Source organism: Micromonospora sp. D93 (assembly GCF_018070365.1).
GTDB lineage: Bacteria > Actinomycetota > Actinomycetes > Mycobacteriales > Micromonosporaceae > Micromonospora > Micromonospora ureilytica.
Window position 1 is genome coordinate 1 of sequence record NZ_JAGPXW010000014.1, and the last position, 114,426, is coordinate 114,426.

The window sequence follows — 114,426 nt, forward strand, 5'->3', positions numbered from 1 at the left end:
CAACCCCCCCCCCCCGCCGCACACCCCGCGCCCGCGCCCCACGATCTACGCAACTTCCCGGATGTTGCTGTCTCCGACGCCCGCGAGACAGCAACATCCCCGATATCGCCCGGATCTTGACGGCGATCACCACGTCCGGCCGACCGGGAGCGAGTTCAGGGTGCCCCCGCGCCCCGCGCCCCGCGCCCCGCGCCCCGCGCCCCGCGCCCCGCGCCCCGCGCCCCGCGCCAAGATCGTGCTGGAACCAGGAAGTTCAACGCCATTGCGTTTGGCGGGAACGGCTGTTCGCCAACCGGCACCACCTCGCCGATCATGGAGTTGTGGTGGGCAACAAAACGCTCGTAACTTGCCAAAACAGGCACCACAACTCCATGATCGCCGAGACGTGGGCCTCCGCTCGGCGATCATGCACTTTCTGTCGCGGCATAACGAGCATTCCACTCATACTGGCGACCGAAACTGCAAGATCGGCGCGGGCGGGGCGTTTCGGGAGTGACGGACCTGGGTTCACCGCGCCCTTGCGCCCACAGCAACCGATCGCTAAGGCAACGGTGTTCACATCCTGGTTCTTGCGGGCGCCCCGAGGGAGCCGGATGCGTCCTGAGGCGGCACAGGAAGACGCAACTGCTGGCCTTGACATCCACTTGTCCACGCGGTTGCTGCCCACATCAGGCTTCCGCCCTGGCAAATGCAGGCGTTAAGGTGAGCGGGTGATGACGTACCGGATCGGGGAGGCCGCCGACCTGCTCGGCGTCAGCGCCGACACCATTCGCCGCTGGGTGGACGCCGGGCGCCTGACGGCCGGGCGTGACGAGCACGGTCACCGGGTCGTCGACGGCGTCGACCTGGCGGCGTTCGCTCGCGCTCAGGCCGCCGACCCGGACGCTGGTGCCGAGTTCTCCTCGGCCCGCAACCGGCTGCGCGGCATCGTCGTCGACGTCCGCAAGGACACGGTGATGGCCCAGGTCGACATCCAGGCGGGCCCGTTTCGGGTCGTGTCGCTGATGAGCCGGGAGGCCGTCGACGAGCTCGATTTGCGGGTCGGTTCGGTGGCCGTTGCGGTGATCAAGTCGACCACGGTCGTGGTGGAGCGGGCCGCACCCGCCCCGGCGCGGGGACGGTCGGCCGGATGAACGCGGGGACGGTCGGGCGGATGAGGGCGGGGACGGTCGGGCGGATGAGGGCGCGGAGCAGGCGCACGGCGGTGGCCGTACTCGTGGCGGCTGCCCTGGTGGTGGCCGGCTGCGGCGGGAGCGCCGACCGGGCAACCGGCGGCAGCGGGGACGGCCGGGTGAGCGGCACGGTGACCGTGTTCGCGGCCGCCTCGCTGACCGAGTCGTTCACCCGCGTCGGGAAGGACTTCGAGGCCGTCAACCCGGGCAGCAGGGTGATCCTCAACGTCGCCGGCAGTTCCGCTCTGGCCAACCAGATCATCCAGGGCGCCCCGGCGGACGTGTTCGCCTCGGCCGCTCCGGCGAACATGACGACGGTCGCCGAGGCCGGCAACGCCGACGGCACACCGAGCGTCTTCGCCCGCAACCAGTTGGTGATCGCGGTGCCCCGGGACAATCCGAAGGCGGTGGCCGGCCTGGCCGACCTGACCAGCCCGGGTGTGAAGGTGGCGCTCTGCGCCAGTCAGGTGCCCTGCGGTGCGGCGGCCCGCATCGCCCTGGACGCGGCGGGCGTCGCGCTGACGCCGGTCACCCTGGAACGGGACGTCAAGGGCGCGCTCGCCAAGGTGAGGCTTGGTGAGGTAGACGCGGCGCTGGTCTACCGCACGGACACGCGGGCGGCGAGTGCCGACGTGACCGGCGTGGAGTTTCCCGAGTCGGCGCGGGCGGTCAACGACTACCCGATCGTCGCGTTGAAGGACGCGCCGAATCCGAACGCCGCACGGGCCTTCGTCGCGTACGTCCGCTCGGCGCCGGCGCAGGCGGTTCTCACCGAGGCGGGGTTCCAGGCTCCGTGAGGCAGGTCCACGACGACAACCCACCCCGTGGGCGACTGGCAACGCCGCGACGGCGGGGGCGGGTGCCGGCGGCGCTGCTGATCCCCGCCGGGCTGGGGTTGCTGTTCCTGGTCCTGCCGTTGGCCGGGCTGCTGATCCGGGCACCGTGGACGACCCTGCCGGAGCGGCTCACCGAGCCGGGCGCGTTGACGGCTCTGCGGCTGTCGGTGCAGACCGCCACCCTGGCCACCGCGCTCTGCCTGCTGCTCGGGGTGCCGCTCGCCTGGATGTTGGCCCGGGTCGAGTTTCCCGGCCGTCGGCTGGTACGCGCGCTGGTCACTGTGCCGCTGGTGCTGCCGCCGGTGGTCGGTGGGGTGGCGTTGTTGCTGGTCTTCGGCCGGCGTGGGCTGGTCGGCGGCTGGCTCGACGCCACGTTCGGCATCACTCTGCCGTTCACGACCACGGGTGTCGTGCTGGCCGAGTCGTTCGTCGCCATGCCGTTCCTTGTGATCGCCGTGGAGGGTGCGCTGCGCGCGGCCGACCACCGTTACGAGGAGGCCGCGGCGACGTTGGGCGCCAGCCGGTGGACCACCTTCACCCACGTCACGCTGCCGCTGGTGGCGCCCGGCCTGGCCGCAGGGGCGGTGCTGTGCTGGGCGCGGGCGCTCGGCGAGTTCGGTGCCACCATCACCTTCGCCGGCAACTATCCCGGTCGTACGCAGACCATGCCGCTCGCCGTCTACCTGGCGTTGGAGACCGATGTGGAGTCCGCGATCGTGCTCAGCCTGGTGTTGCTCGTCGTGTCGGTGGGGATCCTGGTCGCCTTGCGGGACCGCTGGATGACCACCGCATGAGCGATCCACTCCTCGACGCCCGGCTCGTCGTCGACCGGGGCGCCTTCCGGCTCGACGTGCCGCTGCGGGTGTCGCCGGGCGAGGTGGTGGCGCTGCTCGGCCCGAACGGCGCCGGCAAGACCACTGCGCTGCGGGCGCTGGCCGGGCTGCATCCCCTCACAGAGGGGCACGTCACTGTCGACGGTGTCGACCTGGACCGCCCGGCGACCGGGGGCTGGGTGCCCACCGAACACCGGTCGATCGGCGTGGTCTTCCAGGACTACCTGCTCTTTCCGCACCTCAGCGCCTTGGACAACGTCGCCTTCGGGCCGCGCCGGCACGGGGTCGAGCGGCGGGCCGCCCGCGCCACGGCCCGGGAGTGGCTGGGCCGGGTGGGGCTTGACGCGCAGGCGCAGCGCCGGCCTCGGCAGCTCTCCGGCGGTCAGGCGCAGCGGGTGGCGCTGGCCCGCGCGCTGGCCGTGGCACCGTCGCTGCTGCTGTTGGACGAGCCGCTCGCCGCGCTGGACGCCCGCACCCGGTTGGACACCCGCGCGGAGCTGCACCGGCACCTGTCCGCCCATGCGGGCGCGACGGTGCTGGTCACCCACGACCCGCTGGACGCGCTGGCGTTGGCCGACCGACTGGTCATCGTCGAGGGTGGCCGGGTGGTGCAGGAGGGCGACGGGCCGAGCGTCACCGCCCGCCCACGCACCGACTACGTCGCCCGGCTGGTCGGGCTGAACCTGTACCGGGGCCGCGCCGACGGGCACGGGGTGCGGGTTTCGCCGGAGCTGACCCTCACGGTCGCCGACCGGTTGGAGGGTGAAGCGTTCGTGGCGTTCCGCCCGGCCGCGGTGGCTCTGCACCCGGCCCGGCCGGAGGGTAGCCCGCGCAACACCTGGGCGGGCACCGTTGCCGGTGTCCAGCGCCACGGTGACAACGTGCGGGTGCAACTGGACGGGCCGATCGGGGTGGCCGCTGACGTCACGCCGGCCGCCGCCGCCCAGCTGCGGCTGATCCTCGGCCAGAGGGTCTGGGTGGCGGTCAAGGCGACCGAGACCCACGCCTACCCGGCCACCGGCTGACGGGCCGGAACCAGCAGCGCGAACCGGGGTCAGCCGGCGAGCAGGTCGGCGTGTGCGGCGCGCAGTCGGGCCAACGTCGGGTCGCTGCCCGGGACGACTCGGCGATCCAGCTCGGCCCACACCTCGGCCAGCGCCGCGCGGACCGCGCCCAGCTCGGCGGCGTGCCGCTGACTGCTGCGCCGGTGCTGCTCGTCGAGGCGGCGGGCCCAGCCGGCGGTGACAGTGGCGAGCCGGTCGGCGTCGGCGCGGGCCTGTGCGCCGCTGCGGGCGGCTGCGGCGGGGACGATCGCGGCGACCGGGCGGGGATCGCCGTCGCGGGTGACGACGGTGACCGCGTCGGTCAGCTCGGCCAGCGCGACGAGCTGGCTGAACCGGGTGCGCGCCTCACGCAGCGGCACGGAACGCGGCGGGTCGGAATGAGAGGTGAGCGCGGGGACGGCCATGGATGCATGGTGCCGCGCGGGTATGACAACTATTCGCTGTCGTCAGTGGACGGTAAGTGGCGGGGCGGGCCACTCGTCGGCCAGCACCGACCAGATTTCACTGTCGATCCGACCGTGCGGACCCGGGCTGACCTGGTGCAACGTGCCGTCGAGGCGCAGGCCGAGCCGGTCGGCGAGGGCCTTGCTGCGGGTGTTGTCGGCGCTGGTACGCCACTCCACCCGCTGGATGCCGCGCTCGCGCACCGCCCAGTCGACGATCCGGCGCACCGCCGGGGCGACCAGGCCCCTGCCCTGCGCCGCCGGCTCCACCCAGCAACCGACCTCGCAGACGCCCCGGGTCACGTCGAATGACACGAACATGACCCCACCGACGAGTGTGCCGCGCCACCACAGCCCCCAGATGCCGCCGCTGTCGCTGGCCCAGAGGTCGGCGTACCGCTGCAGCACCGCACGGGCCGACGGCAGGTCGGTGGCGACGAAGGACGGCGACACCCAGGGCTGGATGTGCTCGCGGGCCCGGTCGAGGTGGGCGAGGAACTCCTCGGCTCGCCACGGGTTCAGCGGGCGCAGCTCGACGTCCTCGGTCAGCGGCAGGGCGAACACCGGGCCTCCAGGAAGGGTGCGCTTGCAACGACGGGTGGCAGGTTCGCACAGGTGCGGCGCCTGGGTCACGTCGGGGGCGCAGCCCGATCAGATGATCGTGTGGGTCCAGTAGCTGAGCCAGAGCACGAACAGCACGCCCTGCACCAGGGCGAGCGTCGCGGTCAGCCACACGTCGACGCTGGCGTGGCGAGCCCAACGGGCCAGCACCAGCGCCACCGGGAACGCGGCGAGCAGATAACGCAACAGGCTCTTGTACACCGGCGGGCCCATCGACAGCGGCACCAACACCATGAGGACGCCGTACACCAGGTAGGCCAGCTCCCGGCGGCGGAACCCGGCGACCAGCACGGCGAGAACGGCCACGGCGAACCACACCCGAGCGGCGTCGCGCGGCTCCCCGGCCAAGCCGTTCAGCAGCACCGGCAGGGGGTTCTGCACCTCGATTCCCCATCCGGTCTGCTGGGCGTGCTGGTAGGCGAACCAGTCCCCACCCCGCCACCGGCAGTACGCCATGAAGGTGAACCAACCGGCGGGCAGCAGCAGCAACGGCCAGCCGATCCGGATGTAGCCGAGCAGGGCACGCGGCCCGAGCCGCCAGTCGTGCTGCCGGAGCAGCACCAGGGCCAGCGGCAGCACCACGAGCAGGCCGACGGAACGGCTCATCGCCAGGAAGTAGCCGACCACACCGACCAACAGCCACCGACGGCGCTCGGCGTAGTAGAAGGCGGCCAACGCGAGGCAGACGAAGAGCGACTCGGTCAGCGCGGCCTGGAACAGGAACGCGGTCGGCAGCAGCACCAGATACCGGGTGAACCGGCGGGCCGCGTGCGCGTCGCCGAGCAGCAGCTCCGCCAGGCGGTAGCCGTACCAGAGGGCCAGCAGGAACGCGACGTTGCTGATCAGCAACAGGGCGAGGGCGGTGTCGCCGCCGAGCAGCACGCCGACCGGCCGGGCCAGGAACGGGTACAGCAGGGGAAAGCCGAAGTCCACCCACGGCCCGGTCAGCGGCAGGGTGCTCAGCCGCAGGTAGAGCAGGGAGTCCCAGGCGAACCAGAAGGAGATCCACCGGTGCCCGGAGATCTCGCGCTGTTGTGCCCACATCAACGCCTCGTCCGGCGGCGGGGCCCCGGGGATGCCGTCCCAGGCGTGCAGGACCAGGAGCCCGAGCACTGTGAGCAGCAGCTTCGCGCCGAGGAACAGGCCGATGACGTACGGCCAGGGCGCCGGCACCCGACGGGCCAGGCGCGCTCCACCGCGGCCCGCCGCGACCGCCCGGGCCGCCAGCGCCGCCGCGCCGCCGCGCCACCGGTCCATCCGCCCCGCTCCCCCCGCTCCCCCGGGCCGCCGGCCGCGTGGGGAGTCGCTCTTCTCGTGGTACGCCGCAGCGCGCCCCGCCGAAGCGAGGACCAGCTATCACTAAGTGTGACATTCTGCGCATAACGGGTAGTCGCCGCGCCTCAACCATGGCGGTGAGCAGGGAGCGCACCAGCATGAGCGAGCAGAACGGCACGGTGGTCATCGGTGCCGGACCGGCCGGGCTCACCGCGGCGTACGAGCTGCTTCGGCACGGCCGGTCGGTCCAGGTGTTCGAGGCCGACGAGGTGGTCGGCGGGATCAGCCGCACCGTGGAGCGCGACGGATGGCGGTTCGACATCGGCGGGCACCGGTTCTTCACCAAGGTGCCACGGGTGGAGGCGTTCTGGCACGAGATCCTGCCGGACGAGGACTTCCTGACCCGGCCCCGGATGAGCCGCATCTTCTACCGGGGCGCCCTGTTCAACTACCCGCTCAGCGCCGTGAACGCGCTGCGGAACCTGGGCCTGCCGGAGGCCGCCCGTTGCCTCGGCTCGTACGCCCGCGCCCGGTTGCGGCCACCACGGGACCAGTCACACTTCGAGGGCTGGGTGTCGGCCCGGTTCGGCTGGCGGCTGTACTCGATCTTCTTCAAGACGTACACCGAGAAGGTCTGGGGTATGCCGGCGGACCGGTTGCAGGCCGACTGGGCGGCGCAGCGGATCAAGAACCTGTCGCTGGCCACGGCGATCCGCAACGCGCTGCTGCCCCGGCGTCGGCGCACCGACGTGACAAGCCTGATCGAGCAGTTCCAGTACCCGAAGTACGGGCCGGGGATGATGTGGGAGCGCTGTGCCGAGCAGGTCCGCGAGCGGGGCGGGCAGCTGTCCACCGGCAGCTGGGTCACCGCCGTGCACCGCGACCCGGCCAGGCGGCGGGCGATCAGCGTGACGGTCAACGGCGCGGGCGGGCAGCGTACCGAAGCCGCCGACCACGTGATCTCGTCCATGCCGATCTCGGAGCTGGTGACCGCGCTGCACCCGCCGGCGCCGCCGGAGGTGCTGGCCTGCGCGGCCGACCTGCGCTACCGCGACTTCCTGACTGTCGCCCTGGTCGTGCCGGCGGAGTTCTCGTTCCCGGACAACTGGATCTACGTGCACGACCCGGGGGTACGGGTGGGCCGGATCCAGAACTTCGGCTCCTGGTCGCCGTACCTCGTCAAGGACGGTCGCACCTGCCTGGGCCTGGAGTACTTCGTGTTCGAGGACGACGAGATGTGGCGTACCCCGGATGCCGACCTGGTGGCCCTCGCCACCGCGGAGCTGGAGCGGTTGGGGTTGGTTCGACAGGGCGTGGTGGAGGCCGGCTACGTCGTGCGCATGCCCAAGGCCTACCCGGTGTACGACGAGCGCTACCAGCACAACGTGGACGTGATCCGGGCCTGGCTGGCCGAGGCGGTGCCGAACGTACACCCGGTCGGACGCAACGGCATGCACCGCTACAACAACCAGGACCACTCGATGCTGACCGCGATGCTCACCGCCGAGAACATCGCCACCGGGAGTACGCACGACGTCTGGTCGGTCAACGTGGAGCGGGACTACCACGAGGAATCCTCCGGTGGCGACAGCCGGCGGGGCACCGGCCGGGACGCGCCGGTGGCGCCCAGCCGGATCATCGCGGCGCCGATCAGCCTGCCGGAGGGGTCGGACGACCGAGCTTCTGTCGCAGCTCCCCCGTCTCACGCATAAAGCAGAGCACGATCTCGCCACGCGGGCAGGTGCTCACGGCGGCAGGTGCGTGCAGTGGGCCACCGTGGCGTCGTCCGGGCTGTGCGCATCCGCACCACCGGAGGTCTGCGCCTCGGCCTGCCGGACGAGGGCGATGACGCCGGCCGGCCCGCTGGCGCGAAGCAGGTCCAGCACGCCCGACCAGTCGGTCCGACCGTACGGGTTGACGATGCGGCTGGCACCGTTGCTGAGCAACGCGACACCGTTCAGGTCGGCGAGGGACCGGCCGCCGGTCACCGCCTCCCGCGCCGCACGCGGGTCGTCCTTGGCGACCCAGTAGCCGCCCGGCTGGTTACGGCGGGCACGCAGCGCGGTGACGCAGGAGGCCCGCACCCGGTCGTACTCCGGTGTTCCGCGAACGACGCCGGCCAGCGGCGCCGCGCACTCGCGCCGGGCAGTCATCTCGCGCTCATCGGTGGCCACCAGCGGGCCGCCATCGACCCGGTCGAGGACGAGGTAGGAATCCGCGAGCAGGAGCCATTCCAGGCGGTCCTGGTCGGCGCGGACCATCGCGACCGTGGCCTGCGGGCTGCTCGGATCCGCGATGTCGCAGGTGTCGCCGTGCTCGGCGGCGATCTCACCGATGGCGGTGGCGAGGATCGCGGCGAGGTCTCGCCCGTCGCCGCGCGACAGGTGGCCGAGCAGCGCGCCGCCGAGGCGGTGCGTGTACCAGGCGACGCCGTGGAAGCAGAGATGCTCGGCTCCGGGAATGCCGGCACCGTCGAGCAGGACGACGGCGCCGGGAACCGCGCCGACGAAGTCCTCGTTCGGCCGATCGGCCCTGCCGGCGCTCGTCGCAAGGCTGACATCCACTCGTTGCCTCCGGTCCGGACTCGCGCGGCCGTTCTGCGGGCAGGGCCAGCATTGCCCGGCGCCCGGCGCCGCGGCCAGGTTCATGAAGAGCGATATGACACAGAGGCATATCTATCGCTCAGCGGGTCACGTCGCCCCGGTGAGCCGTCGATAATCGTTCTATGACGACGGTTGTGCACCCCGAGTCCGGTCTTCGGAAGGCCACCTTGACGGATCAGGACCTGGTGGAGACGCCGTGGGACTACTGCCGGATCCACGCGCTCGCCGTCACCGGTGACGAGGGTCCGCCTGAGAATCCGACCCTGGACTACCGCGAGGACGACGATCTCGACCCCACCGCACCGTCGGCCTTGCAGCTGCATCTCGACCTCGACTACGTCGTTCGCCGGGTCGATCCCGGACCGATGCGGGACATTCATTTCTGGGTCGCGCCGGCCACGCTCATCTTCCACAACGTTTGGGACATCGTCGGCGACCTGCAATCGGTGTGCCTGCCGTTCGAGTTGAAGGACCTGCGTCAGGAGGCTCCCGCACGCTCGGGGGAGCGCCGCTGGCACCTGGAGGGACGCGACATGGACCTGAGGTTCCAGGCGTCGGGCTACACCTTGTACCTACGCCAACCCCCGCGCTACGGCCGTCGGGTGGTCCGGATGGCCGAACGGGGTGGCATCAGCTTCGCCCCGCAGGCGTTTGCCTGACCAGTCTGCCGACGGTGTACGCACCACCCGTCTCCAGCGGACGCGCAGGTGGCCTGGACACCGGGGGCATGCCCCGCGTTCGGACAAACCCGGCCCGCACGCCCGGTCAGGGCTTGCGGGCCACCGCGCCGTAGATGGAGGCATCGGCCAGGGGCGGACGCTGCTCCGGCGGCACCTGCGGGCGCCACTCGCTGACCGGGGCGATGCCCGGTTCGGCCAGTTCCAGGCCGGTGAAGAAGCGGGCGAACTCGGCGCGGTCGCGGGGTACGGCGTCCTGCTTCATCCGACCGGCGGCGAACTCGGCCTCCATCCGTGTGACGATCTCGGCGGGGATGTGGTCGGTGGTGAAGTGGGTCAGCGCCAGCCAGCTGCCCGACGGCAGCGCGTCGAGCAGGCGTGCGATCTGCTCGTGTGGGCGGTCGTCGTCGGTGAGGAAGTGCGTCACGGCGATCAGCACCAGCGCCACCGGCTGGGAGAGGTCCAGTGTGGCGTGCAGCTGCGGGTCGGCGAGGATCGTTTCCGGGTCGCGTAGGTCGGCGTCCAGGTAGGTGGTTACGCCGGCCGGGTTGCTGGTCAGCAGCGCTCGGGCGTGCACCAGCACCATCGGGTCGTTGTCGACGTAGACCACCCGGGAGTCGGGGGCGACGGACTGGGCCACCTCGTGGGTGTTGTCGGCGCTCGGGATGCCGGTGCCGATGTCGAGGAACTGCCGGACGCCGACCTCCTCGGCGAGGAACCGGACCGCCCGGCCGAGGAAGGCCCGGTTTTCCCGGGCGAGCGTGCGCACCCCCGGGTAGACGGCCGCGATCTGGTCACCGGACTGCCGGTCGACGGCGAAGTTGTCCTTGCCGCCCAGCCAGTAGTTGTAGCGGCGAGCCGGATGCACGGTCGTGGTGTCGATCCGCTCGGCACAGCGGCCCTCGGGCAATTCCGACGTGGACGGCACCGTCACGAGACCTCCCCAGGTCGATGGACACGCCGCATCCGGAGAGTCACGGGACGTGTCCAGGGGCCATCCTAAGGCGTACCCGTGGGCTCGTGGGGCCCGCCGACGCACGGACGCCGACAGAGCGGGAAACCGCTTACCAGAGGGCTATTGACGGTCGTCACTGGCTGTCAGTACCGTGATGTGGGCAGCGAGAAAGCGCTTTCCGACCCTCACCGTCCGACAGGGAGCGCCCCCATGCCCCGACACCTCCGTGCGTTCTGCCTGATCCTGCTCGCCATCGCCACAGTGGTGAGCACCACCACCGCCCTGCCCGCCGAGGCCGCCCCGCGCTTCCGGGTGCTGGTCTTCTCCAAGATCACCAACTTCTACCACGACTCGATCCCGGCCGGCATCGCCGCGATCCAGCAGCTCGGCGCCGCCCACAACTTCGAGGTCGTCGCCACCACCGACGCGGCGGCCTTCACCGACGCCAACCTCGCCACCTTCGACGCCCTGGTCTTCAACAACACCAACTCCCTGCCCACCTCGGGTGACCTGCTCAACGCCAGCCAGCGGGCCGCGTTGCAGACGTTCATCCGCAACGGCGGCGGTTGGGCCGGCCTGCACGCCGCCTCGGCCAGCGAACGCGACTGGCCTTGGTACGAGGGCCTGGTCGGCACGATCTTCGACTACCACCCCGACTTCTCGTCCACCGGCGGCACCTTCCCCGGCCGGGTCAAGGTGCTCGACCGGGCGCACCCGTCGACGCGCAACCTGCCGGAGCTCTGGGAGCAGAGCGAGGAGTGGTACAACTGGCGGACCAACCCGACCGGCAACGTGCACACCCTCGCGCAGATCAAGGTGCGCGACGGGATCAACGGCCTGGACGAGGGCGTCGACCACGCGTACTCCTGGTGTCAGCGCTACGACGGCGGCCGGTCCTGGTTCACCGCCGGTGGGCACGCCAGTTCCCAGTTCGGCACCCCGACGTTCCTGGAGCACCTGCGCTACGGCATCGAGTGGGCGGCCGGCGCGGTCGCCGGTGACTGCTCGGCCACCAAGACCAGCAACTTCGAACGGGTGGGGCTGGTCACCGAGAACCTGGCCGACCCGTTCGAGCTGGCCGTCGGCCCGGACCGGAAGGTCTACTACATCCAGCGCACGGGCGCGCTCAAGGTGGTCAACTCCGACACCCTCCAGGTCACCACGCTGCTGGACCTCGCCTACACCTCGGCGATGACCGACCAGTCCGACGGGCTGCTCGGGATGACCCTGGACCGCAACTTCGCCAGCAACGGCTGGGTCTACCTGCTCTGGTCCGACAAGACCCTGAAACAGCTCAACCTGTCCCGGTTCACTGTCGCCAACAACAGCGTCGCGCTCTCCTCGGAGAAACGCCTGCTGACCGTCCCCACCTACCGGGGCGAGGGCCGGGCCAACTCGCACATGGGCGGATCGCTGGCCATGGACGGGGCCGGGCGGCTCTACGCGGCGATCGGCGACAACACCGACCCGTTCGCCTCCAGCGGCTACACCCCTGTCGACGAGCGCGCCGGCCGCGCCGCCTGGGACGCCCAGGGCACCGCCGGCAACACCAACGACCTACGCGGAAAGATCCTGCGGATCACCCCACAATCCGACGGTACGTACACCGTGCCGAGCGGCAACCTCTTCCCGGCCGGCACCGCGAGGACCCGGCCGGAGATCTACGCGATGGGTATGCGCAACCCGTTCCGGATCACCATCGAGCCGCAGACCAACGCGGTGCTGGTGGCCGACTACGGCCCGGACGCCCGCGCGGCGGACGCCAACCGTGGTCCGGAGGGGACTGTCGAGTTCAACCGGATCACCAGCGCCGGCAACTTCGGTTGGCCGTACTGCGTGGGCAACAACATCCCGTTCAACGACTACAACTTCGCCACCAACACCTCGGGGGCGAAGTTCAACTGCGCGGCGCCGGTGAACAACTCGCCCAACAACACCGGCCTGAGCACCCTGCCGGCGGCGAAGTCGGCGCTGGTCTGGTACGCGTACTCCGCCTCCACCCAGTTTCCCGAGCTGGGCACCGGCGGTGGCGGGCCGATGAGCGGCCCGGTCTACGACTACGACCCGGCCAACACCCGCACGACGAAGTTCCCCGAGTACTTCGAGGGCAAGTGGATCACCTACGAGCTGACCCGCAGATGGTTCAAGACGCTCTCGATCCACAAGACGGCGCAGACCTTCAGCAACACACGCTTCGGCCCCACCGCCGTGGGTGACCTCCAGTCGATAAACGGGATCTTCGACAACATGAGCTGGATCCAGCCCTTCGAGGCCGAGTTCGGCCCGGACGGTTCGCTCTACGTCATCGACTTCGGCGAGGGCACCGGCAGCGGTCGCGGCGGCAGCAACGCCGGCGCGGGCATCTACCGCATCGACTACGTCGCCAACGGGCGGCCACCGACCGCGAAGATCGCCGCCACCCCGGACAGCGGTCGTACACCACTCGCGGTGACGTTCTCCTCGGCCGGGTCGTCCGCCGGTGACGGGTCGGCGCTCAGCTACGCCTGGGACTTCACCAACGACGGCAGCACCGACTCCACCGCCGCCAACCCGGGCCACACCTACTCGACGGCCGGGAAGCACACCGCCCGGCTGACCATCCGCAACAGCGGCAACGGGTTGACCGCCACCGCGGTGACCGACGTGGTGGTCGGCAACACCCGACCGACGGTGACCATCACCGTGCCCGACGGCGGGTTCTTCGACTTCGGGGACAAGATCCCGTACACGGTGACGGTCACCGACCCGGAGGAGACCACCATCGACTGCGCGAAGGTGACAGTGCAGACGCAGCTCGGTCACGACCAGCACGCCCACCCGCTGGACGTCTACACCGGCTGCTCGGGGCTTCTCGCCACCGAGGCGGACGCCGGTGACGGCCACGGGCCGGGGCAGAACCTCTACACCCTGATCACCGCGCAGTACACCGACGGCGGCGCGGCCGGCGGCGTACCCGCGCTGACCGGCTCGACCCGGGTCCAGTTGCAGCCGAAGAGCAAGGAGGCCGAGCACTTCAGCGCGCAGTCCGGCGTCACTGTCAACGACCGGGCCACCGCCCGCGCCGGCAAGCGGCTCGGCGAGGTCGACCACAACGACTGGGTGGCGTTCGGGCCGGCGGACCTGCGCAACATCGGCTCGGTGACGCTCGGGGTGACCAACGGCGGGCTCGGCGGCACCATCGAACTGCGGACCGGCTCGCCCACCGGCACGCTGATCGGCACGGCAGGCATCGGGTCGACCGGCGGGTGGGACAACCTGGTCTCCCCCACCGTCACGCTGACCAACAAACCCACAGGCACGACGACCCTGTACGCGAAGTTCGTCAACGCCGCCCAGGTCGGTGGCACCCCGGACCTGCTCGCCCTGGACTGGCTACGGTTCAACGGCGCCGGGGTCAAGCAGGAGCCGGGCGGGACGTTGTCCCTGGCCGCCAGCCCGACCGGCGGCACCGCGCCCCTGACCACCACGCTCACCGCCACGGCGACGGCGCCGTCCGGGCAGAGCATCACCGACTACGCGTGGGACTTCGGCGACAACAGCGCCATCACGCACGGGGCCACCCTCCGGTCGACGGCACACAGCTATCCCCGCAAGGGGACCTTCACCGCCCGGGTGACGGTCACCTACACCAGCGGGGAGACCCGCTCGCTCAACCTGACCATAACGGTCACCTGACCGCCGGCCGGTGGCGGGCGGAGATCCACACGCCCGCCACCGGCCCACACCACGCGGTTGGTCACCAAACGGCGTTATGCCCAGACGATCCACTTCACCGGCTCGGTGAGCCGAGTCGTCGGTGCGTCAGACGGTCCCCGACCGTGCCGGTGACGCTGATCGGGAGCCGGCAACGTAGATCTTGGACACTTTCCGTTCTCGCGTAACGGAAACTGTCCAAGATCTACGTTGCGGCGCGGGTAAATCCCGGCAGCCCGAGCCCGCGCGCGCCCGCACCTGACCTGACCGGGGCCACCCTCCGGATGGACGTTGGCAGGTACGACCGCTAGCCGCCGCGGTGCCGTCGGTGACGGAGCGACGGTGGGGCGGTGCACACCGGCACCGCCCCACCGTTCATGACACGGGTTACTGCCAGGAACCCTGTTGGGTGTAGACGAGGTTGCCGGGGACCACAGTGCCGTTGGTGCGGTACTCGGTGTACGCCCAGAAGTCGCCCTCGGCCAGCGGCTTCTTTGGCTTCAGCGTGAAGTTGAAGCCCTGATTGCGCTCTGCCGTGGAGGGCAGCGTCAGCGTGGCACCCGCGTACTTGGCGTTACGGCCGACGATGGCGTAGCCCAGGTCGACATCGACCACCGGGCCACCGGGCACCTGCGCGAAGACGTAGGCGGTGTAGCGCCCCGGCTCGGGCAGGAACTTGTACGCCTGCTCCGCGCTGGTCCAGTACCTGTCACTGCTGTAGATCAGGGTGTCGCCCTTGTACAGGTAGAGGTCAAGGTTCGTGTTCGGGTCCTCGGTGTTGGCTTCGACGATGATGCCGGCAGTGTTCGCTGGCACGGTGAAGTCAACCTTCTTCACGCCGGATGCCTTCGGGTCGAACACCCCGCCGTAGACGCCGGCCGGAATCGAGTACGACTCCCGCTGCATCGGCGTGTACCCGGTGCTGCGACCGGCGAGCGGCCCGGTGAAGCCCGGCTGGACCTGGCCGAACGCACCGTTGGTCATCCGGGCGAATTCCTCGCCGTCGTCGGCGTACGGCCGGGCGGCGATCCCCCACGGACGGGCAGCGACCGGAATCCGGGCGGTGTGGGTCCTGCCGTGCCAGGTGATCGACCCGGTCACGTACCGGTCCCAGGGGGCGCTGCCGCGACGCACGGTGATGGTGACCGTCGCGGACTTGCCGGGCGCCAACGTCACCGACGCGGGTGACACGGTGACCTTCATGCCGGGCAGGCCGGACACCGACGAACGGTACGTTTCCCGCGCCGTGCCCACATTGGTCAGGGTGCGGGTGAGGGTCACCGGCCGGGTGCCGTCGTACTCTCGCAGTGAGATGGCCGGCAGGTTGAGTTCCTTGCCGTCGGGCTCGGCCGTCTCGCTGAACTTGACCAGTTCCGCCGCGGTCGGCTCGATGACCAGTCCCGGGTCGGTGGCCCCGGCCAGGTTGATGAAGCCGCTGCCCTGGTCCAGGGGACTGCTGGTGCCAACGGTGTCGGTGGCGGTGGTGCGCAGCGCCGAGGCGATCCTGCCCGGCGACCAGTCCGGGTGCGTGGCATGCAGGATCGCTGCCGCGCCGGCCACGTACGGCGACGCCATCGAGGTGCCTGAGTACGCGTCGTACTGCCGCCCGAAGTTGCCCGCTGGTGAGACCGCGGCGATGATGTCCGACCCCGGCGCGACCAGGTCGGGCTTGAAGACGCCGAGGGTCACCTTGTCCGGGCCGGTGGAGGAGAAGTCGGCCACGCTGGGTACGCCGGGGACGCTGGAACCGTCACCGCCGGTGCGCACGGACGCCTTCGCGTCGGTGGGGTGGCGCATCAGGTAGTTGAACAACGTGCCGGCCTGCTTCTCGGTCGGCAGGTAGACCACCGGGAAGTTGTAGATGGAGTTGACCCGGTAGTTGCCGACCGGGTCGAACAGCACCATCGCAGCCCCGCCCTTCTCCTTCACCTCGGCGGCGGACGCGAAGGTGTCGGACAGGGCGCAGGCAACCACCTTGCCCTTGATCTTGGCAGCGTCGAGGCTGCCCGGCTCGCAGTACACCGCGCCCAGGTCCGGCGATCCGGCCTGGTCGCCGAAGACCATCGGCAGTGCGTCGCCACCGGGCAACGCGTCCAGTGAGCCGCCGACCAGCTTCGTGCCGTCACCGAGCTTGATGGTCGCCTCGTCGAGGTTCGTCACCGCCGCGCCGACAGTGGTCACCCAGGGTGCCGCGTTGCTGATGGCCCCGCTCACGATGCCGGTGTTGCCCGCCGACGCCGCCACGAACACCCCGGACAGGGTGGCGTTGAGGAAGGCGATGCCGATGGGGGTGTTGGCCTCCCAGTCGCCGAGCTGCGAGCCGATCGAGAAATTGATCACCTGCACGCCGTCGGCGACTGCCGCGTCGATGCCGGCGATGATGTCGGCGTCGTAGCCCATGCCACCCCAGAGCACCTTGTAGACGGCGATCTGGGCGTCCGGGGCCACGCCGGAGACGGGGCCGAAGCGGCGACCGTCGATCGTGACGTTCGAGATCGGCAGACCGGCCGCGGTGGACGCGGTGTGGGTACCGTGTCCGGACGCGTCGCGGGGGGACAGGAACTCACCGTCGGGCACCGAGCCACCGTCGGCGAGCCACGAGTCGGCGAAGTAGCGGGCGCCGACGATCTTGCCGTTGCAGTGCTCGGCCACGAAGGCGACGCCGGTCTGGCAGGTGCCGCGCCAGGTCGCGGGTGCGGGCATCTTCTTGGCGAACGACGCGCTCTCCGGCCAGATGCCGGTGTCCAGGACGCCGATCACCATGCCCGCGCCCGTGCCGGGGCCGGGCTTGGCCGGCCGGCCGGCGAGACCCGTCGCCGCTGGCTTGTCCCCCTCGCCGGAAGCGGCGGCGGGCGGGGTCGCGGCGGGCGGGGTCGCGGTGGGCGGAGGCGTCGGGGTGCCAAGGGCCCGCGAGGCGGTGACGGCGCGGACCCGCTTGTCGGCCCGCAACGTGGTCGCCTGCTGGGCGGTCAGCTTCGCGGAGAACCCGTTGAAGGCGTTGGTGTAGACCGCGTTGACAGTGACACCGGCTGCGGCGGTGACAGCGGTTCGCTGCGCGTCGAGGTGCCGGCGGTACGCCTGCGACGGCGCCGACGTCACGTCCAGCCGGTTGCCCACCGCCGGGCGGGTCCGGGCCAACCCGGACACACCACCGGCGTACGTGGTCAACGGGTCCTCGGCCAGCTCGACGACGTACATGCCGGAGCCGGTTGCCTTCGGCGTGGCCGCACGGTTGCCGCCGGGTCGGCGGTCGGCCCCGTCGGTCAGGGTGACCTTCTGGTCGGACCCGGCGGTGAAGTAGCCGGCGCCGCTGCCGGGTGAACCTGCGGGTGCGGCCGACGCCGTTCCCGCGACACCGGTGGTACCGGTGATCAGGGCGACGACAAGCGTAGGTATCGCCAGTCTTCGCAGCCTGTTGCCGCTCGTGCCTGTAGCCACGAGGCTCCTTTCGGTTGCTCCCTTGTGGAGCTTTGCAATCGATCGCGACCCGCTCATGGGAGCGCTCCCCCACCTAAGCCGCCGACGGTTAATCGTTGGTTTGCACGGTGTTACGGATCGCCGGTGCGTATAAGATCACGTTCCGCCGGCCACGCCTAGATCAAGTTTTCCCGATGCCATGAGAGCAGGGTGAACGCGCCCCGACCGAACCGCTGACCTAGGTCGCGTCTTCGCGATGCCGCCAGAGCAGAGTGCACACCCCGGCCAGGGCCAGCCCGAGCAGCGGGGCGACGCCGACCCCGGCGAGGGTGCAGGCCACCGCGAGCAGCGCCGGCGGCACCCAGCACCAGGCGGGCACGGTCCGCGGGACACGACCGCGCCGACGGGCAGCGGCCTCCACGGCCATCGGCACCACAAGCACCGGCAACGCGGCGGCCAACAGGGTCAGCCAGGGCAGCACCAGGCGGTCGAACCGTGCCACCGCCAGCACCCCGCCGAGCACCGCGACGAGCAGCATCGCCGCCCGCGCCGGCATCCGGGGCGCCAGGCCACGCAACGCCAGGGAGCCGGAGTACGTGGTGGTCAGCGCCGCCGCGAAGACCGCCACCGCGACGAACAGATTCGCGTACGCGGCCAACCCCGACCCGGCGGCCAGCAACGCGACCACGTCGGCCGAGCCGGTACGCAGCCACAGGCCGGCACCGGCGAGCACCCCGAGCAGCGCCGGCCCGATCAGCAGTCCCACACACCAGGCCAGGTCCCGCCGCCGGGCGAGGCCCACGCTGAAGTCCGGTGCGCGCAGCGCGAACACGGCCGCGTACCCGATCAGCGCGCCAGCGTCGGCGAGCCCACCGGCGGCCAGGCGGACCGGCGCACCGGGTGGTGGCAGCACCGTCAGGCACCAGCCGACCAGCACCACCGCGCTGAGCGTGGTGACCACCGCGACCCGGTTGCCGAGCCGGGCCGGCCCCCACGAGACGGCGAGGACCGCCACCTCCAGCAACGCCGGCCCGGCCCAGCCCGGCAGGTGGGTCAGCGCGGCCAGGGAGGCCCCGCCGAGCCCGACGTTGAACCCGTTCCAACCGACCATCGAGACGGCCAGCACCGCCGCCAGCAGCAGACGCGAGGTGTCCCCCAGGTACGCGGGCAGCACAGCGGTCAACGTCCCGCCGTCGCCGAGGGGCCGGTGCAGCCCGATCCGGCCCTGCCCCCAGAGCAGCGCCGCCATCAGCGTCCCACCGACCAGCAGCCCGGCCACCGGCACCGCGCCGCCGTGCCGGGCGGCCATCGCCGCGCCGAGCACAAGCGTGGCGGGCGCGGTGCCGATGCCCAGCCAGGCGCCGACCGCCGCCGGCCACCGCCGTTCGGGGATGTCAGACAACGTGGCGCAGGTAGCCGGCGATCGCCGCGTCGAGCACCTCCGCGCCCGGACGCGCCCACACCTCGGCGGAGAAGACCTCCACCTCGATCGGTCCCACGTAACCGGCCGCGTCGACCGCCTCGCGCAGCCGACGCAGCTCGATGCACCCGTCGCCGGGCAGCGCCCGCCCGAGCAGCACCCCCTCCGGCAGCGGGGTCACCCAGTCGCAGACCTGGAACGCGGCGATCCGGGCGGCGGCCCGCGCGATCTGCGCGTACACCGTGTCGTCCCACCAGACGTGGTACGCGTCCACGACCACGCCGACCACCGCCGGGTCGAACCGCTCGGCGATGTCCAGCGCCTGGCCGAGGGTGGCGATCACGCACCGGTCGGCGGCGAACATCGGGTGCAGCGGCTCGATGTCCAGCCGCACCCCGGCGGCCTCGGCGTGCGGGGCCAGCTCTCCGATCGCGTCGGCGACCCGACGCCGGGCGCCGTCGACGTCCCGGCTGCCGGCCGCCAGACCACCGGACACCAGCACCAGCTCCGGGGCCCCGAGGGCGGCGGCCTCCTCGATGGCCCGCAGGTTCACCGCGCGCCAGTCGTCGGCGGAGAAGAACCCGCCCCGGCACAGCGACGTGACCGCGAGGCCCGCGTCACGGACCAGTTTCGCCGAACGGGCCAACCCGTACTCGGCGACCGGCTCCCGCCACAGGCCGATGCCCGGCACACCGGCCGCCACGCAACCGGCCACCACGTCGGGCAGCGGCCAACGCTGGGCGGTGGCCTGGTTGAACGAGAAACGCGCGAGGCTCATTGCTCCACCCCCGCCACCGTGAAAAAGGCTCGGGCGCGGGCGGCGGCCAGGTCGGCGTCGGGCAGCAGCCCGGCCGCGTCGGCCAGGGTGAGCAGGGTGGCCAGGTGCGCCGGGGACCGGCCGGACTGCGCGCCGCCGACCATCGTGAAGTGGTCCTGGTGGCCGGCCAACCAGGCCAGGAACACGATCCCCGTCTTGTAGTGCCAGGTCGGCGCCGCGAACAGGTGCCGGGCCAGCGGCACGGTCGGCGCGAAGATCTCGTCGTACGCCGTCAGGTCTCCCCGGTCGAGGGCGGCCAGCGCGGCGGCGGCGGCCGGCGCGATTGCCGCGAACACCCCGAGCAGCGCGTCGGAGTGGCCCACCTCGTCACCCCGGATCAGCTCCGGGTAGTGGAAGTCGTCACCTGTGTAGAGACGTACCCCGGCCGGCAGACGGCGGCGCAACGCGATCTCCCGGTCGGCGTCCAGCAGCGACACCTTGATGCCGTCCACCCTGGACTGGTGTGCCTTGATCAGCTCGATGACCGTGTCGGCGGCCAGGTCCAGGTCGACAGCACCCCAGTAACCGGTCAACGCCGGGTCGAACATCGGACCCAGCCAGTGCAGCACCACCGGTTCGTCGGCGGCGCTCAGCAGCTCGTCGTACACCCGCAGGTAGTCCTCCGGGCCGCGCGCGGCGGCGGCGAGGTGCCGGCTGCACATCAGGACCGGTCGGGCGCCGGCCGCGCGGACGTCGTCGAGCTGCTCGGCGTACGCGGCGGTGACCGCCGCCAGGGTTGCCGGGCCGACCGGCAGCTGGTCGGTGCCGACCCCGGCGACGATCCGCCCACCGACCGCGCGAGCCTCGGCGGCACTACGGCGGATCAGCTCCCGGGTGGCCGGATAGTCCAGCCCCATCCCCCGCTGGGCGGTGTCCATCGCCTCGGCGACCCCCAGCCCGTACGACCAGAGGTGCCGCCGAAAGGCGAGGGTGGTGTCCCAGTCCACCGCCGCCGGGGCACCCGGCACGTTCTCCGCGCCCGGGTCGGCGACCACGTGCGCGGCGGCGTACGCGATCCGGCTGGTCGGCGGCGCGTCCGGTGGGGCGAAACCGCCGCCCCCGCCGAGCCGGTGCCGCCGTCCACCGGGCAGCACCACCTCGGCGCTCATGAGCGCAACTCCGGCACCTCGACACGGGCGCCCTCGCGGGCCGCGCGCAGGCCCAGCTCGGCGAGCTGCACCCCGCGCGCGCCGGCCAGGAAGTCCCACCGGAACGGCTCGCCGGCCACGACGTGCCGCAGGTACGCCTCCCACTGCACCTTGAAGCCGTTGTCGAACTCCTCGTTGTCGGGCACCTCGGCCCACTGGGCGCGGAAGTCCTCGGTGGCCGGCAGGTCCGGGTTCCACACCGGCTTCGGGGTGACCGACCGGTGCTGCACCCGGCAGTTGCGCAGGCCGGCGATCGCGCTGCCCTCGGTGCCGTCGACCTGGAACTCCACCAGCTCGTCGCGGTACACCCGCACGGTCCACGACGAGTTGATCTGCGCGATCACCCCGCCGTCGAGTTCGAAGATGCCGTACGCGGCGTCGTCGGCGGTGGCCGCGTAGGTGTGACCGGCCTCGTCGATCCGTTCGGGCACGTGGGTGGCGATCACGCAGGAGACGGCCGTGACCCGACCGAACAGCTCCTCCAGCACGTAGTGCCAGTGCGGGAACATGTCGACCACGATGCCGCCGCCGTCCTCGGCCCGGTAGTTCCACGACGGCCGCTGTGCGGGCTGCCAGTCGCCCTCGAAGACCCAGTACCCAAACTCGCCGCGCACGGAGAGGATCTGGCCGAAGAAGCCGCCGTCGATGAGGCGCTTGAGCTTGCGCAGGCCGGGCAGGAAGAGCTTGTCCTGCACGACACCTGTGCGTAGGCCGGCCGCGTCCGCCGCCCGGGCCAGGTCGAGCGCGGCGGCGGTGTCCTCGGCCAGGGGCTTCTCCGTGTAGATGTGCTTGCCGGCCTCGATGGCCTGCCGGATCGCCTTCTCCCGCTGCTGGGTGACCTGCGCGTCGAAGTAGATCTCGACGTCGTCGCGGGCCAGCGCCGAGGTCAGGTCGGTGGTCCAGTCGGTCAGCCCGTGCCGCTCGGCAAGCTCCCGGAGCTTCGTCTCGTTGCGTCCGACAAGGACCGGTTCCGGCCAGATGGTGGTGCCGTCGGCCAACGCCACACCGCCGGCTTCGCGGATGGCCAGCAGTGACCGGACGAGGTGCTGCCGGTAGCCCATCCGTCCGGTCACGCCGTTGACGATGATGCCGATCGACCTGCGGGTCATGGTGTTCCTTCCGTCGTGCTGGTCGTGCCGATCCGCGTTCAGTGGTTGGCGGCCGCGCTGCCGAGCAACCCACGCAGGTCGGTGGCGAGCCGGTCGAAGCGGGGATCCGACATCACCTGCGCGTAGTCGCGGTGCGCCGGCAGCTCGACCGTGAAGATGCGGATGATCCGGCCGGGCCGGGGACTCATCACCACGACCCGGGTGCCGAGGAAGACCGCCTCGGCGATGGAGTGGGTGACCAGCACCACTGTCGTCCCGGTCTCCCGCCAGATCCGGTGCAGTTCGGCGTTCATCTGCTCCCGGGTCAGCGCGTCCAGGGCGCCGAACGGTTCGTCCATCAGCAGCACCGGCGGGGAGTGCAGCAGGGCGCGGCAGAGCGCCACCCGCTGCTGCATGCCGCCGGACAGCTCGTGTGGCAGCGCCTTCTCGAAGCCGGTCAGGCCGGTCATCTCGATCAGCTCGTCGGCGCGGCGGGCCGCCAGCGCCCGGTCCATGCCGCGCATCTCGGCCTGGAGCAGGATGTTGGCTCGGGCGCCGCGCCACTCCAGCAGCGCGGCCTTCTGGAAGACGAAGCCGATCTCCTTCTGCGGGCCACGAACCGGGCGCTCCAGCAGCGACACCTCGCCGCTGGTCGGTTTGACCAACCCCGCGACGATCTTCAGGAGGGTGGACTTCCCACAACCGGACGGGCCGACGATCGTGACGAACTCGCCCGGCTCGATGTCCAGTGACACGTCGTCCAGGGCGGTGGTCTGCGACCGCCGGGTGGTGAACCGGACGGTCAGCCCGGACATCCCGATGGCGGTGCCGGTGGCTGCCGGCGCGGTGGTCACCGGGTCACCCCTGCGCCGCGTACGAGGAGTCCCAGTACGCGTTGGGCGCCCCCGGGTCCTTCAGCTCGGCGTAGCGGGACATCAGCTCGATGGTCTCGGTCCACTGGGCTTCGGTGTTCACCCCGGGCGGGCCGTCCGCGCCGATCAGCGGCAGGTTGAGCGTCAGCTGCTTGGTGAGGACCTCGGGCGCCGGCTCGTTCTCGGCCAGGGCCGCCATCGCGCTCACCGCACCGGCCGGGTCCCGGGCGGCGTCGGCCCAGGACTTCTGGGTGGCCCGGACGAACTTGCGGACCAGCTCCGGGTCCTTCTGCAGGGTCTGGGTGTTGGCGATCAGACCGGTGCCGAGCAGGTTCATCCCGTAGTCGGCGAAGAGCAGCACGTCGACCTTCTTGCCGGTCTTGCTCTCGATGGTGGGCGCCTGGTCGTGGAAGAAGCCCATGATGGCGTCGACCTTGCCCTCGGCCAGCGCGGCGATCTTGCCGGCGGCGTCGACGTTCACCACCTTGACGTCGTCCTTCTTGACGCCGTTCTTCTCCAGCCAGGCCGGGAAGGTCGCGTAGAGGGCGTCGCCGGGGGTGCCGCCGACGGTCTTGCCCTTGAGGTCTGCCGGCGTCTTGACGTTCTCCTCGGTGAAGAATTCCACCGAGGAGGGTCCCTTCTCCAGGTACGCGCCGAGGCTGCGCACCGGCATCCCGCTGGCCACCGACTTCAGCAGCACCGGGCTGTCCGCCCAGCCGAAGTCGGTCTGCTTCTGGGCGACCTGCTTGACGGTGTTGCCCGAGCCGTTGCCGGGCAGGATCTTCAGGTCGATGCCCTCGGCGGAGTAGTAACCCTTCTGCAGGCCGTAGTAGAAGGGCGCGTGCTCGCCGTAGGGCACCCAGTTCAGGGTGAGGGTGACCTGCTTGCTGCCGTCGGCGTTGGTGCTGCCGGCGGAGTCGTCCCCACCGCAGCCGGTCGCGGCGAGGAGCAGGGCGGCGGTGGCCAGGATGGTGGTGGCGGTGCGTTTCATCGGTGCCTCCGTGATGGGGTCGGTCAGGAGGTGGTGAGGGACACGCCGGCCCGGCGGCTGGCGTGCCACGGAATGAGCAGTGCCTCGGCGATCTCGACCAGGACGAACAGGACGATGCCGATGGCGGACATCAGGATCAGGTCGGCGAACAGCAACGGGGCGTCGAGGTTGCCGTTGGCCAGCAACAGGACGTAGCCGAGCCCTTCGCTGGCGCCGACGAACTCGCCGACCACGGCACCGACCACGGCGAGGGTGACGGCCACCTTCAGGCCGGCCATCAGGTGCGGCAACGCGTTCGGAAAGCGGATCTTGCGGAAGGTGCGCCACGGCCCGGCACCCATCGTGGCGGCGAGGTCGAGCAGCTCCGGGTCGGTGGAGCGCAGCCCGGCGACCCCGGAGATGACCACCGGGAAGAACGCGATGAGCACCGCCAGGATGATCTTCGGGGTGAGACCGAGGCCGAACCAGACCACCAGCAGGGGCGCGATGGCGATCTTCGGGATGACCTGTGCGAACAGGACGATCGGGTAGAGCGCCTTGTCCAGGGTGCGGGAGTAGGCGATGGCGACCGCGGTGACCAGGCCCAACGCGGCGGCCAGCACGAAGCCGAGCACCGTCTCGTAAAGGGTGACAAGGGTGTGCCGGGCCAACTCGGACCACTGGGTGGTCATCGTCTCCCAGACCTGGCCGGGCGTGGGCACCAGGTAGTTCGGGACGTACTCCCGGGCTGCCACGAACCACCAGGCGACGAAGAAGACCGCCAGCACCAGCGCCGGGCGCCAGAGCGAGTCGGCGAAGACCACCGCCCGGCGACCGAGCGTCGGACGCGGTGGGCGGCCACCGCTGGGCGACCGTCGCACCACTGTGGACGAACCCTCGCCGACGGCCTCGGGCGCACCGCTCGCCTGGTCGGCGGCCTGCCGGCCCGCCGTGTCCAAAGAGTTCTCGGTCACGCGGAACCTCCTCGGGGCCCGGCTCGGCGCCCAGGGACCGGGCCGGTCGGCGGATCAGGCAAACGCTTTCCTGGAGCGTAGGCGGCACCCTCACGCCAGGCAAGGCCTTTCCTCGATCTATTCGCCGAGCGGATCACCAAACGGTCCACCCTGGATCGGCGGTGGGATCCGCGCGTCAGCCGCCGGCCGGATACGTGTCGAGGAGGCCGCACATCCCCAACCGGCCGCGCTCGACCGGCTCGTCCACCGCGTACACCCCGGCGTCGCCCAGGTGCCCGGGATCCCCCCGCTCCAGGGCGTCGAGCTGCGCGGCGGTGTCGGCGGCGGCGCGGCCCGCGCCGGCCTCCCACCGCTGCCGCCACCGTGCCAGCAACGGCTGGCGCAGCGCGATCGCGGCGGCGTGGAACGCGGCCAGCGCCGCCGGCCCGCCGGCTCGCAGCGCCTGGAAGCCGGTCACCGCCAGATCCCGCCTGCGGTACGCGGCGCGCACGTCCGCGCCCGGCGCTCCCCCGTCGGGCAACGCCACCGCCGCGGCGTACGCGGCCGGGTCGGCCAGCACCTCCGGTGGGAAGGTCAGCACGGCGTCGCCGGCCTCGGGCAGACCGCTGTTCTGCATGAGCACCACGATGGTCAGCCCACCCCCGTTGACCAGGCGGTGCACGGTGCCCGGCTCGAACCAGACCACCGCACCCGGCCGCAGCGGCGTCTCCCGGAAACCGGCGGTGGTCAGGGTCTGCACCGCGCCCTCGCCGCCGGTCACCACGTACCCCTCGGTGCAGCACAGGTGCACGTGCGGAGTGCCGCCGACCAGGCCGTCCGAGGCCACTGTGTCGTAGACGCCCAGCCGGGACACCCCGATCCCGCCGGGCAGCGGTGCCTGCCGATCAGGCATCGAAGTACTCGTCGGTGTCGTCGGACACGGCCGGGCCTCCCTGCGGGAAAGGGCTTTCTCTGCGGTACGGTGACGCTAGCCGGCACGACGAAACGCCGTCAACAGATCGAGGGGGCGGGCCATGGCGACCCTGTCCGATGTGGCCCGCCGAGCGGGCGTCTCACCCGCCACCGCCTCCCGCGTCATCAACGGCAGCAGCAAGCCGGTCACCGACGAGCTGCGCGAACGGGTGCTCACCGCCGTCGCCGAGTTGCAGTACGTGCCGAACGCGCACGCCCAACTGCTGGCCCGCTCGCACCGCAGCGCGGTCGGCGTGATCGTGCACGACGTCTCCGACCCGTACTTCGCCGAGATCACCCGAGGGCTGCAACGGGTCGCCACAGACCAGGGCCGGCTGCTGATGATCTGCAACAGCTACCGGGACCCGGACCGCGAGTTGGAGTACGTGGAACTGCTGCGCGGCCACCAGGTGGCGGCGCTCATCCTGGCCGGCTCGGGTTACCACGACGAGGCGTTCACCCGTCAGCTCAACGAGAAACTGGCCGCGTACGAGGCCACCGGCGGGCGGGTGGCGGTGATCGGCCGGCACGAGCACTCCGGCGACGCGGTGATGCCGGACAACCGGACCGGCGGCTACCTCGCCGGGCAGGAGTTGTGCGGTCTGGGACACCGGGCGATCGGCGTGGTCGCCGGCCCGCGCATCCTGACCACCACGACCGACCGGCTGGCCGGCCTCCGGCAGGCCCTCACCGAGCAGGGCCGCGAGCTGCCCGAACGGCGCATCCGGTACGCGGAGTTCGACCGCGACGGTGGCGCCGAGGCCACCGCCCGACTGCTCGACGCCGACCCGGAGCTGACCGCGATCGTGGCGCTCAACGACTCGATGGCCATCGGCGCGCTCGCCACCCTGCGCACGCGAGGGTTGGCGGTGCCGCAGCAGATCTCGGTGCTGGGCTTCGACGACATGCCGATCGCCCGGGACGTGACCCCGGCGTTGACCACCGTGCGTCTGCCCCTTGTCGACATGGGTGTGCGGGCGATGTCCCTGGTGCTCGGCGCGGGGGCCCCGACGCCCCGGGTCGAGGTGCTCCCCGCCGAGCTGGTCCGCCGCGACACCGCCGGCCCCGTCCCACTGTCCACCCACGCCACCGCGGGTTCCGCGCCGCGCGCCCGGCGAGGTGACACCGCGCCGTGACCGGCGTCAGCCCTACCCAACGGCCCCTCACCAGCGCCGACGTGGCGTACCTGGTCGGTGCGTCGTTCGGGCCGCGCACCCGGGTCCGGGACGCCGGTCCGCTGACCGGCGGCGGGTACGCGACGGTCTGGTGGGCGCTGCTCGACGACGACCGTCGGGTGGTGCTGAAGCTGGCTCCGCCGGCCGGAACGCCGCTGCTGCGCTACGAGCGCGGGCTCTGCGCCGCCGAGGAGCGGTACTTCCGGCTCGTCGCCGAGCGGGCGCCGCAGGTGCCCGTCCCCCCGGTGCTCTGGCACGGCGCCGACCCGGCGTACGGCGAGTGGTTGGTCACCGCGATGCTGCCCGGCCGGCCGCTGTCCGACCTTGCCACGGACGGTGTCGCGGTCGACGACGGCCCGGCGCGCCACGACCTCGGGGTGGCCCTCGCCGCGTTGCACCGGGTGACAGGTGAGCGGTTCGGGTACGACGGTGACCGGGCCGGCGGGCCGACCTGGCGGGCGGCGTTCACGGCGATGCTCGACGCGCTGCTGGCCGACGCGGCCAACTGGGATGTCCGACTACCGGTGACCGCGGATCGCCTGCACGCGCTGGTGGGGCGGCACGCCGACGTGCTCGACGAGGTACGCCGCCCGGCGCTGCTGCACTTCGACTGCTGGGACGGCAACGTGCTGGCGGCACCCGACCGGGACGGCCGGCTGCGGCTGCGTGGCCTGGTGGACGGCGAGCGCTTCCTCTACGGCGACCCGCTACTGGACCTGGTCTCCCCGCTGCTGTTCCGACGCGTCGAGGACGAGCCGGAGCACCCCCTGCTGCGCGGCTACCGGGCCGCCGCACCCGAGCCGCTGGTGTTGGACGCTTCGGCACGACGCCGGCTCGGTCTCTACCGGTTGCACCTGTACCTGCTGATGACTGTGGAGATGCCCAGCCGCGGGATGACCGCGCGGAGCCATCCCGCGCGGCACGCCCGGCTGGCGGCCCTGCTCGACGAGGAACTCGCGGCCCTCGGCACTCGCTGAACCGAATCTCCGTTGCCGGCGCGGGCCACCGCTCGTAGCCTGCCCTGCGTGCTTATTCGGGAGTTCGTCGACCGGGACTGGTCGCAGGTGTGGCCGATCATCGAGGAGGTGATCCGGGCACAGGAGACCTTCGTCTACGACCCGGCGATGACCGCCGAGCAGTCGTACGGCATGTGGGTCGAGGCGGCGCCGGGGCGGACCGTCGTGGCGGTCGACGGCGAGCGGGTGCTCGGCACCGCGAAGATGGGCACCAACCGGCCCGGGCCGGGCTCGCACGTGTCCACCGCGAGCTTCATGGTCGCCGCCGACGCGCGGGGCCGGGGCGTGGGCACCGCGCTGTGCCGCGACGCTCTGACCTGGGCGCGCCAGCAGGGGTACGCCGGCATGCAGTTCAACGCCGTGGCCGAGAGCAACCGGTCGGCGGTGCGCCTGTACCGGCGGGAGGGCTTCGAGGTGCTCGGCACCGTGCCGGGCGCGTTCCGTCACCCCGCCCTCGGCCGGGTCGGCCTGCACGTCATGTACCAGGAGTTCTGACCCCCACTGCCTGAATCGTTTACGACATCAGCTCGATAGCGTCTCAACCAGCTACGGTGCCGCCGGCCGGGGCCGGGCGCAGTCCGGGCTGCACGGCGGCCGACTCCGTGCCGGCTCGGCGGATCGGGGTGAAGAGGCCGCCGACCGCGACCAGCAGGCACCCCGCGCCCGCCACGAGGGTGACCATCGGAGCGCCGTGCCGGCCGGCGGCCCAGGTCAGCACGACAGCCCCGGCCGGGCCGAGGGCGTAGTGCGTGCTCCAGAACGCCGACGTGACCCGGCCCAGCAGGTGATCGGGGGTGATCTCCTGGCGCAGGGACATCGAACAGATCCCCCCGACGCTGAGACAGCAGAGGTACACCGCTGTCAGCACGGTGACCGCCGGCACGGTGGTGGCGATGCCGACCCCCGACACGGCGAAGCCGCAGATCGCGTGCGCGCCGATCCAGGTGGCGCCGAAGCCGCGACGGCGGCGCAGCGGCGCCACCAGCAGCGCGCCGGCGACCGTGCCCAGCGCCGCCAGGCCGAGCACCGTGCCGACGGTGCCCTCGGAGCCACCGAGGTCGTGCGTGACGTGGTAGATCAGCACGTCGACGAAGCCGTAGGTGAGGAAGATGAAGACCGACAACAGGACGGTCAGCGCGCGCAGCACGGGCTGTCGCCACAGGAACCGCGCCCCGGCCAGGAACTCGGCCAGCGGGCGCTGCCGGGCCACCGCTTCGTCCGCCTGGACGGGACGCAGACGGATGAGCCGTAGGCCGGCCGCCGAGAGCGCGAAGCTCGCCGCGTTGACGGCGATGGCGGTCGCCGGGCCGAAGCGGGCCGCCACCACACCGGCGAGCAGCGGCCCGAGGACGGCCGCCGCCGCGTACGTCGCCTGCAACCGGCCGTTGGCCTCCGTGATCCGGTCCCGGTCGACCAGGTTGCGGACCGCGGTCACGGCGGCGACCTGGAACAACATGCCGGCCGCCTCGCAGATCGGCAGCACGACGAAGAGCAGCCAGACCTGCGGGCCGGCGAGCCACGCCAGTGGCACCAGGCCGTAGAGCACCAGCCGGGTCAGATCGGCCACGATCATCAGGGTGCGGCGGTCGTACCTGTCGACCAGCACCCCGCCGAAGATCCCGGCGACGACGGACGCCGCGCCCGCGACGGCGGTGAGCAGGCCCATCTGCGCCACCGACCCGGTCGCCTGGAGCACCAGCAGCGGCACCGCCAGGTAGGCGAACGAGTCGCCCGCCGCCGAGAGCGACTGCGCGACCCAGTACGTGCCGAAGGTCCGGTCCCGCCAGAGCGGAGCCCGACCAGCGGCGGCAGATCGGCTCATCGCGCCAAGGGTAGTGAACTCGCCCTTCCGACGCTGGCCGTGCTCAGCCCTTGCGCAGCGGAGCGAGCGCGGTGCTCCAGGCGACCACCTGGTCGAGCGTGGCGGTCAGCGAGTCCTTGTGGAACTGGTTGGGCTTGAAGACGCTGAAGTTCTCGAAGTCGGTGAAGAGCGACAGCGCGACCTGCGAGCGCACGTCGGCCATCTGCAGCTCACCGGAGATCAGACGCAGGTGCTCCACGGCGCGCGTTCCGCCCACCGAGCCGTAGCTGACGAAGCCGACGGCCTTGTTGTTCCACTCGGCGTAGAGAAAGTCGATAGCGTTCTTCAGGGCGCCGGAGGTCGAGTGGTTGTACTCGGGGGTGACCATGATGAACCCGTCGAACGACGCGATCGTCTCGGCCCACCGCTTGGTGTGCGGCTGGCTGTACTGGCCCATCGAGGGCGGGTACGCCTCGTCGAGGTGCGGCAGCTGGTAGTCGAGTAGGTCGATCAGCTCGTACTCCGCGTCGGAGCGCTGCTTGGCGATCTCGAGCACCCAGCGGGCGACGGCCTCGCCGTTACGCCCCGGGCGGGTGCTTCCGAGGATGATCCCGATCCTGGTCATGTGTGGCGCCTTTCAGAGGTCCTTGCCTGACGACGGGAACGCTAACCGGTGCTTGATTGGTCAAGCAAATACATGGTCCGTGGGCATGGTCACACGGAGGGTGAGAACTTGCTCAGTCAAACAAGTATGGTATGGGGATGTCCAACCCCTCCGCAGCGACTCCGCAACCTCTCACCACTGATGAGGAATCCCTGGTCCGCGCCCTGGGCCAGGTCATGCACGTCCTGCCCCGCGCGATCGACGCGGACATGGTCGGTGACCGTCAGCTGCCACTCACCGAGTACACCGCGCTGATGAACCTGTCCGAGACGCCGGGCCGGCGGATGCGCATGAACGAGCTCGCCGCGCTCTGCCACCTCTCACTCAGCGGCATGACCCGCACGATCATCCGGCTGGAGACGCAGGGCCTGGTCCGGCGGGAGCGGTGCGAGGAGGACGCGCGCGGCTGGAACGCCGTCCTCACCGACGCGGGCTTCACGCGCCTGGAGGAGTCCTGGCCCAGTCACCTGGCCGCCGTACGCCGCCGGTTCCTCCAGCACTTCGAGGGCTTCGACCTCGCGGAACTGGCCCGCGCGTTCCAGCGGGCCGGCACGGCCGAGACGACCGACTGAGCCGCCGCCGGGGTGCGCGAGGCACCCCGGCGGCGGCCGGCCGCACAGTCAGCGCAGGCCGAACGCTCGGGTGATGCTCTGGCTCACGGTGTTGCCGGCGGTGTCCCGCGCGGTGGAGCGCAGGCTCACGAAGCCGGCCTTCGCCGGTGCGGCCAACGAGGTACGCCAGCCGTCGCCGTGCCGGGTCAGCCGCTGCTTCTGCCAGGTCGCCCCGTCGTCGTAGGACACCTCGACGGTTACCGCGCCGATCGTGCCCCTGACGTCGGGCAGGTGCGAGGCGACAACGGTCAGCGGCGCACGCCGCGAGGCAGTGCCGGCGGAGTCGATGGCCACCTGGTAGTCCAGCTGGATCATCGGCAGCACCTCGGCCGATTCCTCCCCGGTGACCGCCGAGCGGAAGCCCCACTCGGTGCGGGTCTGCCGGGAGTACGGGTTGGTCCAGGCGGCCCTGTCGTTCTCCACCACCAGCCGGTACGGCAGTCGCTGAGACGCCAGCCCGGAGACCTGGAGGTACTCGGCGTTACCCCAGTTCAGCTCCTTGTCACCCTGGTAGAGGGTGGTGCGGTTGACCATGTCGTAGTTGGCGTACGCCTCACCGATGTGGCCGCCGCCGTCGCCCCATCCGGGCGCGGGCAGGTAGACGGTGTCGAGATACCGGACCGGCACGTAGTTCCCGCCCATCCGGGGCCGCTGGATCGGCCCGAACCAGGTGACGGCGCTCGGCCTACCCGCCGGGTACGCGGTGACCGCCTGCAGGTGCTGGCCGGTCTCGCCGGCGATGAACGCGTCGTCGATCCACCGCTGGTCGGCGCTCACCCAGTCGGTTCGCCGGCCCTGCGCCGGGGCCGGCTCCTGGTTGCTCGACGCCCAGCCGCGCCAGACGTCGGTGCGGAACTCCAGCGCCTTGCCCTGCCGGTAGTTACGGAACTCCACGTCGACCCGGGCCAACTGCCGCTTCGTGGGCCGGTAGGTCGGATCGGCCGGCACGGTGCCGGTCCAGTGGTGCGCCACGTCGTACAGGTAGGTGGTCTCCGGGTGCGACTCGACGGTGAGTCGCACCGCGCCGTGCTCCAGCGCGGCGATGAGCTGCCCACCCTCGTCCGCGCCGAGCGTGGCCACGGTCACCGGAGCCGGGCTCGCCGGGCTCCACGGGGCCTCGTCCCACGGCTGGAGCCGGCCCACGCCGTCGTTGACCACCAGCAGCAGCTTCGCCCCGGCCGCGGCGGCGGCCTGCGCCTGGGTGGCGATGTCCACGCTGTCACTGCGGCGCACCACCACGGCCCGGTCCCGGACCGGCCGCTTGGCCAGCCCCGTCGCCGACGTGTCGGCGACGTAGACCGCGTCCAGTTGGCGACGACCGGCCGGCAGCGCCGGGGTCGCCCGCTTCACCAACAGATCGTCGTACGAGCGACCGCCCGCCGAGACGGTCAGGGCCGGCTGCTCCAGCCGCCACCGGGCGCCGAACTCGAACTCGCCGTCGGTGACCGGACGGCTCGTGGGCAACGCCCACATGCTGTCGTACGAGTCGTCGGGCAGCACCTGACTCTCGGTGAGACCGTTCTTCGTGGACCTGTGGATGTCCATCCGCAGCGCGCTGGCGGTGGCCTCCTGCGGCACCCGGGCCTGCACCTGTCGGGCGGCGCGGGCGTCCAGGGTGACGGTGCGGTCCCGGTCCAGGTTGACGTCGGTGAAGCTGAGCATCGCCATGCCCTTGGAGTGCGGCCCGTGCGCGCCGCGGACGTCGGCGGAGATCCAACCGTTCCAACTCGCCACCGGCAGCCGCAGCGTCGCGGTGCCGCTCTCGGGTAGGTCCACGGCGGTGAACAGGGTGTCGGTGGTGAGGATGACCTTGCCGACGAGCGGCTTGCCGTCCCGGTCCTTGGCGACCAGCGTCAGGTTCTGCCGCTGGCCCTCCTTGCCGGCGCCGACCAGGGTGCGACCGCGCACCGCACCGGCGTCGTCGGTGGCGACGATCATGCCGCTGACCTGCTTCTCCGCCGGCAGCTTGTCGTACGCGGCGGTCACCGTCACGGTGGCGGTGCCACCCGCCGGCACGGTGACCCGGTCGGCGGAGAGCGCGAACAGGCCGGCCGGCGCGGTGGCCGCGTCGAGGGCCAGCCTCAGGGCGACCGGCGCGCTGCCGACGTTGGTGTAGGTGACCGTGCGGTCGACGATCATGCCCGACTGCTGAGGCCACGCCTGGAAGCCGGAGTAGGCGCTCGGGGTGGCGAAGACGGTGGCGTGCACGGCGGCGACCGCGTCGACCCGACCGGCGCCCGCCTGGTACGGGGTGTACTCGGAGGTGGCCTTGACCGTGCTGACCAGCGCTTCCTTGATCCGCTGACCGGTCCACTCCGGGTGGGCGGCGGCGACCAGCGCGGCCGTCCCGGCCACGTGCGGGGTGGCCATCGACGTGCCGCTCATCAGCGTGTAGTCCCCGGAGCCGCCCCGCACGAGGTGGGAGCGGGCCGCCAGGATGTCCACGCCGGGGGCGGTGATCTCGGGCTTCAGCCCGCCGTCGCCGGCGCGTGGTCCCTGGCTGGAGAAGTCGGCGAGGTGGTCGGTGTTGTCGACGGCGCCCACGGTAAGCGCGGAGTTGGCGGCACCCGGGCTGCCGATGGTTGCCGGGCCGCTGTTGCCGGCGGCGATCACGAAGAGGGCACCGGTCTCGGCGCTGAGTCGGTCGACGGCCTGGCTCATCGGGTCGCTGCCGTCGGTGGCCTCACCGCCCAGGCTCATGCTGACCACCCGGGCCTTCTGCTCGCGGGCCGCCCACTCCATGCCGGCGATGATCCACGAGTCCTGTCCGCTGCCCTCGCTGTTGAGCACCTTGCCGATGTGCAGCCGTGCGCCGGGGGCGACGCCCCGCTCGGCGCCACCGGACGCGGCGCCGGTGCCGGCGATCGTCGAGGCGACGTGCGTGCCGTGGCCCTTGTAGTCGAGGATGTCGGGCTCCTCGGGCACGAAACTGCTGGACTCGGCGATCTGGCCGACGAGGTCCGGGTGTTCGGCGTCCGCCCCGGAGTCGAGCACCGCGACGTCGACACCGGTGGCGGTGTTGCCCTCGGCCCACAGCTTCGGGGCGCCGATCTGCGCGGTGGACTCGGCCAGGTCCGCGTGCACCCGGCCGTCCAGCCAGACCTTCGCGATGCCGTTGGCCAGGGTCGGGGCGTCGCCGGTACGACGGGTCGAGCCGGCCGTGAGCGCCGTCCAGAACCGGTCGGCGGTGGCGCGCTGGCGAGTCAGCGCCGCGCCCTGCACGCTGTCCAACTGGCGGACCAGCTCGGCGCCGTCCACGGCAGGGCGGGTGCGGTTGCGGGCCGCCGCGTCGGTCATCGTGACGATCAGCGGAAGCGCGTCGGTGTGCGCGTCGTCGTAGCCGTCGGCGATGAGGTCGGTGACGTTGAACAGTTGCCGGTCCAGCACACCGCCTGTGACATAGGACAGTGCCGCGTCCGGGTAGACGTAGGTGTCGCCGTCACGCACGGTGCGGTGGAAGCTCGGGGTGCTGCCGTCCGGCCGGCGCACAGTCGACACCGTGCTGCCGTCCGCCGCGGTGGTGACCGTGACCGTGTCACCGGTGATCAGGGTGACGGTGGACGCGCGTCCGGCGGCGGCCGGGGGTTGGCCCGCCGGGCGGTCGGGAATGTTCGGCGGGGCGGCGGCCGCTCCCGCGCCGGGTGGGGTGAACCCGGCCGCCAGGGTGAGGGCGGCGCCGAGGGCGATCAGCCCGGATCGGCGGCGCCGGTGAGACAGAGCCACGATGACCTCTTTGTGTCGAGAAGTGGTACGCACCACAGCATCGACGCAGAGCCCAGCCCAACCGCGCCCCCACCCCCGACGCACTTACGCCATGGCACAACCCCGCCACCCACCCCGACCCTCCCGCCCTCTCCCCCACCGCCCCGCGCCGATCTTGCACTTTCTGTCCCGACCAAAGTCGCGAATCAGGACACATCGACAACAGTAAGTGCAAGATCGACGCGGCGGGGCGGGAGGGCCGGGGCGAGGGGTTACGGGGTGGGGCGGGTTAGGTTGGCTAGGGCGTCCAGCTGGGTGGGGTCGGAGAGGGCGGAGCCGACGGCCACCACGCGTACGCCCGCTTGCAGGAACGCTCCCGCGTTGCCCGCGTCGAGGCCGCCGGTCGCGACGAAGCGCAACTGCGGCAGCGGGCCGGCCACGGCCTTGAACCAGGCTGGCCCGAGGGAGATCGCGGGGAACGCCTTGAGCCAGGTGAGGCCGTGCAGCAGTGCCTGCTGGGCCTCGGTGGGGGTGGCCACACCGGGCAGGTGCGGCAGGCCACGCGCGGCGGCGGCGTCGGCGACCGCGAGGTCCAGGCCGGGGGCGACGGTGAACCGGGCGCCCGCGTCGGCCGCCGCGGCGACCTGTTCGACGTCGAGCACGGTTCCGGCGCCGACGATCCGGTCGCGCTCGGCCCCCGCCTCGACGGCGGCCTTCAGCGCCGGCACCGCGTCGGCGGTGGCCACCGGAACCTCCACCACGTCGATGCCGAGGTCCCAGGCACGCTCGGCGAGCCGAACGGTCTCGGCGACCGGCAGGCCGCGCAGGATCGCCATCACCCGGGCACCGCCGAAGATGTGGTCGAAGTCCGGTGTGGTCATGGTGCACTCCATCCGAGGTCGCGGTGAAACTGTTACTGCCGGCCGAGGGTCCGACTCAGGTCGTCGTCGCCACGTCGGTCAGGTCGAGCGGCGACCAGGCGTCGGCGGGGGCGTCGATCAGCTTCTCGAACCAGACCCATGGCGGGACCGGGGCGTTGTCGCCGCTGCTGGTCAACGCCTGTGCCGCGACGAGGTGGCCGAGGCGCAACCGCCGTACGGGGTCGAGGCCGCGGAGCAGCCCGGCCAGGTAGCCGGCGGCGAACGCGTCTCCGGCGCCGACCGGCTCCACCACCGTCACCCGGGGTGCGGGTACGAAGACCGCTTCGGCATCGCGGACCAGTGCCGTGGCGCCGACCGCGCCGTCCTTGACCACCACGGTCTGCGGAGCGGGCAACAGCTCACGTACGGCCGCCGGGTCGGTGGCGCCCCAGAGGGTTTCCGCCTCGTCCTGCCCGACGAAGACGAGGTCGCAACGGTTGGCGAGGTCGCGCAGCACCGGCGCGGCCTGCTCGGCGGGCCAGAGCCGGGCCCGGTGGTTGACGTCGAAGCTGACCAGCGCGTCCGCCAGCGGCCGGTCGGTCACCGCGTGCTCGACCAGCGCCCGGCAGGAGGCGGACAGCGCCGCTGTGATCCCGGACAGGTGCAGCACCCGGGCACCGGCCAACGCCGGATCGGCCAGCGTGGCGGGGTCCATCCGGGCGGCGGCCGACCCGGCACGGTAGTAGTGCACTGCGGTCCCCTCCGGGCCCGGGTCCTTGACGTACAGACCGGTGGGGGCGGCCGGGTCCACGCACACCTGGTCGACGCGGACGCCGGCGGCGGCGACGTGCCGGACGACGGCACGGCCGAAGGGGTCGTCGCCGACCCGGCTCACCCAGGTCGTCAGGTGTCCCAGGCGGGCCAGGTAACCGGCCACGTTGGACTCGGCCCCGCCGACCGAGACGGCGACCCGTTCGGCGTGCTCCAGCGGCTCACCGGGCGCGGGGCAGAGCACCACCATCGTCTCCCCCACCGCGGCCACCTCGATCGACGGAAGGCCGGCCGGGGCGCTCGCCTGCTCAGGTCGGGGGGCGGTCGACATCGGGCACACGTCCTCGCGGCGGGGGTGCTGGGCGTCGCCGAGCCTAGGTGCCCCGCGCAGGACGGGCAACCCGTCGTACGTCACACCTCTGCGGTCAGGGCAACGTCAGCCCGTACGCGGCCAGCACCTCCGCGATCGGCTGGTAGTAGGTGGTGCCGCCGGCGGTGCAGTTGCCGGTGCCGCCGGAGAGGATGCCGATGATCCTGCCGGTGGAGGCCACGTAGAGCGGTCCGCCGCTGTCCCCCGGCTCGGCGCAGATGTTGGTGCGGATCAGGCCGTAGATCACGCCGGTGGCGTAGTTGACGGTCTGGTTCAGACCGGTGACCGTGCCGCAGCGCACGCCTGTGGTGCTACCGCTGCGGCACACCGCCTGACCGATGTACGCGTTGCCGGGGCCATTGATGGGCAGCAGGCCGGGATGGGTGTAGACCGCGCTCGGGTGGGCGATCCGACCGGTGTAGCGGATCAGCCCGTAGTCGTTGGTGGGGTAGCTGGTGGCGGTGCGGGTGCCGAGCACTGTGGTCTGGGCGCTGTCGGCGTACCAGGTGGCGGCGGCGGTGGTGCAGTGACCTGCGGTGATCACGTAGTAGGTGCTGCCGCTTCGCGCGTTCGCGCCGAGCGAGCAACGCGCGCCACCGCCGCCGTAGATGCCCTGCCCGCCGGCGATCAGGGGACGCAGCGTTCCGGGTTCGCGGCGCAGCAGCACGCCGGCCCGGTCGGCCACCGCCCGCAGCGCGGCCAACTCGCCGGGGGCCACGGTGTCGTCGACGGTGAGGGTCATCCGGCCGGTGGCGGGGTCGAGACCCCAGGCGGTGCCCGCCGTGCGTACCCCGGTCAGCAGGGCCGCCGGGTCGGCGGCGGGCGCGGCGGCCCGGTCGGGGACCGCGGCCTGCGCCGCGCCGGGCGCGACGAGCAGCAGGACGGTCAGGACGAGGGCGGCCAGCGGGGAGCGGCGCATCCGAACCTCCGGGGAGATCGAGATTTATGGATGCGGTAAAGCATCGCCCGGCGTCCGACGCCGTGGCAACCTCCGGCCGCCCTCTTCGCCGCCCGGCGGGAATCACCGATCCGGGGACGGCCCGTGTCGGGGCCACCGATAATCCTCGGAGACACGGCGGGAGGCCGGGCATGACCACCGGAGGCACCGCGGCGCTGGTACGCCGGCCGGACGGTTCGACGCGGGCCACGCTGCTGGAGTTGCTCTTCGACGTGGTCTTCGTGGCCTCGCTCGCGCTGACCTCGACCCTGCTCGCGCAGCGCCACGACACCTCCGGCGCCGCGATGGTCCTGCTGATGTTGACCGCGATCTGGTGGACCTGGTCGGTCACCTCCACCACCACCGAGTTCTACGACCCGCAGCAGCGCCCCATCCAGGCCATCCTGATGATCGCCATGGTCGGTTCGGTGGGGATGGCGGCATCGTTGCCGATGGTGTCCGACGGGCACGCGATGGTCTTCGCCATGTCCTACGTCGGCACGCACGTGATCCGCGGCATCATCCTGATCACGACGTTGCGCCAACAGCATCATCGGCTGGCCATGATCCGCGCCACGCGATTCCTCTTCTGGTTCGTGGTGTCCGGTGTCTTCTGGATCACCGGCGCGGTGTCCGGCACGGTGAACTGGACCCTCTGGACCATCGCCATCACGATCGACCTGCTCTCCGCGGCGGCCCGCTACCCCACGCCCTGGCTGGGACGGGTGCCCGTCGACCAGTACGAGCGGACCACCGCACATCTGGCCGAGCGATACCAGCAATTCATCATCCTGGCCCTCGGCGACATCATCCTGGTGCCCACGCTGCAGGTCAGCCGGGGCCCGCTGGCCGGGCTCCGGGTCGCGGCGCTGATCTGCGCGTTCGCCATCATGCTGCTGCTCTGGCAGGTCTACGTCTTCCGGGCCGGCGAGTTGCTGGAGGCCGGGGCCGGGCCGAAGTCGGGCCGGCCAACCCGGGTGGCTCCGTACACCCACCTGGTGATGCTGGCCGGCGTGGTCGGCACGTCCGCCTCGTTCGATCTGGTCGTCACCCGGCCGACCGGCACGACGCCGGTCGGGTGGCTGTTACTGATCATGGGCGGTCCGGCGCTGTTCGTGATCGGCCGCGCCCTGTTCACCCTGCTGGTGTCCATGCTCGTGCCATGGCGGCGAATGCTCTGCCTCCCCCTGCCCCTGCTGACGCTGCCGTGGGCCGGCCGCTGGCCGCCGCTGCTGGTCACCACGGTCGTGGCGCTCACGCTGGCGGCGCACATTCTGGTTCCCGGAGCGGCCCGGGAGACCACGCCGGGCCTACGGCTGCGGCAACCCGACGACTGACCCGGCCTGTTCAGGCGACGTGTCGAGCGGCCCACTCGGCGAGGTCCCGGGCGCACGCGTCCACCGACTCCTGCCAGGTGCGGGCCGCGCCCTCCCCCGCCTCGTCGCTGACCTGCTTGACCAGCCGGCACGGCACGCCGGCCTGCGCGGCGGCCCAGGCCACCGCGTACCCCTCCATGTCGACCAGGTCGGCACGCTGCGCCAACCGGTCCCGCTCCGCGTCGTCGGCCACGAAGGTGTCACCGGTGGCCAGCACCGCACCCTCGGCGGCCAGCGACAGCGGCGCCCCGTAGGTCTCGCCGGTGAGCGTGCGCAGCAGCTCGGTGTCCAGATCGTGCTGAAGGACTGTGGCGACCTCGTGGATACCGGCCCACCCCGGGCGCAACGCCCCGGCGGTACCCAGGTTGAGCAGCAGGGCGGGACGCGGCCCGGCGGCCAGCACCGCGGCCACCGCGCTGGCGGCGTTCACCTTGCCCATGCCGGTGAGCAGGACCGGCAGCTCGGGCGGCAGGTAGCGGGCCTCCTCGCCGACGGCGAGCACCACCAACGGGCGATCGGCGCGGACCATACCTCGAAGATTCACCGGAGCATCGTACGAGTCGGCTGCTCGGCCCTCGACGTCAGTCGTCGGTGAAGCGGTACAGCACGAAGTCCTTCTCCGCGCCACAGGCGATCACGTGGGTGTTCCACGAGCAGGACGAGCTACGCACGTCCTTCAGCTCGCCCAACTCGTCGACCTTCCCGGACTCGGCCCACACGCCGGCCAGCACCCGGTTGTCCGCGACCACGCTTGGCGCCTTGGCGAAGACCAGCAGGTTGCCCGCGTCCAGGCGGACCGCCACCCCGCCCCGGTCGCGCAGCACCGGCTTGCCGGCGGCGTCGAAGACGGTGACTGTCGGCTCCGGGGACTCCCGCTGGGCGAGCAGCTGCTCACCCAGTGGGAGGAGGCCGGTCACCCCCGGCGCCGACCAGCGGATCACGCCCTCACCCTCGGTGGCCGCCACCACCTCGGTGCGCGCGACGTCATTGTTCGGCACCTGCAACAGGCACGCCCGTCGGGTGCCGCAGGCCACCAACTCCTTCGGGCGGTACTCGTCGTTCCCGGACCGGTGCAGCACCACCGGCTCGGCGTCGGAACCCAGGTCGTACGCGAGCAACTGGTAACCACCCTCGTTGGCGGCCACGTACAGGCGGTCCTCGTGGGCGACCACCAGGTCGTCGAGGTCGGCGACGCTGCCCCACTGGCGCAGCACACGACCGGAGGCCATGTCGAGCAGCCGCACCGACCGGTCCGCACCCACCTGCACGAGTCGGCGCCCCTTGCCCGTCCACGGGTCGCGGGGCCTACCGTCGAGGAAGGCCGGCCCGCCCGCCGCCGCGTCGCTGCCCACCGGCCGGACCACGGTACGGGCTCCGGCGTACTGGTCACGGGGGTTGGGCTCGGTCCACCTCGTCGAGCCGTTGCTCAGACGCAGGCCGACCAGTTGATCCCCGGCCCGGTCCACCAGCACCGCTGTGTCGTCGCCGACGTACAGCTCGTCGTCACCGCGCAGGTCGCGCTGCCAGCGCTGCTCGCCCGTACGGCCGTCGAGCACGGCCAGCGGTCGGAGAGTGCTGTCGCCCGGCGCGTCGGCGAGGACCGCGAGCGCCCCGGGAACGGCGATGATCGCCTCCCAGTCGTCGGCCCGCACGTCGGTGGGCCTGCGCCACAGCTCGTCGCCGCTGACCGCGTCGACGGCCACCACCTCCAGCCGGTCGTCGGGCAGCGGGAACGCCAGGTAGGCCCGATCGTCGAGCACCGCCGTCCACATGCCGACCGGCCGTTCGGCGCCGGCCGACGGCCGGGACAGCTCGCGCAGCGAGTCGAACGCCAGATCCGGGTAGCGGTCCCGGGTCAGGTAGAGCGTCGCGGCGGTGGCCACCCCGGCCAGGGCCAGCACCGCGCCGAGCAGCACCCAGCGCGCCCGCCGCCAGCGGGGCCCGCCGCCCGTCGGGGTCGGGGTGGCGCCGGCCAGACCCGGCCCGGGGGGCGGGCCCACCGGCGGGGCCGATCCCGGCCAGCGCTGCGACGGTACGACCGGGGCGGGGGCTCCGGCCGGCGCGAGCGGGCTCACCGGAGCCGGCGCGGGTGGTGCGAGCTGCGGTCCCGCGTACGCCGGGGCGGGTAGCGGCTTGCGCAGCGGCAGGTCGGTCAGGGCGCCCTCGGCCACCGGCAACTCGGGCTGGTCCAGCACCGTCGGCGCGATCCCCAGCTCGGCGTGCAGCATGCGGGCCACCAGCGGGATCCGCGACGACCCGCCCACGAGGAACAGCCCGTCGAGCTGTTCGGGGCTGAGGCCGGCGGCGGCGATGACCTCGCGGGCCCGCTGCACCGCCCGGCGCAGCAGCGGCGTGGCCACCCCCTCGACGTCCGCCCGGGTCAGCTGGATCGTCTCGGCCACTCCCGGCACCGCCACCGGGGCGACAGCGGATCGGGACAGCGTCTCCTTCGCACCTCGTACCTCGTCCCAGAGCCGAACCTGGTCGCGGCGCTGCGCCGGATCCGCCGGTCGGGTGAGCCGGGCCCACTGCGCGGCATGCCGCTCACCTACCAACTCGCCGACCCGCCGCACCAGCGCGGCGTCGAGGTCCAACCCGCCCAGGTCGGGCAGGCCACCGTCGGCGACCACGCTGAAGCCGGAGTCACCCCAGGGGTCCGCGCCCTCGTTGCGCAGCACCGCGACGTCGAGCGTCCCGCCACCGAAGTCGAACACCGCGATCGCCCCGCCGACCGGCACCGGACGGTGCAGCACCTGCGTGTAGTAGCGGGCGGCGGCCACCGGCTCCCGCAGCAGCCGGGTGCCCGGCGGCGTCGGCCCGGCGAGGGTGTGCTCGGCCGCCTGCGGCCAGCCCGCCCGCAGCAGCGCGTCGGCGAGAACCTGCCGCCGCGTCGCGTCCCAGGCGGCCGGGCAGGTGACCACGGCCGGGGGCAGGAAACCCACAGCGCCCACAGCGGTCCGCGCGACCGCCGCCAGCACCGCGGCGAGCAGGTCGGCCGGCGGGTATGCGCGGTCGCCGAGCCGCACGGTCGGCTCGTCCACCCGACGCTTCGGGTTCGCCTCGAACCGGGCCGGGTCGGCCTGCGCCAACCGCCGGGCGTCCCAGCCGGTGTGCAGGGTGCCGTCCGGGTCGGCGTAGACAGCGGAAGGGCTGAGCGGTTGACCGTCCATCAGCAGCGGACGGGTTCGCCCGTCCGGCCAGCGCAGCACCGCGACCGTGTTGGACGTACCGAGGTCGACGCCGAGAGCGAAACCCTCGTGCTGGCCTGCCATTGCCCGATACCTCCGCGCCGACGAGGGGAACTCGACCCCGCATCGTACGCAGGCCCCGCCGCACTGCTGATCACTCGGTCCGGGGTGGCCGGTGGCGTCCGCTCAGTGGGTGGAGTGGACGCCCACCACCTCGTCCTCGCTGGTCTCCCCGGTCAGCTGGAAGCCGAGCTTCAGGTAGAACCGCTCCGGACCGTCCGGCCCCGGCTCCCACGTCGTGTAGACGTGGTCGTGTCCACGTCGGCGGGCCTCGTCGCGGACGGCCTGCACGGCGAAGCGGCCGTACCCCCGGCCCTGGTGCTCGGCGGCGATGTTCAGCCGCCACAGCCCCGAGCGCCTGTCGTCCGACTGGGCCGGATCCCACACGATGTCGAAGAAGCCCATCAGGAAGCCGACGATCTCGTCATCCTCGACGATCAGACGCGGCCACGCGATCTCGGGCTGCGCGTATGCCTCGGCCAGGGACCAGGCGACGGGGGACGAGAACTTCTCCTGGTCGGGCCGCACGCTCACCCGGCATGCGGCTTCCACGTTGTCCTTAGTGACTTTCACCAGTCGCGGCACGCCGGCCACCCTACCGAGCGGGGCCGCGCAACAGGCCGTCGAGCAGCCCGCGCAGGCGGCGTGTGGGCCGGCGTGGGCCCCGATCGGCGGGCGGGTCGGCGGGGCAGCGGGTGGAGAGGGCGTAGCGGAGCAGGACCACGTCGCCGATCTGCCGGGCCTCGGCCAGGCGGGCGCGGCGACCGGGGTGCCAGGGGAAGCGACCCTCGCCGACGAACCGGGGCGCCCGCCCGTCACCGACGAAGAACGGGGCGACCACCAGGTGCAGTTCGTCGGCGAGACCGGCGGCGAGGAACTGGGCGTGCACCGTCCCGCCGCCCTCCACCATCAACCGCTGTACGCCCCGCGCGGCCAGGTCGGTCAGCAGCCACTCCGGGTCGACGGGCTCACCCGCGTCGATCACGGTGGCCAGCTGGCCGACCCGTTCCTGGGTCTTCTCCAGCGCGCCGGTGGCGCAGTAGACGAGCCGAGCCGCGTCACCGGCGGTGAAGAAGCGGGCGGTCGGGTCGAGGTCACCCCGGGCGGTCAGGGTGACCTTGGTGGGCGAGGCGGGTCGACCGGCCGCCACCCGCTCGGCCCGGCGGTTCGGAGAGCGCACCAGCAACCGAGGGTCGTCCCGCCGGACGGTACCGGCGCCGACCAGGATGGCATCGCAGCTGGCCCGGACCTCGTCGACGCGATCCAGGTCCTCGTCGTTGGACAGCAGTAACCGCTGCTCGGAGGCGTCGTCGATGTACCCGTCGATGGAGGTGGCACAACTCAGCAGCACGTACGGCCGCGTCGGCTCCGGCCGCCGACTCATCGGGAGACGGGCCGCTCAGGAGTACGACCCGCGAGCGCATCCGCCGCCTCGACCTCCGCCGCCTTGGCCGCCTTCGCCGCCAGGTACTCGGCGTTGGCCGGGGAGAGGAAGACGCTGGTGAGCACCCGTTCGGCCACGTCCACGCCCAGCCGGGTCAACTGGTCGGCCTTGTCCGGGTTGCTGCTCAGCAGGCGGACCCGCGGCACGCCCAACGTGGCCAGCATCTGCGCGGCGACTGTGTAGTCCCGCTCGTCCTCGCCCCGGCCCAGCGCGACGTTGGCCTGGTAGGTGTCCAACCCGGCGTCCTGCAACGCGTAGGCGTCGAGTTTGGCGTACAGGCCGATGCCACGGCCTTCCTGTCGGAGGTAGAGCAGAAAGCCCCCGGTCTCGGCGATCCGCTGCACCGCCTCACGCAGTTGCGGCCCGCAGTCGCAGCGTTGGCTGCCGAACACGTCGCCGGTCAGGCACTCGCTGTGCGGGCGGACCAGCGGGGCTTCTCCCCCGGCGGCGAGCCGGTCCAGGGCGCCCGCCCAGTCGCCGAGGCCGAGGGCCAGGTGCTCCCGAGCGTCCACCAGGCCCTTGAAGGTGAACACCCGGGCGGTCGTGGTGTAGCCGTCCGGAAACGCCAACGGCACCGTGACCTGCGTGCGGATCGAGGCAACCGGCAATGCTTCGGGCATGGGACTCCTTCGTCCGGCGCCACCGCCGTCCGGCGACGCGTACGGTCTCACAACCGACTTCAACAACCGCCGCCGGAGGCGGCTTCCCGGGCGGCGGCCGGAACTCGACGCCGACGGGCCAGCAGCACGGCGGCGCCGGGCAGGCTGGCCACCAACACCAGTGCACCGTAGACGGTGGCGGTGGCGACGCCCTCGGCCGCGCTGAGGCCGGCCGCGCCGAACACCCACGCCGCCACCCCCTCACGCGGCCCGAAGCCGGCCACGTTCAACGGTAGGCCCATGGCGAGCAGGGCGAGCAGCGTCAACGGCAGCAGTCGGGACAGCGGGGCGTCCGACCCGGCGGTGCGCGCCGCCACCAGGAAGGTGGCCAGGTGACCGGCGACCATCACGGCCGAGGCGACAAGCACACCGAACCAGGTGCGTCGCGCCAGCAGCCCGGACCGCACGTCCGCCACGGCGGTACGCAGTGCCGTAGCCCAGCGCGACCCGCCGCCGTTCGGGAGGACCCGGGCCACCAGAACGGCGACCAGCCCACCGGCGACGACGAGCGCGGCGGCGACCGGCAGGTACGGCCGTACCGGGGATGGGAACGCCGCGAGCACCACCAGAGCGACTCCGACCAGGACCACCTGCCCGGCGATACGTTCCCAGACCACCGCGCGGATGCCCCGGCTGACGTCACCGGCGTCGCGGCCGTGGCGTACCGCCCGGTGCACGTCGCCGAGCACCCCGCCGGGCAGGGTGGCGTTGAGGAACACGGCCCGGTAGCAGTGCGCCACCGCGGTGGCCAGTGGCAGGCGGACGCCGAGGCCGCCGGCGACCAGGCTCCACCGCCACGCCGCACAGACGGTGGTGAGCACTCCGATGACAAGCGCCGCCGCCAACGCCCGCGCGTCGATCAGTCGTACTCCGGCGAGGAACGGGCCAGTGCCCACCTGCCACAGCAGGACGGCGAGCAGACCCACCCCGCCGACCACTCGTGCCCAGGCCCAGAACATCGGCGCCGGCCCTCCCTTTGAAGATCGTCCACTTGCCCTAGTGCACGTACCCAGGGCGTGAACGGTTCATCCACCGGCGAGGAGGTCAGTGTGTTCGACAAGCACTGTGAGTCGCCCGGCCGCCGCGTCGGCCAACCGACGTCGGGCGTACGCCTGGGCGGGGACGGCCAGGTCGGGGCGCTGCTCGCAGGCCGCGCCGAGCCAGCCCCGGAACCACTCGGCGGCCAGGTCGGCCCGCTCCGGGCCGAGTTGCCACGGGCTGGGCCGTTCCCGCACGTCGACTCCGTGCCGGGCGAACGCGGCGGCGGTGGCGTCGGCGGCATCCGGGCCGAGCAGCCGTCGGCCGTCGACGGTACGCCGCTGGTGCTCGTTGAACGCGGCTTCGACTGCCTCGTCCAGTGGGTCGGCCGGTGTGAACCGGACCCGCCCGGTCACCGAGATGGCGAACAGGGCGGGCCGGCCGACACAGGCGGCCACCACCCGTTCGACCTCCTCCGCGGTGAGCATGTCCAGCAGCGCGGACGCGGTGACCAGGGAACCGTCGGCGAGGTCGGCGGCGGTCAGCCGGGTGAGGTCACCGCAGCGGGTGCGGACGGTGACCGGGGCGCCGTCGGCGGCGGTCACCCCGCTCATGCCCTCGGCGGCACGGGCCAGCAGGTCGGCGTCTCGGTCGTGCAGCACCCAGTGCTGTGGTCCGGGCAGCCGGGCGGCCATCCAGCGACCCATCGAGCCGGTGCCGCTACCCAGGTCGTGGATCACCGTCGGGGCGTCCCCGGTGAGCCGGGCTCGGACGGCGTCCAACAGGTCCTCGGCGCGCGCCGCCGCGTCGGCCGGCTCACGCAACCGCAGCCAGTCGGCGAACGGCAGGGTCTCCTCGACGGTCATTCCGCCACCTCCTTCAGCACGCCGGCCAGCAGCGCGGTGGTCACCGGCCAGTCGGTCAGGGTGTCGCGCCGGGCGAGAGCGGCACGCCGTAGCCGGGCGCGCAGCGCGTCGTCGTCCAGCCAGCGAATCAGCGCGGCGGCCAGCGCCGCCGGGTCACCGGGCGGGACCAGCAGTCCGGGCCGGTCACCGCCGGGCGCGTGGCCGAGCGTCTCCGGCAGCCCGCCCACCTCGGTGGTCACCACCGGCACGCCGCGGGCCAGCGCCTCGGTGACGACCATGCCGTACGTCTCGCCTCTCGACGGCAGCACCAGCAGGTCGGCTGCCGCGTAGGCGTCGTCCAACGCCGCGCCGGTCAGCGGGCCGACCAGCCGCACCCGCTCGGTGAGGCCCGCTCCGGTCAACCGGTCGCGCAGCACGTGCACGAGGTCCGGTTCCCGGGCCAGCGTGCCCGCGCAGACCATCGTCCAGGACCGGCCCACCAGCGTGGCCAACGCGTCGACCAGCACGTCGTACCCCTTGTGGTGGGTGACCGCCGCGACGCAGAGCAACCGGTCGCCGGACGCCGAGCCGGCGACCGGCGGCGCGGGCCGCACCCCGGGCGGCGCGGCCCGGATCCGGTCGGCGAGCGTCGGGTGGCGGCCCAGCAGGGCGCGGCGGGCCCATTCGCTTGTGGTGACGACCGCACGGGCGGTGGCCAGCGCGCGGGCCTCCGGTTCGTCGTCGAGCGGCAGGTGCACCAGGACCACCAGCCGCAGCCGACGCTCGTACGGGGCGAGCAGGTCCGGCACGGTCGAGGCGATCAGGCCGTCGATCAGCACCACCGCGTCGTCGGGCGCGGCGGCGAGCACCTCGCCCAGCGTCGCCCGGTCGGCCGGGTCGGGGTGCGGCCACGCGCCCGGCACCGGGTGCTCGTGGACCGACCAGCCGCGCTCGCCCAGCCCCGCGCAGATCCGCCGGTCGTAGAAGTTGCCGCCGCTGGGCGTGGCCGGGTCGTCGATGTCACCGGGCAGGACGACGTGCACCGCCCGGCCCGCATCGGTCACAGCGACCGCTCGTAGCTCGCCCAGGCGATGTGCGACTCGTGCAGGGTGACAGTGATGCCGGTCAGGTCGCGGGCCCCCGCGCCCAACTCACCGGCGTGCACCCGCTCGACCAGTCGGTCCGCGACCGTACGGGCCAGCACCTCAGTGGTGGTGTTCACCCCGGCGAAGGCCGCCTCGTCGTCGAGGTTGCGGTAGGTCAGCTCGCCCAGCACCGCCCGCAGCTGCTCGGTGGCCAGGCCGATGTCCACCACGATCCCGTCGGCGTCCAGGTCGGGCCTGCGGAACGTCGCGTCCACCACGAACGTCGCGCCGTGCAGGCGTTGGGCGGGACCAAACACCTCGCCTCGGAAACTGTGGGCGATCATCATGTGGTCCCGAACGGTAACGCTGAACACTGTCACTCCCCGTCGTCGTAGGTGATGAGGTGGCAGAGGGCGGGCAGGTCACCCGAGGTCAGTCTGGCGAGCACGTCGGGCAGCTCCGCGAACCGGGACGCGCCGGTGATCAACGCGTCGAAGGCCGGGTCGTCGAGCAGGTCCAGGGCGAGCGCCAGCCGATCGGCGTAACTGCGCCGTCCCCGCCGGGCGGGGGCGACCATGCCGACCTGACTGCTGCGCACGGTGAGTCGACCGGAGTGGAACGACCCGCCCAGCGACACCTGCACCGGGCGGTCGCCGTACCAGCTCAGCTCGATGACCGTGCCCTCCGGCGCGAGCAGGTCCAGCGACTGTTGCAGGCCGGCGGCGGTGGCGCTGGCGTGCATGACCAGGTCCCGGTCACCGCGAGCGTCGGCCGGGTTGGCGAAGTCGACGCCGAGCGCCCCGGCCACGCCGGCCCGGCGCGCGTCGGGGTCGACCAACTCGACCTGTACGCCGGGGAACCGGGCGAGCAGCGCCGCGACGCAGCAGCCCACCATGCCGGCGCCGATCACGGTGACCCGGTCACCGACCAGCGGCGCCGCGTCCCACAGCGCGTTGATGGCGGTCTCCACAGTGCCGGCGAGCACCGCTCGGGCGGCCGGCACCCCCTCCGGCACCGGCACCACGGCACTCACCGGCACCACGTACGCGCTCTGGTGCGGGTGCAAACAGAACACCGTCCGCCCGAGCAGCTCCGGCGGGCCCTGCTCGACCACACCGACGCTCAGGTAGCCGTACTTCACCGGGCCGGGGAAGTCGCCCTCCTGGAACGGCGCGCGCATCGCGGCGTACTGGTCGGTGGGCACCCGGCCGGCGAAGACCAGCGTTTCGGTGCCCCGGCTCACCCCGGAGTAACTGGCCCGGACCAGCACCTCGTCGGGGCCCGGGGCGGGCAACGACACCGGCCGGATCTCGGCCGCGCCGGGCTCACGCACCCAGCAGGCGTACGCCTCACGGATCACCGTCGCGCACCTCACGTCTGCTCCGGGCCGAACCGATCGGCCATGTCGGGGTCCCCCGGTCGGGGGTTGTCGATCATAAACACGGAAGTTCGGCACGCACAGTTCGAAGCCCGTCCGACGGAACCACCATTCGGGTCCGGCCCTCGTGGCACGTCACCCCACGACCGCGACGGGCGACGTCACTGATTCGGGAGTGGCGCCACCACCTCGGTCGACCGCCAGGCCCTGCGCGCGACGTCGTAGACCATCCGGCGATCGACCTGCTTCGGGACCGGCTGGCCGAGCCGCCACGGTTCGGACGTGGCGTACAGATCGACTGTCACCGAGCCCGGCGTCGCGGCGCCCAGCTCGCCGACCCAGTGCCGGCTCTCCGCGATCAGCCCCTGCACGGGCTCGGCGTCGGGCGCTGTCACCTCCACCGCCGTGGTGTCGACAAGTGTCGAGCCGACCAGCAAGGCCAGGAGCCGGCCGAGAACCGCCGCGGGCAGCGCGCGGTCCGTCGTCTCGACGGCCACGTAGCAGTCGTCGTGCCCTGAGAACAACAGGCGCGAGCCTGCCAGCGCGGGTAGGACCGGCTCGTCGTACGTGGCCGCGCCAATGACGACGATCATCTCGTCGACCCGCGCGGCGGAAGGCGTATCCGGCAAATCGATCAATGTCAGATTGTAGGGGTACCAGCCGTGCAGGAACCGGGGCAGCTGCTCCCGGCGGATCAGCAGGGCCTCTTCGCTGAAGCCGACGACCCCTCCCGCCAGCGCACCGACCTGACGCACCTCGAAGCTGACGCCCTGCTCCGCCGCGATCCGCGACGGCCGCCACTGCTGATACTCCTCGTCCAGGAAGCTGTTGGTCTCCAGGCCGACAACCATGACGGTGTCGTTCCCACCGAGCATGAGCACATCGGCCAGCTCGGCGGCCTGCGCCGCGGTCGCGGTCACCATCCAGGACCCGCCTGTCTCGCGGACGCTGAAGCTCAACGGGAAGGGCGCGCGTTCCCATCCCACGCTGTTCGCGGAGAACGCGCCATGAGGTCCGACCTCGACCGTCGCGGCACAGTCCCCCGCGATCGGGTAGCCGATCTCGGTGAGGTCCACCAGCAGGTCGGCGACACTGAGCTGCGGATTCAGGGCCCTTGTCACGGTGTCGGTGAGCGGTCGATGGGCGACGATGTGCTCGACCGCCGGCCGGTCCACAATCATCTCGTGGTAGTCGGCGGCGAACTCGACGAAGCGGTCGACGATGTCGTCGAACAGGATGTCGAGCAGTCCGGATCCGTCCGGGCCGTTGTCCTCGTACGATCCGCTCGGTGGGGGGAAGGCGATGCCGTCGCCGGCGTGCCAGCGATCGTCCTCCACCAGCCGCCACAGCACCGTCGTCGCGACAAGCTGCCCGTTCTCGTCGCAGAAGGCCGGTTCCGTCACGTGTGGTCGCAGAACCTCCGGGATACCGTCGACCAGGCCCGGCCACAGCTCGTGGTCTGGATGGCGGTACGGCGACATCGCCGACTCGTGGTCGAAGAGTCGGATGAAGGCGCCGTCGGCGGTGAACACGACTGTCCACTCGTCGCCGCCGCCATTGCTCATCAACGCCGCCTCGTCCGGGCCCCAGTCCGAGGTGTACGCGTAGTAGGGGTCCCCGCCGTCGATGGCGCGCTCGAGCACTGCCAACGCCTTGCAGCGCTGCCGCAGCAGGTCGATGTCAGGAAGTTTGGCGGCGACGTCGTAAACGGTCACCGCGTCACCTTAGTGAGGCGGCAGCGCCGCGGCGTCGGGGGCGAGGGCCCGGGTGAAGAACGCCAGACTGTCGCGGATCAGCGGCTCCAGCGGCACTCCGGCGAAACAGTGGTCGGCCCCCCGCACCACCGACAACTCGACCTCGGCACCCGCCGCGGTCAACGCAGCGGCGAGTTCCTCGCTCTGCCCCACCGGTACGACCACGTCCTGGTCGCCGTGCATCAGCAGCATGGGTGGGGCCTGGCCGGTGACGTAGGTGATCGGACTGGCCGCCCGACCCAGTTCCGGGTGTTCGGGCAGTGTGCCGCCGAGCAGCAGGGACTCGGGTGAGTTCGCCGAGTCGTGGTCGATCGTTCCGGACGGGTGTGCCTGCGACTGCATGGTCAACAGGTTCGACGGCGCGTACCAGCAGACCGCCGCCCGGACGCGGCTGTCGTCCCGGTCGTTGCCCGTCAGCGCGACCAGCGAGGCCAGGTGTCCGCCGGCCGATTCACCCCACACCCCAATCCGCTCACCGTCCACGCCCACCCCGTCGCCCCGCCGGTGTAGCCAGCGCACCGCCGCCTTGACGTCGTCGAGCTGGGCGGGAAAGTGCGCCTCGCCGCTGAGCCGATACTGGGCGGAGGCGACAGCGAATCCGGCGCGTATGGCGGCGGTGAACGGGTCCGCCTCCATGAGCCAGTCCGCCGGGTGCTTGGGCGAGCCGAACAGCCACGCGCCGCCGTGGATCCACACCAGGACCGGGACTGGCGCGGGAGCCTCCGCCGGCACGACAAGGTCCAACGTCAGCGGGCGGAAGCCCGGGACCTCGTTGACGACGATGTCGCGGTGCACGACCCGGTCGCTCCAGCCTCGGGATGCCGCATCGATCATCGTGCCATCCTCGCACCGACGATCCGGCCGTACCCGCCTCGGAAGCCGAGTCGATCACTGCTTCTTGTCGGGCGTGGCCGGGCGGGCGCGGACGTGCAGGCGCTCCCCCTGCGGCCCGAACAGACTGAGGGCCTCGGCGGTGCCGGGCCCTGGGTTGAAGAAGAGGTGCGGAATGCGGGTGTCGAACTCGGCCACCTCCCCCGGGGTCAGCGTCAGATCACGGTCACCGAGCAGCAGACGTATTCGGCCGGAGAGCACGTAGAGCCACTCGTACCCCTCGTGGGCCTGCGGGATCCGGCCCCCGGCGGACGGGTCCGGCGGGAAGATCTGTTTGAAGGCCTGGACGCCGCCCGGTCGGCGGGTCAGCGGCAGGTACGTCACGCCGTGGATGACTATCGGTTTGGGGCGTACCCGGGGGTCGCCGGTGGCGGGGGCGTCGACCAGTTCGTCAAGCGCCACCTGGTAGGCCCTCGCCAGCGGAAGCAGGAGCTCAAGGGTGGGTCGACGGCTACCGGACTCGAGCCGGGACAGGGTGCTCACCGAGATGCCGGTCAGGTCGGCGAGTTGGGTGAGCGTGGTCCCGCGTTGGTGACGCAGGGCACGCAGCCGGGGGCCGACGGCCGCCAGCGCGGCGCTGTCCTCGTTTGCCATAACGGCAAGGATAGTTGCCACCTTGCCGGCGGCGACGGATGGTGGGCGCAGGCGACAAGCAAGAGGGAGACAGCGGTGGACGAGACATACGACGTGGTGGTGGTGGGCGGCGGCGCCGCGGGGCTCAGCGGAGCCCTGGCGCTGAGCCGGGCCCGACGGTCGGTGCTGGTGATCGACTCCGGTGAGCCGCGCAACGCGCCGGCCGACCGGATCCACAACTACCTGGGCCGGGAGGGGACGCCGCCGGGCGAGTTGCTCGCGATCGGGCGGGCCGAGGTGGCCGGGTACGGCGGGCAGGTCCGCACCGGACGGGTGGCGGCCGCGACCCGGGACGACGACGGGTTCCGGCTGAGCCTCGACGGCGGGGAGTCGGTGCGGGCCCGTCGGCTGCTGGTGACCACCGGCCTGACCGACGAACTGCCCGACGTGCCCGGCCTGGCCGAGCGGTGGGGTCGTGACGTGCTGCACTGCCCGTACTGCCATGGCTGGGAGGTTCGGGACCGTCGGATCGGCATCCTGGCGACCAGCCCGCTGAGCGTGCACCAGGCCGAGATGTGGCGGCAGTGGAGCCCCAACGTGCTGTTGTTGCTGCACGACGCCCCGGCGCCGGACGCGGAGGCCGCCGAGCGGCTCGCCGCCCGGAGCATCGCTGTGGTGCCTGGCCCGGTTGCCGCGGTGGAGGTGACCGACGACGCGCTGACCGGCGTACGGCTCGCCGACGGCCGGGTGGTGGCGCTCGACGCGATCGTGGTGGGGACGCGGCTGACTCCCCGCTCGGATGTGCTGGTGGGGCTGGGTCTGGCCCCGGAGGAGGTGACGATGGGTGAGCACGTCATCGGCGCCCAGATCCCCGCCGACGCCACCGGCGCGACCACCGTCCCGGGTGTCTGGGTGGCGGGCAACGTGGCCGACATCCGCGGTCAGGTGATCACGTCCGCCGGGGCCGGCCTGGCCGCCGCGGCGGCGATCAACGCCGATCTCATCGCCGAGGACACCCGCGACGCGGTGGCCGCGTACCGGCAGTTGGTGGCCACGACGTTCGAGGAGCCGGCGTGGGAGGAGCGCTACCAGTCCCGGCCCTCGGTGTGGAGTGGTCGGCCGAACCCGCAACTGGTCGCCGAGGTCAGCGACCTGGCCCCGGGGCGCGCCTTGGACGTGGGCAGCGGCGAGGGCGGTGACGCGGTGTGGCTGGCCGAGCGTGGCTGGCAGGTGACGGCTGTGGACATCTCCACCACGGCGTTGAGCCGGGCCGCCGCGCACGCCGAGACCGCCGGCGTGGGCGACCGGATCGAGTTCACCCACGCGGACCTACGGGACAAGCCGCCCACCGAGGAGGCGTACGACCTGGTGTCCGCCCAGTTCATGCACCTTCCCCCGGAGCAGCGGCGGGAGTTGTTCGGCCGGCTGGCCGCGGCGGTGGCACCGGGCGGCGTCCTGCTGATCGTCGGGCACCACCCGTCGGACCTGTGGGGGTCGGCGCACCGGATGCACATGCCGGACATGATGTACACCGCTCAGGACGTGGCCGCCGATCTGGAGCCGGCCCACTGGGAGGTGCTGGCCGCGGAGGAACGCTCCCGGCCCGCCACCAACCCGGACGGCGAGGACATCACCTACCACGACGCGGTCCTGGTAGCCCGCCGACGCTGACCCTCCCCGCCGCTCCCCGTGTCTCCCATGTGGACCTGCGTCGATCATGGAGTTGTGGTGGGTGACAAAGGTGGTGGAGCACCACCTTTCCGGCACCACGAGTCCATGATCGGCGCGGGAACGGGGGAACACGGGGCGACAACGTGAGAGGTGGTGGGGCAGGACTTCGCATGAGGTCCGCTCGGCGGTAGCGTTGCGCCACACTGACGGCCCGTGGGGCAGGCGACCGCCGACCCTGACGCCCCGATCGTACGGAGGATGGTGCATGTCCATCGGCGCTGAGCCGCACGCAGCACGCGACGATGCGGGCTCCCGGCCCACCTTCGAGCTCACCCTGCGCGGGTACGACAAACGCCAGGTGGACCGGCACCTGGAGCAGCTCAACGGTCAGATTACGATGCTGAGCGGGGAGCACGGGCGATCCGCCGTCCGCGTCCGTGAACTGACCGCCGAGGTGCAGCGGCTGCGTGCCGAGCTGGCCGAGCTTCAGGAGCAACCCGTGCAGGTGGACCGCGCTTCGTTCCACGACCTGGGCCCGATGGTCGGCGAGATCATGGCGCTCGCCGAGAAGCAGGCCGGAATGATCACCGAGTCGGCCACCGACCGGGCGAACGAGCTGCGCAGCGAGTCCGAACGGATCCTCGCCGACACCCGTGAGCGGGCCGCGCAGGCACGTCAGGATCTGGCCGAGGAGTTGGCCTCCAGGCGAGCCGAGCAGGAGCAGGCGCACGAGGAGCGGCGCACCCACGCCGAAGCCGAGTTGACAGCGATCCGCGAGCACGCCGAGCAGTTGCGGGCCGACGGTGAGGCCGCGCACGAGCGCGCCCAGCACGAGGCCAAGCGGATCACCGAGCAGAGCGCGCAGCAGCTCAACCAGACCCGGGTCGCCGCCGACGCGCTGATGAAGTCGGCCCGTACCCAGATCCAGCAGGAACTCCAGTCGGCCCGCTCCAAGAACCAGCAGGAGATGGCCCAGTGGCAGGCCAACGTGGAGCGAGAGGTCAACGAAAGACGTACCGCCGCCGAGCAGGACATCGCCGAACAGCAGGCCGCCGCCGAGCAGGAGCTGGCCGAGCAGCGCAGCGCGACCGAGCAGCAGATCGCCTCGCTGCTGGCCGAGGCGCAGCAGCACGTGACCGAGCTGCGCAACCGCGCCGACGAGCAGGCCGCCAGCCATCAGCAGCAGCTCGCCGCCCTGCAACAGGAGCTTGAGGAGCGCCGGCAGGAGGCCAGCGAGCTGCAGGCCGAGCTGGGCACCGGCCGCCAGCAGCTCGCCGAGATCCGCCAGGAGGGCGAGACGCTGGAGAACGAGCTGTCCCGGATGCAGCAGCGACTCAACGAGGTCCGCCGGGACCTGACCGCCGAGAGCGCCCGGCTGGACGAGGCCCGGCGGGCCGGGGACTCCGCCGAGCGGCACGCCAAGGAGGTCCGCGCCCGCGTACAGCGGGAGGCGAAGCGGGTGGCCGACCTCGCCGCCGCCGCGGTCATGGCCGCGGCAGCCGGCGGTACGGAGACCGCTGAGTACCCGATGGTGGGTTCCCGCTCCAGCGCCGACCGACCCGCCCCCGAGCGGGTAGGCGTCGAGCGGCTCAACGTCGACCGTGTCGGCGTCGACCGGCACTCCGCGGAGCGGCCCACCCTGGACGATGTGGACGCCGACCGCGCCACTCCCGACCGCGCCCCGCTCGACCCCGCACCCGCCGACCGCAGCCCGGTCCAGAGCGGCTACGCCGACCTGACCCCGGTAGGCCAGGCCAATGGCGACCGGGCCCCAGCCGAGGAGGCGAACGACGATCGGGCCCCGGCCGAGCAGGCGAACGACGAGCATGGTGGCGCACCGGCGGTGGCGGACGAGTCGGTGGCTTCCGACCGTACGGCAGCCCGGGAGGTGAGCGCCGACGACGCCGAGCCGACCTTCCCTCGGCACATCGGCACGGACGCACCGACGCCCGTACCGTTCCTGGCCTTCGGTCAGCCGGTCAGCGAAAACGGCGCCGCCCGCCACTGACCTCAGCCGCGGTTGCACCCGGGCCCGGAGCGGATCCGCACGGGCCCGGGCCGACGCCCGGTCGCGCCTCAGCCACTCAAGAGGGCGGCTCGGCTGACCGAGCGAGGTACCTCCGCAGCTCGGCGACCTCCTCGTTGGTGGGGACGGGGGCGAAGTCGAGGTACTCGCGCTCACCTGCCGAGACGATCCGCACCCATTGCCCGTCGCGCCCGTACGGCGGCTGCGGGACCACCACGTCCAGGTGCTCCTCGGCGACCCGTTCCGGCGGCACGCCGAACAGACTCGCCGCGCCCTCGCGTGCCACCCTGCGCACCTCCCTCAGGCTGCCGGTGGCGCCGACCAGCACCTCCCCGTCAGGTCCTTCGACCAGCACCGCGTACGAGCGATCCGGCTCATGGCGGACCCGCGCACGGAACCGCAGTGGGATGTCGCGCATCCAACAACTATCCATTGCTGGGCTCGCCGCGTGGGTCGTCGGCGTACTGACCAGCGGTGATCAGGTGATGAGAAGTAGGTCGTAGAAGGTCGGAAGACCTACTTCTCATCACTTGATCAAGCTACGAATGGTGGCCGGGCGGATTCTGTGCGGAACCGGGTCGCCGTACCCGTTGGAGCTGGCAGGCTGGGCTGGCCGCCGCGTACCAGCGGTGGCCGCCGGCCCGGCCGGTGACCGAGAGGAGCGCCCGGTGACCGACCAACCGGAGGAGTTCGACCTGCTCGTCGTCGGTGGCGGCAAGGCCGGAAAGACGTTGAGCATGGACGTCGCCCGATCCGGGCAGCGGGTCGCCATGGTCGAGCACGGCATGATCGGCGGCAGCTGCATCAACGTCGCGTGCATCCCGACGAAGGCGTTGGTGACCAGCGCGCGGGCCGCCCTCCAGCTGCGGGACGCGTCGGCGCTCGGCCTGACTGTGGAGGGCGGCCGGGTCGACGTCGACCTGTTGCGCGCGCACAAGCAGGACGTGGTCGAGGGGATGGTCGCCGCCAACCGGCAGCAGTTCCTCGACTCCGGCCTGCACCTGGTGATCGGCGAGGCCCGGTTCGTCGGCCCACGGACCGTACGGGTGGCACTCGCCGACGGCGGCGAGCGGCTGCTGCGCGGCAGCGACGTGGTGATCAACACGGGCACCCGCCCCCACCTGCCGTCCGTGCCCGGGATGGCCGAGGCCGGGGTGCTCACCAGCGACGAGCTGCTGCACCTGGACCGGTTGCCGGCCCGACTGGTGGTCCTCGGCGGCGGCACCGTCGGAGTGGAGTTCGCGCAGATGTTCGCGTTGTTCGGCAGCGCGGTGACGCTGGTCGAGGGCGGTCCACGGCTGCTCACCCGGGAGGACCCCGACATGAGCGACGCGGTGATGCGCGTCTTCCTCGATGACGGCATCGACGTGCGGGTCGGTGTCGCGGTCGCGCGGCTCGACCGGGAGGCCGACGGCTCGCTCCGGGTGACGCTTGACGACGGCAGCGCCGTGATCGGGGACGACGTGCTGGTGGCGGCCGGTCGGGAACCGGTCACCGACGGGCTCGGCCTGGACGTGGCCGGCGTACGTCTCAGCGAACGGGGATTCGTGGAGGTCGACGAGCACCTGCGGACCAGCGCCGAGCGCACCTGGGCGGCCGGAGACGTCGCCGGCAGCCCGCAGTTCACCCACGTCTCGTTGGACGACTTCCGGATCATCCGGGCGAACCTCGCGGGAGGCCAGCGCAGCACCGCCGACCGGCTGATCCCGTACGCCGTCTTCACCACTCCGGAGCTGGCGCGGGTCGGGCTGACCGAGACCGAGGCGCGCCGCGCCGGCTACGACGTCCAGGTCGCCCACCTGCCGGTCGCCGCCATCCCCCGGGCCCGCACCCTACGCCAGACCCAGGGCATGTGGAAGGCGGTCATCGACACCAACACCGACCGGATCCTCGGTGCGGCGCTGCTCGGCGCCGAGGCCGGCGAGGTGATCACCTCGGTGCAACTGGCCATGCTCGCCGGGATGCCGTGGACCACCCTGCGGGACGCGGTCATCACCCACCCGACCATGACCGAGGGCCTCAACCTGCTCTTCGCCTCGCTGGAGTCCCGCCCGGTCCGCTGAACGCCGCGGACCCGTCCGCGCAACCGGCGCGACGGCTATCCGGCGATCTCGTCGCGTACTCGTTGTTGGAAGGCTCGGGCCTGTGCCCCGGTGGGCGGCGGCCCGCCGTGTCGCGCGGCGACCGCTCGACGGATCACCTCGGCCGGGTCGCCGGCGTCGATGAGCCGGTGACCGGCGGCCACCTTCGCGAGCCAGACGCCGTCGCGGTGGCGTACCAGCGACCGGCAGGCGCCGAGTACGGCGTCCTCGGTGCCGGGTGCGGGCTGGTCGGCCGGCGGTGTGGGCAGGGCCAGCCACCAGGACAGCGCTTCGATGAGTAGCCGGCGCAGGTCGGCCGGGGCGAGGTCGGCGAAGACCTCCCCCGCCGGTGGCCCGAGCAGCGGGAGTCCACTCTGGTGCAGGATGCTGCGGTCGAGGCCGTACCAGAATCGGCCGTCGGCAACCGGACGGTCGGCGGGGTCGAGGGTGCGCCGGAACGGCATGGCGGCCCCGGTGTTCAGTTCGACCTCGAAGCCGGGTTCGGGGGTGCCGGAGGCGGCCACCGCCCGGTCGTAGACGACCAGTTCCAGCCCGCGCGCCGGGCAGGGCAGCGCCTCGTGTCGCAGCCGAGCGACCAGCGTCCGCTTGGCGGCCTCGGTGAGCGGTCCGGCGCTGAGCAGTGCCACGTCCACGTCGCTGCGGCCGGCCTGGTACGCGCCGAGTCCCACCGAGCCGGCCGCGTACGCGCCGACGAGGTCGGCGCCGAGCACGTCGCGGGCGGTGGTGACCAGGTCGTCGAGGTAGCGCTGAAGATCGGAGTCCACGGGCCATCATGACGCACGGGTCGGAGCCCGGCGGGACTACCCCGCGTAGAGCAGCAGCAGGCCGGCGACGGTGTAGGCGACCATCAGTGCCAGTAGGGGAAGTTGGCCGGCCACCGCCCGGGCCCGGGGGAACAGGTACAGGGCGCGGTCGTGGGCGAGCAGCGTGCCGAGCAGGTGCCCGAGGATGATGACGGTGATCTGCAGGGTGGCCACCCCGGAGGGCGTCACCAGCCCGGTGTGCGGCTCCCAGTCGGCGGTGCCGAGCCAGTTGGCGCCGGTGCCCAGCGGGTCGGAGAGCAACGCGACGGTGCGCTGACCCTCCAGGATCAGCAGTGAGTAGTAGTGCGCCACGACGTACCCCACAGCGATCGGCACTATGGAGTGGGCGATCTCGCCCGGCACCCCACGGGCGTCGGGCGCGTCGGCGCGGCCGATGCGGGCGGCGGCGCCGGTGGCGGCGAGGTACGCCACCGCGACGGCGGCGATGACCAGGCTCAGGCCGGCGCTGCCGGTGACCGCCGGGTGCAGGCCGTTCTCCTGGCTGAAGCGCAACCAGCCCGGGGCGTTGGAGAGGCTGTCGTACATGGTCGAGCCGAGCAGCACGATCACCACGGCGACCAGCCCGGGGCGGGGTCGCAGGCCGGCGATCCCGTCGAGCGGGTTGCGCCACACCAGGACGCCGTCGGCGGCCCGGCCGAGCGGGGCGAGCTGACCGATCAGCGTGCTGTACGTCTCGAACGGATCGGCGTGGTCGAACCAGCCGGCGCCGAACACCACCGCGCCGACCAGCAGGACCACCGCGTACCCGGCCAGCCAGGCGGTGATGACCGGCAGGGTGGCCCGGTCGGGGGCGACCAGTTCCAGCCAGACGAACCCGAACAGGGTGGCCGCGGCCGGCCACCAGCCGACGCCGTCGGGCAGCTCGCGGAGCCCACGGTTCGGGTCGCGCCGTGCCGCCAGCGCCCCGAGCAGGTGCACACTACGCAGCGGGTTGACCGCCCGCCAGACGGGGCCGAGTAGCAGCGACAGCGGGGCCAGCCCGACCCAGAGCAGCACGTAGAGCGCGCCGGCGGTCGGGTTGTCCGCGGTGTCCGGCCCGCCCAGCAGACCGACGCAGAACCAGGCGGCGGCGAGCAGGCCGAGCCCGCGCAGCGCCCACCGGAACGCGGGCGCGTCGACGAGTCGGGCGAGCCAGCGTGGCGTCGGGCGACCGCCGGCGGCGTCCCGGTCGAGTCGGGGCTCGCGCCAGAGCAGGCCCAGCGCCACGAACGTGACGACGAGGGTCAGCGCGGCGGCGACGACGAGCTGCGGCAGCGTGATCGGCAGGTCCTGGCGGCCGCCGACGCCGTGTGCCAGCAGTGTGGGAGCGGCCGTCATGCCGCTCAGCGGACGACGAGCTGGAAGAGCACCAGCTCGGACTCGTGTGTCTCCACCTCGAACAGCCCGGTCTTGTCGGCTCGGAACTCCACCGAGCCGGGGGTGCCGGCCGGCAGCCGGGCGCCCAGGTCGTAGCCGTGCACGTGCAGCTCGTCGGCCACGTCGGAGGTGACAGTGATCCGGACCAGCTGGCCCTTACCGACGGTGATCCGTCCGGTCGGCGGATCGACCCGCTTCTTCGCGATCGTCACGGTGATCTGTTGGTCCACCGCGGCGGTGCTGGCGGAGGCGCTGGGCGTGGCGGTGACCGTCGGAGTCGGCGCGGTGGCGGTGGCGCTCGACGGGGCGGCGGACGTGGGCGCCGTCGAGGGCGTGGTCACGGAGGGGTCGTCATCGTGCCCGCAACCGGCGAGGAGTAGGGCGGCGAGGGTGACGGAGGCGAGGGTGGCCGAGGTGCGGGCGGCGGGGGTGCGGACGAACACGGGCGGACTCCGAACGACGCGAGGGGGACGGGTGTCGGGTTGATCGTCGGGGAGGAGAACTCTACGTCTTGTTCGGTGCCGGGGAAATGACCATGATGAACGGATGCGATCGAAGCGGGTCACTGTGCGTAAGGTCCTGAGTCGTGTCGTTGCGGCGCTGGCGGCGACAGTGGTGGTGACTCTGTTGCTGCCGGTCGCGCCGGCGTCCGCGCACGGGCAGCTGGCGACCTCCACCCCGCTGAAGGGCACCGTCGTCCGCGAGCCGCTGACCCAACTGGCGTTGTACTTCACCGAGAAGCCGGCGTCCAACGCGCACTTCGCCATCAGCGGTCCGGACGGGTCGCGAGTGGACAATGGTTGGTCCTACGGCGAGCCGAAGCGACTGGACAAGCCGGTCACCGAGTACTTCATGGTCAACGGCGTGTTCGAGCCACGGCTGTACCACACCGGCTTCCCGGCCATGGTGACTGTCGCGCACTGGCCGGCGAAGGGCCGCTACACCGCCAGCTACCTCTCCGTCGCCTCCGACGGTGAGGCGGTGCGGGGCGAGGTGACCTTCGACTACCAGGGCCGGGGCACGGCCGCGCCGGCCGGCTGGTCGGCGCCCACGGCGGGGCCGGATCCGGCGCTGCTCGCCCAGGCCGAGGGCGAGGGCTCGACCAACCCCGCAGCCAGCGGCAGTCCGGACGGCCCGACCGGCGCTCCGGCGAGCCCACCGGCCGGTGCCGCCGAGGAGCAGCGCGACACCGGGTTCCCGGCCTGGCTGATCCCGGCCCTGATCGTCGTCACGGTCGCCGTGCTCGTGCTGGTGGCGGCCCGCCGTCGGCCAGCGGAGCGCGGAGCCTCGCCGTCGGGTCGCCGGCCCGCCGGCGCAGCGGGCCGGGGCGGCGCCGCCGCCCGCACGTCCGCCAACCCGACTCGGAAGACCGGCAACCGGACCGGTGGTTCGGGGCGGCGCGGACGGCGGTAGGCCGCCGCGATAGCCGGGCATTTCTCGCGTACCGTCTCGAACTTTCGCACGGACATTGGAAACTTTTGATGTATCGAGGCGAAGCCATGGACAGTCCAATCGAAACACCTTAATGTCTCGACCCATCAACCCGGTGTTTCCACAATGTCACTCGTCGGCGTCGAGGACATTGCGGAGCCGGGCCGACGGTCATCCTCACCGCTGATCCACGCCGGCCGTCGGACACTCCACTGCCTCCTGGAGGAACGATGGGCACACGCCTGCTACGCCGACTCCACCATCCCGTCCTGGGTGCGCTGGCACTCGTCCTCGCCGCCGGCCTCTGGGCCGTCCCCGCCACCGCCGCCCCCGCGCAGGAACCGGGTGTCACGCTGCGCGTCTTCGACGTGCAGGTGCCCCTCTCCGAGCTGTGCACGCTCAAGCCCGCGCAGACCCCGAACGTGGACAAGCTGATGTCCACGATCAACTGGACCTCGGCGGCCGACTTCGGCTTCGAGGACAACTTCGTCTCGCAGGTGCTCGGCAACATCACCACCACCCAGGCCGGCAGCTACACGTTCCGGCTCAGCAGCGACGACGGATCCAAGCTGTCGATCGACAACGCCGTGGTCATCAACCATGACGGCCTGCACGGCGCGACCCCGCCCAAGGAGGGCACTGTCACCCTCACCGCCGGCCTGCACGCGCTGCGCATCGACCACTTCGAGCGCGGGGGCGGGCAGCAGATCACCCTGGAGTGGAAGACGCCCGGCTCGTCGACCTTCGCTGTCGTACCGAACTCGGCGCTGAGCACCGACGCCGGCGTGGTCCGGGTGACCGCACCGGGGCGCAAGGAGTGCGAGGGGGTCTCCGACTCCCCCGGCGACGGCCTGCCGCTGACCGGCGTGCACCCCGGCTACACGCTTACCAACCTGCGGCCCAGCGGCTTCCAGCCGAAGGTCACCGGCATGGACTGGCTGGCCGACGGCCGGCTGGTCATCAGCACCTGGGGAGGCAGCGACCAGTCCGGCACCTCCCAGGACGGCGAGGTCTGGATCCTCGGCAACACCGGCGGATCGACGAGCCCGGGCAACGTGACCACCAAGAAGATCGCCGGCGGCCTGAAGGAACCGATGGGGCTCAAGGTCGTCGACGGGGTGGTCTACGTGACCGAGAAGCAGCGGTTGACCCGGCTGGTGAACACCGGCGGTGACGAGGCGGCCGAGCGCCTGGAGACCGTGGCCACCTGGCCGTACGGCGGCAACTTCCACGAGTTCGCGTTCGGTCTGCTCTACCAGGACGGGTTCTTCTATCTGAACCTGTCGGTGTCGATCAACTCCGGCGGGGCCACCACCAACCCGCAACCCGCCACCAACCGCGGCACCACGCTCAAGGTCAACAAGGACACCGGTGCGGTCAGCTACGTCGCCGGTGGCCTGCGTACGCCGCACGGCATCGGCTGGGGCCCGGAGGGCGGCATCTTCGTCACCGACAACCAGGGCGGCTGGCTGCCCTCGTCGAAGCTGGTACACGTCAAGCAGGGCCGGTTCTTCAACCACTTCACGAACCCGGCGGGGCCGTTCGACACCGCCCTGGTCACCCAGCCGGTGCTGTGGATGCCGCAGAACGAGATCGCCAACTCGCCCAGCACGCCGCTGTACCTGACCAGCGGCCGGTACGCAGGCCAGTTCGTCATCGGCGACGTGACCTACGGCGGCCTGCAACGGGCGAACGTGGAGAAGGTCAACGGCGAGTACCAGGGCGCCCTGTTCCGGCTCACCCAGGGCCTGGAGGCGGGTGTCTCCGAGGTCAACGTCGGCCCGGACGGCGCGATCTACGTCGGCGGGCTCGGCGCGGGCGGCAACTGGGGCCAGACCGGCAAGCTGGCGTACGGCCTGCAGAAGCTCACCCCGAACAGCTCCACCACGTTCGAGATGCTCGCGATGCGCGCCACCACGACCGGCTTCGAGGTGGAGTACACCCAGCCCGTCTCGGCGGAGACCGCCGCCGAGCTGGCCGCACGCTACAAGATCAAGCAATGGCGGTACGTGGCGACGTCGAGCTACGGCGGGCCGAAGATCGACGAGGAGACGCTTACCGTCACCTCGGCCACCCTGTCGGCGGACGGAAAGAAGGTCAGCCTCGCGGTGGCCGGTCGCAAGGCCGGCCGGGTGGTGCACCTGCGCTCACCGCGCCCGTTCACCTCCACCAGCGGCCAGTCACTGTGGAGCACCGAGGCGTGGTACACGCTCAACTCCATTCCGGGCAGTCCGCCGCCGCCCACCGGTGGCACCATCACCGGCGTCGGCGGCAAGTGCCTGGACGTCGACAACGCGGGCACCGCCGACGGCACGAAGATCCAGCTCTGGACCTGCAACGGCACCGCCGCGCAGTCGTGGACGCGGGTCGGGGACACGTACCGGGTGCTCGGCAAGTGCCTGGACGTGGACAACGGCGGCACCGCGAACGGCACGAAGGTCCAGCTCTGGACGTGCAACGGCACCGGCGCGCAGGTCTGGCAGCCGCAGAGCGACGGGTCGATCCGCAACCCGCAGTCCGGCAAGATCGTGGAGGCCGCCGGCGGCAACACCGGCGACGGCACCCAGATCCAGCTCGGCACGTACGCGGGTGGCGCACACCAGAAATGGGTGGTCAGTAGTGGGGTAACCGGCTGACCTCGGACGAGGGGGCGTGGTCTGACCGGCGGGTCAGGCCGCGCCCCGCTGGTCCGCCGCACGAAGGGCCGCCGCTCAGCGGAACAGCACCGGCCGGTTCCCCCGGGCGCCGACGAGCTGGCCCCGGATGTTGATGTCCTCGATCGAGTCGGTGTCCCCCACGCCCCGGGTGGTCAGGTCGGTCATCACCCCGTTGCGCCAGAGGAACGGGCGCCACGCGGCGGTGGTGGTGCTCTGGCCCACCACGTCGCCCCGGTCGTTTATCGCGGTGGCTCGGCTCCAGTCGCCGCCGAGTGTGCCGAGGTCGGTCAGTGTCCCGTTCTGCCAGCGGAACGCCCGCCCGTTCGCCGCGCCCACCACCTGGCCCCTGTTGTTGATCCCGATGGCCTCGCTGCCGATCTGGGTGAAGACGCCGTTGCGTAGTAGACCGCCGACGCAGGTGCACGGGTAGTCCTGCGGCGGCACGTTGAACCCGCCCACCACGTCGCCCGCGTTGTTGAAGTCGGCGGTGAACTCGTAGAAGTACTCCAGGCCCAGGTCGGTGAAGACGCCGTTGCGCCACAGGAAGCGATGCGGCATCTCGCCGGCCGGTTCGCTGGTGCCGAGCACCTGCCGCCGGTCGTTGATCCCGATCGCCACGCTGTTCTCCCCGCCCAGGGTGCCCAGGTCACGAAGCCGGCCGTCGCGCCAGAGCACCGCGCGGGTCAGGTAGTCCGAGCCGAAGGAGGTGATGGCCACGTCGCCGAACTCGTTGACGTCCACGGCGGCCGAATCCGTGTCGCCCGGCAGCACGCCCAGGTCGGTGATGACACCGTGGCGCCAGAGCACGGCGTGCCGGGCGCCGCCGGCGACGGTGCTCCAGCCGACGATGTCGCCGTGGTCGTTCATCGCGGTGGCGGCGCCGTCGCCTCCGCTCAGGGTGCCGAGGTCGACGACCCGGTAGCCGTGCGGGGACGCGGCGGCCGGAGCGGGGGTGAGGGTGATCAGCGCGACTACTGTCGTCGCTGCGGTCAGCAGGGGACGCGGGGACACCATGGACGGCACGGGGGACGCTCCTCGGATCGGAGCGGCGACGACCCGGCGGACGGGCGCGGAGCCACCACCACTGCGCGTTCGATCGGTAACGCACAGTAGATCGGGTGTCGTGGGAGCGCGCCAGGGACCGAACGGTCACCGGCACCCGGGGCGTCCGGCGGTGGGCGTCGGTCAGGGGCCGTGCGGCAAGGGCTGCGCCAGTGCCCGCAGGTCCGCCGGGAGCTGGGCCAGGGCGTCCTCGAACTCCCGGTGCCCGACCACCCGGTGCATCGTCTGGAGCACCGCGCGGCTGCCTCGTTCGGCGGCCGGACGGTCGATCCCGGCCCGGTCGGCCACCCGGCGCAGGAACTCGTCGTAGTCGAACGTTTCCGCCGGCTCGGCGGCCTTGACCAGCAGCGGGCTCAGCTCGGCGGCCAGGTGGGGGGCGATGGCGCCCGCCTCCCCGCCACTGAGCCGTTCGGTGAGGGTTCGCAGGACCGCCTCGGTCAGTTGGCGTGCCTGCTCCGGCGAAACACCCGCCCGTGCCGCAACCTTGTCGACGAACGCCAGCTCGGCCATGCCCCCGCCCTTCGCTTTCGGAAACGCGTGGCTACCCGGGCCCACCGGCAGCAAACCCGGCAGTCGGAGCGGGATGGTTCTGCCGGTTGCTCCCCGCGGTGCCGTCCGCTTCTCGTACGGTGAGGTCGGACCGGGAACCCGACGGCTGCCCGACGGCGGCCCGTGCCGCAGGAGGAGCAGATGGCCCTCGACCTGCCCGACGTGATCGACAGGTACTTCCGGGCCGTCAACGACCGGGACCTGGACGCCTTCGTCGCCTGCTTCGCGGACACGGCGAGCGTCGCCGACGAGGATCGGCTGTACGACGGCCGGGCCTCGATCCGCGCCTGGCGACAGAAGACGATGGACGCCTACTCGTACACCGCCGAGCCGGTCCGGGTCACACCCCAGGCGGGCGATTCGTATCTGGCCATCACCCGGGTGTCCGGCGACTTCCCCGGCAGCCCGATCGAGCTGCGGTACCGGTTCACCCTGCGCGACGAGCTGATCGGTGCCCTGGACATCCGTCCCTGACGGCGAGCCGGTCCACCTACCCGAAGGGAACGCCGTGCCGCGAGTCTGGCTCATCACCGGCTGTTCGCGTGGTCTCGGCCGCGCCCTCGCCGAGGCCGTCCTGGCCGACGGCGACCACCTGGTGGCCACCGCCCGCAACCCGGCGCAGCTCGACGACCTGGTCGACCGGCACGGTGACCAGGTCCGCGCGGTGGCTCTCGACGTCAACGACCCCGCCGCCGCCCGCGCCGCCGTGCGTACGGCCGTGGACACGTTCGGACGGCTGGACATCCTGGTCAACAACGCCGGGTACGCCGACGTCGCCGCGATCGAGGACATGTCGGAGGACGACTTCCGGGCGCAGATCGAGGCCAACTTCTTCGGAGTGGTCAACCTGTCCCGGGCCGCCCTGCCGGTGATGCGTGAGCAGGGGCGCGGGCACATCGTGCAGATCTCCAGTGTCGGCAGCCGGGTCGCGAGCACGGGCCTGGGCGCGTACCAGTCCGCCAAGTGGGCGGTCAGCGGCTTCTCCGGGGTGCTCGCCAAAGAGGTCGAGGCGTTCGGGATCCGGATCACCACTGTCGAGCCGGGCGGGCTGCGCACCGACTGGGCCGGCTCGTCGATGAGCGCCCTGCCGATCAGCGAACCGTACCGGCCGGTCATCGACCCGGCCGTGCAGCGGCTGCGCCAGGCCAGCGGCGCCCAGCCGGGCGATCCGGCCCGCGCCGCCCAGGCGATCATCCGGATCACCCGGGTCGATGACCCGCCGCTCCGACTGCTGCTCGGCGCCGACGCCGTGGCGGCTGCCGGAGCAGCCGCCGAGGCCCTCGCCGCGTCCGACGCGCGGTGGCGGGAGTTGAGCGAGTCGATCGCCTTCGACGCGGCTCCCTGACCCGACTCCCCGGCCGGACCGGTGAGGCCGGTCGGGTGCCCTGCCGGACCGGTGAGGCCGGTCGGGCCGGCCCGCAGGTGATCAACCGCCGAACGGACGAGACGGCCAAGGGGTCGGTGGGTGACATGATGTGGCGACAACAGCTGTCGCTACGAGAAGGGTTGCCGCTGCCCGATGGCGCACTTCGAGGCTCGAACGCCCACGACACCCGCGCGGGTCGCGGTGCCGCTGGCCGGGCAGCCCGATCGGGCGGGCTGATGCGGGGCGAGCGACGGGAGGCCGTGGCCGAGCAGAGTGTCCGCACGCACGCCGCGGACACCATGGCGTATCAGGTCGCGACCGACGTACGAGCGCTGCGCGCGTTCGTCAGTGCCGGGGCGCTGGCCCGCGGCCTGTCGCGCGAGCGGGTGGAGCTGTTGACGCTGGCGGTCAGCGAGTTGGCCACCAACACGTTGCAGCACACCACCGGCGGCGGTTGGGTCCGGCTCTGGGCCGAGCCCGGCCAGCTGTTCTGCGACGTGGTCGACCACGGGCCGACACGGGCGCTCGGCCGGAGCATGCCGGCCACGGACTCGGTGCGGGGTCGCGGGCTGGCGATCGTGGAGCAGATCTGTGACGAGGTCGCCGTGCTCACCGGCCCCGGGGAGACCGTCGTACGGATTCGCCTTAGTCTGTGAACGTCGGCGGCGATCCCCGCCCGCCCAGGCCACGTTGGCTGTCACAATGCGGACAGCCCGGACCGACTGTGACACCGGGTCGGACCCGAACGGGAGGATGCCACGATGCCGGACAGCGCACGCGAGGCTGAGCTGCTCGACGCCGAGCGCACCCTGCAGGCCGCCCAACTGGCCGGCGACGTCGCCGCCCTCGATCAGCTGCTGGTCGACCAGCTGATCGCCATCGGTCCGGATGGGCGTACGCACAGCAAGCAGGAAGACCTGGCCACCCACCGGGACCGCCGCCTGGTCGTCCAGGAGTTGGTCGAGGAGGAACTGGACCTGCTCGTCGTCGGCACGACGGGGGTGACGTTCTTCCTGGGCCGGGTGTCCGGCGTCGCCGAGGGGGCGCCGTTCGCGGCGCGGCTGCGCTACACCCGGACATGGGTGCACGACGACCGGCACGGTTGGCGGATCCTGGCCGCGCACATCAGCCCGGTCTGACTCAGCTCCCGTCCTCGTCGTCCTCGTCGAGCAGGCCCTGCTCGTCGAGGAACGCGAACCATCTGTCGTCGGCGGGGGTCAGGTCGGCGTAGCCCGGCCCGAGCAGGTAATAGTCCACGAAGGATTCCACGTCGGGGGCGAGTTCCTCGAACGCGTCGGCCATGAACCACTCGGTGCCGTTCGGCGGGAAGTACCAGATCGCCCCCGTGCCACGATCCATGAGGATCGGCTCGTCGCTGCGGGTGCCGACCACCAGCCAGCCCGCCCGGTCCTGCGGGACGGACGAGAAGTCCGGCGCGAAGTCCAGGTGGTACTGGATCCCGGGAAGGGTCGACGAGGACGCCAGCTCGACCCGACCCGCGCGCAGCCCGTCGGCCACCAGCAGGAGATCCCGCAGGTCGGCCGGGAGCCCTGCCGGTACGGCGTCGATGGCCGCCCCCTCGCCGAACTCGGCGTACGCCAGGCTCTCCGGCCGATCGGCCAGATCAGCGCGCAGCTCCTCGATGAGCTGCCGCAGCTCGAGGTTCACTGCATCACCTCTGTTCGGATGAGGTCCCGTCCGGCAATGCCCCCGGCTGCCCGGAGACCTGCGAGCCGATGCGCGGATTGGTTCTACCACGCACCGGCCCGTCGGGGCGTCACCTCGCCGAATCCGCCAGCCGGTTCCGCAGCGCCGGCGTCGAGCCCTTTCCTCAGTTGACGACGGCGTCGATCGGGCCGACGCGCAGGGTGCCGTCGTTGAGGGGTGTGCACCGGATGCCGCCGGTGGTGCGTAGCGCCTTCCACGCCCCAGGGCCGACGGTGACGTCCATCCAGGCGCAGGGGCGGGCCGCCCGGTTGACTCGCAGCCTGACCGGGCCGTCGCCGGAGTCCAGCACCAGCACTCTGCCGATCAACTCGTCCACGGCGATTCCCGTGGTGAGGATGTTGCGCCGTACCTCGGCCAGGCCGATGCCGACCGGCAGCGACTCCTGGGCGATGACTGTGACGCTGGCGTCGCGGTGTGCCTGTTGGCCGAAGTACCTGTCGCCGACGATGCCGAGGCCGGCCCGGATCCGGATGGCGTCGACCAGCTCGCCGGGCGGGGCCGGCGCCGGGCCGTCGGCGGGCCGGCCCAGGAAGCGGTGCACGGGCGAGGCCAGCAACTCGACGATCTCCGGCATGGCAGGAATTCTACGAAGCGGACCGGGCCCCGCGGGGCCTGTCGACGGATGACTTGGCGTAGTTCCTATTGCCAGGGCGTACCCGACTGTTCTATAACTGTCATATGAGTTCTATAACAGTGCGGCCGACAGTCGTTCCCGGGCGGTACGGGAGCTACGGCGGGCGATACGTCCCGGAATCCCTGATCCCCGCCTGCGAGGCGGTCGCCGAGGCCTTCTCGGAGGCGTGGGCCGATCCCGGGTTCCGCGGCACCCTCGGCGCGCTGCTGTCGGCGTACGCGGCACGGCCGACCCCGCTGACGCCGGCCCTGCGACTGTCGGCCGAACTCGGTGTGACGGTGCTGCTGAAGCGGGAAGACCTGACGCACACGGGATCGCACAAGATCAATAACGTGCTCGGACAGGCGTTGCTGGCCCGGCGCATGGGGCGTAAGCGCCTGATCGCCGAGACCGGGGCGGGCATGCACGGCGTCGCGACGGCGACGGCCGGCGCCCTGCTGGGTTTGCCGGTGAAGGTGTTCATGGGCGAGCGCGACATGGAACGCCAGGCGCACAACGTCTTCCGGATGCGGCTGCTGGGCGCCGAGGTCGTTCCGGTGACCACCGGCAGCCGCACGCTGAAGGATGCCACCAGCGAGGCCATGCGGCACTGGGTGACAGACGCCGACGAGGCGTACTACTGCGTGGGCTCGGTCATCGGTCCGCACCCGTACCCGACGATGGTCCGCGAGTTCCAGCGCGTCATCGGTGACGAGGCCCGGCGGCAGTGCGCGGCCGAGCTGCCCGCGGCCATCCCCGACTACGTGGTCGCCTGCGTCGGCGGCGGCAGCAACGCGGCGGGCACGTTCGCCGGGTTCGTCGAGACATCGGCGAAGCTCGTCGGGGTGGAAGCCGAGGGCGGCTCCGGCGCGGCGAACGGGGAGATCGGCGTACTGCACGGCTTCCAGTCGCTGTTCCTCCAGGACGAGCACGGGCAGATCAAGGAGGCGCACTCGATCGCGGCCGGGCTGGACTACCCCGGCGTCGGCCCGGAGCACGCGTACCTGCGCGACCTGGGGCGCGCCCGGTACGTCACCGTCTCCGACGGGGAGGCGATCGCGGCCGCGGTCCGGCTCGCCCGGGCGGAGGGCGTGCTGCCCGCCATCGAGTCGGCCCACGCGGTCGCCTGGGTCGTCCGCGCCGCCGGTACGCCGGAGCTGCCCGGAGGATCGACAGTGCTCGTGACCCTCTCGGGCCGGGGCGACAAGGACATCACCACCCTGATCGCGGAGGCGGACCTCGCATGAAGCTGCTGATGCCCTACATCACCGGCGGGGTCGTGCCGGGCTGGACGACGTACCTGAGCGCCTTCGAGCACGCCGGAGCCGACCTGATCGAGGTTGGACTGCCGTTCTCCGATCCCACTGTCGACGGTCCCACCATCCAGGAGGCCTCGGACGCGGCGCTGGCCCGAGGCACCACACCCGCCTCGGTCCTGCACGACCTCGCCGGCGTGCGAACAGGCATCCCCCTCGTCGCCAGCACGTACGCCAACATCGCGCTGCGGCCCGGGTTCGGTGACGCGCTGACGGCGGCCGGGGTGACCGGGCTGATCGTGCCCGACCTGCCCCTCGACGAGCTGGCCGGGCTGGACGTGCCGGGCGTCCAGGTGAGTCTGCTCGCCACGCCCGCCACGCCGGACGACCGGCTCGCCGAGATCGGCCGGCGCAGCCAGGGATTCGTGTACGCCATCTCGGTCATGGGCACGACCGGCGAACGCGACAGGCTCGCACCGTCGGCCGCCACTCTGGCCGCCCGGCTCAAGCAGGTAACGGACCTACCCGTGCTGCTGGGCTTCGGCATCTCCACGCCGGAGCAGGCGGGCGAGGCGGCGTCGGTCGCCGACGGAGTCATCGTCGGTGCGGCCGTCATGCGGCGCATCCTCGACGGGGCGAGTCCCGCCGAGGTCGGCGCCTTCGTGGCGTCGCTGCGGGCCGCGCTGTCTCAGGTGGCCCCCGTGCGATGATCGACGGCGGCCGTCGATGACGGGAGCGGACAGTCGACGCATCGGGAGACAGAACAGTGGCACGCTATCGGGCCATCGCCGCCGACCTCGCCGCCAAGATCCGCGACGGTCACTACGTGCCGGGCGAGGCGTTGCCCGCGCAGCGCGAGCTGAGCACGGTGTACGGCGTCACTCTGATGACGCTGCGGCAGGCCCTGCGCGAACTGAGCGCCGAGGGGCTGATCGTCCAGCGGCCCGGCAAGGGCACCTTTGTGGCACCGTCTCATGCGGCGTACCAGCTGGGATCGTTGCGGAGCTTCGGCGACGACTTGCGCGAGCAGGGCCACGCGGTCCACACGACGGTGATCTCCCGCGCGCAGCGCCGCGTGCCCTCGCGCGTCGCGGCCCGGCTGCGGGTCCGCGAGGCCGAGACGGGCCTGCGCCTGGAGCGGGTCCGCGCGTTCGCCGGCCGCCGCGCCATTCACCAGATCTCCTGGGTACGCGAGCCGCACGCGAGCCGGTTGCACGACGTGGACTTCACCGGCACGTCGTTGTACGCGGCCCTGGCCGACCTGGGGGTGGTGGTGGCCCGGGCCGCGGAGACGATCCGGCCGGACGTGCTGAGTGCGGACGTGGCCCGGCATCTGGACGAGGCCGAGGGAGCGCCGGTGCTGGTCAGCGACCGGATCACGTACGCGCCCGACGGGACGGCCCTGGTGACGGACCGGGCGACGATGTTGGGGAGCATGCTGCAGATCACCGCCGACCGGGCCGCCACCGGGCTGTCCCTCCAGTACGGAGCCGTCTAACCGGTGGGGGCCGGCGTGCCGGTGACGGTCAGGTTGCGCAGTCGGCCCACGTTGTCGAACGAGCCGAAGCCGACCCGTCCCGAGCCGAACGTGCTGTCCTTCGCGGTCAGCAGCGGGTCACGGTGCCCGTCGACGTAGACGGCGATCTCGCCGGTTACCGGTAGGTGCACCACCCGGACGCGGTGCCACCTGGCGTCGGTGATCGCCGGGTTGGCGCCCCGGGATCTGCCGTTCCACTGGTGGTCGATGCGTTCCCGGTCGGCGTTGTTCACCTTGAAGATGCCGTTGTGCGGATAGATCGTGTTGTCGGTGGAGAGGTGGGCGTAGTAGAACTCGGTGTCCGAGCGCCAGCCGAAGACGATGATGACGTCCCGGTTGGTGATCTCCACCGGTGTGTCGAGGCGTACCTGGGCGTCGATCCGCACCGACGACCACGCCGGGCCGTTGGTCAGCACCGCGTACTCGAAGGGCCGGCGCGGACCCGGCCGGCTCTCCCCGGCCTCGGCCAGGATGACCTGGTCGCCGATGAACTGCCACTTCGCCGGCGTCACCGGCGCCCAGTGGGAGGCCCCGGCGGTGCGGCGCAGTGTGACGTCTCCGACGTCGCCGCTGGCGAAATCCCTGGTGCCGGTCACCTTCCACACCTTTCCGTTGGCCTTCGCGACGACGTAGAGCTCACCGGCGGCGTCGGTGCCGAAGCGCAGGTCCACCCGGTTGGGGTCACCGGGTGCGCCCGGGGCGGACAGGTCACGCATCCGGACCGGGGCACCCGCCGTGGTGAACAGCGCCAGTTGGTGGATCGTGGCCAGACCCCGGCCCCGGCGCATCTCGTCGGCCTCGGTGTAGAGCACCCGGCCGTCGACCAGGTCGCCGAAGACGTACTTGCCGCGTAGTGCGGGCAGCGCCCGCCCCCGGTAGACGAAACCGCCGGCCACCGCGACACCGACGTCGTCGGTGCAGTTCCAGCCGGCGGCGGGGTCGTGGTCGTACGCGGCGACCGGGTAGGTGTAGCCGTACCTGTCGTCGTCGGCGGGCAGCGGGAGCAGCCGGTCGCAGGGGTTCGTGGCCGTCCTGTCGAAGACGAAGGAGCCCTCGCGCTCGCTCCAGCCGAAGTTGTCCCCGGCGCGGACCTCGTAGATCGCCTCGACCGCGTGTTCACCGATGTGCCCGAGGTACATCCGGCCGGTCGCCCGGTCCCAACTGAACCGGTGCGGGTCGCGGAAACCCACGGCGTAGAGCTCGCCGAGCGCGCCGGCCTGACCGACGAAGGGGTTCGCGGGCGGGATGCCGTAGCGCCCGTTCGCGGAGTTGGTGCCCCGGGGGTCGATCCGCAGCAGCTTGCCGTGGGGCAGGGCCAGGTTCTGCGGGTCGGTGTTGCGCGCGCCCTGGCCGCCGTCGCCGACGGCGAGGTACAGCAGGCCGTAGTCGCGGTCGTGGCGCTTGGCCGTGGGGTTGAAGTTGATCTCCTGGATGCCGTGCACCTGGCCGCCGAAGCCGATGCGCAGCACCTCGCGGTGCGTGCCGGCGAAGGTGGCGGCGGCCGGATCGTTAGCCGTCCACTCGGTGATGACACCGTGGAAGAGCGTGTTGGGCTGGGCGTAGTCCGGTGTGGCTGTCGTCGTCGACGCCAACTCGGTGTGGATGGTGTAGAACCTGCCGTTCACCCCGAACTCCGGGTGGAACGCGACGTACCCGAAGCCCTGGCCGAGCCCACGACCGGAGAAGAACCGTGGCGCGAACGTCGCCGCCACGTCCAGGTAGACGTGCGGCACACCGCCCTCGACCAGGTAGAGGCTGCCGTTGAGGTCGGGCACCGCCCGCCGGCCGGAGCCGTCGGGCACCTCCATGATGGTGTTGATCCGGGCGGTACGCATGAGCCGCGCATCGGTCGGCGCGGGTGTGGGGTACGACTGCGGGAAGCTGGCGTACTCGCTGAGGACCAGCCCCAGTCGGGACTGGACCGGCATGTCGGGGATCGGGTCGTCGACCGCGTCGGCGGCCCGCGCGGGCGTGGCGACCAGTGTGGACAGGATCAGCACGAGGGCGGTGAGGCCGGCCCTCACTGTGGGCCGGCGGCGTGTGCCGGCGCGGCGGTGCAGGGTGCGCACGCGTGTCTCCTTCTCGGTGGGACGGTGCCGAGGGTGGTCAGCGGGCAACGTGCCGGTCACGTAAGCGCTTACGAAAGCGCTTACGTACCCTAGGCTTCGATGAATGCCACTCGCAATAGATCGGGTGACATGAATGTTTCCGGAGGGTTGCGGATGCCCAGGGCCAGCCAACGGCCGCGCCTCGTGGACGTCGCCGAACACGCCGCCGTCTCGCTGGCGACCGCCTCCCGCGCCCTCGCCGGCCGCGAGGGGGTCAGCGCCGAGGTGGCCGACCGGATCCGGCAGATCGCCAGTGAGCTGGGCTACGTGGCCAACCCGTACGCCCGCACCCTGGCCAGCGGGGCGACCTCCACTGTGGGGCTGATCGTCCATCAGGTCGACGACCCGTACTTCTCCGAGATCGCCGCCGGGGTCATCCAGCTCGCCGCCGAGCAGGGGCTGCTCGTGCAGATCTGCCAGTCCGGCCGCGACCCCGGCTACGAGCTGCAACAACTGCGCCACCTGATCGCCCAGCGGGTCGGCATCGTGCTGATCAGCGGCTCCGGCTACGACGACCCACGGATGGAGAGCGCGGCCCGCGCCGAGCTGGCCGTGTTCCAGGACCACGGCGGCCGGGCCGCGGCCATCGGACGGCACGCGCTCGGCGTCGACGCCGTCCTGCCGGACAACGAGGCCGGCGGCCACGCGCTCGCCCAGCACCTGATGGACCTCGGCCACCGGCGGATCGCGGTAGCCGCCGGCAGCGCCGGCCTCACCACTGTCGCCGACCGGCTGGCCGGAGTGACGTCGGCCCTGCGGCAGCGCGGGCGGTCCCCCGCCGACCTCGCCGTGGTGCACAGCGACTTCACGCGCGGCGGTGGCCGCGCCGCCGCCGAGCAGATCCTCAACGAGCACCCCGAGACGACGGCGATCATCGCGCTCAACGACGCGATGGCCATGGGCGTGCTGTCGACGCTGCGGTCGCGCCGCGTGCCGGTGCCCGCGCGGATGTCAGTCGTCGGCTTCGACGACGTCTCGGTGGCGGCCGACCTCGCACCCAGCCTCACCACCATCCGCCTGCCGATGACCGAGATGGGCCGCACGGCACTCACCCTCGCGCTCAAGCCGCGCACGACACGCCCCCGCCGCCGGCCCACCGGGCAGGTGCTGGTCGTGCGCGACTCGACAGGGCCCGCGCCGAGGACCTGACCGACGCGCCGATCAGACCGCCAGGGCCGCCCGGACGTCCCGTTCCGTAGTGACACCCCCGTCGCCGTGCGAGGTGACCCGCCCGGACTCCAGCACGTGGTAGCGGTCCGCCACCCGCAGCGCGAAGCCCAGGTGCTGCTCGACGAGCAGCACACTGAACCCGGACTGCCGGGTCAGCTCGACGATCCGCTCCTGGATCTCCGCGACCACCGACGGCTGGATGCCCTCGGTCGGCTCGTCGAGCATCAGCAGCCTGGGCCGGGTGATCAGGGCGCGGGCGATGGCCAACTGCTGGCGCTGACCGCCGGAGAGCAGCCCGGCCCGACGCCGCAGCAGCGCGCGCAGCGCCGGAAACAGATCCAGCACCTCGGCAGTGGCCACCGCACCGTCGCGCCGGCCGTCGGCGACCAGCCGCAGGTTCTCCGCGGCGGTCAGGTGCGGGAAACACTGCTGACCCTGCGGCACGTACGCCATCCCCCGCGCCACCCGCTCGTGCGGCCCGGCGCGGGTGACGTCCTCGCCGTCCAACTCGACGGTGCCGGCGCTCGGGCGCAGCAGCCCGGCCGCGACCCGCAGCAGGGTGCTCTTGCCGGCACCGTTGTGCCCGAGCACGGCGGCCACCCCGTCGGGCGGGACCGCCAGATCGATCCCGTGCAGCACCCGAGAACGCCCGTACCCGGCGTGCACCCCGCGCAACGTCAGCATCATGCCTCCAGGCCGGTGCGGGCCGACCCGGCGTCGACCGGGTGGCCAAGGTAGACCTCCTGCACGCGCGGGTCCGCCTGGACCTGCGCGACGGTGCCCTCGCTGAGCACCCGGCCGGCGTGCAGCACTGTGACGCTGCGCGCGAACCGACGCAGGAAGTCCATGTCGTGCTCGATCACGACGACGGTGCGATCCCGGCTCACCAACTCCAGCAGAGCGCCGGTGGCATCGCGTTCCTCGTGGCTCATGCCGGCGACCGGCTCGTCCAGCAGCAGCAGCCGGGCGTCCTGCACCAGCAGCATGCCGATCTCCAGCCACTGCTTCTGGCCGTGCGCGAGCGTCCCGGCCAGGTGCGCGGCCCGCTCGGCCAGACCGATGGTCTCCAGTGCGGCGGCGACCTCGTCGGGGACACCCCGACGGCGGCGGGCCAGGGTCGCCCAGCTGCGTCGGGCGCCCGCCGCGATGTCGAGGTTCTGCAACACCGACAGCTCCTCGAAGACCGAGGACGTCTGGAAGGTCCGCCCGATGCCCAGCCGGCTGATCCGGTGCACCGGGCGGCCCAGCAGTTCCTCGTCACCGAACCGGACCGAGCCGGTGGCCCGGACCAGGCCGGTGATCGCGTCGACAAGTGTGGTCTTGCCGGCGCCGTTGGGCCCGATCAGGAACCGGATGTCGCCGGCGGGCACCTCCAGCGAGACGCCGTCGACGGCTGTGAAACCGTCGAAGCTGACCCGCACGTCACGGACGGACAACCCGTCCAACCGTTCGCCGCTCATGCTGTGCTGGCTGGGCATGCGCTCACGGCCCTCGCTGCGCTCGGTGCGTTCGCTCATGCTGCCTCCACCTCCGTCGGGTCGGCGCGTCGTCGGCCCAGAGACAACCACCCGCGCCGCACCGGTTGCGCGCCGACGTCACGGCGGCGGGCCAGCGCCCACAACGACGCCAGGCCGCCGGGGAGGAACGCCACCACGACCACGAAGAGCAACCCCTGCAGGTACGTCCAGGTGCCCGGGAAACGCTCGGAGAGGGCGGAGCGCGCCCAGACCACCGCCACCGCGCCGAGCACCGGCCCGAGCAGGGTCGCCCGACCGCCCACCGCGACGCCGATGACGAACTCGATCGACGGGACGATGCCGATCAGCGCGGGCGAGATGATGCCCACCGCCGGCACGAACAGCGCGCCGGCCAGCCCGGCCATGCCGGCCGCGACCACGTACGCCACCAGCTTGACCGACGCCGGGTCGTAGCCCAGGAAACGGACCCGCTCCTCACCGTCGCGGACCGCCACCAGCAGCTCGCCGTAGCGGCTGTGGATGAGCTGACGGGCCAACGCGAGCAACGCCAGCAGCGCCCCGGCGATGATGAAGTACACCATCCGCTGATTGACCGGGTCGTCCAGGTTGTAGCCGAAGAAGCCCTTGATGTCGGTCAGCCCGTTGGTGCCGCCAGTGGTGCCCTGCTGGCCGATCAGCAGGATCACCATCGCGGCGGCGAGCGCCTGACTGAGGATGGCGAAGTACGCGCCGCGGACCCGCCGACGGAAGACCAGTGAGCCGAGCCCGAAGGCGACCACCATCGGCAGCAGCACCGTGGCGGGCAGCGCGAACCACGGGCTGGCGAACGGCCGCCACCACAGGGGCAACTCGTCGAGTTGCCCGTACAGCTGCATGAAGTCGGGCATCCCACCCGGGCCCGCGTCGGCGAGCTTGAGGTGCATGGCCATCGCGTAGCCGCCGAGGCCGAAGAAGACGCCCTGGCCCAGGGTGAGCATGCCGCCCCGGCCCCAGGCGATGCCGATGCCGACCGCGACCATGGCGACGCAGAGGTACTTGGCGAGCAGGGCCAGCCGGAAGTCCGACAGCACCAGCGGCGCGACGGCGAACAACAGCGCCGCGCCGAAGGCGAAGCCGGCCGCCGTCCGCAGCCGCGAGCGGCCGGAGGGCCGGCCCGGTGGTACGGAGTCAACGGGTGCCGGGCGCACGGCGGTGTCCGGCGGCGCGGGGGTCACGGCGGTCATGCGAGGCTCCTGGTCCGCAGGGTGAACAGGCCCTGTGGCCGCCACTGGAGGAACGCGACGATCGCCACGAACACGATCACCTTGGCGACGCTGAGGGTGGTCAGGTACTCCCCGGTGGCCTGGAGCACGCCGAGGGCGAAGGCGACGATCACGCTGCCCTTGAGCTGGCCGATCCCACCGACCACGACGACCAGGAAGGCGTCGATGATCAGGTTGGTGCCCATGGTCGGGCCGATCGGGCCGAGCAGGGTGAGTGCCACCCCGGCGAGCCCGGCCAGGCCGGAGCCGAGGAAGAAGGTCGTCCGGTCGACCCGGGAGGTGGCGATGCCGGACACGGCGGCGAGGTCGCGGTTCTGCACCACCGCGCGGATCCGACGTCCGAGCGGGGTGAGTCGCAGCGCCAGGGTGAGCGCCGCCACGGCGGCCAGCGCCAACGCCAGGATGAACAGCCGGTTGTTGGCGATGGTCAGCCCGCCGGGCAGCGCCACGTTGCCGGTGAGCAGCTCGGGCGCGCGGGTCTGCACGTTCGGACTGCCGAAGATGTCCCGGGCCAGTTGTTGCAGCATCAGTGACACACCCCAGGTGACCAGCAGGGTGTCCAGCGGCCGGGCGTAGAGCCGGCGGATGAGCAGCACCTCCAGCAGGACGCCCATCGTGCCGGCGACCACGAACGCCACCGGCAGCGCGACCGCCAGCGACAGGCCGGCGCCGGTGATGCTCTGCTGCAGAACGTAGGTGGTGTACGCGCCGGCCATGATGAACTCACCGTGCGCCATGTTGATCACGTTCATCTGGCCGAAGGTCAGCGCGAGGCCGAGCGCGATGAGCAGCAGCACCGCGCCGATGCTGATGCCGGTGAAGAGTTGACCGAAGAGGACTGTCACGGTGGGTACTCCGAACTGCTGGTCGGGTGGCCCGGGCGGAGCGCGCGGCAACGCGTTCCGCCCGGGCCGGCGTCGTCAGCTCAGGCCGCTCGCCCACGGGTAGGTCTTGAGGTACGGGTCCGGTGCGACAGGCTTGCCGGAGTTCCACACCTCGGTGATCAGACCGTCCGCGCCGACCTTGCCGATCCGGGCGGTCTTGGAGATGTGCTGGGTCTTGCCGTCGACAGTGACCAAGCCCTCCGGCGCGTCGAAGGTGATCCCGTCCGAGGCGGCACGGACCTTCTCCACGTCGAAGGCGCCGGCCTTCTCGACCATCGCCTTCCACAGGTGGACGCCGACGTACGCGGCCTCCATCGGATCGCTTGTCGGCTTGTCCGCGCCGTACTTCGCCTTGTACGCGGCCACGAACTTCGCGTTCGCCGCGCCCGGGGTGGTCTGGTAGTAGTTCCAGGCCGTCAGTTGGCCCTCCAGGTACTGGGTGCCGATGCCCTTGACCTCTTCCTCGGCGATCGACACCGACACCACAGGCATCGCGGCGGCGGTCAGACCCGCCGACTTGTATTCCTTGAAGAAGGCCACGTTGCTGTCACCGTTGAGCGTGTTGAACACCGCGTCCGCGCCGGACGATTTGACCTTGTTGACGATGGTGCCGAACTCGGTGGACCCGAGCGGCGCGTAATCCTCGCCCAGCACGGTCATCCCGTTCGCTGTCGCGTACGCCTTGATGATTTTGTTGGCGGTCCGCGGAAAAACGTAGTCGCTGCCGACCAGATAGACCGACTTCGCGCCCTGCGACTTGAGGTAGTCGAGCCCGGGAACGATCTGCTGGTTGGTCGTGGCCCCGGTGTAGAAGATGTAGGGCGACTGCTCCAGACCCTCGTACTGCACCGGGTAGAACAGCAACGCCTTGTTCTTCTCGAACACCGGCTTGACCGCCTTGCGGCTGGCCGACGTCCAACAGCCGAAGACGGCCGCCACCCGGTCCTCGGAGATGAGCTTCTCAGCCTTCTCCGCGAAGGTCGGCCAGTCCGAGCCGCCGTCCTCACCGACCGGCTGGATCTTCTTGCCGAGGACACCGCCGGCCGCGTTGATCTCCTCGATGGCGAGCATGATGGAGTCGCGGACCGTGACCTCGCTGATCGCCATGGTGCCGGAGAGCGAGTTGAGCAGGCCCACCTTGACGGTGTCGCCGGAGACGTCGGCGGTGACGCCGGACGCGGCACCCGCGTCGGTGGTCTTGCTGCCGCACGCGGTCATCGCGGCCGCGGCGACCAGGGTCATGGCACCCGCCAGGATGCGGCGGCCCCGGAATAATGACATCTACTCTCCCTGCGGTGCACTCAAGTGGCATAAGGACGGTCGGTGCGGTCCGATGGAGCTGACGTGGGCGATGCCGAGGTCGACGGGTGGACGCCGCGCAGGGCACCGGATCGGATATGGGCAGGGAAAGCGTCGACCGGCATGATTGCGTGTGTGTTTCCCGGTCCTTAATTGACTGTTTCCGAGGGTGCCGTCGGGCGCGCACGAAAAACGGCCGGCACCGTTGGGAGGAAACGGTGCCGGCCGTTCGGAAAGATGCGAGACAAGGGCCGCCACAATGGTCGACGAAAGAATCCGCCGACGGTGGGCACACAATCGTGACATCTGACGCCGTGGCCAGATACTTCACGCAGGAAGCATCTTAGGACGGGATCGGGTAGCGCTGTCAAGGGCCCGGTGGGCCGGCTGTCGGCGCTGGTTCAGAGCTGGGCCAGCACTGTGAAGTCCAAGCCGTCCGCCTCGGCCAGGTAGATGCGCTGACGCACGTGCCTCTGACGCAGCCGCAACCGCCCACGCGGCCCGTGGTAGGCGACCGTGTCGGCGGCCGTCTCGATGGCCCGTACGTCGAGGGTGCGGGCCTGGCCGATCAGCGCGGCGAGCAGCATGACGCCCTCGTAGCAGGACTCCCCCAGGCTGCCCAACGGCGGCGCCTCCACCCCGAAACGCCTGGCGAACTCGCCGTGGAAGTCGAGATTCTCCTGGGTCACCAGCCCGGCGAAGAAACCCGCAGTGCTGTACAGCCTCCGGGTCGCGCCGGCACCGCTGGCCAGCAGCATGTTCTCGTCCATCAGGGTGCTCAGCCGCAGGCAGCGCTGATCCAGGCCGGACCGGGCGAACGCGCGGTTGAACCGCACCGCGTCGGCACCGACCAGCAGCATCAACACCGCGTCCGCGTCACTGTGCTCGATGCGGCGCAACACCTCGGTGAAGTCGTGCGCGTCCAACGGCAGGAAGTGCCGGCCCACCACCTGCCCACCGCCGCGCAACGCGTACCGCTGGGCCGCCCGCGACGTACGGCGCGGCCACACGTAGTCGTTGCCCACCACGAACCAGCGACGCACCCCCTGCTCCCCGGCGAGCAGCCGCATCGCGGGCCACAGCTGGGCATCCGGCGTCTCGCTGGTCAGGAAGACCCCTTCGGTGCGTTCGCCGCCCTCGTAGAGTGCGGTGTAGACGTACGGCACCCGGTGCGCGACGCGGGGCGCCAACGCCTGGCGCACCGAGGAGATGTGCCACCCCGTCACCCCCTGCACGGCCCCCACCGACACCAACGCCTCGACCTCGGCGGCCACCTCGGCCGGCGGTGCGCCACCGTCGACCGGCACCAGCCGCACCTCCCGGCCCAGCACCCCACCGCACCGATTGATCTCCTCCACCGCGAGCTGCGCGCAGAGCTCGCACGTGGGGCCGAACATGCCGGCCGGCCCGCGCATCGGGTAGACCAGCGCGATGCTGACCACGGCACGGTCGACGGTCAGCCACGGCGGTGCCGGCGCGGACATGAGCACATGATTGCCCGGCCCACGACGGAAGACCAGCGCTCACCACTGACCGGGACGACTCGCTACCATGACAGGGCCACCGGACCAGGGAGTTTCATGTCAGACGTGCCCGGGGCGCCAGCCGACCTGCTGCGCTCGCTCACCCGCGCCGAACGGCTGCTCTCCCGCCGGCTGGGCGCCGTTCTGGCCGACGACGGGCTGAGCATCGAGGCGTGGCGGGTGCTCTGCCTGCTCGCCGACGGCCAGGGTCACCCGATGAGCGAGGTGTCCGTTGAGGCGTCGCTGCCGCCGGGCACCCTCACCAAGCTGGTCGACCACCTCGTCGACCGCAACCTCGTCTTCCGGCGAATCGATCCGATCGACCGCCGACGAATTCGGGCGTACCTGACCGTGCGGGGCCGCCGCGAGCACGCCCGCCTGGACGAGCGGGTCCGGGCCAGCATCGCCGAGCTGGGCATCGCGGAGGTAGGCACCGCGGAGCAGGGCATCGCGGGGAGCAGCAAGCCGGGTGGGGCACCGGCCGCCGACCTGGTGCGTCAGCTCGACGACCTGATCGGCCGCCTCGACCCGGCTCGGCAACGAGTGCACGCCGAGGCGGCCGGCACGCCTTGAGCGCGGCCCGACCTCCCACCCCACACTCCAGAGAGCGTGATGTCTGTGAGTCATCACGATGACTCACAGACATCACGCTCTCTGGAGTGTCCGCCGGCCGGCACCGTCGTGCTCTGCACCAACCTGGCCTCGGGAACGGTCTCGGCAGCCGAGGCCAATCCTCGCTCGGCCGCCGCGGGTGACACGGTCCAGCAGGGCCGGCACGCGGTCCGGTAGCGGCTCCTTAGACCGTGAGGTGGGCGCGCAGGGTGTGCGCGTCGGGAGCGGTGGCGGTCCACAGGGTCGCCGGGCCGCCGGCCAACGGCAGCCGGGCGACACTGCCCTCGACCGTCGGAGGTTCGGCGGGCCGCGACGGGTCGACCACCAGCAGCGACCCGGTGGCCGGGGCGCCGCCGAGCACCGCCGGGCCGGCCCAGCCCGGCGCCTGCGGCCCCACCGCGAGGGACTGGCGCAGCAGTGGTTGGCCCGCGTAGTCGACCTGGGTGTGCACGACGGCGCCGCCGGGGGCCTCGCCGTACCGGCCGCAGATCAGCTCGTCGCGCCACCGCAGGCTCGCACCGGCGGCCAGGTCGATCCGGGATTCGGCGAGGTGCGCGCAGCCGGCCGCGGCGACCAACTGCTCCGGAAGCCAGTGCAGCGTGGCACCGGCGTGTACCACCGCCCGCACCGCCATCCGGGACACGGCACCCGCGCGACCCGGCAGGGCGATCGACGCGGCGACGCTGTGCACCCGAACCGCCGCGCCCGGTCCCACCTCGATCTCCAGGCGGAGATCGTCCCCGGCGAGCGGTCCGGCCGCCCCGCCGACGAGGTGCACAGTGGCGACACCACCGTCGGTCGGGGTCTGGCGCAGCAGCAACGGCGTTTCGCCGTGCAACTCGACAAGGGCCGTGCCGCCCCGATCGTCGACCCGAGCGACCAGCCGGGCGCGCGCTCGCATCAGGCCGTGCCGGCCGGCACGGCGAGCGGGTGCAGTGCGGCGTGGTGGGCCAACTCGTGCCGGATCCACTCCGCGACCGACGTCGCCGTGGGGTCTCCCACGATGGACAGGAAGAGGGTCGGGAGGTCGCCGCGCCGGGCCCGCGCGTCACGATCCATGACGGCGAGGTCGGCACCCACCATCGGCGCCAGGTCGGTCTTGTTGATCACTAGAAGGTCGGCGGCGGTGACCCCTGGCCCGCCCTTGCGGGGCACCTTGTCCCCACCCGCCACGTCGACCACGAAGATCTGCCGGTCGACCAGCCCTCGGCTGAAGGTCGCGGTCAGGTTGTCCCCACCGCTCTCCACGAGGACCAGGTCCAGCGGCCCGACCGCATCGGCCAGTTCGTCGATGGCGTCCAGATTGGCGCCGATGTCGTCGCGGATCGCTGTGTGCGGGCAGCAACCGGTCTCCACCGCGCGGATTCGGGTCGGGTCCAGCACTCCGGCCCGGCGGAGAAAGTCGGCGTCCTCGGTCGTGTAGATGTCGTTCGTCACCACGCCGAGCCGCAGCTCGTCGGCGAAGGCACGGCAGAGCGCGGCCACCAGGGCCGTCTTGCCGGACCCCACCGGGCCGCCGATGCCGACGCGCAGGGCACGGCCGGCGCGCGCCAACGGCGGATGCGGGTCCACCCCCGGCTCCGGGTGGGTGTGCGGAACGGTCTCGTCGTGGGGTGGGGTGGCCGGCGGCGGCGTGGTCGGCTCGACGGCGGGTACAGCGCTCGGCACAACGGTGTCAGGACGCAAAGAGACGCACCTCCCAGGTGGCATGGATTTCGGCATGGATGTCGGCGAGTGGAGCGGCTGCGGCCGGCAGCCGCTCCGGTGGGTCGTCGGCGGCCCGCGCCGCGTCGGCGGCAGTGCCGTCGCAGGCGTCGGCCAAGCCGACCAGCAGAGCCTGGACCCGGTACGGGTCGAGGCCGAGCAGACGTACACCGGCGCTGGCCGCACCGGTCAGCGTCCCGTACGCGGCGATCGTGGCGGTCTCGAGGCGGGACAGCCCGGCCGCGGCGCAGAGCAGCCCGAGCACCAGCGGCTGGTGCGCGCCACCGGGCGTCGCGGGCAGGTCGGCGAACCGGGCGTCCGGCCAGATGGTCCGCCCGGCTCGCAGCAGCGCCCGGCCCTGTCGGCGCGAGACCGCCCGCAACGCCGGGGCGGCGGTACGCGCGTCCAGCTCCGCGTCGAGCCGAGCCAGCGCCCCCGACCGAGCGGCAGACCCGGCCGGCGCCCCCGACCGGGCGGCAGACCCGGCCGGCGCGTCCGACGGTCGGGCGGACCGGGCCGGGTGCGCCGAGCCGACCATCTCGGGCATTGCCACCCGGTGTGCGGCTGCCGCGAACGCCGCGCCGACCAGACCGGCGGTGGCCAACCGTCCCGCCAGGAACGACTCCAACGAGGTCAGGTCGGTGACCCGGCCGGCGGCGACGGCAGCCTCCAGACCACCGGAGTGCGCGTGCGCCCCGGCCGGGAAGCGCCCGTCGGCCAACAGCAACAGCAGGCTCGGCGTCGCCATCAGAACAGGAAGTACCGCTGGGCCATCGGCAGCCGGGTCACCGGGTCCGGCTCCACCACCTGCCCGTCGATCCGCACGGTGAAGGTGTCCGGGTCCACCTCGATGCGCGGCATCGCGTTGTTCTCCGGCAGGTCGGCCTTGCCCCGCGACCGCACGTCGTTCACCGGCACCACCCGGCGTCGCACGTCCAGGCGGAGCCCGGCGTCCAGGGCCGCCGGGGCCACGAAGGCCAGGCTGGTGGCCGCCGCCGCCGCGCCGTACGCCCCGAACATCGGCCGGGGCAGCATCGGCTGTGGTGTCGGGATCGAGGCGTTGGCGTCGCCCATCTGGGCGTACGCGATCATGCCGCCCTTGATCACCAGCAGCGGCCGGACGCCGAAGAACGCCGGGTCCCAGAGCACCAGGTCGGCGAGCTTGCCCGGCTCGACCGAGCCGATCTCCTGTTCCAGCCCGTTGGCCATCGCCGCGCAGATGGTGTATTTCGCCACGTACCGCCGGGCCCGGTGATTGTCGGCGGCCCCGTCACCCGGCAGCGCGCCGACCCGGTCCTTCATCACGTGGGCGCTCTGCCAGGTCCGCGTGATCACCTCGCCGACCCGGCCCATCGCCTGCGAGTCGGAACCGATGATGGAGATCGCGCCGAGGTCGTGCAGCAGGTCCTCGGCGGCCATCGTGGACGGTCGGATCCGGCTCTCGGCGAAGGCCAGGTCCTCTGGAACGGAGGGGTTGAGGTGGTGGCAGACCATCAACATGTCCAGGTGTTCGGCCAGGGTGTTGGCGGTGTACGGCCGGGTGGGGTTGGTCGACGACGGCAACACGTTCGGTTCGCTGGCCACCGTGATGATGTCCGGCGCGTGCCCGCCCCCTGCTCCCTCGGTGTGGTACGAGTGGATCGCCCGCCCACCGATCGCCCGCAGGGTGTCGGCGACGAAGCCGGCCTCGTTGAGCGTGTCGGTGTGGATCGACACCTGGACCCCTGACGCGTCCGCCACCCGCAGGCAGGCGTCGATCGCGGCCGGGGTGGTGCCCCAGTCCTCGTGCAGCTTGAATCCGCCCGCACCGGCCCGCAACTGTTCCCACAGCGCCTCGGTGGAGACGGTGTTGCCCTTGCCGAGCAGCAGCACGTTGACAGGCATCGTGTCCAGCGCCTCGTGCATCCGGGCCAGGTGCCAGGCGTTCGGGGTGACGGTTGTCGCGCGGGTCCCCTCGGCCGGCCCGGTGCCGCCGCCGACCATCGTGGTGATGCCGCTGGCCAGTGCCTCGGTGACGATCTGCGGGCAGATGAAGTGCACGTGGGTGTCGACAGCGCCGGCGGTGAGGATCCGCCCGTTGCCCGCGATCACCTCGGTCGACGGGCCGATGACCAGGTCGGGGTGGACACCGGGCATGGTGTCCGGGTTGCCGGCCCGGCCGAGCGCCACGATGCGTCCGTCGCGCAGCCCCACGTCGGCCTTGACCACGCCCCAGTGGTCGAGCACCACCGCGCCGGTGATGACGGTGTCCAGTGCCCCCTCGGCGCGGGTGGCCCGGGACTGGCCCATCGACTCACGGATCACCTTGCCGCCGCCGAAGACCGCCTCGTCGCCGCCCACGCAGTGGTCGGTCTCCACCTCGATGAGCAGGTTGGTGTCGGCCAGTCGGATCCGGTCACCGGTCGTCGGCCCGTACAGGTCGATGTAGCGGTCCCTCCGCACGGCGCTCACCGCGGCGACCCGTCGGCCGCGACCGCGCGCGGCGGGTCCAACGCTCCCGCGCACTCTGCGCGCAGGCCCGGCACGATCCGCGCGCCGCCGTGCGGAACGAGGTCGACAGTGCGGCTGATGCCCGGCTCGAACCGGACCGAGGTGCCCGCCGGAACGGCGAGCCGCTGCCCCCACGCCGCGCCCCGGTCGAACGACAGCGCCGGGTTGGCTTCGGCGAAGTGGTAGTGCGAGCCGACCTGCACCGGGCGGTCGGCAGTGTTGACCACGAGCAGCGTGGTCACCGGACGCCCCACGTTGATCTCGACCGGGTCGGCCGCCGGCAGGATCTCCCCGGGGATCACGGGATCGGGTGGTGCACCGTCACCAGCTTGGTGCCATCCGGGAACGTCGCCTCCACCTGCACCTCCCTCAGCAGCTCGGGGATGCCGTCCTGGACGTCGTCGCGGCCGAGCACCGCCCGGCCGGCCGACATCAGGTCGACCACCGACCGCCCGTCGCGGGCCCCTTCGAGGAGGAACGCGGTGATCACCGCGACGGCTTCGGGGTAGTTGAGGCGCAGGCCGCGTTCGCGGCGGGCGCGGGCGACGTCGGCCGCGACGTGGACGAGCAGGCGGTCCTGCTCGTGCGGGCTGAGGAACACGGGGCTCTCCCGGTGGGTCGGCGTGCCCCGGCTCGCCGTCGGCTCCACGCGGAGCCGCCCGGGGCATCAAGACCCGGGCACGAGCTGGGAGTCACACGACCGCCGGGTCACCGCCGACGGGGCGACCCGGGATTCCACCATCCCGGCCCGCACGACGGGCAACCGGCGGTGTCGGGTCGGATGCGGACCGCACCGCCCACCGCTGAGCAGACCGTAGAGGATCGCCACCGACCGAGGCAACAGTCCATTGGGGATCGCGCTGGTCCGCGGCCGGCTACCGATCCGGCGGCAGGCAGGGGATGATCGCCGGATGACGGCGACGAGGGGTACGCGTCCACTGCTCGGTGTTCTGTTCCTGGCGGTGGCCACGGTCGGGGCGTGGATCCTCTGGCTGGGCTGGGACACCCGGTACACGGTCGACGCGCAGACCGGCGCGAGCAGCGGTCCGTACGAGGCGTGGCAGGTGATCGGTTGTGTGCTGACGCTCGTGACGCTGGCCGCGCTCGCCGGGACGCGGCTCAGCCCGTGGCTGGTGGCGCCGGTGATGACTGTGGCGTTCACGGCGGTCTGGTCGTGGCGGGCCGCGGGGACCGACGACAGCGGATTGTGGGTGGTCGGGGGGATTCTGGTGCTGGTCGGGATGGCGGCCGGCAGCACTGTGGTGAGCCTCGCGGGGCGGCGGGTCGGCCAGCGGTTCGCCGGCCGATCCGCCTAGGGACAACCCATCGCCACGTGGGTGCCGAAATGCTACGAAGGAGACGCTGATCCGGGCGTGAGGGTCCATCGTGGAAACGTGTGATGTGTGATCTCATGTGGTGGTGATCACTCCGACTCCCCTCATGCGTCTGGTGGCCGGTGTGTGGGGGTTCAAGACCCTCGCGGTCGGCGTTGAGCTGGGCCTGTTCACCCGGTTGGCCGGCGGGCGGACGATGACCGTCGAGCAGGCCGCCGCCGAGTTCGGGCTGCCCGACCGGCCGGCCGACCTGTTGCTGGCCGCCAGTGCCTCGCTCGGCCTGCTGGAGAAGTCCGGCGACGGTTACCGCAACTCGGAGGTGGCCGAGCAGTTCCTGGTCGAGGGCCGCCCGTACTACTTCGGCGCGCAGGTCCGCTACTCGGACCTGCGCACCTACCTGCCCTGGCACCGCATCGGCGAGGCCCTACGCACGGATCGGCCGTTGACCTGGGACCCGGAGTCCCAACAGTCGATGTTCGACACCGCCGACCCGGCCATGCTGGCGCAGTTCTGGGACGCCATGTTCTCCACGTCCAGCTTCACCGCCAGCGCGTTGGCCGACGCGTACGACTTCTCGGCGCATCGCCGGTTGCTCGACGTGGGCGGCGGGGCGGGCGCGTTCCCGATCGAGTTCTGCCGCCGCCTGCCCGAGTTGCGGGCGACAGTCCTGGATCTGCCGCACGTCTGCGTCCGTGCCCGGGAGCGGATCGCCGAGGCCCGCCTGACCGGGCGGATCGAGGCGGTGGGCGGCGACTTCCTCGCCGATCCGGCGCTGCCGGACGGGCACGACGTCATCCTGCTCAGCATGATCCTGCACGACTGGGACGAGCCGACGAACCGGGAGTTGCTGGCCCGGTGCCACGCGGCGTTGCCGCCCGGCGGGGCGATCGTCGTCTGTGAACTGCTGCTCAACGACGAGCGCACCGGACCGCCGGAGGCGGCCCTGATGGGGATGAACATGCTTGTCGAGACCGAGGGCGGCCGGAACTACTCAGGCGCCGAGTACACGGCCTGGCTCACCGACGCCGGCTTCGTCGACGTACACACGGTGCCGTTCGACGCCCCCGGCGCCAACGGCGCGGTGGTGGCCCGCCGAGCCTGACCGACGACGACACCCGGCCCCGGTGCGAACCGTGGGCCGGGTGTCGCGGCGCCTCACGGCGCTGGCGTCCGATCGGCTACCGGTACGGGTCAGGCGCGAGCCTTGGCCGGCTGCTTCATGAAGTCCATGATCGCCTTGTTGACCTCATCGGCGTGGGTCCACGGGATACCGTGCGGCGCGCCCTTGAGCGTGATGAGCGTGCCGGTCGGCATCATCGGCCCGAGCCGCTGACCGGTCACCGGGTAGGGCAGCACCCGGTCCTGGTCGCCCTGCACGATCAACACCGGAATGTTGATCTTCGGCAGGTCCTGGCGGAAGTCTTCCTGCCAGGCGTTCACACTGTCGTGGGTGGCCTTACCGGAGGCCATCGCGCCGATCTGCCAGTGCGCCCGGTACGCCTCCTCGCTGACCCGCTTGCCCATGTTCTGGTCCGGGTTGAAGAACGCGTCGCAGAAGGATGTCAGGTAGGCGAACCGGTCCTTGATGATGGCGTCCTGGAAGCCCTTGAAGAGGCTCCGCTCGACGCCCTCCGGGTTGTCGCTCGCCTTGGCCAGCATCGGTTGCAGCGGGCTGAGCACCACGGCCCGGCTCACTCGCTGCGAACCGTAGTTGCCCAGGTAGCGAATGACCTCGCCGGTGCCCATCGAGTGACCGATCAGGGTCACCTCGTTCAGGTCCAGCTCGGTCATCAACACGTCCAGGTCCGCCGCGAACGTGTTGTAGTCGTACCCGAACGCCGGCTGGGCGGAGTTACCGTAACCGCGGCGATCGTAGGTGATCGTCCGGTATCCGGCGTCCTGCAACACCCGTGTCTCCTTCTCCCAGGTGGCGCCATTGAACGGGAAGCCGTGGATCAGCACCACCGGCTTACCGGAACCGTGGTCCTCGTAGTACAGGTCGATGGGCGCGGAGTTTTCCGTACCCACGGTGATGAAAGGCATGTTTGTCTCCTGCTCCGGTCTCGGGCTGTCGGACGCCCCGCGCTTTCCCGTCGGGTCGCCGGATATGCGGGACGTCAGATCGGCCCGAAGGCACGGACAGGGGTGTCCTGATCGGGCCGCGACGGCTTAGCCTCGAAGGGTGAGCCTTCCGCCGCGGCTGCGGGCCGTCAGCGATCTGCACGTCGGGCACCCGCAGAACCGCGCGTTCGTCCAGGAGCTGCACCCGGAAAACGACGGCGACTGGCTGCTCGTCGCCGGTGACGTCGCCGACCGGTTCGCCGACATCGAGTGGGCGCTCGGGCTGCTGAGCAGCCGGTTCGCGCGCGTCGTCTGGGCGCCGGGCAACCACGAGCTGTGGACGCCACCGGGGGACCCGGTCACGCTGCGCGGCGAGGAGCGCTACCGCGAGCTGGTCCGGCTGTGCCGACGGCTGGGGGTGGTCACCCCGGAGGATCCGTACCCGGTGTGGGACGGCGACGGCGGCCCGGCCACCATCGCCCCGCTCTTCGTGCTCTACGACTACACGTTCCGGGTGCCCGAGGCCCACACCCAGGAGGAGTCGCTGGCCCTGGCGTACGCCGCCGGGGTGGTCTGCACCGACGAGGCGCTGCTGCACCCCGACCCGTACCCGAGCCGGGAGGCGTGGTGCGCGGCCCGGATCACCGAGACCGAACGCCGGCTGGCCGAACGCGACCCGGCGCTGCCGACGGTGCTGGTCAACCACTACCCGCTGGTGCGGGAACCCACCGACATCCTGCGGTACCCGCTGTTCGCCCAGTGGTGCGGCACGGTCCGCACCAGCGACTGGCACCTGCGCTTCGACGCCGCCACCATGGTCTACGGGCACCTGCACATCCCCCGCACCACATTCCACGACGGGGTGCGTTTCGAGGAGGTCTCCCTCGGCTACCCCCGCGAGTGGCAGCGCCGAGGACCGGTGCCCAACCCGGTGCGCACCATCCACCCCGCGGACGACAGACGCCGACGCGCGACCGTCAATGGGTGAGGCCGACCAAGCGGGAGGCATTGGGCATCGACACCACCGGCGAACTAGCCCGCCGTGGCGCGGGCGGCGGTGTCGATGAAGTCTGCGACAGGGCCGGGTTGCGAGACTGCCACGGCGTGAGAGGCGTCGACCTCGATCGTGGTGGACCCTGCCCTCTGGGCCATGAAGCGTTGCAGGTCCGGCGGAATGCCCAGGTCCTGGGTGCTGACCAGGGTCCACGACGGGATGGACTTCCAGGCCACCTTGGTCACGGACCCGGTCTGGGCGTTTTCAGTGGGCGGCCGCTGCGTGACCGCCATCAGCGCGGCGACGTCGGGGGCGACGTCGGCAGCGAACACTGCGTGGAACTTCTCCTCCTCGATGTACTGCTCCATGGCCGGGCTGCCGTCGGCGAGACGACAGGGAACCATCCTGATGGCAGTACCGAGCTGACTTCCGGGATATTTCATCGTCAAGGCGAGCACACTTTCGCCGACGTCCGGGCTGATGCTGGCGACGTACACCAAAGCCTTCACGTTGGCGGCACCATCCGCAGCCTCGGTCATCACTGCCCCGCCGTACGAGTGAGCGGCCATCACGACCGGACCGTCCACGGTGTCGACAATCGAGCGAATATAAGTGGCGTCTTCCTGCACTCCGCGCAGCGGGTTGGCGAGCGCCATGACCGGATAGCCTCGACGCTTGAGGTTGGCGATCACGCCGTTCCAGCTCGACGAGTCGGCGAACGCCCCATGGACGAGCACAACAGTGGGCAGCCCTGCCTTTTGACCGGACGTGTCAGGAGTAGCGCTCATTCGGCATCACCTTCCGGAAAGTCACACTTCCGCTGGACAGTGGGAGCACGACGGTAATCGGCAGAAACGTTCGACGGGACGTCCGGATGGCTCCGCGTGCCGATCCGAATTCCGGCCTCCCTGTGCCGTACCGCACCAGTATTCAGCAGGGGACGTAACTTCCGTCAGCGATTCAAGAGACGGGCGGATCCTCACAAGGTTGCAGGACTGGAGACCCTTCATCAACGGGTGAGGCCGACCACCGCGGCCAGTCGCGCCACACCGGCCGGCGCCGGCTGCGCGCGAGCAACATCGGCGATCACCGTACGCGCCAATGGCCGGCACCGAACCTCAGCCGGCGCGACACTGTCCGCGTCGACAAGCGCGCGAGCAGCCCCACGCAGATCACCAACCTTGAGGTATGCCGTCGCGGCGTCGACCAGGTACGCGCCCCGATACTCAGCCGGCAACCGCCGCCACCCCTCCCGCCGAACCACCGTCGAGTGCCTTTGCAGCGCCTCGACGGCGTCACCCCGCTGCGCCGCCACCAGCACCCGCGCCAACTCCACAGCAACCGGACCAAAGCTGGTGCGGTGCGGATCGTCGTACCCCCTCAGGCTGGCCGCGATCCCCGCGGCCCGCCCGGTCAGCTCCTCGGCGTGGCGGTGCTCGCCGCAGCCCGCAGCGGCCAGGGCGGCCTGCACCAGCAGCGTCCCACCCACCGCCCACTCCCCCGCCGGCCGCCGCCGCGCGGGCGCACCCTCGCCCTCGCTCCGCCCCTCGCTTCGTTGATCATGAGGTTGACGGGCGGCTTGATCTCCACGAAGCCCGCCAACCTCATGATCAGCCGGGTGGGAGGGGGCCGGGAGGATGCGGTTCGCTGCGGTTTGGGCCGCTGTTAGGGCTAGGCGGTCGCGGTTTGAGGCGCGGAGCGCCTGGGCTACCGAGATGGCCGCCGTTGCCGCCAGGATCGGATCGTCGCCGGTGGCGGACATCGCCCGGTCGGCGGCCAGCCAGGCGAGGTCGGCCTCGCCGAGCTTGACCAGCAGCGACGAGGTGATCCGGTACGTCTGCACCAGCAGTTCCGGTGTCCGGGCGCCCTGGGCGGCGTCGAGCAGACCCGGCAGGACTCGCACCAACTGGCCGTAGTGCGCGTGCTGGTAGCTCAACCAGGCGTACCCGACCTGCCTTCTCAGCTCGTCGGTCTGCTCTGGGGCTTGCGAGGTGTCGTAGCGGGCGAGAGCGGCCCGGATGTCGTCCACCCCGCCTGGCGTGCCCGCCGAGGTGCTGCGCTGCTGGCCGAGCAACACCTGCGGGTCGACCCGCAGGACGTGGGCCAGTTCCTGGATCACCGAGTACCGGTCCAGGGCGCGCACACCCCGCTCCACCTTGTCCACCCAACTCTTCGACCTGCGCAGCCGGTCCGCGAGCATCTGCTGCGTCATCGACCGCCGCACCCGCCACCGGGCCACACGCCGCCCGATGGGGACGTCATCGCTGGTCACGCCGCCACCGCCGGTCCGGGACCGCGCGGGTCGTGTCCTCCACGGGTACGCGCTCCGCCTCGGCCTGCGCCAGGAGACGCTGCTTGGCAGCCTCCCGCTCGACCGCCTCACACTGCTCGCCTCGGCTCGTCGACTCACCGCCTTGCATGCCCACCTCCGTCAGCCGGTGCCGACGCTCGGACTCGCCGAACTTCGGCGGGCCTCTCGCGTCCTCTGGATGACCTGTCCTGTGGAACCAGGCTCCGCCGACTGGTAGTGACAACTTCACCGCGAGTCACGGACGACTGGGGACGTCCCTGCTAGGGTGAGTCGTCCCCATGCCGTCCCCCAGCCAGTGAGCAGGAGACGCGATGCCGAACGACCGTCTTCGCAACGGCATGCTCAAGAACGGTCTGACGACGTCGGCGCTAGCCGAAAGGCTCGGTGTCGACCCGAAGACTGTCGAGCGGTGGGTGACTCAGACCCGCAACCCGTACCCGCGTTATCGCCACACCATCGCCGAATTGCTGAACGAGAGTGAGTCGTACCTCTGGCCGGACGCGCTACCGACGCAACGCGCGGTGCAGATCAGCCAGTCGGAACTCGTCTACATCTACCCGCGCCGCGGAGCCGTCCCCACCGAACTCTGGCAGCGGCTCCTGGAGCAGGCCACCCGACAGGTCGGCGTCTTGGTCTACGGAGGACTGTTCCTACCCGAGTTCAACCACCGCTGGATCGCAACGCTCCGCGAGAAGGCGTTGGCCGGAGCGCAGGTGGAGTTGCTGTTCGGCGACCCGGAGGGCGAACACATCACCGAGCGTGGAGACGCCGAGGGCATCGGGCCAGCGATGTCCAACAAGATTCTGAACGCGTTGGCCTTCTACAAAGACCTACGGGACCTGGACAACGTCGGGATCTACTACCACGACACCATCCTCTACAACTCCATCTACCGCTTCGACGACGAGATGCTGGTCAACACTCATCTGTATGGCACGCCGGCCGCGTATGCGCCGGTGCTGCACCTGCGGCGCCTCGGCGGCGGGGACCTGTTCGACAGTTACGTCGCCAGCTTCAACCGAGTTCTCGGGAAGAAGCGGGCCGTCTGGCCCGAACACTGAGCCGTCCGCCGGTGAGAGGCTGAAGTCATGGCCCGGATCGACCACTTCAACAACCCGAACGCCCCGAAGCCGAACAGCATCGTCGTAGCCGTGACCGTCTTCGTTCAGGACGATCAGGGCCGGGTGCTGCTCATCCAACGCACCGACAACGGCCTGTGGGCGCTACCCGGCGGCGCCCAGGACTTCGGCGAGTACATCGCCGACACGGCCGTACGAGAGACGCGTGAGGAGACCGGCGTCGAGGTTGAGGTGACCGGCGTGGTCGGGATCTACACCAACCCGAACCACGTCGTGGAGTACAGCGACGGCGAGGTGCGGCAGCAGTTCTCGATCTGTTTCCGAGCGCGATTTGTCAATGGCGAGCCAACTACTAGCGACGAGTCGTCCGCAGTCCGATGGGTGCTATGTGATGCGCTGGATCATGTGGCAATCCATCCATCAATGAGGCTACGTATAGACCACGGCTTGGAGCAAAGAGAGAATCCCTACATCGGGTGAGACGCCATGCGCATCATTGTCCTGCGCGCGGCCCCTATTAGTGCCGGCTCGGCCTTCCTCCAGAAGCGAGCGACGAGGTCTTCCGACCCATAACGCTCGCGGATTTCGGCGAGTCGTTCGTCGACTGTGAAGTCTTGGCCGTCTGGGCCGGTCGTCATATCCGCGAACCACAGAGCGTCTGCGGTTGATGATTCCTCATGCGGAAACTCAGCGGCCAGTATAGCCCCGAGACCACGCTCCTCCGCCTCATAGGATGCGCAGGAGTGGTGGGCCACCAAGCTTGCAATTCGCAAGCTGAACCCCTCACGGAGGAGCCATCGCGCACCGTCAAGGGAGTGGAATCCGGTATTCACGATGCGGGGCGTGTAACCGATATCGTGTAGCCATGCGGCGGCGACGAGCACGTCTCCATCGTCACCTACCACTGGCCGGAGCGACTCCACCTTCGAGCCAACCGCTTGGACATGCCGCCACCTTCTGGGCAGCGCCGTCGCGAGCTGGCGCGCGGCGGTCCGTGCCGCGAGGCTTGCCAAGTCCGTCACGATCCGATCATACGCCGGTCTTATAGGATGCGGGTAGGCCGACGCTGGCACTCACAACCGATAACCTGGCTGACTACCGCGCAAGCGTATGGCTACGTTAGCTAATTGCAGTTTCCACCATTCGTTCATCGCAGCATTAACCGAATTGGCGGTGCAGCGGCCGCGGGCCTCGTCCTTAGTGAGGAGTTGACTGTTGCCCAAACAATCCAAGCGGCTGCCCGTCGTCCTACGCTGGCACGGGCCGCCGCCAGATGCATCCGTTTGCCGGCTGGACAGGAAGGTGGCTCACCAGTAATCCTCGACCATGGACCTCGATCTAGACGTCGGTGACAAAGTGGCGTCTCTTGTGGCGGGGGCGATCGCCGTGGTTACCCTGCTCGGCGCGGCCGGAGGGTGGGGAGTCCGCCGAGTTAGGCAGCGGCGGGTGAAGCACCAGCTTGGGCGCTCTCTTGCTGGGCGCAGGCTAGTCAAGCGCCTGGTGCGGGACCTGGATCTTTTGACGCTCGGAGTGCATCCGTCTATCGAGTCGGGTCGAGCTGGCGCACCAGACGATGCCAGTGCATACATCCCACGCGACCACGATCAGTTGCTGAAGCGGAGCATCGCCGAGTCACGCACGGCGACACGCTTCATCCTGCTAGTCGGCGAGTCCTCGACGGGCAAGACCCGCAGCGCGGCGGAGCGGGTGCTCGATGAGCTGCGGGATTGGCAAATCATCGTGCCCCTGACCCTTACCCGCCTGCGGCAGGTGTTCGAGGAGGTGACCGACTGGGACGAGACCGTGCTGTGGCTCAACGAACTACAGAACTTCCTGATCGAGGAAGATGCGGACGAGGTCGCGGCGACGCTAATCGACCTGCTCGACGGGGCGCGGCGCTGTGTCGTCATCGGGACATTGTGGCCCAGCTACGCCAAGGAATACATGCGCCATTCTGGGACGGACGAGCAGGCACCGGCACGTCCCACTTCAGGCGGCCTCCAAGCGCTGTTTCACCGAGCAGTGATCATCTATGTCGGCTCCCGGCTCAGCGATCGGGAGATGACCGCTGCGGTTGCCATAGCGGAGCACGATGCCGCCATCAAGACGGCGCTAATGACATCGGAAGGGAGCGCTGGGGCCGTTACGCAGACGTTGGCGGCCGGGCCCGACCTCCTTCGGCACTTGCGGATGGCGCCGGATGCGTTCTCCCGCAAGCTCATTGCCGGAGCGGTCGACGCTCGCCTGCTCGGTAGGGCAGCGCCTCTGACCACCTCCGATCTAAAGATCATCACCGTCGCACTCCTTGATCCGCACGAGCGGGCGCGCGCGCTGCTCGACGAGATGTGGTTCGACTCCGCGATGAGGTTCGCGACGGAGACCTTGCGAGGCACTGCGGCACTTTTGAATCCGACGATGACCGCCGCGGACGAATTAGGCTATATTTTGGCTGACTACGTCTACGAGCAACTTCATCGCGAACGTGCGCTCTTGACTGTCGAATACGGCCTGTGGGAAGCGTTGAGGCAAATCATTACCGATTCGGAAGAGTCGTACCAACTGGCAGCGTCGGCCGTTCGTCGAGGCGCTACGGAGCCAGCCGAGAGCTTCTACCGGATCAGCATCGACCGAGGCAGCGTGAGAGCCTCTGTGGCACTCGCAAAGCTCCTTGCTGCGCAGTTGCGGACCGAGGAAGCAGAGCAGGTCTTTGCCGACGCGTTCGTATCTGACCCCGTCGAGGTCTGGCTTGACTACTCGCGGTTCCTGCGATCGCAAGACCGCGCGGACGAGTGCGAGGTGGTCTTGCGTCGTGCGATGAAAGCCGGCGTCCCTGCATTCGAGGGCGGATCCTCTTCTGGTCGACACGATGCGGCGACCGGTCGCGATGAGTACCTTGGCCCCGCCCTCGGCTGGACGATCAGTGTCCACCTCTTCGGGCCCCAGTCGGAGCTCGAGGAGCTTCTTAGGTCGCAGTCGAGGGCGGACGAAGTGATCGACGTTTGGCGTGACGCGGTGAACCGGGGCGTGCCCTTCGCCAATCTTCACCTGGCCGGCCTGCTCGCTAAGGACCAAGAGTTCGACGATGCCGAGGCGATCCTTCGCCATGAGACCGAGGATGGAACACCCTCAGCCCGCTACGAGCTGGCCGACTTCCTTCGCCAATTGGGCCGTACGGGCGAGGTCCTTCAGGTTTGGCGCGAAGGGGCCGCAAACGACGAGCCGGAGGCCGGGCGCATCTATGCCTCGATCCTTGAAGGCCGCTCGCGGTATGTCGAGGCTGAAGCAGTCCTCAGAAGCGCAGTCGCGAGGGGCATCCCCGGGGCGTCTAGAGACCTGTCGGATTTCCTGCAACGGCAGCACAGACCGGAGGACGCGTTCGCCGTACTAATGGAAGCGCGCACTGCGGACCTGCCAGGAGTCCGGGTCCCCTTGGCGAAGCTGGCCGCGCGTCGTGCCGACTGGGACTCTGCCGAGTCGCTGCTGCAAGAGGCCGTAGATCGCCGAGAACCCGACGCCTGGGTCGTGCTTGTCCGGCTGATCTTCGAGGTGCGGGGCTTGTCGGAGGAAGTCGGAACGATCCTGCTGCAGGAGGCGGCACGGGGCTCGCGCGGCGCTGCTGGGTGCTTGATGCGCCTGCGGATGCTTCAGGGCCGGACGACTGACGCCGCCGCGAGCTGGCGCGACCTACTGCCCTATGCGAATCACGACGACCAACTAGGGCTGGCAGCTTTGTGTGCATGGACGGGGGATCTCGCGGGTGCTGAGGCGGAGCTGCGTGCTGCCGTCACCCGAGGGGTACAGCACTCGGAAGAAGCTCTCGTCTCGTTTCTGGTATGCCGAGGAGAGCCTGGAAGCATCGAGTCGGTCTGGCGGCAGTCCATCGCGGCGGGCAACTATCAGGCGCGGCAGGAACTGGCAGATCATCTTGCTGAGCTTGGCCGAGTTGCTGAAGCTGAGAACGTTCTGCGAGAAAGCGTCTTGGCTGGAGAGCTGAATTCTGGGCAGGCCCTCGGCCGGTTCCTGGCCGCCCGCGACAGGCGGGATGAGGCGATGGCGATCCTGATCAGCGCTCTCGAAAATGGCGAGACTACTGTCGGAAGTCTCATCTTTAGGATTTTGGTCGAGGACGGCGAGTTCGAGCGAGCAGAGGAATTCGCCAGGGAGCACCCTGGCCCACTGTTCGAGCGCAACAGGCATTTGGCCTGGCTGGAGCAGAGCCGTGGCAACCTCGACAAGGCAGAGGACCTGCTTTATGCGGCTGTGGAAGGACGTGAATTTTCGGCCGAGGAGGATCTGGAAGATTTCTTGCTCGCCTACGGCCGGCCCCGTCGGCCGCTGCCAAACGACTCCCTCTCTCAGCGGCGAGTCGCCGAGATGCTGCAGCTCGGCTCCGTTGAGGAGGCACATTCGCTCCAGTACGAAATCGACAGAGAGCAGCGTATTGACTATCTACGCGTGCATAGCGCTGAGTCTGAGGAGGAGTTGCACGGTGCGGTCAGGGACGGGACATGGGAGTCGCTGGGTTCGCTGGTGACCTACCTGCTGGAGGAAATGCGTTTCGATGAGGCGTTGACAATGGCCCAGCAGGGGGTGGTTCTCGACGAGTTCAAAAGCTATCTAATCCTTGCGCAAGCATTAGCGGCGGCTGGCGAAAAGCAAGGAGCAATCAGTGCACTGTGGGCAGGAGTCGCCGTCGGGCAACCAGCAGCCGCGGCCACTTTGCGATCAACGCTGTCTTGACGCGAGGCCCAGGACGGTTGCAGCGTGCCGGGTTGAAAAGCGACTAATCCGGGCCGGTCGCCTCTTGGTCTGGAGGCCGCCCTAGATTGCCTGCTATGCCGCCTCGCCTCGTCGCGATCATGTCAGGCATGGTGCGACGCACGGCATCGTCATCGCCCGGCGTCGCATGTCATCCTTGATTCTCCTTCTATACGAGATCGAGGCGGCCCGCATCGCAGGCCGCTCGCGCCGCCGACCAACGGCCAACCCAAAGGATCGCCGCTCGGGGATCCCAGCGCAGCAGATCGAACGAGACCGTGTTGCCGATCTTCGGGGCCAAGGGGTTGTCAGCTCGAATCGGTCCGTCTCGACACATGGCAGGGGACCGTTCGGGGGGAGTCTCCGTACGCGGTGGCCTCAGGGGCGACTTACGCCGACGGCGAGGATTTTCATTCTGGCCAAAGGTTCAGTACTGGTCTGAAGAGTGCTGCCCTCCTGGTGGGGCGGCCGCCGCTCCCCCGGCGGCCGCCCAAGCCTCGGTCAACTGGCGTAGACCTCCAGCGCCGACAACTGCCCGGCCGGCCACCCAGTGTTCCCGGTGACGGTGATCCGCACGTAGCGCGCCTGAGCCGCGCTAAACGTCAACGTCACCTGGTTGCCGCTAGCCGGGTCGAACGTCCGCCCCGCCGATCCAACAAGCGTCCCGAAGCTCCCCCCATCAGTGCTCCCCTGCACAGCGAGCGTCTGCGTCCGGCTACCCCAAGCCGACGACGGCGGCAGCTTCAGCACCACCCGCCCAACGGTCCGCGAGGCTCCCAGATCGACCTGCACCCACTGCGGAAACGCGCTGTTGGCACTCTCCCAGTAACTGTTGGCGTCACCGTCGACCACGTTCCCCGACCCGTAGCTCTGGACGTGACTGCTCTCCGACGTGGATCGACCCCGGGCGAGGTCCGCGTTGGCCGCGGCGTCAGTGGTGACGGTGACCGCCGAGGACGCGCTGGAGGTGTTCCCGCCAGCGTCGCGGGCGACGACAGTGAAGGTGTACGCGGTGGACGGGCTGAGCCCGCTCACCGTCGCCGTGGTGCCCGTGACGGTGGCGACGACATTGCCGCCCTGCCGCACCTGGTAGCCGGTAACCCCGGTGTCGTCGGTAGAGGCCGTCCACGCCAACGACACGCTTGTCGACGTCTTGCCGGTCACCGTGAGGCCGCTCGGGGTGCTCGGCGGGTTGTCCGGGACGGTGCTGCCGGCGTACACCTCGACCTGGGCGAGCTGGCCCGCCGCCCAGCCGGTGTTGCCGGCGATGCTGAGCCGGACGTAGCGGGCCGTGGTGGTCGTCAGCGTGCGCGTCACCGTGTTGCCGGTCGCCGGGTCGAAGGTGAACGCGGAGGCCGCGGCGATGGTGGCGAAGGAGCTGCCGTCGACGCTGCCCTGCACGGTGATGGTCTGGGTACGCGCGCCCCAACCGGTGGGCAGCCGCACGACGAGCTTGTTGACCTGGTGGCTGGCGCCGAGGTCGACCTGCCACCAGTGCGGGAAGGAGCCGCCGCCGCTCTCCCAGTAGCTACCGGTGTTCGAGTCCACCGCGTTCGACGCCGGGAACCCGCTGCCCTGGCTGCTTGCCGAGGTGGGCCGGCCGGCGGCCAGGTTCCCGCCGGTCGGGGGTGGGGTGCCGACCATCGGTGGCGTGGGGCGTACGGCGGTGAGTGCGAGTTGCCCCTTGAGCATCCGGCCGCCGTCGGCGGTGATTCGCAGGTAGTAGTCGGAGGAGCAGGCGACGCCGTCCTCGTCCAGTGCGCGGATGTTCGCGCCGGCCGGGGTGGTGGCCTGGGTTTCGGACGTCTTGGCGATCTGGTTGCCCTCGTTGTACTCGTCGAACATGGACACGTACAGGCCCTGGGAGCCGAGCCGGACCATGTTGTAGATGTGCCGCCAGTAGAAGTCGCCGTGCTTGCGGTGACCACCGGCGAGGTCGCCGGGCATCACGCAGGGCAGGTAGTCGATGCCGCGCGCCGCGCAGTCGGCCATGTCGCCGACGTTGACGTTGTTGTAGTACGAGTCCAGCTCTTCCACCGTCCGGGCCCGGTAGACCATCCACGGCGAGATCGCGTGGAACGCGTGGTAGACGTCGAGGAAGCCGGGGCGGGAGTCCTCGATGCCCTGCCGCCACCAGGTGGGTACGCCACCGATGACGTAGCAGCCCTGCGCCTTGAACCAGTTGATGACCTCCAGGCAGGGCCCCGGGGTGAAGGGACGGCTGGACTCGCTGAAGCCGAACCCCCAGATGCAGACGACCGGTTTGCCGTTCTGCCGGGCGTACGCGGACGACGCGGTGTGCGCCGCCATCTTCGTCGTCCAGTCGGTCTTGATCTCCGACTGGAAGGTCAGCCAGTCGGTGACGTCGTACATGATGTAGAACTTGCGGTTGTACCGTTCGGCGGCGGAGCGCACCTTCTGGGTCATCGCGTCGCGGGTCGGGCCCTCGTCGCCCATCGGGTTGAACCGTTGCAGCGCGGCGGTGTCGCAGCCGTTCTCCTGCATCCAGCGGAAGTGGGTGTCGACCGTCTGCTGGTCGTACGAGGAGAAGAGGGTGGCCGGCTGGCCGTTGCCCAGGTTGGGGTACGCGGTGGGGTAGGTGCGGGTGTATTCGCGCATGTCCGGCCAGGACACGATCGTGGTGTTGGCGGGTGAGGGCGGCTGGAACCGGTCGCGGCCCCAGTGCCACCAGCCGCCGATCGGCGCCCCGTCGCCGGGTGCGCTGAACCAGCCCTGGTAGCCGACCGTCACCTTGCCGACCACGTCCCCGGGGGGACTGGCGGCGTGCGCGGGGCTGGCCAGGGTGGTGAGCAGCTCGGTGGTGGAGGCGGTGGCGAGGGCGGACCCGGCCAGCACCGATGTGACGAACCTGCGGCGGGAGACCGCCATGACGACCACTCCTTCGGGACGGAAGGCATTGACGGCCATCGTGGCAGCAGTGGATGCCGGCCCGCAAGAGTTAGACTGTTCGATGAAATTCCGGATCAGATGACGGGAATTACACGTTGGACTGTCAGTGGTTGATGGCGCGCTCCAGCGCCCGCACCGGGGACAGGAGCTGGCTGCCGGCCTGGCGGCGGCGAGCGTCGCGCACCGTCAGCCGTACGCCCTCGGTGAAGCTGACCTTGGGATACCACCCGAGCAGCTCGCGCGCCTTCGTGGTGTCCAGAGCCATGTTGCGCACCTCGTCCGGCCAGGGCAGCGGCTCGTAACGGGCCGCGTTGTCGACGCCGGACGCCTGCCGGACCGTGTCGTACACCTCGTTGACGCTCGTCTGCCGACCCGAGGCGATGTTGACCATCCCTACCCCGTTGTGGTGACAGGCGACCGCGATGGCCTCGGCGACATCGCTGACGTAGATGAAGTCCCGGGTCTGCGCACCGTCGTCGTGGATCACCGCCTGCCGGCCCCCGAGCAGCGCATCGGCCATCAGGGACACCACACCGCAGTCGCCGCCCTCCTGCCGAGGCCCGTAGACATTTCCGAAAACCATCGAGGTGTACGACAGGCCGTGCTGACGCCCGTACCAGTCGAGGTAGTGCACGCCGACGGCCTTGCTGACGCCGTACGGGCTCACCGGTGCGATCGGATGGTCCTCGCGGACCGGCAACTCGTCGGCGGCGACGCTGCCGAAGATGTCGCTGCTTGTCGCGTTGATGACCAGCCGTACGCCGCCGCGGGCGCAGGCGTCCAGCACGTTGACGGTGCCGAACACGTTCACGTCGGCGTCGTACAGGGGTGAACGATGCGCCGTGGGAACGCTCGGCTGCGCGGCGAGGTGCACCACCACGTCCGGCTGCCACTCGTGGATGACCTCGACACCCTCCGGCGTACGGATGTCACCCGAGACGATGTCCGCCTCGGTCAACCCGCCGGACACGGCGTCGGCCAGGTTCTCGATCCGGCCGGTGGAGAAGTTGTCGAGCACCCGGACCTCACAGCCCATCAGCATCAGCCGGGCGACCACGTGACTGCCGATGAAGCCGGCGCCTCCGGTCACCAGAACGCGCCGGGGCAACAGGTCCGTCGGCGAGTCGACACCGATGGTGGTAACGGACATATCTGAAGTTTAGTTTGGTACGAAGCGTTTTTATCCCTTTTGCACTATTTGGTCCTTTGTCGCTAGTAATTTGCTCCCGGGGGGGTGCTCGTCGGCACGCCACTGGGAGCAGCTGACCACGAGGGAGGACGGCGCCTTGGGAGAGACTCCGGGTTCGCCGTCGCGACGGCCCGGCGGTGTCGCGCTGGGCGCTCCGCTGCTGGTGCTCGCCGGCACCGGGCTGGGCGCGGTGGTGACCGTGCTCAGCCTCCTGCCCGGGGCGGTCGGCCTGACCGCCGCCGTCGCGGTGCTGTGTGCCGGTGCGTTCCTGCTCTGGCCCCTGGGCCGTGCTTCCGGTCGGCATCATCGGCGGCGCCCTGCTCAGCGGCGGTGACGTCCGCGGCTACCTCGCGGTGAACGTGCTGCTGCTTGCCGTTGGCGGCGCGGCGCTGGCCGTGCGCCACCGGCTGGGGGTCGAGACGACCGCGCGGCGCCGTCCACGACACCGCGCCCGCCAACGGCCTTCACAGTCGACGCGGATTCCCCATAGCTAGCGCCACCGACGACGGTGCCGGAGCCGACGCGGGCTCCGGCACCGTCGGTCGCTACGGGGTCGGGTACCGGGCCAGGTAGACCGGAACGCCGACCTTGGTCATGTCGGCGGCGTCGCCGACGCCGTTGACCACATGGTCGATCGTGCCGGCGCTGAGGTTGACGGTCATGATGTGGTGCAGCCGCACACCCGGGCGGTTCGGGACCTCGAAGCCGTTCTCGGTGTGGATCGACGGGTTGTTCTGGTTGAACACGTACACCCCGCCGCCGTAGAGGGTGTGGTGACGCACCCGGTCATCGACCTTGTACCCGGCCCAGCCCTCGACCGGGCCGTTCATCCAGTCGGCCTGCGTCGGCGGGTCGTACGGCAGCTCGTTCTGGTAGAGGATCGTGGTGCCGTGCTCCCCGTTCCAGACCGTGTTGTAGCGCTGGAAGTGCTCGACGAACAGGCCGGTCGCGGTCACGTGGTCGCCGTTGATGATGGCGCCGTAGCGACCGGTGTTGGTGCGCCAGCGGTCGGTGTCACCGTTGACGCCCTCGGTGAAGCCCTCGACTCCGTGATCGCCGCGCCACACCCAGGTGTGGTCGATGAGCACGTTGTCGCTGTTGACCTCCAGGGCAGTGTTCGTCCGCCCGATGTGCGGGCCGCCGACCCGGAAGTACACGTCGGAGAGCGTGGTCGGGTTGTGCGGGCTGCTCGCGTTGTGGCCGTGCTGGCGTCCGACCCGCAGCAGGACCGGCGACTCGACGAGGCCGGCGTCGATCGTGACACCGGCGACGATCACCCCCGGCACACCGGCCACGTCCAGCGGGATCGCGCCGTTCACGGCGGTGAGGGTGGCGTGCCCGATCCCGAGCACCACAGTGCCCGGACGCCGGATCTCGATGCTGCGCGCGATGTCGTACGTGCCGGGCGTGAGCAGCAGGTGCTTGCCGCGGGCGAGCTGGCTGTTGATGACCCGCACCGAGTCGGACGGCTTGGCGACGAAGAAGTCGTCGATCCCGATGGTCCGCCCCGGCGTCATTCCGTCGGCCCAGGAGACGCCCCGGCTGTCACGCTGGGCGGCGGGCACCCGTACCTGGTAGCGACCCTTGCCGTCGACGAAGAGGTAGGGCTTCTCCCGGCTGAGCGGGGTGGTCTCCAGTGTGGTGTACGGCGGGTCGGGGAACGTGGCGTCGTCCGGCGCGCCCTCGACCCCCGCGAACACCTGGTTCCACACCGCGTTGGACCAGCTGCCGACCTCGCTGTTGCGGGTCAGCCACTGTTGCTGCGAACCGTTCGTCGTGGCCGGCAGCCGTGAGTCGGCGATGAACCCGCCGCTGGCGTACTGCGGGCCGGCGGTGCAGTAGTCCATCAGCGACAGACCGCCGCCGCCGATGTTCAGCCGGCGCATCGACACCGCCTGGGAGACCGCCCAGAAGTTCGCCGACGACCGGCAGTCGTCCTGGCCGGCGGCGTTGATGGTGAGCGAGAGGTTGGACAGGGTGCGCCAGAAGTTGACGAGCGCGAGGCAGTTGCCGGTGCCGCCGTCGGCGAGGCAGCGGTTGTAGACCTCGAGTTTCCCGTTGATGGTGACGTCGGTGGGCGAGGCGCCCAGGCCGGACACCTCGGTGTAGTAGCCGACCTTGGCCTGCAACGGCTGCCCGGCCGTGCCGTACGTACCCGGCTTGAACAGGTAGGCGTGCCGCTCGGTGCCCATCTCGTTGTCGACCTGCCGGGCGTGCGCCGCGTCGAGGGTCTGCTGGATCTCGCCGACCGGCATGGACGGGTCGAAGATCGTCACGTTCGGGCCGAAGTCGGGGGCGCCGTGCGTCGGGCGGCCGGCCAAGGCTGCCGTGCTGGTCATCGTGGTGGCGGTGGTCAACACCAGGGCGAGCAGGAGGGTGCGACCGGATCTCCGGCGCACGGCTGGGGACGGGGCTGTCATGTGGTTCGTCCTCTCCGCTGGCCGGACGTCTTCCCGGCGCAGCTGGGGGCGGTGAGAGCGCTCTCTGGCCCTTGCGTCCGGAGGTTGGGCCGGGCCGGAAGGGGTTGACATGTTTCTACCCGTTAATCCGTCCGCACGCCACGAGCGCCGCACCGCGAATGTTGGCGGGCGAGGCGCTCGCGGTACGGCGACGGTACGAAAAGGGAACACCGCGCTGGTCTGCTCGGCTCATGCGAGTACGCGGAACACCCGGAGCGCTCCGGCCCGGACGGCGGGCGATCGTCGTCATCGTCACCCTCGCCGTGGCACTGTCGCTGGCCGCGTCGTCCATCGCCGGTGCCCGGCCCGGCTCGACGTCGGCCGGAACAGCGTCGACAAGCACACCGTCGGCCGACCCGGTCCCGGCCCGACCCGTCGGGCCCGAGGATCGGCAGATCCTCATCCGCGCCGAGTCACTGCTCACCCGGGACTGCATGATCCGCGCCGGATTCCGGATGTGGCTGGGCACACCGCCACCAGCAGACGAACTGCTCTCCTTCCCGTACGTCGTCGACGACGTCGCGTGGGCGCGCAGACACGGTTTCGGCTCGGACCTGGTGGAGGCGGTCGACGCCCGCCGGCGCGCCAACAGCAACCAGCGCTACGTCAGCGGCCTGTCCCCCGAGCGCCGGGAGGCGTACCTGGCCGCGCTCAACGGCGCCCGCCCGGAGGGACTGGAGGCGCGGCTCCCCTCCGGCGGCGTGATGCGGCGCAGCGCCGAGGGATGCACGTCCGAGGCGCAGCGCCGGCTCTACGACGACCTGGCCGAGTGGTACCGGTCGAGCAAGGTGGTCGTCGACCTGACGTACCTGCGGCAGCGGCGGGTCCTCGCCGATCCCGCCTGGACGACCGCGCTCCGGCCGTGGGCACGGTGCCTGCGGCAACACGGCTACACCGCGGACACCCCCGACCGGCTGCGGGAGAGCGTCGGCCCCAGAGGGCGGACGGACGAGATCGCCGCGGCGGTCGCCGAGGCGCGGTGTGCCCAGGACGGCCTCGCCGCGACGACACGGGCGCTGGACGCCCGCCACGGCGACGAGCTGACGGCGGCGTACCACCAGGACGTGGCGACCAGGAACCGGCTGGAGCGGGGGGCGCTCCCCCGGGCCCGGGCCGTGGTCGCCGCCGAGCACGAATGAACGCCGAGGCGATGGTCGCCCGGCGAGAAGGAGGATGAGATGAGACGTATCCACCTGGTCATGGCGGGGGGCGCGATGCTCGCCACGCTGCTGGCCGGCGCACCGGCGGCCGCATCCCCCGCGCAACCGGGGGCGGTCGGAGCGGCCAGCCAGGCCGCACCGTCCGACCGCGACGGCCGGGCCGAGCGGGTCGACCTACCTCGGAGAACCCCGCTGGACGGGGCGCGGGCCGCGGCGGCGGGCAACGGCTACTTCTACGCCTACGAGCACGCCTGGTGGGGTGGCCGCTGGTGCGCGTGGGCGGGCAACGCGAACAACTGGGTCAACCCGGGCGGCGCCGCCACCACCGGCCAGTGGGACTGCGGCGGCGACTACAGCTTCGACAACATCGCCACGTCGGTCTGGAACAACGGGATCCCGGACGAGTACGACTCGGTACGGATGCGTACCGGGACGTTCCTCACGGGTGGCAGCATGTGCCTGTCGCGCGGCGACTACTGGGCCGACTTCACCCTCGGCTACCAGGCGTTCAACGACGGCACCCCCGCCGACAACCAGATCAGCTCGCACCACTGGTGGGTCACCTGCGTATGACGGCCAGCCGGGCGGGGGCCGCAATGCTCCCGCCCGGCACCACAGCGCTCACCAGGAAACATCCCCGCCGAGCAGCGCGCGGTGCAGGTCACGCAGCTCCCGCCCCGGCTCGATGGCGAGCTGCGCCGACAGCTCCGCCCGCCAGTCCCGGTACACCCCCAGCCCATCGGCCGTACGTCCACTGTGGTGCAGGGCCAGCATCAACTGACCGCGCAGTCGCTCCCGGTACGGGTGCCGCCGGACCAACGTGACCAACTCCCCGATCACCTGCGGGTGGTGGCCCAGCGCCAACCGCACGGCCACCCGCTCCTCGATCGCGGCGAGCCGCGCCTCCTCCAGTTGCGGCGCCTCCGCGGCGGTCAGCTCGTCGGTGCCGTCGGCCAGCGCCGGCCCGCGCCACCAGCCGAGACCCGCGCCCAACGCGGTTGACGCCTCCGCCAGCCGGCCCGCGTCGCCCAGCACAGCGGCCCGCCGCACCTCGTCGAGGAACCGGTCGAGGTCCAGCTCGCCCGGTGCCACGCGCATCGCGTACCCGTCCCGCCAGGACCGGATGCGCTCGGAGCCGAGCGACGCGCGCAGCTCGCTGACCCGTTTGCGCAACTGGGTACGGGCCGTCACCGGCGGTTGCTCCGCCCAGAGCAGGCGTACCAGCCGGCCCACCGACACCATCCGGCCGCGCGCGAGCAGCAACGCGGCCAGCACCGAGCGCTGCTGTGGACCGGCCAACCGCACCGACTGACCGGCACGGACGGCCTCGATCGGCCCCAGAATGCGGAACTCCATCTGCGTCACGTGTTCCTCCTCGTCGCCGGCGCAACGGTCGCAGCGGGCGTCGTCGAAGCGCTGTCATCGCGCTGTCACGCACCCTGCGGCTGGGCGGTCACCGTGCGTCAAAACCCACACCGCCGTGTCGGACCGTCGTGTTACCGTCGCTGCCGGTCGACGTCGCGAGGCGTCCGGTCGGCCGACGCTGGGGGCTTCCGTGGAGTGGGATTTCGCCGTGCTCGGCGCGCTGCGCGTCTCCCGGCACGGCCGCACCATCCCCGTCCCGGCCAACCGCCAGCGGGCATTGCTGGCCACACTGCTGCTCAACCGGGGTGAGACGGTAAGCGTCGCCGCGCTCGTCGATCGCGTCTGGGGCACCGGGGCACCCACCCACGCGCGAGCCGCGCTGCACTCGCTGGTCCGGCGGCTGCGCAGCACCCTGACCATCGAGGGCCCTCCGGGCGAGCTGATCGCGACGCGCGCCAGCGGTTACCTCCTGGAGCTGCCGCCGGCCGCCCTCGACCTCTCCCGCTTCGACGCGCTCGTGGCGGCCAGCGTCACCGCCGACCCACAACTCCGAGCCGACCTGCTCCGGGAAGCCCTGGCGCTGTGGCGCGGCGAGCCGTTGACGGACGTCGACTCCGAGGTGCTGCACCGCGAGGACGTGCCGGCGCTGAGCGAGCGGTGGGTGCGCGCCTTCGAGGTCTACTTCGACACCGAGCTGACCCTCGGCCGGCACGCCGAGATCGTCGCTGGGCTGCGCCGGGCGACCCGGCGCAGCCCGCTGCGCGAGCGGCTGTGGGCGCAGTTGATGCTCGCGCTGTACCGCGACGGACGGCAGGCCGAAGCCCTCGACGCCTTCCACCGGCTCGCCACGATCCTCGCCGAGGAGTTGGGCGTCGACCCCGGGCCGGCGGTGCGGGAGCTGCGCGACGGCGTGCTCCGCGCCGACCCCGCGCTGAGCTGGCGACCACCTCCGGCGGCGGCCACGGCCACCCCCGCGGTGCCACCGATGTCGTTGCTCCCGGCCGATATCGGCGTGCTGCACGGTCGGGTCGCGACAGTCGAGGCCATCCGGCGCTCCATCGCCGCCGCCGCCAGCGAGGGACGCCTGCCCCTGGTGTCCGTGTCGGGCGCTCCGGGCATCGGCAAGACCGCCCTCGCCGTTCACCTGGGTCACCAACTCGCAGACGAGTTCCCCGACGGCCAGTGGTACGCGCGGCTGCGCGGCCAGCACAAGAATCAGGCTCGCCCCTTCGACCTCCTGTCCGAGCTGCTCACCCACTCGGGCGTGCCCCCAGCGGCCCAACCCGCCACCGCCGACGCCCGTGCCGCCGCGTTACGGGCAGCGCTCGCCGGTCGCCGCGTCCTCATCGTCCTGGACGACGCCGCCTCGGCGGAGCAGGTCGAGCCGCTGCTGCCGGGCGCCGGCGGCTGCGCGGTGATCGTGACCAGCCGCAGCACGCTCGGCGCGCTGGTGGCGCTGCACGGTGGGCGGGCCGTCGGTCTGGACCCACTCAGCCCGGAGGCCGCCGCCGACCTGCTCATCGCGGTGTTCCAGGATCACGGGTTCACTGTGGCGCCGGATGTGGTCCACGACCTTGCCGCGCTCTGCGGAAACCTCCCGCTGGCGTTGCGGATCGCGGCGGCCAACCTGGCCACGACCGGCCCGGACGACGCCCGCGCGTACGTGCGGCGACTGCGGGAGGGGGACCGGCTCGGCGGCCTCTCGGTGCCCGGCGACCCCCGAGTGGCGCTGCGCGCCGCGATCACCCCGTCCTATCAACGGCTCGGCGGCGCCGAGCGGCGGGCGCTGCGACTACTCGGGTCGACCCCCACCGACTGCTTCACCACCGAGGACCTCGCGGCGCTGGCGGACGTCGACTGGTCCACGGCCGACGCCATGCTGCGCACCCTGACCAGCAGCCACCTGGTCCGCCCCGCCGCCCGGGGCGGTCGGTTCGTGACCCACGACCTCATCCGCCTGTACGCGGCGGAGCAGTCCCAGCACGAGGACACCGTCAACCAGCGCGCCGAAGCCCTGGGTCGGCTGTTCCACGGTTACCTGGCCATCGCCGACGCGCTGGCGCGGCGCAACTACCCCCGGATGGCGTTCCTCCCCCGACCTGCCGGCTCGGTCCGGCGCACGGCGGGGGCCGCACAACCCGAGTCGCCGAGCTGGTTCCACGCCGAGTACGCCAATCTGCTCACCGCCATCCGGCACGTGGCGCAGCACGGCCCACGTGAGATCGCCTGGCACCTCGCCGACCGGATGCGCGGCTACCTCCAGGAGACCGGGGCGCACGGCGAATGGCGCGAGGTCGTCGAGCTGGGTCTGGCTCAGGCCCAACTCGAGGGCGACGACCCGGGGGTGGCCGCGATGCAGTCGAGTCTGGCGACGTTGAGCGCCAGCCGGGCCGACTACGCCGACGCGCGGCGGCGGTTCCAGGCGGCTTTGACCATCCAACGTCGTCTGGGTAACCGCACCGGGCAGGCGTCCATTCTCAACAACCTGGGCATCGTGCACCGGGAGGAGGGCCAGCTGACCGAGGCGGGCGAGTGCTACGCGCAGGCGCTGCGGCTCTACCGCGAGCTGGGCAACCGGCACGCCGAGTGGAGCTGCCTGGGCAACCTCGGCGTCGTGCAGTTGGAGCTGGGCCACGTACACGACGCGGTCCGGGCCCAGCAGGCGGCGATGGAGGGTTACACGTCCCTCGACGTCGCCGAGCAGCCGCTCAACGACATCGCCAACGTCCTGCACAACCTCGCCGTCGGCATGCGCGCGCTCGGCCGGCCCGGCCTGGCGGTGCTGCACCTCACCCGGGCCGTGGTGCTCCGTCGCCAGGTGGGCAACCGCTACGGCGTCGCGACCGATCTTGACCAGCTCGCCGCCGCGTACGTCGACCTGGGTTACCACGCCAAGGCGCACGGGCTCGCCCAGGAGTGTCTGGCCATTGCCCGCGCGATCGGTCGGCGTCGGGTCGAGGCGGAGGCCCTGGCCACCCTCGGTGCCGCCACGCTCGGCCTGCACGGCCCGGCACCGGCGCTCGAGCTGCTGCATCAGGCGTTGCGGCTGGGCCGGGACATCGGTTACCGCCGGGGCGAGGTCAACGCGCACCTCGGCCTGGCGGGCGCGTACCGGGCGGCCAACCGGCACCAGGAGGCGGCGCGGCACGCCCGGATGGGCGAACAACTCGCCCACGCGGCCCAGCACCACCTGCTGGCTCGGCAGGCCCGGGCGCTGCTCGGCGACGCCGAGCCCGAGCCGCTGCTGCGGTCGGCCTGCTGAACGCCGTGGTGTCCGGCGGACGCGCTCCGGGGCGACAGCGGCTCAGCTCAGCGCGACTAGGATGACCGCCGTGCAGTTCGGGGTGCTCGGGCCGCTCGCCGTGACCACGGACGCCGGCGAGCCGGTGGTGGTGCCCGGCACGAAGGTCCGGGCGTTGCTGGCCGACCTGTTGGCCAACCGCAACCAGGTGGTCTCGGCGGACCGCCTCATCGACGACCTCTGGGGTGACGACGCCCCCGCGAACCCGGCCGGCGCCCTCCAGGTGCGGGTGTCGCAACTGCGCAAGGCGCTCAACGATGCCGAGCCCGGAGCCCGTGAGCTGGTCGAGTCCCGACCACCCGGCTACCTGCTGCGGGTCGACGCGGTCGACGTCGGTCGCTTCGACGAGTTGGCCCGGTGCACCGACGTCGAGCGGCTGACCGAGGCGCTCGCGTTGTGGCGCGGTGAGGCGTACGCCGACGTGGCCGACGCCGAGTTCGTCCGTGCCGAGGCGGCCCGCCTCGCCGAGCAGCGCCTCGTCGTCCAGGAGCGGTTGGCGCAGGCCCGGCTGGCCCGGGGTGAGCACGATCTGGTGGCCGCGGACCTGGCCGAGTTGGTCGCCAAGCATCCGTTGCGCGAGGGTCTGCGGGCTGTGCAGTTGCGCGCGTTGTACGCGGCCGGCCGCCAGTCCGAGGCGTTGGACAGCTACGCCGACCTGCGGGCCCGGCTCGCCGAGGACCTGGGCCTCGACCCCGGCCCGGAGCTGGTCGCCCTGCACCGCAGGATCCTCGAACAGGACGCCGGCCTGAGCGCACCGCCGAAGGCGGCGTTCATCCGGAACAGCCTGCCGGCCCCGCTCGACGAGTTGATCGGGCGGGCCGACGCGCTGGCCGAGCTACGGGCGCTGCTGCCCCGGCAGCGGCTGGTCACGCTTGTCGGGCCGGGTGGCGTCGGCAAGACCCGGCTGGCCACCGAGACGGCCCGCGCGGCGTCCTACCCGGACGGCGTCCAGCTGATCGAGCTGGCCCCGCTCCCGGCCGGTGACGCGCCCGTCGCCGAACAGGTGCTCGGCGCTCTGGGCGCCCACGAGGCCGCCGGAACGACGCTGTCCCCCGCCGACCGGGTGGTCACGGCCCTGCGGCACCGGCAGCTGCTGCTCGTGCTGGACAACTGCGAACACGTCATCGAACCGGTCGCCGCGCTGGTCTCCCGGCTGCTGCGCGACGTGCCCGGGGTGAGCGTGCTGGCCACCAGCAGGGAGCCACTCGGGCTGACCGGTGAGCTGCTCTGGGAGGTACCCCCACTGCCGGTGCCGGACGACGGTGACCTGGACGCGGTCCGGCGCTCGGCGGCGGCCCGGTTGTTCGTCGCCCGCGCCGCCGCGCAGCAGCGCGGTTTCCACCTCGACCGGCAGACCGCGACTGCTGTCGCCCAGCTGTGCCGCCGGCTCGACGGTCTGCCGCTGGCGCTGGAGCTGGCCGCGACCCGGGTCCGCGCGCTGGGCGTACGCGGGGTGGTGGACCGGCTCGACGACCGGTTCCGGCTGCTCACCACCGCGCAGCGGGACGTGCCACCCCGGCAGCGGACGCTGACCGCGGTGATCGGCTGGAGCTGGGACCTCCTGGACGAGCCCGACCGCGTGGTGCTCGCCCAACTGGCGGTGTTCCCGGACGGCTGCACCCCGGAGGCCGCCGAACAGGTCTGCCGAACCGACCTGGACGCCCTCGCCCGGCTGGTGGACCGGTCGCTTGTGGTGCTCGACGACTCCGGCGCGGCCCCCCGCTACCGGCTTCTCGAGTCGGTGGCCGCGTTTTGCCTGGAACGGCTCACCGACGCCGACGAGGTGCGCGCGCGGCACGCCGCCTACTACACCGAGCTGGCCGAACGCGCCGACCCCGCGCTGCGCGGGGCCGACCAGCAACGTTGGCTGGCGCTGCTCGACGCCGAGCTGGCGAACCTGCGGTCGGCGCTGGCACATGGTGGCGGGCTGCGCCTGGCGGTCGCGCTGAGCTGGTACTGGTTCCTGCGCGGCCGGCTCACCGAGGCGCGGCGAGCGCTGGCCGTGCCCGGCGACCCGGAGCAGGAGGCCCGCGCAGCCCCCTGGCGGGTGGGCTTCGCCCTGTCGCAGGGTGCGGCGGTCGCACCTGACGACGTGCGCGCCGCCGTGGTCGCCGACCCGGCCGGCCACGCCGCGTGGTTCGCGGCCAACGCGGTCATCGAGCACGGCGACCTGGCCCTGGCGTCGGAGCTGCTGCCCACCGGCGCCGCCGACCCGTGGACCGAGGCCGCGGTGCTCACCTCCCTGGCCCACCTCGCACACGCCAACGGCGACCAGGCCACCCTGGAACGCACCGCGACCCGCAGCGCCGCGCTCTTCGCCGACCTCGGCGACCGGTGGGGTCGGCTCCGCGCGACCGAGTGGGTCGGCGGGCTGGCCGACATGCGCGGTGAGCACGAACGCGCCGCCGCGCTGCACCGGGAGGGGCTGCGCTGGGCCGAGGAGTTGGCGCTGTGGCCGCAGGTCTGCGCCGAGCTGTCCTGGCTGGCCTGGCTCGCCGTGCAGACCCGCGACTACGCGCAGGGTCGGGAACTGGCCGAACGCGCGTACGACCTGGCGGTGGAGCAGGGCTCGCCCGGTGCGCTGATCTTCGCGGAGATGAGCCTTGGGTTGGCCGCCCGCCGCGACGGCAAGCTCGACCTGGCCGTCACCCACCTCAGCCGCCTCGCCGACCTGGGCCGGAGTGAGAGCCAACCCGCGCTCTACCTGCCGATGATCCTGGTGGAGCTGGGCTACGCGGTCGAGTTGGGCGGCGACCCGGACGCCGCGTTGGCCCTGCATGTCGAGGCGTTCGAGGCCGCCGAGGCGATGGCGACGATGCGCGACGCGGTC

Annotated in this window: 99 protein-coding genes and 1 pseudogene (1 of these 100 only partly in view); 37 read left to right on the forward strand and 63 right to left on the reverse strand. The window is 71.4% G+C overall.

The features are described from left to right. The first annotated feature begins 713 nt into the window (after positions 1-713). From KBX71_RS17425 to KBX71_RS17440, 4 genes are read left to right on the forward strand one after another with little or no spacing between them, the layout of a single operon-like run. A complete protein-coding gene (locus KBX71_RS17425) occupies positions 714-1,133 on the forward strand; it encodes a MerR family DNA-binding transcriptional regulator (protein WP_247683647.1) in 420 nt (139 codons plus the stop codon). Positions 1,134-1,177: 44 nt separating this feature from the next. Further along, positions 1,178-1,969 (forward strand): molybdate ABC transporter substrate-binding protein, encoded by a 792-nt coding sequence (gene modA, locus KBX71_RS17430; protein WP_210819062.1) that lies wholly within the window; start codon positions 1,178-1,180, stop codon positions 1,967-1,969. Further along, on the forward strand, positions 1,966-2,802 hold the full coding sequence (locus KBX71_RS17435) for an ABC transporter permease (RefSeq protein ID WP_374102612.1): 837 nt from the start codon (positions 1,966-1,968) through the stop codon (positions 2,800-2,802). The genes modA and KBX71_RS17435 overlap by 4 nt, the downstream gene beginning before the upstream one ends. Continuing rightward, positions 2,799-3,866 carry an ABC transporter ATP-binding protein gene (locus KBX71_RS17440; protein ID WP_210819063.1) on the forward strand — a complete coding sequence of 356 codons (1,068 nt, stop codon included), beginning with the start codon at positions 2,799-2,801 and terminating at the stop codon, positions 3,864-3,866. The genes KBX71_RS17435 and KBX71_RS17440 overlap by 4 nt, the downstream gene beginning before the upstream one ends. A 29-nt stretch (positions 3,867-3,895) precedes the next feature. On the opposite strand, the gene KBX71_RS17445 is transcribed toward KBX71_RS17440, so the two are convergent. From KBX71_RS17445 to KBX71_RS17455, 3 genes are all read right to left on the reverse strand, one after another. Beyond that, the gene (locus KBX71_RS17445; RefSeq protein WP_210819064.1) at positions 3,896-4,309 is read right to left on the reverse strand and encodes a type II toxin-antitoxin system Phd/YefM family antitoxin; all 414 of its coding nucleotides are present in this window, start codon (positions 4,307-4,309) and stop codon (positions 3,896-3,898) included. Positions 4,310-4,351: 42 nt separating this feature from the next. Further along, on the reverse strand, positions 4,352-4,912 hold the full coding sequence (locus KBX71_RS17450; protein ID WP_210819065.1) for a GNAT family N-acetyltransferase: 561 nt from the start codon (positions 4,910-4,912) through the stop codon (positions 4,352-4,354). Positions 4,913-4,999: 87 nt separating this feature from the next. Beyond that, complete coding sequence (locus KBX71_RS17455; RefSeq protein ID WP_210819066.1) at positions 5,000-6,226, reverse strand: hypothetical protein; 1,227 nt, start codon at positions 6,224-6,226, stop codon at positions 5,000-5,002. Between the two features lie 176 nt (positions 6,227-6,402). On the opposite strand from KBX71_RS17455, the gene KBX71_RS17460 reads away from it, so the two are divergent. Then, entirely contained in the window at positions 6,403-7,956 is a 1,554-nt protein-coding gene (locus tag KBX71_RS17460) for an NAD(P)/FAD-dependent oxidoreductase (RefSeq protein ID WP_210819067.1), read from the forward strand. Between the two features lie 33 nt (positions 7,957-7,989). On the opposite strand, the gene KBX71_RS17465 is transcribed toward KBX71_RS17460, so the two are convergent. Then, on the reverse strand, positions 7,990-8,808 hold the full coding sequence (locus tag KBX71_RS17465; protein ID WP_210819068.1) for a hypothetical protein: 819 nt from the start codon (positions 8,806-8,808) through the stop codon (positions 7,990-7,992). 161 nt (positions 8,809-8,969) lie between these two features. Between KBX71_RS17465 and KBX71_RS17470 the strand changes: the two genes are divergently transcribed. After that, on the forward strand, positions 8,970-9,506 hold the full coding sequence (locus tag KBX71_RS17470) for a hypothetical protein (protein WP_210819069.1): 537 nt from the start codon (positions 8,970-8,972) through the stop codon (positions 9,504-9,506). 106 nt (positions 9,507-9,612) lie between these two features. On the opposite strand, the gene KBX71_RS17475 is transcribed toward KBX71_RS17470, so the two are convergent. After that, positions 9,613-10,458 (reverse strand): SAM-dependent methyltransferase, encoded by an 846-nt coding sequence (locus tag KBX71_RS17475; protein WP_307847125.1) that lies wholly within the window; start codon positions 10,456-10,458, stop codon positions 9,613-9,615. A gap of 231 nt (positions 10,459-10,689) precedes the next feature. On the opposite strand from KBX71_RS17475, the gene KBX71_RS17480 reads away from it, so the two are divergent. Further along, positions 10,690-14,154 (forward strand): ThuA domain-containing protein, encoded by a 3,465-nt coding sequence (locus tag KBX71_RS17480; RefSeq protein ID WP_210819070.1) that lies wholly within the window; start codon positions 10,690-10,692, stop codon positions 14,152-14,154. A 405-nt stretch (positions 14,155-14,559) separates the two neighbouring features. On the opposite strand, the gene KBX71_RS17485 is transcribed toward KBX71_RS17480, so the two are convergent. From KBX71_RS17485 to KBX71_RS17525, 9 genes are all read right to left on the reverse strand, one after another. Beyond that, positions 14,560-17,610 carry a S8 family serine peptidase gene (locus KBX71_RS17485; RefSeq protein WP_307847126.1) on the reverse strand — a complete coding sequence of 1,017 codons (3,051 nt, stop codon included), beginning with the start codon at positions 17,608-17,610 and terminating at the stop codon, positions 14,560-14,562. 217 nt (positions 17,611-17,827) lie between these two features. Then, positions 17,828-18,991 (reverse strand): hypothetical protein, encoded by a 1,164-nt coding sequence (locus KBX71_RS17490; RefSeq protein WP_210819072.1) that lies wholly within the window; start codon positions 18,989-18,991, stop codon positions 17,828-17,830. Continuing rightward, positions 18,984-19,787 carry a sugar phosphate isomerase/epimerase gene (locus tag KBX71_RS17495; RefSeq protein WP_210819073.1) on the reverse strand — a complete coding sequence of 268 codons (804 nt, stop codon included), beginning with the start codon at positions 19,785-19,787 and terminating at the stop codon, positions 18,984-18,986. The genes KBX71_RS17490 and KBX71_RS17495 overlap by 8 nt, the downstream gene beginning before the upstream one ends. Beyond that, positions 19,784-20,935 carry a dihydrodipicolinate synthase family protein gene (locus KBX71_RS17500; RefSeq protein WP_210819074.1) on the reverse strand — a complete coding sequence of 384 codons (1,152 nt, stop codon included), beginning with the start codon at positions 20,933-20,935 and terminating at the stop codon, positions 19,784-19,786. Before KBX71_RS17500 ends, KBX71_RS17495 begins: the two co-directional genes overlap by 4 nt. Next, complete coding sequence (locus KBX71_RS17505) at positions 20,932-22,083, reverse strand: Gfo/Idh/MocA family protein (protein ID WP_210819075.1); 1,152 nt, start codon at positions 22,081-22,083, stop codon at positions 20,932-20,934. The genes KBX71_RS17500 and KBX71_RS17505 overlap by 4 nt, the downstream gene beginning before the upstream one ends. 38 nt (positions 22,084-22,121) lie before the next feature. Next, positions 22,122-22,877 carry an ABC transporter ATP-binding protein gene (locus KBX71_RS17510; RefSeq protein ID WP_247683656.1) on the reverse strand — a complete coding sequence of 252 codons (756 nt, stop codon included), beginning with the start codon at positions 22,875-22,877 and terminating at the stop codon, positions 22,122-22,124. A 43-nt stretch (positions 22,878-22,920) separates the two neighbouring features. Next, on the reverse strand, positions 22,921-23,925 hold the full coding sequence (locus KBX71_RS17515) for an ABC transporter substrate-binding protein (RefSeq protein ID WP_210819077.1): 1,005 nt from the start codon (positions 23,923-23,925) through the stop codon (positions 22,921-22,923). Between the two features lie 23 nt (positions 23,926-23,948). Beyond that, positions 23,949-24,878, reverse strand: a complete 930-nt coding sequence (locus KBX71_RS17520) for an ABC transporter permease (protein ID WP_210819078.1) — start codon at positions 24,876-24,878, stop codon at positions 23,949-23,951. 175 nt (positions 24,879-25,053) lie between these two features. Then, positions 25,054-25,770: a cupin gene (locus KBX71_RS17525; protein ID WP_210819079.1), complete on the reverse strand. Its 717-nt coding sequence runs from the start codon at positions 25,768-25,770 to the stop codon at positions 25,054-25,056. Positions 25,771-25,891: 121 nt separating this feature from the next. On the opposite strand from KBX71_RS17525, the gene KBX71_RS17530 reads away from it, so the two are divergent. Genes KBX71_RS17530 through KBX71_RS17540 form a run of 3 tightly spaced genes read left to right on the forward strand, consistent with a single transcriptional unit; the run spans position 25,892 to position 28,515 of the window. Next, positions 25,892-26,965 (forward strand): LacI family DNA-binding transcriptional regulator, encoded by a 1,074-nt coding sequence (locus KBX71_RS17530; RefSeq protein ID WP_210819080.1) that lies wholly within the window; start codon positions 25,892-25,894, stop codon positions 26,963-26,965. Next, the gene (locus KBX71_RS17535; protein WP_210819081.1) at positions 26,962-27,981 is read left to right on the forward strand and encodes a phosphotransferase family protein; all 1,020 of its coding nucleotides are present in this window, start codon (positions 26,962-26,964) and stop codon (positions 27,979-27,981) included. The genes KBX71_RS17530 and KBX71_RS17535 overlap by 4 nt, the downstream gene beginning before the upstream one ends. Before the next feature lie 48 nt (positions 27,982-28,029). Beyond that, positions 28,030-28,515, forward strand: coding sequence for a GNAT family N-acetyltransferase (locus KBX71_RS17540; RefSeq protein WP_196926434.1), 486 nt, complete (start codon positions 28,030-28,032; stop codon positions 28,513-28,515). A gap of 43 nt (positions 28,516-28,558) precedes the next feature. On the opposite strand, the gene KBX71_RS17545 is transcribed toward KBX71_RS17540, so the two are convergent. Beyond that, positions 28,559-29,842: an MFS transporter gene (locus tag KBX71_RS17545; RefSeq protein ID WP_210819082.1), complete on the reverse strand. Its 1,284-nt coding sequence runs from the start codon at positions 29,840-29,842 to the stop codon at positions 28,559-28,561. A 43-nt stretch (positions 29,843-29,885) separates the two neighbouring features. Further along, entirely contained in the window at positions 29,886-30,446 is a 561-nt protein-coding gene (locus KBX71_RS17550; RefSeq protein WP_210819083.1) for an NADPH-dependent FMN reductase, read from the reverse strand. Between the two features lie 137 nt (positions 30,447-30,583). Between KBX71_RS17550 and KBX71_RS17555 the strand changes: the two genes are divergently transcribed. Beyond that, positions 30,584-31,057 carry a MarR family winged helix-turn-helix transcriptional regulator gene (locus KBX71_RS17555; RefSeq protein ID WP_210819084.1) on the forward strand — a complete coding sequence of 158 codons (474 nt, stop codon included), beginning with the start codon at positions 30,584-30,586 and terminating at the stop codon, positions 31,055-31,057. A 48-nt stretch (positions 31,058-31,105) separates the two neighbouring features. On the opposite strand, the gene KBX71_RS17560 is transcribed toward KBX71_RS17555, so the two are convergent. The 4 genes from KBX71_RS17560 to KBX71_RS17575 form a co-directional block, all read right to left on the reverse strand. Further along, positions 31,106-34,819: a S8 family serine peptidase gene (locus tag KBX71_RS17560; RefSeq protein WP_210819085.1), complete on the reverse strand. Its 3,714-nt coding sequence runs from the start codon at positions 34,817-34,819 to the stop codon at positions 31,106-31,108. A gap of 251 nt (positions 34,820-35,070) precedes the next feature. Next, complete coding sequence (locus KBX71_RS17565; protein WP_210819086.1) at positions 35,071-35,679, reverse strand: bifunctional 4-hydroxy-2-oxoglutarate aldolase/2-dehydro-3-deoxy-phosphogluconate aldolase; 609 nt, start codon at positions 35,677-35,679, stop codon at positions 35,071-35,073. 55 nt (positions 35,680-35,734) lie between these two features. Continuing rightward, positions 35,735-36,760 carry a sugar kinase gene (locus KBX71_RS17570; RefSeq protein WP_210819087.1) on the reverse strand — a complete coding sequence of 342 codons (1,026 nt, stop codon included), beginning with the start codon at positions 36,758-36,760 and terminating at the stop codon, positions 35,735-35,737. Positions 36,761-36,854: 94 nt separating this feature from the next. Then, positions 36,855-37,718 carry a S1 family peptidase gene (locus tag KBX71_RS17575; RefSeq protein WP_210819088.1) on the reverse strand — a complete coding sequence of 288 codons (864 nt, stop codon included), beginning with the start codon at positions 37,716-37,718 and terminating at the stop codon, positions 36,855-36,857. 170 nt (positions 37,719-37,888) lie between these two features. Here KBX71_RS17575 and KBX71_RS17580 point away from each other — a divergent pair, with 170 nt between their 5' ends. Next, on the forward strand, positions 37,889-39,073 hold the full coding sequence (locus tag KBX71_RS17580) for a low temperature requirement protein A (protein ID WP_210819089.1): 1,185 nt from the start codon (positions 37,889-37,891) through the stop codon (positions 39,071-39,073). A 10-nt stretch (positions 39,074-39,083) separates the two neighbouring features. Here the strand turns inward: KBX71_RS17580 and KBX71_RS17585 are convergent, their stop codons facing one another. The 13 genes and pseudogenes from KBX71_RS17585 to KBX71_RS17645 all read right to left on the reverse strand — a co-directional run bounded on the left by KBX71_RS17585 (position 39,084) and on the right by KBX71_RS17645 (position 51,988). Continuing rightward, positions 39,084-39,656 carry a nucleosidase gene (locus tag KBX71_RS17585; RefSeq protein ID WP_210819090.1) on the reverse strand — a complete coding sequence of 191 codons (573 nt, stop codon included), beginning with the start codon at positions 39,654-39,656 and terminating at the stop codon, positions 39,084-39,086. A 37-nt stretch (positions 39,657-39,693) separates the two neighbouring features. Next, a complete protein-coding gene (locus KBX71_RS34415) occupies positions 39,694-42,384 on the reverse strand; it encodes an Hsp70 family protein (protein ID WP_210819091.1) in 2,691 nt (896 codons plus the stop codon). A gap of 102 nt (positions 42,385-42,486) precedes the next feature. Further along, a complete protein-coding gene (locus KBX71_RS17595; protein WP_210819092.1) occupies positions 42,487-42,945 on the reverse strand; it encodes a GNAT family N-acetyltransferase in 459 nt (152 codons plus the stop codon). 100 nt (positions 42,946-43,045) lie between these two features. Next, positions 43,046-43,744: pseudogene (locus KBX71_RS17600) on the reverse strand (RibD family protein); the annotation flags it as partial. Then, the gene (ribA, locus tag KBX71_RS17605; RefSeq protein ID WP_210819094.1) at positions 43,741-44,424 is read right to left on the reverse strand and encodes a GTP cyclohydrolase II; all 684 of its coding nucleotides are present in this window, start codon (positions 44,422-44,424) and stop codon (positions 43,741-43,743) included. The pseudogene KBX71_RS17600 and the gene ribA, both read right to left, overlap by 4 nt. 59 nt (positions 44,425-44,483) lie before the next feature. Beyond that, positions 44,484-45,422 (reverse strand): lysylphosphatidylglycerol synthase transmembrane domain-containing protein, encoded by a 939-nt coding sequence (locus KBX71_RS17610; RefSeq protein WP_210819095.1) that lies wholly within the window; start codon positions 45,420-45,422, stop codon positions 44,484-44,486. 66 nt (positions 45,423-45,488) lie between these two features. Next, the gene (locus tag KBX71_RS17615; protein ID WP_210819096.1) at positions 45,489-46,307 is read right to left on the reverse strand and encodes a class I SAM-dependent methyltransferase; all 819 of its coding nucleotides are present in this window, start codon (positions 46,305-46,307) and stop codon (positions 45,489-45,491) included. Next, positions 46,304-47,350, reverse strand: coding sequence for a glycosyltransferase family 4 protein (locus KBX71_RS17620; RefSeq protein ID WP_307847131.1), 1,047 nt, complete (start codon positions 47,348-47,350; stop codon positions 46,304-46,306). The genes KBX71_RS17615 and KBX71_RS17620 overlap by 4 nt, the downstream gene beginning before the upstream one ends. Then, positions 47,347-47,745, reverse strand: coding sequence for a 6-carboxytetrahydropterin synthase (locus tag KBX71_RS17625; RefSeq protein WP_196926417.1), 399 nt, complete (start codon positions 47,743-47,745; stop codon positions 47,347-47,349). The genes KBX71_RS17620 and KBX71_RS17625 overlap by 4 nt, the downstream gene beginning before the upstream one ends. A gap of 2 nt (positions 47,746-47,747) precedes the next feature. Then, positions 47,748-48,731, reverse strand: coding sequence for a zinc-binding alcohol dehydrogenase (locus KBX71_RS17630; protein ID WP_210819097.1), 984 nt, complete (start codon positions 48,729-48,731; stop codon positions 47,748-47,750). 179 nt (positions 48,732-48,910) lie between these two features. Next, positions 48,911-50,464, reverse strand: coding sequence for a hypothetical protein (locus KBX71_RS34595; RefSeq protein WP_307847132.1), 1,554 nt, complete (start codon positions 50,462-50,464; stop codon positions 48,911-48,913). 9 nt (positions 50,465-50,473) lie between these two features. Further along, positions 50,474-51,337: an alpha/beta hydrolase gene (locus KBX71_RS17640; protein ID WP_210819098.1), complete on the reverse strand. Its 864-nt coding sequence runs from the start codon at positions 51,335-51,337 to the stop codon at positions 50,474-50,476. Positions 51,338-51,391: 54 nt separating this feature from the next. Then, a complete protein-coding gene (locus tag KBX71_RS17645; protein WP_210819099.1) occupies positions 51,392-51,988 on the reverse strand; it encodes a helix-turn-helix domain-containing protein in 597 nt (198 codons plus the stop codon). Positions 51,989-52,063: 75 nt separating this feature from the next. Here KBX71_RS17645 and KBX71_RS17650 point away from each other — a divergent pair, with 75 nt between their 5' ends. Together KBX71_RS17650 and KBX71_RS17655 are read left to right on the forward strand one after the other, a co-directional pair. After that, positions 52,064-53,638: a bifunctional NAD(P)/FAD-dependent oxidoreductase/class I SAM-dependent methyltransferase gene (locus KBX71_RS17650; RefSeq protein WP_210819100.1), complete on the forward strand. Its 1,575-nt coding sequence runs from the start codon at positions 52,064-52,066 to the stop codon at positions 53,636-53,638. Positions 53,639-53,903: 265 nt separating this feature from the next. Further along, positions 53,904-55,646, forward strand: a complete 1,743-nt coding sequence (locus KBX71_RS17655) for a hypothetical protein (RefSeq protein WP_210819101.1) — start codon at positions 53,904-53,906, stop codon at positions 55,644-55,646. Between the two features lie 76 nt (positions 55,647-55,722). Here KBX71_RS17655 and KBX71_RS17660 read toward each other — a convergent pair whose 3' ends face one another. Then, positions 55,723-56,082 carry a hypothetical protein gene (locus KBX71_RS17660; RefSeq protein ID WP_210819102.1) on the reverse strand — a complete coding sequence of 120 codons (360 nt, stop codon included), beginning with the start codon at positions 56,080-56,082 and terminating at the stop codon, positions 55,723-55,725. Between the two features lie 250 nt (positions 56,083-56,332). Here KBX71_RS17660 and KBX71_RS17665 point away from each other — a divergent pair, with 250 nt between their 5' ends. Beyond that, on the forward strand, positions 56,333-57,727 hold the full coding sequence (locus KBX71_RS17665) for an NAD(P)/FAD-dependent oxidoreductase (protein WP_210819103.1): 1,395 nt from the start codon (positions 56,333-56,335) through the stop codon (positions 57,725-57,727). A gap of 35 nt (positions 57,728-57,762) precedes the next feature. Here KBX71_RS17665 and KBX71_RS17670 read toward each other — a convergent pair whose 3' ends face one another. The 3 genes from KBX71_RS17670 to KBX71_RS17680 are packed head-to-tail and all read right to left on the reverse strand — an operon-like array spanning position 57,763 to position 60,389. Further along, complete coding sequence (locus tag KBX71_RS17670; RefSeq protein ID WP_210819104.1) at positions 57,763-58,530, reverse strand: nucleotidyltransferase domain-containing protein; 768 nt, start codon at positions 58,528-58,530, stop codon at positions 57,763-57,765. Positions 58,531-58,566: 36 nt separating this feature from the next. Beyond that, positions 58,567-59,907, reverse strand: a complete 1,341-nt coding sequence (locus tag KBX71_RS17675) for a hypothetical protein (protein WP_210819105.1) — start codon at positions 59,905-59,907, stop codon at positions 58,567-58,569. Positions 59,908-59,912: 5 nt separating this feature from the next. Further along, positions 59,913-60,389 carry a hypothetical protein gene (locus KBX71_RS17680; RefSeq protein ID WP_210819106.1) on the reverse strand — a complete coding sequence of 159 codons (477 nt, stop codon included), beginning with the start codon at positions 60,387-60,389 and terminating at the stop codon, positions 59,913-59,915. 103 nt (positions 60,390-60,492) lie between these two features. On the opposite strand from KBX71_RS17680, the gene KBX71_RS17685 reads away from it, so the two are divergent. Both KBX71_RS17685 and KBX71_RS17690 read left to right on the forward strand, forming a co-directional pair. Next, complete coding sequence (locus KBX71_RS17685) at positions 60,493-61,359, forward strand: copper resistance protein CopC (protein ID WP_210819107.1); 867 nt, start codon at positions 60,493-60,495, stop codon at positions 61,357-61,359. A gap of 248 nt (positions 61,360-61,607) precedes the next feature. Next, complete coding sequence (locus KBX71_RS17690; protein WP_210819108.1) at positions 61,608-64,013, forward strand: ricin-type beta-trefoil lectin domain protein; 2,406 nt, start codon at positions 61,608-61,610, stop codon at positions 64,011-64,013. 75 nt (positions 64,014-64,088) lie between these two features. Here KBX71_RS17690 and KBX71_RS17695 read toward each other — a convergent pair whose 3' ends face one another. Together KBX71_RS17695 and KBX71_RS17700 are read right to left on the reverse strand one after the other, a co-directional pair. Continuing rightward, a complete protein-coding gene (locus KBX71_RS17695) occupies positions 64,089-65,048 on the reverse strand; it encodes a hypothetical protein (protein WP_247683667.1) in 960 nt (319 codons plus the stop codon). 171 nt (positions 65,049-65,219) lie between these two features. Continuing rightward, complete coding sequence (locus KBX71_RS17700) at positions 65,220-65,606, reverse strand: DUF2267 domain-containing protein (RefSeq protein WP_210819110.1); 387 nt, start codon at positions 65,604-65,606, stop codon at positions 65,220-65,222. Between the two features lie 180 nt (positions 65,607-65,786). Here KBX71_RS17700 and KBX71_RS17705 point away from each other — a divergent pair, with 180 nt between their 5' ends. The 4 genes from KBX71_RS17705 (at position 65,787) to KBX71_RS17720 (ending at position 68,150) form a co-directional block, all read left to right on the forward strand. Beyond that, positions 65,787-66,119, forward strand: coding sequence for a nuclear transport factor 2 family protein (locus tag KBX71_RS17705; RefSeq protein WP_210819111.1), 333 nt, complete (start codon positions 65,787-65,789; stop codon positions 66,117-66,119). A gap of 34 nt (positions 66,120-66,153) precedes the next feature. Beyond that, on the forward strand, positions 66,154-66,990 hold the full coding sequence (locus tag KBX71_RS17710) for an oxidoreductase (protein ID WP_210819112.1): 837 nt from the start codon (positions 66,154-66,156) through the stop codon (positions 66,988-66,990). 35 nt (positions 66,991-67,025) lie between these two features. After that, a complete protein-coding gene (locus KBX71_RS17715) occupies positions 67,026-67,667 on the forward strand; it encodes an ATP-binding protein (RefSeq protein ID WP_307847134.1) in 642 nt (213 codons plus the stop codon). A 105-nt stretch (positions 67,668-67,772) separates the two neighbouring features. Then, positions 67,773-68,150 carry a nuclear transport factor 2 family protein gene (locus tag KBX71_RS17720; protein WP_210819113.1) on the forward strand — a complete coding sequence of 126 codons (378 nt, stop codon included), beginning with the start codon at positions 67,773-67,775 and terminating at the stop codon, positions 68,148-68,150. 1 nt (position 68,151) lies between these two features. On the opposite strand, the gene KBX71_RS17725 is transcribed toward KBX71_RS17720, so the two are convergent. Together KBX71_RS17725 and KBX71_RS17730 are read right to left on the reverse strand one after the other, a co-directional pair. Next, positions 68,152-68,679: an SUKH-4 family immunity protein gene (locus KBX71_RS17725; protein ID WP_210819114.1), complete on the reverse strand. Its 528-nt coding sequence runs from the start codon at positions 68,677-68,679 to the stop codon at positions 68,152-68,154. Positions 68,680-68,842: 163 nt separating this feature from the next. Then, on the reverse strand, positions 68,843-69,313 hold the full coding sequence (locus KBX71_RS17730; RefSeq protein ID WP_124815620.1) for a molybdenum cofactor biosysynthesis protein: 471 nt from the start codon (positions 69,311-69,313) through the stop codon (positions 68,843-68,845). A gap of 104 nt (positions 69,314-69,417) precedes the next feature. On the opposite strand from KBX71_RS17730, the gene trpB reads away from it, so the two are divergent. From trpB to KBX71_RS17745, 3 genes are read left to right on the forward strand one after another with little or no spacing between them, the layout of a single operon-like run. Continuing rightward, positions 69,418-70,599 carry a tryptophan synthase subunit beta gene (gene trpB / locus KBX71_RS17735; protein ID WP_210819115.1) on the forward strand — a complete coding sequence of 394 codons (1,182 nt, stop codon included), beginning with the start codon at positions 69,418-69,420 and terminating at the stop codon, positions 70,597-70,599. Beyond that, positions 70,596-71,318: a tryptophan synthase subunit alpha gene (trpA, locus tag KBX71_RS17740; RefSeq protein ID WP_210819116.1), complete on the forward strand. Its 723-nt coding sequence runs from the start codon at positions 70,596-70,598 to the stop codon at positions 71,316-71,318. Before trpB ends, trpA begins: the two co-directional genes overlap by 4 nt. A gap of 56 nt (positions 71,319-71,374) precedes the next feature. Continuing rightward, positions 71,375-72,106: a GntR family transcriptional regulator gene (locus KBX71_RS17745; protein ID WP_210819117.1), complete on the forward strand. Its 732-nt coding sequence runs from the start codon at positions 71,375-71,377 to the stop codon at positions 72,104-72,106. Here the strand turns inward: KBX71_RS17745 and KBX71_RS17750 are convergent. Next, positions 72,103-74,214, reverse strand: coding sequence for a sorbosone dehydrogenase family protein (locus KBX71_RS17750; protein WP_210819118.1), 2,112 nt, complete (start codon positions 74,212-74,214; stop codon positions 72,103-72,105). The genes KBX71_RS17745 and KBX71_RS17750 overlap by 4 nt on opposite strands. Positions 74,215-74,343: 129 nt before the next feature. On the opposite strand from KBX71_RS17750, the gene KBX71_RS17755 reads away from it, so the two are divergent. Next, positions 74,344-75,402, forward strand: coding sequence for a LacI family DNA-binding transcriptional regulator (locus KBX71_RS17755; RefSeq protein WP_247683648.1), 1,059 nt, complete (start codon positions 74,344-74,346; stop codon positions 75,400-75,402). 12 nt (positions 75,403-75,414) lie between these two features. Here the strand turns inward: KBX71_RS17755 and urtE are convergent, their stop codons facing one another. From urtE to KBX71_RS17785, 6 genes are all read right to left on the reverse strand, one after another. Continuing rightward, positions 75,415-76,107, reverse strand: a complete 693-nt coding sequence (gene urtE / locus KBX71_RS17760; protein WP_210819119.1) for an urea ABC transporter ATP-binding subunit UrtE — start codon at positions 76,105-76,107, stop codon at positions 75,415-75,417. Beyond that, entirely contained in the window at positions 76,107-76,940 is an 834-nt protein-coding gene (urtD, locus tag KBX71_RS17765; RefSeq protein ID WP_247683649.1) for an urea ABC transporter ATP-binding protein UrtD, read from the reverse strand. The genes urtE and urtD overlap by 1 nt, the downstream gene beginning before the upstream one ends. Continuing rightward, on the reverse strand, positions 76,937-78,124 hold the full coding sequence (gene urtC / locus KBX71_RS17770) for an urea ABC transporter permease subunit UrtC (protein ID WP_210819120.1): 1,188 nt from the start codon (positions 78,122-78,124) through the stop codon (positions 76,937-76,939). Before urtC ends, urtD begins: the two co-directional genes overlap by 4 nt. Beyond that, positions 78,121-79,008: an urea ABC transporter permease subunit UrtB gene (gene urtB / locus KBX71_RS17775; protein WP_124815607.1), complete on the reverse strand. Its 888-nt coding sequence runs from the start codon at positions 79,006-79,008 to the stop codon at positions 78,121-78,123. Before urtB ends, urtC begins: the two co-directional genes overlap by 4 nt. A gap of 75 nt (positions 79,009-79,083) precedes the next feature. Further along, a complete protein-coding gene (urtA, locus tag KBX71_RS17780) occupies positions 79,084-80,289 on the reverse strand; it encodes an urea ABC transporter substrate-binding protein (RefSeq protein ID WP_374102613.1) in 1,206 nt (401 codons plus the stop codon). A gap of 458 nt (positions 80,290-80,747) precedes the next feature. Then, positions 80,748-81,830 (reverse strand): substrate-binding domain-containing protein, encoded by a 1,083-nt coding sequence (locus tag KBX71_RS17785; RefSeq protein WP_196926391.1) that lies wholly within the window; start codon positions 81,828-81,830, stop codon positions 80,748-80,750. Positions 81,831-81,926: 96 nt separating this feature from the next. On the opposite strand from KBX71_RS17785, the gene KBX71_RS17790 reads away from it, so the two are divergent. Then, positions 81,927-82,442 (forward strand): MarR family winged helix-turn-helix transcriptional regulator, encoded by a 516-nt coding sequence (locus KBX71_RS17790; RefSeq protein ID WP_210819122.1) that lies wholly within the window; start codon positions 81,927-81,929, stop codon positions 82,440-82,442. A gap of 223 nt (positions 82,443-82,665) precedes the next feature. Here KBX71_RS17790 and KBX71_RS17795 read toward each other — a convergent pair whose 3' ends face one another. Genes KBX71_RS17795 through KBX71_RS17820 form a run of 6 tightly spaced genes read right to left on the reverse strand, consistent with a single transcriptional unit; the run spans position 82,666 to position 87,276 of the window. Then, positions 82,666-83,382, reverse strand: coding sequence for an urease accessory protein UreD (locus KBX71_RS17795; RefSeq protein WP_210819123.1), 717 nt, complete (start codon positions 83,380-83,382; stop codon positions 82,666-82,668). Further along, positions 83,382-84,167 (reverse strand): urease accessory protein UreG, encoded by a 786-nt coding sequence (gene ureG, locus KBX71_RS17800; protein WP_240639367.1) that lies wholly within the window; start codon positions 84,165-84,167, stop codon positions 83,382-83,384. Before ureG ends, KBX71_RS17795 begins: the two co-directional genes overlap by 1 nt. Then, positions 84,157-84,933, reverse strand: a complete 777-nt coding sequence (locus KBX71_RS17805; RefSeq protein WP_210819124.1) for an urease accessory protein UreF — start codon at positions 84,931-84,933, stop codon at positions 84,157-84,159. Before KBX71_RS17805 ends, ureG begins: the two co-directional genes overlap by 11 nt. Continuing rightward, positions 84,933-86,636: an urease subunit alpha gene (locus KBX71_RS17810; RefSeq protein ID WP_210819125.1), complete on the reverse strand. Its 1,704-nt coding sequence runs from the start codon at positions 86,634-86,636 to the stop codon at positions 84,933-84,935. Before KBX71_RS17810 ends, KBX71_RS17805 begins: the two co-directional genes overlap by 1 nt. Next, on the reverse strand, positions 86,633-86,977 hold the full coding sequence (locus tag KBX71_RS17815) for an urease subunit beta (protein WP_210819126.1): 345 nt from the start codon (positions 86,975-86,977) through the stop codon (positions 86,633-86,635). The genes KBX71_RS17810 and KBX71_RS17815 overlap by 4 nt, the downstream gene beginning before the upstream one ends. Further along, on the reverse strand, positions 86,974-87,276 hold the full coding sequence (locus KBX71_RS17820; protein WP_030335444.1) for an urease subunit gamma: 303 nt from the start codon (positions 87,274-87,276) through the stop codon (positions 86,974-86,976). Before KBX71_RS17820 ends, KBX71_RS17815 begins: the two co-directional genes overlap by 4 nt. A gap of 310 nt (positions 87,277-87,586) precedes the next feature. Between KBX71_RS17820 and KBX71_RS17825 the strand changes: the two genes are divergently transcribed. Further along, on the forward strand, positions 87,587-87,991 hold the full coding sequence (locus KBX71_RS17825; protein ID WP_210819127.1) for a hypothetical protein: 405 nt from the start codon (positions 87,587-87,589) through the stop codon (positions 87,989-87,991). A 103-nt stretch (positions 87,992-88,094) separates the two neighbouring features. Further along, positions 88,095-89,111: a methyltransferase gene (locus KBX71_RS17830; protein WP_210819128.1), complete on the forward strand. Its 1,017-nt coding sequence runs from the start codon at positions 88,095-88,097 to the stop codon at positions 89,109-89,111. Positions 89,112-89,200: 89 nt separating this feature from the next. Here the strand turns inward: KBX71_RS17830 and KBX71_RS17835 are convergent, their stop codons facing one another. Then, positions 89,201-90,052 carry an alpha/beta fold hydrolase gene (locus tag KBX71_RS17835; RefSeq protein ID WP_210819129.1) on the reverse strand — a complete coding sequence of 284 codons (852 nt, stop codon included), beginning with the start codon at positions 90,050-90,052 and terminating at the stop codon, positions 89,201-89,203. A 139-nt stretch (positions 90,053-90,191) separates the two neighbouring features. Here KBX71_RS17835 and KBX71_RS17840 point away from each other — a divergent pair, with 139 nt between their 5' ends. Continuing rightward, positions 90,192-91,058, forward strand: a complete 867-nt coding sequence (locus tag KBX71_RS17840) for a metallophosphoesterase (RefSeq protein ID WP_210819130.1) — start codon at positions 90,192-90,194, stop codon at positions 91,056-91,058. 44 nt (positions 91,059-91,102) lie between these two features. Here KBX71_RS17840 and KBX71_RS17845 read toward each other — a convergent pair whose 3' ends face one another. The 3 genes from KBX71_RS17845 to KBX71_RS17855 all read right to left on the reverse strand — a co-directional run bounded on the left by KBX71_RS17845 (position 91,103) and on the right by KBX71_RS17855 (position 93,484). Next, positions 91,103-91,852, reverse strand: a complete 750-nt coding sequence (locus KBX71_RS17845) for an alpha/beta hydrolase (protein ID WP_210819131.1) — start codon at positions 91,850-91,852, stop codon at positions 91,103-91,105. A gap of 221 nt (positions 91,853-92,073) precedes the next feature. Next, positions 92,074-93,336, reverse strand: a complete 1,263-nt coding sequence (locus tag KBX71_RS17850) for a helix-turn-helix domain-containing protein (RefSeq protein WP_210819132.1) — start codon at positions 93,334-93,336, stop codon at positions 92,074-92,076. Beyond that, positions 93,323-93,484: a hypothetical protein gene (locus KBX71_RS17855; protein ID WP_210819133.1), complete on the reverse strand. Its 162-nt coding sequence runs from the start codon at positions 93,482-93,484 to the stop codon at positions 93,323-93,325. The genes KBX71_RS17850 and KBX71_RS17855 overlap by 14 nt, the downstream gene beginning before the upstream one ends. A gap of 202 nt (positions 93,485-93,686) precedes the next feature. On the opposite strand from KBX71_RS17855, the gene KBX71_RS17860 reads away from it, so the two are divergent. After that, positions 93,687-94,436 (forward strand): helix-turn-helix transcriptional regulator, encoded by a 750-nt coding sequence (locus KBX71_RS17860; RefSeq protein ID WP_210819134.1) that lies wholly within the window; start codon positions 93,687-93,689, stop codon positions 94,434-94,436. 27 nt (positions 94,437-94,463) lie between these two features. Beyond that, on the forward strand, positions 94,464-94,934 hold the full coding sequence (locus KBX71_RS17865; RefSeq protein ID WP_210819135.1) for an NUDIX domain-containing protein: 471 nt from the start codon (positions 94,464-94,466) through the stop codon (positions 94,932-94,934). Here KBX71_RS17865 and KBX71_RS17870 read toward each other — a convergent pair. Next, positions 94,922-95,476, reverse strand: coding sequence for an HD domain-containing protein (locus KBX71_RS17870; protein WP_307847137.1), 555 nt, complete (start codon positions 95,474-95,476; stop codon positions 94,922-94,924). The genes KBX71_RS17865 and KBX71_RS17870 overlap by 13 nt on opposite strands. A gap of 424 nt (positions 95,477-95,900) precedes the next feature. Between KBX71_RS17870 and KBX71_RS17875 the strand changes: the two genes are divergently transcribed. Continuing rightward, entirely contained in the window at positions 95,901-99,194 is a 3,294-nt protein-coding gene (locus KBX71_RS17875) for a lipopolysaccharide assembly protein LapB (protein WP_210819136.1), read from the forward strand. Positions 99,195-99,713: 519 nt separating this feature from the next. Here KBX71_RS17875 and KBX71_RS17880 read toward each other — a convergent pair. Next, positions 99,714-102,101 (reverse strand): discoidin domain-containing protein, encoded by a 2,388-nt coding sequence (locus KBX71_RS17880; RefSeq protein ID WP_210819137.1) that lies wholly within the window; start codon positions 102,099-102,101, stop codon positions 99,714-99,716. Positions 102,102-102,225: 124 nt separating this feature from the next. Further along, on the reverse strand, positions 102,226-103,272 hold the full coding sequence (locus KBX71_RS17885; RefSeq protein ID WP_210819138.1) for a GDP-mannose 4,6-dehydratase: 1,047 nt from the start codon (positions 103,270-103,272) through the stop codon (positions 102,226-102,228). Between the two features lie 136 nt (positions 103,273-103,408). On the opposite strand from KBX71_RS17885, the gene KBX71_RS17890 reads away from it, so the two are divergent. Then, on the forward strand, positions 103,409-103,645 hold the full coding sequence (locus tag KBX71_RS17890) for a hypothetical protein (protein WP_210819139.1): 237 nt from the start codon (positions 103,409-103,411) through the stop codon (positions 103,643-103,645). A gap of 211 nt (positions 103,646-103,856) precedes the next feature. Here KBX71_RS17890 and KBX71_RS17895 read toward each other — a convergent pair whose 3' ends face one another. Continuing rightward, a complete protein-coding gene (locus KBX71_RS17895; RefSeq protein ID WP_210819140.1) occupies positions 103,857-105,731 on the reverse strand; it encodes an adenylyl cyclase in 1,875 nt (624 codons plus the stop codon). A 230-nt stretch (positions 105,732-105,961) separates the two neighbouring features. Between KBX71_RS17895 and KBX71_RS17900 the strand changes: the two genes are divergently transcribed. Next, a complete protein-coding gene (locus KBX71_RS17900) occupies positions 105,962-106,909 on the forward strand; it encodes a hypothetical protein (protein WP_210819141.1) in 948 nt (315 codons plus the stop codon). A gap of 39 nt (positions 106,910-106,948) precedes the next feature. Next, complete coding sequence (locus tag KBX71_RS17905; protein ID WP_210819142.1) at positions 106,949-107,503, forward strand: hypothetical protein; 555 nt, start codon at positions 106,949-106,951, stop codon at positions 107,501-107,503. Between the two features lie 48 nt (positions 107,504-107,551). On the opposite strand, the gene KBX71_RS17910 is transcribed toward KBX71_RS17905, so the two are convergent. Beyond that, positions 107,552-108,286 (reverse strand): AfsR/SARP family transcriptional regulator, encoded by a 735-nt coding sequence (locus tag KBX71_RS17910; RefSeq protein ID WP_247683677.1) that lies wholly within the window; start codon positions 108,284-108,286, stop codon positions 107,552-107,554. 199 nt (positions 108,287-108,485) lie between these two features. Here KBX71_RS17910 and KBX71_RS17915 point away from each other — a divergent pair, with 199 nt between their 5' ends. Both KBX71_RS17915 and KBX71_RS34420 read left to right on the forward strand, forming a co-directional pair. Next, positions 108,486-111,557, forward strand: coding sequence for a BTAD domain-containing putative transcriptional regulator (locus KBX71_RS17915; RefSeq protein WP_210819144.1), 3,072 nt, complete (start codon positions 108,486-108,488; stop codon positions 111,555-111,557). A 61-nt stretch (positions 111,558-111,618) separates the two neighbouring features. Continuing rightward, on the forward strand, positions 111,619-114,426 hold the 5' portion of the coding sequence (locus KBX71_RS34420; protein WP_305798230.1) for a BTAD domain-containing putative transcriptional regulator. The gene runs 234 nt beyond the window's last position; the window shows 2,808 of its 3,042 coding nt (coding positions 1-2,808); its start codon is at positions 111,619-111,621; its stop codon lies off the right edge, out of view.

Bases quoted from the DNA above. Each gene is read 5' to 3' on its own strand.
- KBX71_RS17425 (WP_247683647.1), top strand. From the start codon at position 714: ATGACGTACCGGATCGGGGAGGCCGCCGACCTGCTCGGCGTCAGCGCC.
- modA (WP_210819062.1), top strand. From the start codon at position 1,178: ATGAGGGCGCGGAGCAGGCGCACGGCGGTGGCCGTACTCGTGGCGGCT.
- KBX71_RS17440 (WP_210819063.1), top strand. From the start codon at position 2,799: ATGAGCGATCCACTCCTCGACGCCCGGCTCGTCGTCGACCGGGGCGCC.
- KBX71_RS17445 (WP_210819064.1), bottom strand. From the start codon at position 4,309: ATGGCCGTCCCCGCGCTCACCTCTCATTCCGACCCGCCGCGTTCCGTG.
- KBX71_RS17455 (WP_210819066.1), bottom strand. From the start codon at position 6,226: ATGGACCGGTGGCGCGGCGGCGCGGCGGCGCTGGCGGCCCGGGCGGTC.
- KBX71_RS17460 (WP_210819067.1), top strand. From the start codon at position 6,403: ATGAGCGAGCAGAACGGCACGGTGGTCATCGGTGCCGGACCGGCCGGG.
- KBX71_RS17470 (WP_210819069.1), top strand. From the start codon at position 8,970: ATGACGACGGTTGTGCACCCCGAGTCCGGTCTTCGGAAGGCCACCTTG.
- KBX71_RS17480 (WP_210819070.1), top strand. From the start codon at position 10,690: ATGCCCCGACACCTCCGTGCGTTCTGCCTGATCCTGCTCGCCATCGCC.
- KBX71_RS17495 (WP_210819073.1), bottom strand. From the start codon at position 19,787: ATGAGCCTCGCGCGTTTCTCGTTCAACCAGGCCACCGCCCAGCGTTGG.
- KBX71_RS17500 (WP_210819074.1), bottom strand. From the start codon at position 20,935: ATGAGCGCCGAGGTGGTGCTGCCCGGTGGACGGCGGCACCGGCTCGGC.
- KBX71_RS17505 (WP_210819075.1), bottom strand. From the start codon at position 22,083: ATGACCCGCAGGTCGATCGGCATCATCGTCAACGGCGTGACCGGACGG.
- KBX71_RS17510 (WP_247683656.1), bottom strand. From the start codon at position 22,877: ATGTCCGGGCTGACCGTCCGGTTCACCACCCGGCGGTCGCAGACCACC.
- KBX71_RS17515 (WP_210819077.1), bottom strand. From the start codon at position 23,925: ATGAAACGCACCGCCACCACCATCCTGGCCACCGCCGCCCTGCTCCTC.
- KBX71_RS17525 (WP_210819079.1), bottom strand. From the start codon at position 25,770: ATGCCTGATCGGCAGGCACCGCTGCCCGGCGGGATCGGGGTGTCCCGG.
- KBX71_RS17530 (WP_210819080.1), top strand. From the start codon at position 25,892: ATGGCGACCCTGTCCGATGTGGCCCGCCGAGCGGGCGTCTCACCCGCC.
- KBX71_RS17545 (WP_210819082.1), bottom strand. From the start codon at position 29,842: ATGAGCCGATCTGCCGCCGCTGGTCGGGCTCCGCTCTGGCGGGACCGG.
- KBX71_RS17550 (WP_210819083.1), bottom strand. From the start codon at position 30,446: ATGACCAGGATCGGGATCATCCTCGGAAGCACCCGCCCGGGGCGTAAC.
- KBX71_RS17555 (WP_210819084.1), top strand. From the start codon at position 30,584: ATGTCCAACCCCTCCGCAGCGACTCCGCAACCTCTCACCACTGATGAG.
- KBX71_RS17565 (WP_210819086.1), bottom strand. From the start codon at position 35,679: ATGACCACACCGGACTTCGACCACATCTTCGGCGGTGCCCGGGTGATG.
- KBX71_RS17570 (WP_210819087.1), bottom strand. From the start codon at position 36,760: ATGTCGACCGCCCCCCGACCTGAGCAGGCGAGCGCCCCGGCCGGCCTT.
- KBX71_RS17575 (WP_210819088.1), bottom strand. From the start codon at position 37,718: ATGCGCCGCTCCCCGCTGGCCGCCCTCGTCCTGACCGTCCTGCTGCTC.
- KBX71_RS17580 (WP_210819089.1), top strand. From the start codon at position 37,889: ATGACCACCGGAGGCACCGCGGCGCTGGTACGCCGGCCGGACGGTTCG.
- KBX71_RS34415 (WP_210819091.1), bottom strand. From the start codon at position 42,384: ATGGCAGGCCAGCACGAGGGTTTCGCTCTCGGCGTCGACCTCGGTACG.
- ribA (WP_210819094.1), bottom strand. From the start codon at position 44,424: ATGCCCGAAGCATTGCCGGTTGCCTCGATCCGCACGCAGGTCACGGTG.
- KBX71_RS17610 (WP_210819095.1), bottom strand. From the start codon at position 45,422: ATGTTCTGGGCCTGGGCACGAGTGGTCGGCGGGGTGGGTCTGCTCGCC.
- KBX71_RS17615 (WP_210819096.1), bottom strand. From the start codon at position 46,307: ATGACCGTCGAGGAGACCCTGCCGTTCGCCGACTGGCTGCGGTTGCGT.
- KBX71_RS17640 (WP_210819098.1), bottom strand. From the start codon at position 51,337: ATGATCGATGCGGCATCCCGAGGCTGGAGCGACCGGGTCGTGCACCGC.
- KBX71_RS17645 (WP_210819099.1), bottom strand. From the start codon at position 51,988: ATGGCAAACGAGGACAGCGCCGCGCTGGCGGCCGTCGGCCCCCGGCTG.
- KBX71_RS17655 (WP_210819101.1), top strand. From the start codon at position 53,904: ATGTCCATCGGCGCTGAGCCGCACGCAGCACGCGACGATGCGGGCTCC.
- KBX71_RS17660 (WP_210819102.1), bottom strand. From the start codon at position 56,082: ATGCGCGACATCCCACTGCGGTTCCGTGCGCGGGTCCGCCATGAGCCG.
- KBX71_RS17675 (WP_210819105.1), bottom strand. From the start codon at position 59,907: ATGACGGCCGCTCCCACACTGCTGGCACACGGCGTCGGCGGCCGCCAG.
- KBX71_RS17685 (WP_210819107.1), top strand. From the start codon at position 60,493: ATGCGATCGAAGCGGGTCACTGTGCGTAAGGTCCTGAGTCGTGTCGTT.
- KBX71_RS17690 (WP_210819108.1), top strand. From the start codon at position 61,608: ATGGGCACACGCCTGCTACGCCGACTCCACCATCCCGTCCTGGGTGCG.
- KBX71_RS17695 (WP_247683667.1), bottom strand. From the start codon at position 65,048: ATGGTGTCCCCGCGTCCCCTGCTGACCGCAGCGACGACAGTAGTCGCG.
- KBX71_RS17700 (WP_210819110.1), bottom strand. From the start codon at position 65,606: ATGGCCGAGCTGGCGTTCGTCGACAAGGTTGCGGCACGGGCGGGTGTT.
- KBX71_RS17705 (WP_210819111.1), top strand. From the start codon at position 65,787: ATGGCCCTCGACCTGCCCGACGTGATCGACAGGTACTTCCGGGCCGTC.
- KBX71_RS17720 (WP_210819113.1), top strand. From the start codon at position 67,773: ATGCCGGACAGCGCACGCGAGGCTGAGCTGCTCGACGCCGAGCGCACC.
- KBX71_RS17730 (WP_124815620.1), bottom strand. From the start codon at position 69,313: ATGCCGGAGATCGTCGAGTTGCTGGCCTCGCCCGTGCACCGCTTCCTG.
- trpB (WP_210819115.1), top strand. From the start codon at position 69,418: ATGAGTTCTATAACAGTGCGGCCGACAGTCGTTCCCGGGCGGTACGGG.
- trpA (WP_210819116.1), top strand. From the start codon at position 70,596: ATGAAGCTGCTGATGCCCTACATCACCGGCGGGGTCGTGCCGGGCTGG.
- KBX71_RS17755 (WP_247683648.1), top strand. From the start codon at position 74,344: ATGAATGTTTCCGGAGGGTTGCGGATGCCCAGGGCCAGCCAACGGCCG.
- urtE (WP_210819119.1), bottom strand. From the start codon at position 76,107: ATGCTGACGTTGCGCGGGGTGCACGCCGGGTACGGGCGTTCTCGGGTG.
- urtD (WP_247683649.1), bottom strand. From the start codon at position 76,940: ATGAGCGAACGCACCGAGCGCAGCGAGGGCCGTGAGCGCATGCCCAGC.
- urtC (WP_210819120.1), bottom strand. From the start codon at position 78,124: ATGACCGCCGTGACCCCCGCGCCGCCGGACACCGCCGTGCGCCCGGCA.
- urtA (WP_374102613.1), bottom strand. From the start codon at position 80,289: ATGACCCTGGTCGCCGCGGCCGCGATGACCGCGTGCGGCAGCAAGACC.
- KBX71_RS17785 (WP_196926391.1), bottom strand. From the start codon at position 81,830: ATGTCCGCGCCGGCACCGCCGTGGCTGACCGTCGACCGTGCCGTGGTC.
- KBX71_RS17790 (WP_210819122.1), top strand. From the start codon at position 81,927: ATGTCAGACGTGCCCGGGGCGCCAGCCGACCTGCTGCGCTCGCTCACC.
- KBX71_RS17795 (WP_210819123.1), bottom strand. From the start codon at position 83,382: ATGCGAGCGCGCGCCCGGCTGGTCGCTCGGGTCGACGATCGGGGCGGC.
- KBX71_RS17805 (WP_210819124.1), bottom strand. From the start codon at position 84,933: ATGGCGACGCCGAGCCTGCTGTTGCTGTTGGCCGACGGGCGCTTCCCG.
- KBX71_RS17825 (WP_210819127.1), top strand. From the start codon at position 87,587: ATGACGGCGACGAGGGGTACGCGTCCACTGCTCGGTGTTCTGTTCCTG.
- KBX71_RS17835 (WP_210819129.1), bottom strand. From the start codon at position 90,052: ATGCCTTTCATCACCGTGGGTACGGAAAACTCCGCGCCCATCGACCTG.
- KBX71_RS17845 (WP_210819131.1), bottom strand. From the start codon at position 91,852: ATGAGCGCTACTCCTGACACGTCCGGTCAAAAGGCAGGGCTGCCCACT.
- KBX71_RS17855 (WP_210819133.1), bottom strand. From the start codon at position 93,484: ATGCAAGGCGGTGAGTCGACGAGCCGAGGCGAGCAGTGTGAGGCGGTC.
- KBX71_RS17860 (WP_210819134.1), top strand. From the start codon at position 93,687: ATGCCGAACGACCGTCTTCGCAACGGCATGCTCAAGAACGGTCTGACG.
- KBX71_RS17865 (WP_210819135.1), top strand. From the start codon at position 94,464: ATGGCCCGGATCGACCACTTCAACAACCCGAACGCCCCGAAGCCGAAC.
- KBX71_RS17880 (WP_210819137.1), bottom strand. From the start codon at position 102,101: ATGGCGGTCTCCCGCCGCAGGTTCGTCACATCGGTGCTGGCCGGGTCC.
- KBX71_RS17885 (WP_210819138.1), bottom strand. From the start codon at position 103,272: ATGTCCGTTACCACCATCGGTGTCGACTCGCCGACGGACCTGTTGCCC.
- KBX71_RS17895 (WP_210819140.1), bottom strand. From the start codon at position 105,731: ATGACAGCCCCGTCCCCAGCCGTGCGCCGGAGATCCGGTCGCACCCTC.
- KBX71_RS17900 (WP_210819141.1), top strand. From the start codon at position 105,962: ATGCGAGTACGCGGAACACCCGGAGCGCTCCGGCCCGGACGGCGGGCG.
- KBX71_RS17905 (WP_210819142.1), top strand. From the start codon at position 106,949: ATGAGACGTATCCACCTGGTCATGGCGGGGGGCGCGATGCTCGCCACG.
- KBX71_RS17910 (WP_247683677.1), bottom strand. From the start codon at position 108,286: ATGGAGTTCCGCATTCTGGGGCCGATCGAGGCCGTCCGTGCCGGTCAG.